Here is a 115,343-nt window from a genome sequence, read left to right as displayed (position 1 = left end):
ATGCACTGGATAACCTTAAACGCAGGGGTTCCGAGCTCAATTTGAGCCGACTGAAAGCGCAGGGCGTTGAATTCGTGCATGGCGATATCAGGAATAAAGAAGATTTTGACTCGGTCCCGGCGGTTGACGTGGTGATCGAAGCTTCTGCCGAACCTTCGGTTCTCGCTGGCCTGGACGGCACACCTGATTATCTGATTAATACCAACCTGGTTGGGACCATTAACTGCCTTAATTATGCATTGAAGCATAAAGCTGGCTTTATTTTCCTCTCCACGAGCCGGGTTTATCCGATCAAAACCATTGAAACATTAAACTTCGTTGAAGAGCCTACGCGTTTTGCATTGTCGGACGACCAGCCTGTTGCCGGTGTTTCGTCCAAAGGGATTGCGGAAGATTTCCCATTGAATGGTGCGCGCTCTTTATACGGTACGACCAAACTGGCTTCTGAGCTAATCATCCAGGAATACAACGAGTTTTATAATCTCAAAACGGTCATTAACCGCTGCGGCGTGATCACAGGCCCCTGGCAGATGGGCAAAGTGGATCAGGGCGTGATGGTGCTTTGGATTGCAAAACATTATTTTGAACAGCAACTGGGCTACTTTGGCTACGGTGGAACTGGTAAGCAAATCCGTGACATGTTGCACGTAGCAGACCTTTACCGCCTGATCGACTGGCAGTTGCACAACCTTGATAAAGTTAACGGAGAGATCCTGAATGCAGGCGGCGGACTGGAAAGCAGTGCATCCTTGCAGGAATTAACGAAAGTTTGCCAGGAAGTTACCGGCAAAACGATCCCTATTAAAGTAGTACCCGAAAACCGCACCGCGGACATCCGGCTTTACGTGACGGATAACACGAAAGTAACAGCACTTACAGGCTGGAAACCTGAAATCGGCATCCGCCAGATCGTCGAGGACATCGCAGCGTGGCTCGCGGAGAATGAGAAAGATTTGGCACCGATATTGAAATAATTTTGAATGATTGAATGAGTGAATGACTGAATGTTTTAAAAAACGAGTATTCACTCATTCACTCATTCACTCATTCACTCATTCACTCATTCACTCATTGAATCTTGAAAATCATCGAATGTCCGCGGGATGCCTGGCAGGGAGTTCATCGCTTTATTCCTACTGAGAAAAAGGCGCATTACATTAACCAGCTGCTTCGCGTTGGGTTTGATACCATTGACTTTGGGAGTTTCGTTTCTCCCAAAGCCATGCCTCAGGTGAGCGATACTGCGGAATTAATAAGCCAGCTGAACACAGCTGGCTCCACTACCAAGCTGCTTGCCATTGTTGCTAACGAGCGCGGCGCCATCGAGGCATGCCAGTTTCCTCAGATCACCGACATTGGTTTTCCTTTTTCCATTTCCGAAACTTTTCAGATCCGTAATGCCAATTCCAGGATTGCAGAATCGCTGGAAAGAGTGAAGCGCATTGCAGCTTTGGCGGAGGACAATGGCAAGGCGCTTGTTATTTATATTTCAATGGGTTTTGGAAATCCCTATGGAGACGCCTGGAATGCTGAAATCGTGTTTGAGAACATTGAAAAGCTGGCTCAATCTGGCATCCGTACATTTTCACTGGCCGATACTGTGGGCGTAGCGCAGGAAAGCGACATTAGGAATGTATTTGCACAAATGCTGGCGCTCCGGCCTGATCTGGAATTTGGGGCACATTTTCATACAACACTTGGTCAATGGCGAGAGAAAGTTGCAGCAGCATATGAAGCAGGATGCCGGCGTTTTGATGGCGCAATGCTGGGTTACGGCGGTTGTCCCATGGCGCAGGACGAACTCGTAGGAAATATGCCGACCGAAAATCTGGTAGAATTTGCAAAAGAAAAAAAAGAACTGCTCAATCTGGATTTGCAGGCTTTGCAAAACGCTCGTGAGCAGTTCCTTCAATTGGTATAAATGTCTATTGACCTGAAAATTTACGTTTTACAATCGCTAACAGCGCTGTAACCGCCTCTCCATTCACATCCCAGGCATATTTGGACGCATAACGATGCCAGATCAGGTTTTGCGCTTCTTCAAAACTTTTCACCATATCCAATTCATAAATGGCTTTGTCGAAATGCTCACTGTTTTTGTCAAAAAGCTGATTAACAAACATGAAGCGCTGTCCCAAGGGAATAGAACCCGCAATGCTCTCCACTTTCACCGGAACGCTTCCGTATGACTTGTCGTCGTCATGTTTTGGCAGTTCCACTTTGTAGCGGCTGTTAAGGCTGTCTTTTTCGGTAGAATTTGTTTTAGCAATAATTTCACCGATCACTGCCGAAGCAGGTTCTGCGCGTGGTGGCGCAGGCTTAGCAGTTGCGTCCAGCTCATTGAATGCTGAATCGAAGAATGATCTGGATTCATTTCTGCCGCTCGTTGATGTATTTCTACCACTTTCAGAAATGCGAAGATCTGACAGATTGAGCGGGAAAACATCTGAGAATTGCAGCAAATAAGGATCCAAATCGTCGATAAGGTCCGGATTGCCTTTTAATTCGTATAACCAGCTAACGGCTTGCGTCTGATAAACCGAATTTGAGCCACTGTCTGTCAGGCGGGCTAACATCGCTTCTGCCAGTCCACGGTGAATGTGGGTATATTTAACAAGATGCTCTGCCTTTTCATGCGTAAATTCCGCATCCTGCTTTTCCCTGATTTTATCCTCGAAATAACTTTCCGGAGCCAGTAATAACCTGAGCGCGTCCTTCACAGAGTCCGATAATATGGGTTCCAGGTCGGCGCGTTTCACAGCTATATGTTGCGAAGCCGTGTTCATAAAATCTTCCAGTGCCTTTTTTACCTCTTCATTGGTAAAATCAAAATAGGGGCTCCGAAACTGTTCTGCGTTACTTCTCCAGGCGTCAAATAACCGGTTCAAAATTCCAAGGTTTACTTGTCTTACGGGCGTGAGTTTCAGTAATCCGGCTCCTGAGATCGTATCCTGGTCCCGGTACATCTCATTTAAGATCGTTGTGGTGAACCTGGCAGCGTATTGGTTGAGTGCAATTAAATTCAAATTATCCGGCATAACGAATAAGAGCTTTTGATAACGTCTGTGTTTAAAAAAAATGTGCTTGATTTGTAAAGATAAAGAAATTTGCCTGTTCGGCAGCCCCGTATCCCGTCAAACATGTTCATAGAACCATCGCATAGGAAAGAAAACGAGAGTCCGAGAACCGGCTGGATCGAAGTGATCTGTGGATCAATGTTTTCCGGAAAAACGGAGGAATTGATCCGCAGACTGAACCGCGCCAAAATAGCCCGGCAACGGATACAAATTTTCAAGCCTGCGTTGGATAAACGCTATCACGAGGAGAACATTGTTTCTCATAATGACAATTCGATCCGCTCTATTCCTGTCCAGACATCCCTTGAAATCCTGGACCGGGCCGAAAACTGTGAGGTGGTCGGCCTGGATGAAGCGCAGTTTTTTGATGAGAAAATTGTGGAAGTATGCACCTTGCTTGCGGATTCGGGCAAGCGGGTGATCGTGGCGGGGCTGGATATGGATTATATGGGAAAACCCTTTGGCTGCATGCCGCAACTGATGGCCATTGCCGAGTATGTCACGAAAGTGCACGCCATTTGCATGGTCTGCGGGGAAGTTGCCTCTCATTCCTACCGGCTTTCCCCGTCTAACGAACGCGTTTTATTAGGCGAAACCGATCTTTATGAAGCACGGTGCCGCCGCTGCTTTAATTTGGGTGAACAAGTATGAAAACCAGGAAATGGCTTATTGCTTCTCTGGCGCTGAATGCATTTCTGATCGTGTCAATTTGCGTTTTCTCATACATTTATCGTGATAAGATTATGCAAAGATTTGTTGCCATGAAAGGAAATCCGACCATTGTCATGTATGGAAATTCGATCACAGCACAGGGAAAATGGACCGCATTACTGGACCGGACGGATGTCCTGAACAACGGACTGCCCGGCATGAGCACTTATCACTTCCTGCAATTGCTTCCCACACATGTTATTAACCTGCATCCGAAGATATGTTTTGTAAAAGGCGGCATTAATGACATTACAGTCGGCGTTTCGCAGGAGCGAATGCAGGGCTACTATCAGGCTATTCTTGACAAAATAATAGAAAGCAAAATCATCCCCGTCGTCACGCTGACTGTCTATGAGCAAAATGATCCCGTTAGCAAAAAGGAAGTAGATACATTAAACGACTTCCTGATTAAATATTGCCAGGAAAATCAAGTTGCTTACATTGACCTCAATCAGTTTATTTCAGATTCAACGGGGCTGAAAGTTGAGTATGCTGTTGATAAAACGCATTTGAACGAGAAGGCTTATGAGATCTGGGGACGGGAGATTAGGAAGGTTTTGAAGGAAAAGGGAATTTGATCAAACATTATAAAACCAAAAACGGCCACTTCTTTCGAAACGGCCGTTTTTGGTATGCTATCTTAAATCCTAAACATTCACCTGGTTCATCACCTCGGTTTGCTTGCGGATTGATTCCATGTGAACAAGTTTGAAAAGCTCGTCAACAAGGTTTGGATACAAATTCATGCTTTTACCCCATCCTGCGCGTGTTTCCAAAACTTCACGGAAACGGTCAACCTGGTAAGCGGCAACGTTGTTATCGCGTTTGTACTCGGCCAATTTCTCAACCAAAGCCATGCGGTTTGCCAATGTTTCAAGCATTTCGCGATCCAGGTTGTCAATTTTGCCACGAATGATCTCTAATTGAGATTGGTAATCGCTGCCGTAAGACTCTTTACGAACGTGGAGGTCATGCAACATTTGACCAAGGGCGGCTGGCGTCAACTGCTGAGCAGCATCAGACCAAGCTTTGTCCGGCTCACGATGTGACTCGATGATCAAACCTTCATAGTTCAAATCGAGTGCACGTTGTGCCAATTCATACAAGTAAGCACGTTTTCCTGCCATGTGGCTTGGATCACCGATAACAGGCAATTCAGGGAAAAGTGTTTTCAATTCGATCGCAATGTTCCACATTGGGGAGTTACGGAACTTCGTTTCCTGAGCGTTCGAGAAACCACGGTGGATTGCACCCAATTTCCTTACGCCAGCCTGGTTCAAACGCTCCAAAGCACCGATCCACAATTGCAGGTCAGGGTTTACAGGGTTTTTCACCAAAACAGGAACGTCAATGCCCTTCAATGCATCCGCAAGTTCCTGAACATTGAATGGGTTCACGGTTGTACGCGCACCGATCCAGAGTATATCCACACCATATTTCAATGCTAATTCAATGTGCTGAGGATTTGCAACTTCAACAGCAACAGGCATTCCGGTTTGTTTCTTTACTTCCTGTAACCAGGGTAAAGCAGCTTCTCCCATGCCTTCAAAACTTCCTGGACGAGTCCTCGGTTTCCAAATTCCCGCACGGATTACGTGCGCAAATCCTTCCTCTTTGATCTGGATTGCGGTTTCTAACATTTGTTCCTCGGTCTCTGCGCTGCAAGGTCCGGCGATTACCAAAGGCTTACCTTCGGTATTGATCCAACTGCTTAACGGAAGGATATCTAAAGAAGCATTCATATTCAAAAACTTGTCCTTAATAAAAAATGATAATTGTAATATTTTGATCCGGTGTTATGCGTATTTCTGGGATTGACGTACATTTGATATAACAAAAGTCAATCAACTTCTTAATGCGTACTACTTTCTTCCAGTGATTTTAAGCAAAAACACTAAACTTTCACTTAGGAAAAACGTATAATTAAAAAATGGCATATCCTTCTCCAAAAGACGAAATACCTGTATTTTTTGAAGATACTTCCGTCGCATTTGCATCAAAATCAGACGCTCAATTACGGAAAACTTACTGGTTATTCAGCCTCATGAATCAGGCTCGAGTGGTAAATTTAGGCACTTTTTTTATAAAGCTTGCACTAAAACTTCACTTACCGATAAAAAATGTTATCCGTCTTACCATTTTTGAACAATTCTGTGGCGGTGAGACGATTAGGGACTGCGACCCAACCATTTCATTGCTCGGCCGGTCGGGCATTGGCACCATCCTGGATTACTCGGTGGAAGGTGAGGACGACGAAGCAAGCTTTGATGCTACAACGAATGAAATACTGAAAACGATCGATAAGGCGGCTTCCTCGGAAACGATCCCTTTTTCCGTGTTCAAGATTACGGGTGTTGCTTCCGCGGATCTGCTGGAAAAAATCCAGCGTAATGAGGAGCTTACAAGCGAGGAAGAGGCCGCATATGCCCGCATTCAGGAGCGTGTGGAGACATTATGCCGCCATGCACATGATAAGAACGTCCGCATTTTTGTGGATGCCGAAGAAAGCTGGATCCAGGGCATCATCGACGACCTGACCTACCGAATGATGCAAAAATTCAATCGCGAAAAAGCCATCGTTTACAACACATACCAACTTTACAGGCATGATACGCTGGAAGGATTGAAAAGTGCTTATCTCGCCGCACGGCAGAAAGGCTATTTCCTTGGCGGAAAGCTCGTTAGGGGTGCATATATGGAAAAAGAGCGGCTCAGGGCGAGAGAAAACGAATATTTTAATCCTATCCATGTCTCGAAGGAAGCAACGGACAGCGACTACAACGCAGCCATCGATTTCAGTTTAGACCACATCGAACACATTTCGATCTGCCTGGGCACACATAATGAATACAGCTCGCAATACTGTGCTGCCAAAATGAAAAAGCAGGGCATCAGCCGGAATGATGACCGGATCTGGTTTGCACAATTGCTGGGCATGAGCGACAACATTTCCTTTAATTTGTCGAAGGCGGGGTACAATGTTGCCAAGTATGTTCCTTATGGCCCGATTGACGCTGTTTTGCCTTATCTGATCCGCCGTGCAGAGGAAAATACGTCTATTGCAGGCCAAAGCAGCAGGGAGTATCTGCTGGTTAAAAGTGAATTGAAGAGAAGGGGAATCGGTTCTTTATAAGTAACTTATTACTTTCGCATTCTTGAAATTGTCAATTGTTTGAAAAACGAATGAATCAATCCCGAAATCCAACGCCATATTTAGTTTTCAGTTTGCTGCTTATCGTGCTGGATCAGCTTTCTAAATTCCTGGTTTACAAATATATGGAACCTGGATTTTCCGGCCAGATCCCGTTGATCGGCAATTGGCTGAAACTACATTATGTACTTAATCCGGGGATGGCGTTCGGCATGCAGCTGGGGCACGAATATGGCAAGCTTTTCCTGACATTATTCCGCCTTGTGGCTATGTGCGCCATTGGCTGGTATTTGATCCATTTGGCCCGTTCAGGCGCTTCAAAAGGATTGCTTTGGGCTCTGTCGATGATACTTGCCGGCGCTGTGGGTAATGTAATTGACAGCACATTCTATGGCGTTTTGCTTAAAAATGCGCCTTACGGCTCTCCTACTCCCTGGTTTCATGGCCAGGTTATTGACATGATTTTTGTTGATTTCTGGGAAGGGTTTATTCCGGAATGGATTCCTGTCTGGGGAGGACAATATTACTCTACACCGATTTTCAACATTGCCGATTCATGCATTTTCATCGGCGTATGCAGCATTTTAATATTCCAGGGAAGCTTTCACTCGGATCATTCAGATCACTCGAATCACTCGGATCATTCAGATCATAAAGATGAGGATGAAACGCCCGTTGAAACGACATTAAGCGCAACGGATGAGCACACAGACATTCCTTCCACTCCTGTTAAACTGGAAGATGACGAAACGAAAAAAGAGAGCTAAGGCTCTCTTTTTGATATGATCTTGATTTTTAATTCTCTTCTTTGGTTAGTGGCACGAAATCCTTAAAGGACTTTTTTAGTGCAGCATCTGTGGCTTCCTTCTTGCTTTCCCAATTCGCATCCAGTTCCAATGCTACCAAACCACTCAGGTTCATAAGCGCTTTGAATTCGTCGAGTTTACGGATAAAATCAGGTGTCCTCCGCGCAGATTTCTGAGCATATTCACGGGCAAAAACATCTCCCTTATTTTGCAGCTCATTTTTCTTTTGCAATACGTAATTAAAACGATCTAAAAGTCCGTTCGTGGACTTACCGATCACCTCAGTTGCCTCCAATGTTCCAACCGTCGCAACCGTCGTCCCGCCAATGGTTGTAATGTAACCACGGGCTTTTCCCTTATCGTCTGTAAACTGTGGCGCCAGCCCGGTCGTTGCTCCTAGCGAAGCATTTAGCAATGATCTGCTCCTCTTCCCGCGTTTCGCTTTGGAATACGCTTTTTTCAGGTAAATTTCCTTCTCCTGCATTTGCTCCAGAAGCCCCCATGCATTCACGAGTGCGCCCTTGTATAAGCCGTACACATACGCGTCACGAAGACTTTCATCCACAGTGTTTTTGATCACAAAGCGGATCGTCTTCTCCTTTTTGTTCTGCGCCTTGTCCATCACGTAAAAAATGATGTTAAAGGAAAGAGTATCAAACGGATCTTTTACAAAATCATAACCCGGCTCCCATATGAACTCGTAACTGGTAGGCGCGTTTTTTACCAAAGCTTCCTTGGGAACATTCTTATTTTCAGAAATGAATGCGAATGTGGAAATGTCGTCTTCTCCGTTTGGATCGGACAATGCGAAACGCAGATTAATGCGGTTGTTTTCCGCGCTCCTGATCGTGGAAACCTGTGGCACAATCGTAAAGTCCGGTGCCAGGTCCATCTGTGTAATGTTCAATCGCAACCTGCCTTTTGTGCGCTCTTTGGACGGCTGATCTTCTACATAGAACTCAACATACTTAGGCGATTCCTTCAAAATATTGAACTGCTTGGTAGAAGGCTCCCAGACGATTTCACCTGCTGCCGAAAGCTTCATTCCCTCAGGCATTTCTTCCAGAATGGGAACAAAAACAACGGGATCACCATCCGGATCACGGACAGAGTTCATATCGATCTGGTAGGTGTTCTGAGTTCTGTATTGAATGTAGAAAGGCTTTAATTCGTCAACTTGCGGAGGCCGGTTCACGTGCATGACTTTAAACACCACCTCTCGGGAAGCACTTTCACCCGATGTGCTCTGTGCTTCAAACACAACAGGAAAGGATTTCGAAGTATTGATCCGGTCAGCAATGTCGTAACCCGGAGTCCAGATGAAATGCCCGAGCGAGTCAAACTTCATCTCTTTAAGATAACCGGTAGAAATACTATATCGCACAGAATCGCTTTTTCCACCTTTGGTCTGAAGATGAAAATTGATCTCCTTCCCTTCACTCAGCACATTCCATTCGGATTCATTCGGGAAAACAATCTGCAAGGGGCCTGTTGCAGAACTCTTCATATTATCCTGCCCCTGCGCCTTTGAGAATAAGAAAACGGCTGTCAGAAGTATCAGTATTTTATGAATATGCTTTGTAATCATAACTTCCAAAATATAATTAATTCCATGTGTCGAGAAACCCTTTGAGTCTAACGCAAAACTAGCAAATACTATATAGAAAAGCGTTTTGAATAATTTTTAAATTGATATTTGAAAACGGAAGCCCTGCTAATCAGATTGATTTTGGACATTTCAAATAATAGTGCAGTGTAAAAACGTCGGCCTTGCTAAATACAAATACCGGAGGAAGCCATTTTAAAGACTACCCTCCGGTATTTTAAGTTCAAAGAAGCTGCTACTATTTTTTCTTTGGTGTCGTAGCCGCAGGTGTTGTAGCTGGTGCTGCTGCGCCTGTTTTTGCAGGTGCTGCTACTGGTGCAGCTGTTCCCGGCTTCGCTGCCGCAGGAGCTGCTGCTTCGATTTTGTCGGGATCCACACCTAATTTTCTTAGGATAAGATTGGTTGCATTGTTGTCTTCAGAAGCTGCAAACAAGATGATCGGAGTTGTTCCAGCACCTGCATCCATGTTCAGGATGTAAAGGAATCCGCTTTCTTTTCCAACTTCCTGGATAGCGTTGTTAACCTTTGTCAAGATCGGTTCAAGCAATTGTTGCTGCTTAGTCTGCAAAGACGTCTGAGCGTTGTTTTGCATTTCTTGAATTCTGGTTTGCAGGTTTTGCAATTCTTTTTCTTTATCTGCACGGATAACATCAGTCATATTAGCGCCATTTTTCTGATAGGCTTCATACTTCTCCTGTGCTTCCTTGTATGTTTCTCCTAATGCTTTATCCAACTGAGCCTTTGTAACTTCAAGCTGGTTCTGCATTACTTTACTTTCTGGTAACTTGCCAATTATATAATCAACATTGGTATAACCGATTTTAGTAAGTCCGCTTGCAGGAGTTGTTTGTGCTAACAGAGGGGTTGTAATAATGGTCATTACGACCAAAAAAGCTATCAATTTTTGTTTCATTGCTTTGTTACTTAAGTTTACTGTTTGTACTTTTTTGTTTTGGTGAGTTTTGTGTCGGGGCCTGGACGGGTGGCTGCTCTGCCTTTCCTACTTTCTCTTCCGCAGCTGCTTTTGTTGCTTTTGGATTAATACCAAGCTCCTCCATCACATAATCCGAGTAATCGTGCTTGGGATTTGTATAAAGCATGCCTACATCGCTGGACTTATCAAACATAAAATCGAGCCGGCGCTGGCTGCAAACTTTGGTAACTGCTCGCTGCACTTTTTCAAGGACAGGCTTCATCAATTCTTTCTTTTTCTGAAAAAGAAGTCCTTCCATGCCGAAAATCTTACTATTGTATTCTCCGGCTTCGAGTTCTTTTTCCTTAATCTCGCTCTGTCTCTTCCGTTTTAAGTCTTCGGTTAGCAGGATCTCCTCAGCCATATAAGCACGCTGCATGCGATCGACTTCTAGAAATTTATCCTGGATCTCTTTGGCCCACTTGTCAGAGAACTTCTTCATCTCTGTTTGTGCCAATTGGTACTCAGGCATTTTACTGGTGATGAATTCCATGTCTGTGTAACCTATCTTTTGCGCCCAGGACGCTGATCCACATAGAATTGACAAAACTAGTAAAATAAAAAACTTCTTCATGCCAGGGAGCTAATAATTTGCAAACTTCTTAACGAAACTACAATCAGAAATATTATCTGATCTGCTGACCAATCGTAAAATGGAATTGTGGTCCGCTTCGTTTCTGTTCTCCCTGTATTTTATCAAAACCGTAACCCCAGTCAATTCCCAGAAGTCCGAATGCAGGCATAAATATACGTGCTCCTACCCCTGCTGAACGTTTCAAATCGAATGGGTTGAACTCTTTATATGTTCCCCAGTTATTTCCTCCTTCTGCGAAACCTAATATAAAGATCGTTGCTTGCGGGTTCAGTGAAACCGGGTAACGAAGCTCCATTACATATTTGTTATACACAATTCCACCTCCTGATGCCGGGAAGCCCTGCTCGTTCTGTGGTCCTACTTTCTGATCCTGGTAACCACGCAAACCGATAATGTCCTGATCTGCGAGTGAGAATGAACCTTGACCTGCCAGACCGGATCCACCCACGATAAAGCGGCCGAACGGGCTGTAACCAACTTTGTCTCCATAAGCTCCAAGGAAACCCATGTGCGTACGAGCGCTCAATACCAGCTTTCCTGTGATAGTTGCATAATAGCTGGCGTCAAACATCCATTTGTGATATTCCACCCAACGATATGTGTCGGTCTTGTCTGTGAAAGTCTTCTTCCTGAATGCTGAATAAGGCGGCGTGAATGTTCCGCTCAAAGAAATGTTGCTTCCGTTTCTTGGGAATTGGAAATCGCTAAGGGTATTTCTGGATATCGTTGTGTTGAACGAAATATTGTTTGATACACCATTGCTATATCCAATCCGGAATATATCAAGGTCGTCCAGTCTGTATCGCTGATAGGACAGCGAATGGGTCATAACAAGATTGCGATCCGGTTCCTTAAGACGACGACCAAGTGATAAAGTAATTCCATTATTGAAATACCCGCCGCGGTAGCTCAGACCTCCGTTACCTTGGCCCAAATTGTTATAAAAAGAACGTGGATCTGTCATCCGGTAAACTGTGCGCTGTAAGGACACACCAAAGTTAATCGGTTTCTTGCCGCCAAGCCATGGTTCACTGAATGATAGCGAGTAGGTCTGATACTGCTTTCCGTTCGCCTGGAAACGCAACGATAGTTTCTGACCGTCACCGGAAGGCAATGGCCGCCAGGTTTCACGGTTAGGAATATTCTTCAGTGAGAAGTTATTGAAAACCAATCCAAGCGTTCCAACGAAACCAATGTATCCACCCCATCCACCGGATAATTCGATCTGGTCAGAAGGTTTTTCTTCTACAGTGTATTCGATATCTACCGTTCCGTCCTGCTGGTTGGGGATCGGGTTGATCTGAATTTTCTCAGGGTCGAAATAGCCCATTTGGGATAATTGACGCTGCGTGTTGATAATCTCTGTTTTACTGAATTTCTGTCCCGGCAATGTGAAGAGCTCCCTTAATACCACGCGGTCACTGGTTTTGGTGTTACCATTCAGCAAAATGCGGTTGATCGTTGCTTGCTTTCCTTCGAACATTCTTAATTCAACGTCAATAGAATCGCCTTCAACTGCCTTTTCAGTAGGCTCGATGCGGAAATACAGGTAACCGTCGTCCATATAAATGGAGCTAACGTCGGCACCAGGGATACCATTGATCTTTTTGTCTAGTTCTTCGGGATTGTAAACGTCGCCCTTCTTAACACCCAGACGCTCACCCAGGTAAGCCGATGTATAAAGGTAATTTCCTGACCAGGTGATGTCGCGATAGAAATACTTGGTCCCCTCGTCAATCTTCATGACAATGCTGATCGTTTCATCACCATTTTTAATGGAGTCGAATTCAATCGTTGCGTCTCGGTAACCGTTTTTACGATAATAGGCGATGAGTTTTTCCTTGTCTTCGTCGTATTTTTTAGGAATGTATTTGGATGGGTTGAAAAGACGGCCAATTCTTTTCTGCTTGGTGCCTTTCATTTTGCGTTTGAGGATTTTATCGCTCACCGCCGTATTTCCCTGAATGTCGATCTCCTCGATCTTAACCTTCTTTCCTTTTGTAATGGTGAAGTTAAGCGTAGCCTGTCCGCGCGTTGAATCAGGGATTTGCAACACTTTTACTTTAGTGTTGTAAAACCCTTTATCCATGTAATACTTCTTGATAACAAGCTGGGTGTTCTTGATTACGGTTGGCGTAATAACGCGCCCTTTGATCAATTTCACCTTATCATTCAATGTTTCGCGCTCGCCTTTGCGGATGCCTGAGAAGGAAACTTTGTAGAGTCTTGGACGCTCTTTAATGTGAATGTTCAACCAGATCTTTTCGCCTTCCACTTTCGTAGCAATGATCTCAACATCATTCAATGTTCCGAAGTCCATCATTCTTCTGATCGACGACGGGATTGCTGGTCCAGGAACGCGGATTTTATCGCCAGGTTTCAAGCCTGAGATCGAAACCATGGAATTAGGGTCCAGAAACTGGGTTCCTGAAACAGTCACTTCTGCAATTGTAAATTCTTTTGGATTAGCCGGGTCAATGCCCAAATTGGCGGCAGCAGAAGCAGGTTTTGATCCCGCAGCTCCCAGCCCGACCTTTTGTGCATTTGCTGAAAAACACCAGCAAAGCAGGATCAATGCTAAAATACTTTTGAGGTGTGCTAATGATCTATTCAAATTTTTCACAAGGTTCATATTATTACTTAGCACTATTCGCTTTGATTTGTTCACCAGTTTTGCCAAAACGACGCTCTCTGTTTTGAAAGGCGGCAATCGCTTCATATAAATGTTCCCGCCTGAAATCCGGCCAGAAAAGGTTTTCGTAAAAATACAGCTCGGCGTAAGCAAGCTGCCATAAAAGGAAATTGCTGATCCTGTGATCACCGCCTGTGCGCAGCATTAGGTCCACTTCCGGGCGGTTTTTGGTTGCCAGATTCGCAGCCAGCATTTCTTCGTTGATCTCCTCCGGTGCAATCACACCATTCTTTACATCCTCCGCAATCTTCCTCGCAGCCTGGGTAATGTCCCATTTTCCGCTGTAACCCAGCGCCAGGATCAGGTTAAGGCCTGTATTTGCCTTTGTGGCCTCAACCGCTTCCGCCAATGTTCTGCGGCAGCTCTTTGGCAGACTTTCCGTGTCACCGATCGTGTCCAGCTTTACATTGTTCTTGAGCATAGTAGGCAGCTCATTTCCAATAGACTGAACCAGTAATTCCATCAAAGCCCTTACTTCAAACTCGGGACGGGCCCAGTTTTCGGTGGAAAATGCATAAAGTGTCAAAAACCCGACACCTAGTTCCGCACAACCTTCGGTTACTTCCCTAACGGCCTTAATCGCGTTGCGATGGCCGAAAATGCGCGCTGCTCCCTGGTTTTGGGCCCATCTTCCGTTACCGTCCATGATAACGGCGATGTGCTTTGGCAGATTGCCCGTATCAATGAGCTCCTTCATTATTCCTGACCCCTTTAACCTTTTTTAACAAAAACAAAATGAACTACAGCGAGGATCTTTTCAAGTAAGATCAAAATTTAAAACTTCCCGCTTTTTTAAAGGGATCACTTTGTACATCATGATACGCAGGAATGCAGCATTCTGTGTCGAAAACTAAAAAAATATTAGTCTTAGCTTCGTCTCAAATTGCTATAAACCTTCTGATGAACAGTTGATTAACCTCAAAAATAGTAATGGAATTTAAAATCAGGGCGCAATTTAGGAATAAGTATGCCCTCTTCAAAATCATTATTTTGTGTCTAGGGACGGAGTAACCCGATTAATTATCAAGAAGATGGCGGATTGCTTCTCCGTATGTGCTGCCGCTTGTGAGCTGGGATGCCTTGCGGTCGCGCATGATAATGACATACTTGCTGTTGAAATGTTTTTGGATTTCTTTGATGTGGTGGGAATTAACGATCCCGGCGCGGCTAATGCGCAGATATTGCTTGGGAAGCTTCTCTTCCAGGGATGTCAGCGTATAATTGAGCAGATATTTTTGTCCGTCTAATGTGTTTAAAAAAACATACTTTTCCTCTGCTTCGAAATGGGTGATCTCGGTCAGCGGAATGAGCAAGATCCGGTCGCCTGATTTCACCGACAATGAGAAGATCTCTCTTTTCGGTTTCATTTCCTCTAACAGCCTGAGCAGGTTTTCGGAATAGGGATTTACCGTGGCGAGATTGTTGGCGCCTGCTTTGGTAATGTTGCGGATCTTCTCAATGGTCTTAATCAGCCGCTCATTCTCGACCGGTTTTAGCAAATAATCAACAGAATTTTCCTCAAAAGCACGGATCGCATACTGATCGTAGGCCGTTGAAAATATCACCAGCGGCATCTTGGTCAGCTTAGCGAGCATTTCGAAACCATTTAAAAGGGGCATTTCAATGTCCAGGAAGATGATATCGGGACTATGTTTGTCAATCTCGACCAACCCTTCTGCGCCGTTCTTTGCTTCGGATACAATGGTGAAAACGTCATTGTGTTTTTCCAAAAGCCTTCGAAGCCTGCTTAATGCCAGCGGCTCGTCATCTATGAGGATCGTTTTCAGCGGGAATTGGGTCATGGCCTTGATGTTGATTTTGTATAATAGCAGATTTTTGAATCGAAATGTTGACCGATTTGCGCGGCTCATTATGCAGTTCCAGACGCGCCGCATCGCCATAAAGCAATTTTAATTTGTCCTGAATGCTCCTCATTCCATATCCGGCGCCCATTGTTTCAGAAAACGGCGGGCCATTGTCGTGCACACATAAATGCAGCCACTCGTCTTCTTCGTAAATGCGAACCACGATTGCTCCTTGCTCGGCCAGCTTGGCAACGCCGTGCTTGATTGCGTTTTCCACGATGGGCTGTAAAATGAATTTGGGCACATGCAATTCTTTTAATGCAGGATCGGTCACCTCGACGGTAAATCTGAGGCGCTCCCCAAACCGAACTTTCTCCACCTGCAAATAAGTGGCAACCATTTCCAGTTCATTCTCGATTGTATCAAAGTAATCGTTCGTTTTTCTTCCGGTCGTGTATCTGAACAGTTTGGAAAGCAAAAGTGTCATTTCCTCGGCCTTATCGGGATCCTCATGGACGAGGCTGGCAATGCTGTTTAAGGAGTTGTATAAAAAATGGGGGTTAATGCGTGCCTGCAATGCGTCCAGCTCGGCGCGAGTTTTCAGCTTTTCCAGGTTTAGTAACTGAAATTCCTGATCTGAAATCTTCCTGGAAATCTGTTTGCCTTCGCGGCTCAGAAAGTAGAAAATATTGGCAACAATGATCGGACCCCACATATACCAATACCAGGGCGCATTCTGTGCGGCTTCATTGGGATAAAGATTCCTGTAATTGTCTACCAGCGTTACGCCAAAAAGAAAATAGACGGCTATTGCTAGCAAATTGTTCATTATGAGCACGATTACGGACAGAATTACGTGCCTAAGAATGGTTCGGGTGATGAAAACGTCGAGCCATATTGTGATTCCCTGAGTTAGCAGAATGGTAAAAACCCCCGCTATAACATTTTGGGAAACCAGATATTGATACAGCTTGATCCGGACGGGCTCATTGGTGAAGTAGATTTCAGCAGTAAAATAAGAGATCGCATTAATCCCGTATAACACAGTGGCTCCCAGGATAACAGCGACCACTGTCCCTATCCAACCCTGGTTTTGAATGATGCCAATGAGGTTAAGATCACGCCAGTTAAATGATTTTTCTTGTGAGGTAAAACTGAAATTGGCCCCCTCCACCCTGGCGCCTGTGAGGTCAACATCGGTTAAGCTGCTGAAACTCAAATCGGCATTGCGCAGGTCGGAGTTCCGGAATGTGGTGCGGTCCAATGCAGCGAAACGAAGCTTCGCATTGCGCAGGTTAGCGCCATCGAAATTGATGTCTTTAAGACTTGAAAAGCTAAAATCCGCATTTTCAAGGTCCATATTACTGAAATCCCTTCCATCCAGTGATGATGCCGTCATCCGCAGACGCTTCGTTCCTTTTTCGTTCATAATCTAAGTGAAACGCAATGTTACTGATTACTCCGGGCTAGCATCCATTCTGTTCCTGATTCGTCAATCGATCCAGCATCCTTTAATAAGGCGCTGGTTTTCTCCGGATACTTAAAATAAAAAAGCTTCATGGCTAATAGACTTGTGTTACTTGTTTACACAAATCTATCAGCCATGAAGCCCTATGGTAAGCGTTTTCCGACGAACTGCTCATTTCGAATGTATGAACGCCGTTGCAGCCGGAATGAAGAAGGAAGCTTAAAGCTCCTCCACAGTAATATTTTTCCAACGCACTTTAATGCCGCCACCATCGTGGATCTGCAATGCTATTGAACCGTCTCCGGCGCCAATTTTAGCATCGGTAAAATCAACCATTTGATTACCATTGAGATAGGTTTTAACATTATCCCCTACCGCACGGATTCTTAATGTGTTCCACTCGCCCATTTTCAGGAAACCTTCTTTTTCATCCGGGATTTGCACCAGCCAGTTACGACCGTAAGATTCGTAAATTCCGCCAGTGTCATGGTTTGGTGGCGCCACTTCAACCTGCCAGCCCGAAACTTTCGTTCCTGTAACCGTAGACCGGAAAAACACGCCGCTATTGCCATTTGCTTCTTGCTTGAATTGCAGGGAGAGGTCAAAATTCTTGTAAAACTTGTCGGTGGTGAGGTAGCCATATTGTTTATCCGGTCCGCTTTCGCAGATCAGTTCACCATTTTCTACATACCATTTTTCGGTCCCGTTAACTTTCCAGCCGCTCAGATCTTTCCCGTTAAATAACTTAACAGGCTTTTTCACTGGATTAGGAACGGGTGCTGTGAACACAAAAAATGCGGAGTTCAGTAACAATATAGTCGCACAGAGCACTATAAGTTGTCGAAGTTTTAACATAATAAATTGGGGGTTAGGATTAAAAAAATTTCAATTAGAATTCCGTCAAAATACATTTTCCATTAGTTTTACGGAAATTAACCAATTGGAAAGCTATGAAAAAAAACCGTTTTGTAGGGCGTTGTCTGGCATTTTTTTTACTTGCAGTGCTGCCATCAGGAGTAATTATTTCCTGCACTGAGAAGAGTGAAGACATAGTAAAGGGCAAAACGATTACAGAAGTCATCATGGAGAATGAGCGTTTCAGCATTCTGAAAGATCTTATGATCTATGCCAAGATGAGCGACGGATTGCGGACCGGTGAAGTAACTTTTTTTGCACCTGACAATGCTGCCTTTGGCCGTGCCAATATTTTCTCTTCCTCTGTGTTGACGGCGATGCCGGAAGATTCGGTTCGAAAACTTATCAATAACCACATTCTTGGAAAACAGCGGCTTGATTATAAGAGTCTTAAAGAAGAAAAGAAGAAGGCGATTGGAGGCAAAGAACTGAGCATTACCAAAAAGGACAGCATTTTTTCTGTAAACAGAGCGGACATTATCCTTTCTGATATCAGCGCTGCAAACGGGGTGATCCACATTATCGACAGCCTTGCCGTAAAATGATATAAAAAAAGAAGCTTAAAAAGGATCGGCCCGGTTGAACATTCAACCGGGCCGATCCTTTTTGGTAACCCTGATGTTTAGAATTGCTCGATATGGGCAAAGAAGAAGTTTCCTTCGATGGCAGCGTTCTCGTCGGAATCCGAACCGTGGATGGCATTGGCTTCCATGGATTTTGCAAACAATTTGCGGATGGTGCCTTCGTCCGCATTGGCAGGATTGGTAGCACCGATCAAAGTGCGGAAGTCCGCCACGCCGTTTTCCTTTTCCAGGATCATCGGAATGATCGGGCCGGAAGACATATATTTACATAAATCATTGTAAAAAGGACGCTCTTTGTGCACTGCATAAAATTCTCCGGCACGTTCCGCGCTAAGCTGAGTTTTTTTAACAGCGACAATCCGGAACCCGGCCTCTTCAATCATTTTGATAATGGCTCCGGAATGTCCGTCCTTAACGGCATCCGGCTTAATCATTGTGAATGTTCTATTTGTTGGCATACTGTTGGCTAGAATTTATTTGCTGCAAAACTATGCATTTTTTCATTTTATATCCTCGCGCTTCGGTTTACGCGGTGGCGCGCATGTTAAAACATAGCCCTGATAACCAGCCTTTAGGGCACAACATTGAGCAAATCCCAACAGTTTTATTAATTTTGTGGGCTGAATACGAACCGAATTTTCTTCTTTCCGAATTAAGTAACTGTGAATCAAACCGTTGAAGAGCTTAGCTCTTTTTTATCCCACCCCCAAAAAATCATCATTACGATGCATCGTGACCCTGACGCTGACGCGCTGGGATCGTCATTGGGCTGGGCAAGTTATTTAATTAAAAAAGGACACGAAGTTACAGTCATCAGTCCGACGGATTATACGGCCAATTTACGTTGGTTGTCTGGCATTGAGCATGTTCTGGTTTACGAAAAGCAGACGGATCAGGTTAAATGCAAGGAGAAAATTGCAAATGCTACATTAATATGCTGCCTGGACTTCTCAGCGCTTTCCCGACTTAAAGATTTAGGAAGGATTGTGGAAGAAGCCACTGCGCCTAAGTTAATGGTAGACCATCACCTTGAACCTGAGCATTTTGCAAAATGGATGGTTTGGGATACTTATGCTGCTGCTACGGCGCAGCTTATTTATAAGCTGATCAAAGAACTGGAAAATAATGCGCCGGTTACTGAGATCTTCGACATTCCCATGGCTGAATGCTTGTACGCCGGAATAATGACGGATACAGGCTCATTCAGACACGGTAATGTTACGCCAGAGGTTCATCTGGCCGTTGCTGACCTGATGCTCACGGGATTTGATTCCAGCCGTGTGCACCGACTTATTTACGACAATGCGCCACTCTCGCGTTTGCAATTTCTAGGTTACGTGCTCTCTCAAAAATTAGTGGTTTTACCCGAATACAGAACCGCCTACATGGTTTTGACGGAAGCGGAACTGCAAAAATTCAATTCCAGCACGGGAGAAACCGAGGGAATCGTTAATTACGGTTTGCAGGTTGAAAACGTGGTAATGTCTGCTATGTTCATTGAAAGAAAAGGTGAAGTGAAAATTTCATTCCGTTCGGTAGGCACATTCTCGGTGAGAGACCTGGCGAGCACCTATTTCAATGGCGGCGGACACAAAAATGCATCTGGCGGAAGATCGGAACAATCAGTGCATGATACAGTTGCCACTTTTCTAAATATTCTTCCGGAATACCAACAAGAACTTTTAAACGTTGACTAAGCTTAAATTTTACTTCAAAAATCACATCATAATCTTTCCAATTAACACAATCCAATGAATTTAAAATCAATAGGTTACGCAATGGGCGTAACTATTCTAGCAGCGGCTTGCAACCAACATAAGACGCAGGTTACTGAATCCGGACTGAAATACCAGATTTTCGAGCACGAAGATGAAGCGCGAAAAGCCAAATTGGGAGACATTATGACATTCCACTTTGTGTTGAAAAACGGCAGCGATTCTACGCTTCGTGATACATATAAAGAAGGCACACCGCAAAAAATGGTTTTGCAGGCTCCTCAGTACAAAGGCAGTTTTGAAGAAGGCCTTGCTTTGCTTGCAGCGGGAGACAGTGCTAAAATATCGATCAATGCAGATTCAATGTTTGCAAAAATCGGCCAGCCTATGCCTCCTATGATCAAAAAAGGATCTGATCTGAGCTTCACCGTGAAAGTGGTTAGTGTGCTTACACCTGAGGAATTCCAGAAACAACTTGCCGAAGCTGGTTCCAAGCAAAAAGCGATCGATACGAAAATAATTGACGATTATATCGCAAAAAATAACCTGAAAGGAAAAGCGCAGAAGACAGCATCCGGCCTGGCTTATGTGGATGCCGTTCCAGGAACGGGCGACAGCCCAAAAGCAGGTGATAATGTAAAAGTGCATTACACAGGAAAATTGCTCGACGGCAAAGTGTTTGACAGCTCACAGACTGGCGGCCGCGGCCCTATTGACTTCCAGGTTGGTGTGGGAATGGTTATTCCAGGTTGGGAAGAAGGCATTATGATGATGAAAAAAGGTGGAAAACGCACATTGATCATTCCATCTGGCCTTGCTTACGGAGCTGAGGGATCGCCGGGAGCCATTCCTGCAAACTCGGTTCTGCTATTTGACGTTGAATTGGTTGATTTCGGAAAGGCGCCAGCACAGCAACAGCCTGGCCTGCCAACAAGGTAACTATCAGATATGAATTAAAACGGCTGCTTCACAAGAGTAGCCGTTTTTTTGTGTAAAATGCATTTAGAACATAACATTATAGCATGAAACTTTGCTTTGCCACCAATAATCTGAACAAGTTAAAAGAGATACAAGCATTGCTCGGTGACCAGTTTGAGCTTGTTACACTGAGCGACATTGGCTGTGAAGCAGACATTCCAGAGCCATTTGAAACAATCGCTGAGAATTCTGCTGCGAAGGCCAGATATGTCTGGGAACATTACGGCATCAACTGCTTTGCCGACGATACAGGACTGGAAGTCGCGGCGCTTAGTGGTGAGCCCGGCGTTCATTCGGCTTATTATGCGGGGCCGCAACGGGATGCTAATGACAATATGGATTTGCTGCTCAGCAAACTGGCTGCGCACAGTGACCGCAGCGCCCGGTTCCTGACGGTGATCACACTCGTGATGAACGGCGTATATCAGCAGTTTGCAGGAACGGTTGAAGGTAACATTATCACCGAAAAGAGAGGCAGCAATGGCTTTGGTTATGATCCTGTATTTATGCCTGCTGATCTGGAAAGAACATTTGCCGAAATGACATTGGAAGAAAAATCACAGTTAAGCCACCGGGCGCGCGCATTTGCCGGGCTGGTCAGCTTTTTGAAGCAACTATAATGTAACGAGTAAACATCATTTCTAAACAGCATTCAAATGGCGGACTTCAATGCAAGCGATTATCGCGTCGACGGGACCGAGAAATTCAGTATCAAAAAGGCCAAAACGCGCTTCAAGGACATTTACAAGGATAAGGAAGAATATGAATCCATGCAGGCGGAGTCGGCTAAGGAGCTGGATGTGCTGCAGAGTATGATGTACGCACATAATCGCTATGGCTTACTGGTCATATTTCAGGCGATGGATGCGGCCGGCAAAGATGGGACGATCAAGCATGTGCTTGCAGGGGTGAATCCGGTGGGCGTGAAAATACATTCATTTAAAAGGCCTACGGAGACAGAACTGGAACATGATTATCTGTGGCGGAGTAACCTTGTGCTTCCTCAACGCGGAACGATCACGATCTTCAACCGCAGTTATTACGAGGAAGTGCTCGTTGCCAAAGTGAATCCAGAGATCATCACGCAATCGCAACGGCTGCCTGTTGAATTGACGGAGGACATGGACAAGCTTTGGAAACACAGATATTCGGATATCCGGAACCTCGAAAAATATCTTTACAGAAACGGCATCCGGGTAATCAAGTTTTTCCTGAATGTGTCGAAGGAAGAACAAGCTTCGCGCCTTATTGAGCGGATAGAAGACCCTTCAAAAAACTGGAAATTTGAGGAGCAGGATGTGAAAGTGCGCGGGCAGTGGGATGAATATATGCAGGCTTACGAAGATTGCATCAATAACACGGCTACAAAGAAAGCGCCTTGGTATGTTGTTCCGGCAGATGACAAAAAGAATCTGAGGCTGACAGTAGCCAACATAATCGTGGAAGAACTTAAAAAGATGGATATGTCTTATCCGGAGTCAGGCCCTGAGCGGTCAGAAGAACTGCATCACTTTATCGATGTGATTAATGCACAGAACACTGAGGATTAAGCACAAAAAAGGCGGCTGAATAATCAGCCGCCTTTGATAGTTATGCATGGTGTGAATTCTAATTCTTATTTCTTGATAGTGAAGTTTCCACCACCAATTTTATAACCTTCTGCATACAATTCAACATTGTATTTGCCTGGACGGAATTGTGAGCTGTTGTCATACAACAATTCAACTTTCTGGTTATTGTTTTGGTAAGCAATAGACTCACGAGTTGTGAACTTAGATGGTGCTCCATCCACTTCAAACTCTCCTGATCCAGTTGCGTCATCTGCTACAACCGCTCCTTCTGGGTCAAGCACACGCACATAGATGTCCTTCGACTCTTGTGCTGTCAACTCATTTTCAGGAAGCGTAAATACCATTTTGATTTTGTCAACACGGCTTGCTTTGTACTCTTCTTTATCTTTCACCTTACCTCTTGAATTAACAGTAAGGATTTTCAGATTTGCAGCTTTCAATGCAGCAGCCTTTGTTACTTTGTCGCTAAGCTCTTTGTTAGCAGCCGTAAACGTTACTACTGAATCAGTAAGTTCAGCCTGACGTTGTACCAATTTCTCACGCTCGCTGGTCAAACTTCCAACGTGTGTGCTTAAAGAGTCATTCGATGCAACCAATTTCTCGTTTTCAAGCTTCAATTGAGCGATCACCTCGTCTTTTTCTACCAGGAATTTCTCGTATTCCTTGATTTTGCCAAGATACTTATTGGTCTCAACTCTCTTACTTCTGCTGAAAGCTAATTTATCTGCTTCCAGTTTTTCTTTAACCTTAGTCAATTCTGATACGTCACCACCCAATTTTTCAATTTCAGCGATTTTCGCATCCAATACTGTCGAAATAGAATCTAATTTAGTTTTGGTCACAGCCAATTCTCTGGCTTTTTCAACAACCATTGTTTCCTGCTGAGTCAACTCATTTTTTTGAGTCGTAAACAAGTAGCCAAACATGGCCGTCGCAAGCCCAAGGACAACAACCATTGCCCAGGCGATACTTTGCTTATTCTTTTGTTCTTGTTCCATCGATTTAGAAAATTTATTAATGTGATTTAGTTTACATGTTGACAGGTTAAAAATTCACCTAGGGTCTACATGGATTTGATCTTAAAATCTCTAATTCTATGCCGAATTGCCGATCCGGACCTTTTACAGGCGATTATAACATTCAATTTTTATATAAATAATACTAAAAAAGAGGCTCAGTAAGATACTGAGCCTCTTTTTAAATTATGATTTTGAACTTAGAAAATTAGGGCTGAACGGCTGTACGAGGGCCGGTTAATTAGAAAATTGGGTAATGTTTACCCAAAGTATGGAGTTACAGTACAAACAAACATCATTTTAAAACTCGCTATAATCCTATTTTTGCTGTAATATCAAAAGACTTGCGGTCCATGAACAAAAGCTTTTGATAACCTTTAACCGAATAACCGGAAACTTCAAAGAGATTATTCCGTCTGCTAGATGTCAGTTCAATAAGCTTTTCTGAACTATATATTCGGTTTTCAGAACGCAGCAGTGCTTTTACCAACACAGGTTGCTGCGTAGCGCTATCCACTTTGATCATCAGATAACGCACTGGTAAATTCTCTCCTTCCCTGATTTTATATTCGTAAACAGACGAATCACTCCGGGTCATCGAATAGCTTTTATTATATGCTGGCTTATTAATGTCGGCTTGCGCGAACAGTTCCAGCTCCTTTTTCCAGTTCGTCTCGATTCCAACGCGCAGTTCTTTTTTCCCGTCCAGCTGAACAGTCTTGGCCACCTTCGGCTTCTTCTCGTTCAGATAAACGATTTGGTTTTCTACAAAGCCTTTAAGGTCATAATATGCCTTCTTTTCGCTCGGATCCGTGACAGATTCCCGGCAAGCGCTTAACATTGTCAGGCACATGAAGATATACAGGAAGCTGCTTTTAAGGAACACCGGGCGGCCAGAAGAGTGTATTGATATGAAATGCATTGGTAATGTTGACTTTATCAGGCAGAAGATCTAAAAAAACAGAGAGCCCAATGGACTCTCCGGTAAACAACATCATTATAGCTGGTTTAGTTTAGAGGATACTAACCCCTGTCATCTCAGCCGGCTTTGGAATTCCCATTAAGTCAAGAATTGTAGGTGCAATGTCGGCCAGCTTGCCGTCCTTTATCGGATTCTGATAATTATTATCGACCAATACGCAAGGCACCAGGTTCAATGAGTGGGCAGTATTGGGAGAGCCGTCGTCATTCAGCATATAGTCCGAATTTCCGTGATCGGCAATGATAATGGATGAATAACCATGGTTTAAACCAGTGGTAACAACAGCCTGCACACATTGATCAACGGTTTCGCATGCCTTAACCGCAGCTTCAAACACACCCGTATGTCCAACCATATCCGGGTTTGCAAAGTTAAGGCAAACAAAATCCACCTCTCCTTTTTCCAACTCAGGCACTATCGAGTCTCTGATGCCGAACGCCGACATTTCAGGTTGAAGGTCATAAGTCGCAACTTTTGGCGACTGGCAAAGTAGGCGGCTTTCACCCTCAAACGGCTTCTCGCGTCCGCCAGAGAAAAAGAATGTTACGTGCGGATATTTTTCCGTTTCAGCAATGCGGATCTGCTTTTTCCCCGCTGCTTCAAGCACTTCGCCTAATGTATTGTTGAGATTATCTTTATCAAAAATCACATCGACGCCCGTGTATGTATCATCATAATTGGTCATTGTGATGTATCTCAGGTTTAGCTTGTGCATATTCTGCTCATGAAAATCCTGTTGCGTCAGCACTTCTGTGATTTCGCGTCCGCGGTCGGTCCGGAAATTGAAACATAATACAACATCTCCATCTTCGATAACACCAATTGGCGTCCCGTCCGGATTTGTTGCAACGATAGGCATGATAAATTCGTCAGTAACGCCTGTCTCGTAGGAATCTTTGATTGCTTTTAATACATCACCAGATGCTACATGCGCACCTTCGCCATGCACCATTGCGTCATAAGCAAGCTTCACACGCTCCCAACGCTTGTCGCGGTCCATTGCATAATAACGACCGGTTACGCTTGCAATTCTGCCAGTTGTCTGATCCAATGTTTGTTGAAGCTCTGTTAAAAAGCCTAAACCACTCTTCGGATCGCAGTCACGGCCGTCTGTAAATGCATGCACAAAGACGTTTGTCAAACCTCTGTCGGCAGCGATTTTGACAAGTCCTTTTAAATGATCGATGTGTGAGTGAACGCCTCCATCGGAAACCAAACCGATGAAATGCACTTTTTTGTTATTTGCTTTGGCAAAATCCAAAGCATTGGTAAGGACAGGTTCCTGACCTAATGTTCCTTCGGTAACAGCCAGGTTAATCTTTACCAGATCCTGATAAACGACACGTCCTGCTCCAAGATTGGTATGTCCTACTTCTGAATTTCCCATCTGTCCGTCGGGAAGCCCCACAGCCAGTCCGCTTGCAGCAAGTTTGCTATGCGGATATTTCTGCATAATGCTGTCGTAAAAAGGAGTGTTGGCAGCTAAAACAGCGGAACGGCTCTCTTCGCCAGGTTGGGCAATTCCCCAGCCGTCCATGATTATAAGAATTACTTTTTTGCTCAATGTCTTAGAAATTAAATATTAACACGCAATGGCCAATGGCGGGCTTACTCGCTTTTTTTGCCTTCGACCGGCTGATTTTTCTCGTCAACGATTACATATACTTCCTCGTTGGGCTTGCGCATCATGAAATTTTCACGCGCCCATTTTTCAAGCATTTTGGGATTACCAAAAACCTCATTTCGCTCCTTCTTAACTTCTTTGATCTTTCCCAACAAAATACCCTTTTCGTGTTCCAGTTCTTTCATTTTCATCCGGTTGGAGATCACGATCCGCATATTGTTATTGTCAAGGAAAAGGATCCAGACGAACCACGCCAGAAATGTGGCTATATAAAAGTTTTTTAGCGTCTGGAGCGACCAGAATGATCCTTTTTTCATAATGAAAGCGAGTGTATATACAAAAACCGGAGCATTAAGCTCCGGTTTTGATTAATGATATCAGAATTTCAATCCTGGGAAGTAAGCGTTTTCACCAAGCTCTTCTTCAATGCGAAGCAGCTGGTTGTATTTCGCCATACGGTCAGAGCGGGAAGCAGATCCCGTTTTGATCTGTCCTGTGTTCAATGCAACTGCAAGGTCAGCAATTGTTGAATCTTCCGTTTCACCTGAGCGGTGGGACATAATGCTCTTATAACTGTTGCGTTTTGCGAGGTTAACCGTGTCAATCGTCTCAGTCAATGAACCGATCTGGTTTACCTTCACAAGGACTGCATTTGCAATTTGTGATTCTATTCCTTGTTGCAGACGGGTTACGTTTGTCACGAACAAATCGTCACCTACCAATTGGATTTTCTTGCCAACCGATTGCGTAAGTGTTGCCCAGCCAGCCCAGTCGTCTTCGTCCATTCCATCTTCGATTGAAATGATCGGATATTTAGCAACCCACTGTGTCCAGTAGTCAGCCATTTCATCCGAGCTTAGTTTGCGACCATCTGATTTTTTGAAGTGGTACAATCCATCTTCGTAGAATTCAGAAACGGCAGCATCCATTGCGATGAAGATGTCTTCACCTGGCTTGTAACCTGCTTTCTCGATCGCCTGAATTACGATTTCGATCGCTTCTTCATTTGATTTAATGTTTGGAGCAAATCCACCTTCGTCACCTACGTTGGTAGAATATCCTTTGCTTTTCAAAACTGTTTTAAGCGTATGGAAAACCTCAACGCCCATTCTCAATGATTGCGAGAATGTATCTGCTTTCGCAGGCATGATCATGAATTCCTGGAAATCGATAGAATTGTCCGCGTGGCTTCCACCATTCAGAATGTTCATCATCGGAACCGGCAATGTGTTCGCGTTCGTTCCGCCCACGTAACGATATAATGGAAGGTTTGCTTCTTGTGCAGCAGCCTTGGCAGCAGCCAGAGAAACACCCAGAATTGCGTTCGCGCCCAATTTCGCTTTGTTAGGCGTTCCGTCCAATTCCAGCATGATTTTATCAATCAGATTTTGCTCAAAAACTGAACAACCGATCAACTCAGGGAAAATAATATCGTTGACATTCTCAACGGCTTTCAAAACTCCTTTTCCTACGTAAACGCTTTTATCGTCATCACGAAGTTCAACGGCCTCATGCTTTCCGGTAGAAGCTCCAGACGGAACAGCAGCACGTCCTAAATAGCCATTTTCAGTACGAATATCTACTTCTATTGTTGGGTTTCCTCTTGAATCCAGAATTTGTCTTGCATGTACTGATTGAATCGTACTCATTTGCAGCTTGTGGTTTTGATTTAAAATTGAATTTTTTAACGGTACAAAATAACACAAAAAATCCTCTGCATTACAGAGGATTTCGATATTTTCAGCTCGCTCTTAACAATTTGATAAATTCATCAAACAGATAGCGCGAATCATGCGGACCTGGCGATGCCTCAGGGTGATATTGAACTGAGAACGCAGGATAATCCTTTCTGCGAATTCCTTCAATTGTTTTATCATTCAAATTCACGTGCGTGATTTCAATATCAGGATGGTTTTCAATCTCATCCGGATTAACCGCGAAACCATGATTTTGCGAAGTGATTTCGCATAATCCGGTGATCAGGTTTTTCACCGGGTGGTTCAACCCGCGGTGGCCGTGGTGCATTTTATATGTGTTAATCCCGCTTGACAATGCTAGCAGCTGATGTCCCAGGCAAATTCCGAACAAAGGCTTGCTGGTTTTGATCATCTGGTTGACACTTTCCACTGCGTAAAGCATTGCAGCCGGGTCGCCAGGGCCGTTGGATATGAAGAATCCGTCGGGCTGCCAAGCCATTACTTCCTCAAAAGGCGTCTTTGCAGGGAAAACTTTGCAGTAACATCCGCGTGAGGTCAGGTTTTTCAGAATGCTTTTCTTGATTCCGTAATCCATAACCGCAATCCGGAATTGGCTGCCGGTTTCCTCTCCTACGTAGTAAGCGCTTTCTGTCGTTACTTCGGATGACAATTCGAGGCCATCCATTGAAGGGATTTTTTTCAATTCGGCCATTAATTCCTTTTCATCCAGGATTTCGGAAGAAATGATCGCATTCATTACGCCTCTTTGTCTCACGTGGCGCACAATGTGTCTTGTGTCTACGTTACTTACGCCCACGATGTTGGCACGTTCAAAATACTCCTGCAATGAGAAATCAGCAGTGTCTCTGGAATAGATTGGGGAGAATGTGTTACAAACCATCCCGCGGATCTTCACCGAAGCCGATTCTTCCTCGTCTTCCAGCTGAACCCCGTAATTGCCGATGTGAGAGTTGGTGTTAACAATGATTTGACCATAGTAGGAAGGATCGGTATAAATTTCCTGATATCCTGTCATACCTGTATTAAAACAAATTTCCCCGCCGGTGGTCCCGCTTATTCCCAAAGCAAGTCCTCTATAAGCTGTCCCGTCTTCAAGTAATAACAGAGCTTCCTTTTTTTGACCCATTTTATTGCTAAATCTATTGTTTGTCAAATGTTGTTGAGCGAATTGCCCGGGTATTTTTAAACTGCGGTGCAAAATTATAAAATTTTACCCATAAAAAAGGGTTAAACGAAACGTTCAACCCTTTTCCATATATTCTTAATGATTATCCAAAACTATTCCTTTTCAGTAGTAGGTGCTGGTGAATCATTGTTTTCAGCTGTTTCGTCAGCAGCAGGCTCGTCATTTACGGGTTCTGCTTCTGCAACCACAGGATGATCTTCTTTTTTAACAGGAGCAGCTGCTGCTACTTCTGAACCTTCTTTCTTCGCTCCACCTCTTCTGCTACGTCTTGTTTTTGCAGGTTTGTCAGCATTAGCAAGAAGCAATGCGTCGTTGAAATCTACAAGTTCAATCAGTGCCGTTTCGGCAGCATCACCAAGTCTGTTTCCAAGCTTAATGATCCTTGTGTAACCACCTGGGCGAGATGCAATTTTGTCAGAAACAACACCGAAAAGTTCTTTTGTTGATTCTTTATCATTCAGATAAGAGAAAACAACTCTTCTGTTGTGGGTAGAATCTTCTTTGGCGCGGGTTAGCAAGGGCTCAACGTATTTACGAAGTTCTTTTGCTTTCGCTAATGTTGTTTCAATTCTCTTGTGGATAATCAATGAAGAAGCCATGTTTGAAAGCATCGCCTTGCGGTGAGATGCTGTTCTTCCCAAATGATTATCTTTCTTACCGTGTCTCATTGTTTTGTTGTTTAGTTGCTTCGAGCGGCGGCTAGCGCGCTACAGAATACAGACTTATTATGGAATTATTTATCAATCTTCGTCCAAACGGTATTTGGCAACATCCATTCCAAATGTGAGTTGTTTGTCAGCAACAAGCTGTTCCAACTCAGTAAGAGATTTTTTACCAAAATTGCGGAATTTCATCATGTCTGAAATTTCAAGTCTAACCAGATCACCCAGTGATTTTACGTCAGCTGATTTCAAACAGTTGTAAGCACGTACAGAAAGGTCCAGCTCAGACAATGAAGTCTTAAGCAGTTTTCTCATACGCAACATTTCTTCATCCACCTGATTGTCTTCTTCTGCTTTCTGCTTCTCAAACGTCATTGTTTGATCAGAGAACAACATAAAGTGTTGAATCAAAATGTTTGCAGCACCTTTCAATGCATCCTCCGGGTGGATAGAACCATCTGTCTGGATATCGATCAAAAGACGCTCGTAATCGGTACGTTGTTCTACACGTGTATTTTCAACACTGTATTTAACGTTTTTAATTGGCGTATAAATAGAATCCACTGCGATGTATCCGAACGGCAACTCGTTTGCACGTGGCTCATCAGCAGGAACGTATCCTCTTCCTTTGTCCAAAAGCAGTTCCATTTCGAACTCTTTCTGGTCATCAATATGGCAAATAACCTGATCCGGGTTTAAAACTTCAAATGCGTTGGTAAACTTGCCAATGTCGCCGGCTGTGATAACGGATACATTTTTAAGGTTTACAACGATTCTGCTTTCGTTCAGATCAGAAACTTTTTTAAAACGAACCATTTTAAGGTTCAGGATGATTTCTGTTACATCCTCAACTATACCTTCGATAGAAGAAAATTCATGAAGAACACCAGGGAACTTCACGCTCGTAATGGCATAACCCTCCAAAGATGAAAGAAGTATTCTACGTAATGCATTACCAATGGTTACGCCGTACCCTTTCTCTAAAGGCTTAAACTCAAACAACCCGTGAAAGTCGTCTGCTTTTTCCATGACGACCTTATCAGGCATTTGGAAAGCTAATATTGACATAGTCCTTGCTCCTTTTATAGTAGTAAATGATAGTTGATCACGCTACCGTTACCTTTGCGATCGCAAAATTGCCGTTACCGGCTAAAAGCACGCCTGGTAAACTAGGCGTGCTGTAATATGAAGATTATTTAGAATACAATTCAACGATAAGCTGCTCGTTGATGTTTTCCGGGATTTGCTCGCGTTCCGGGAAGGTTACAAACTTACCTGTCAATTGCTGACCATCCCACTCCAACCAGTTGAATCCTTTTGAGCTGTGACCAGCAAGGCTTTCTGAAACTGATTCAAGAGACTTGGATTTCTCACGAACTGTAACGATTTGTCCAGGACGAAGAGAATAAGAAGGGATGTTTACAATTTCACCATCAACAAGGATATGTTTGTGGGAAACCAGCTGGCGTGCAGCACGTCTGGTTGGAGCGATGCCCAAGCGGTAAACTGTGTTATCAAGACGAGCTTCGCAGTATTTCAACAGGTTTTCACCAGTGATACCTTCTTTAACCGAAGCTTTTTCAAATAGGTTACGGAATTGTCTTTCAAGAATACCGTAGATGAATTTTACCTTCTGCTTTTCCATCAATTGCAAAGCATACTCTGATTTCTTAGAGCGGCGACCCTTACCATGAACTCCTGGAGGGTAATTTTTCTTAGCAAGCGCTTTGCTCGGGCCCATGATGGGTTCTCCGTAACGTCTTGCAATCTTAGATTTGGGACCTGTATAACGTGCCATTAAAAACTTGTTGTTTTACTTAATTGATTAAAAACCATTCTGTAACCCCAGTGTCCAAATTACGAATGGGCATTCTAATTGAATACTATACTCTCCGACGTTTTGGAGGACGGCAACCATTGTGTGGAAGCGGAGTAATATCTCTGATCGTGGTTACCTCTATTCCAGCATTCTGGATGGTACGGATTGCAGACTCGCGGCCTGATCCCGGTCCTTTAACAAACACCTCAGCTTTACGCATTCCCAGGTCGAAAGCAACCTGAGCACAGCTTTGAGCAGCTGTTTGCGCAGCATACGGAGTGTTCTTTTTAGAACCACGGAAGCCCATCTTACCGGCAGATCCCCAGGAAATTACCTGGCCGTTGTTATTTGTGATAGAGATGATAATGTTGTTGAAAGAAGCCTTGATGTGTACCTGACCCACCGACTCTACAACTACAACTCTCTTTTTAGCTTTATCTTTTCTTTTATTTTGTGCCATTGCTTATGGATAGAAATGTGGTTTTACCCACTGCTCACTGATTATTTAGTAGCCTTTTTCTTGTTCGCGATTGTTTTGCGTTTACCCTTACGAGTACGAGAGTTGTTCTTTGTCCTTTGTCCGCGCAATGGTAAACCTTTACGGTGACGAAGACCTCTGTAACAAGCGATATCCATTAAGCGCTTAATGCTCAGTTGAACTTCTGACTTAAGTGCACCTTCTACTTTATATTCACCTGCTATAACCGCGCGAACTGCACCTGACTCATCATCATTCCAGTCAATCACCTTTTTATTGATGTCAACTCCTGCTTTTTCGAGAATTTTTTTCGCTGAACTGCGTCCAATTCCGAAGATATAAGTTAGTGAGATTTCGCCCCTTTTACGGTCGGGAATATCAACTCCTGAAATACGTGCCATAATGATTAACCTTGTCTTTGTTTATACCGTGGGTTCTTCTTGTTAATAACATACACTTTACCCTTTCGGCGTATAACCTTGCAGTCCTCACTGCGTTTCTTTACTGATGCTTTGACTTTCATCTCGAATGTTACTTGTTGTTAATAATGAGGTGATCTTCTCCTTATTTGTACCGGTAAGTAATTCTTGCCTTTGATAAGTCGTAAGGAGACATTTCCAACTTAACACGGTCGCCCGGTAATATCTTTATATAGTGCATTCTCATCTTTCCTGAAATGTGTGCAATAACTTCATGCTTATTCTCTAAAATTACACGAAACATTGCATTGGAAAGCGCTTCTAAAATTACTCCGTCTTGTTCGATTGATGCTTGTTTTGCCATTCGTAGCGTTAATTACATTACTTCAACCATAAGGCTGGTGTTGGCCGTCACTTTTTCTATATAATCGAATGTTGTCAGAATTTCGGCTTTGCCTTTGCGTACAACAACCGTATGCTCAAAATGAGCTGAATATTTTCTGTCACTTGTTCTGATTGTCCATCCATCCCGCTCTTGCATTACCGTCTTTACGCCTAAATTAATCATAGGCTCAATCGCAAGAACCATTCCTTCTTTCAATCTGATACCTTTGCCTCGTTTTCCATAGTTAGGCACTTCCGGACTTTCGTGAAGATCCCTTCCCACACCATGCCCTACTAATTCCCGGACAACCGTATATCCTCTTTCCTCCACATAATTTTGCACTGCAAAACCTACATCACCTATCCTAAGTCCGTCGACCGCTTGCTCAATGCCTTTGTATAACGACTTTTTTGTAGCCGTCAACAATTTCATAACTTCCGGCCTTACCTCACCCACAGGATAAGTATAAGCGCTATCACTATGAAATCCATTTAATTTAACTCCGCAATCAATCGAAACGATATCTCCTTCTTTCAATGCATAATTTCCAGGTATGCCGTGAACAACGACTTCATTAACCGATATGCAAAGTGACGCTGGAAACTTATTAAATCCCTTAAAAGAAGGGATGCCACCATTATCTCTGATATATTCCTCTGCTACCCCATCGAGTTTATTTGTTGTTACACCCGGCTTAACCCATAATGCAACCTCAGCATGCGCTTTACCTAAAACCTGCGCACTCTGTTTAATTAACTCAATCTCCTCCTCCGTTTTTAAATAAATCATTGCAATATCAGATGGCGACGCTCTCAGTTCTGCCAGTTACACGACCGGATTTCATCAATCCTTCGTATCTGCGCATCAAAAGATAACTTTCAATTTGTTGAAGCGTATCCAAAACAACGCCAACCATAATAAGCAAGGATGTTCCTCCGAAGAAGTGGGCAAAGTCAGTCGAAACTCCTAACAAACTTGCGAATGCCGGCAATATCGCAACAAGAGCAAGCATTAAAGAGCCTGGAAATGTAATCCTATCGAGTATCGAACTAATGTATTCCGATGTCTGCTGACCCGGTTTTACCCCAGGAATAAATCCACCACCTCTTTTCATATCATCAGCAATCTGCTGCGGATTTACCGATATCGCAGTATAAAAAAACGTAAATACAATGATCAAAAACGCAAACAGCAAGTTGTATTGCCAAGTCGTATAGTTTGCAAAAATCGTAGCAACATTACTGGCGAAGTCACTCTTCTCAGCAAAGTATGACGCTCCTAATGAAGGAATAAACATCAACGCTTGTGCAAAAATAATCGGCATTACACCAGCTGCGTTCAATTTCAAAGGCAAATACTGACGTTGTCCACCCATTACACGGCTACCAACGACTTGCTTTGCATACTGAATAGGTATTCTGCGAACCGCCTGGGTTAGCATTACGGCACCCATGATCACAAAATAAAGCGCAACAATTTCAAGTACAGTGATCAAAATTCCACCGCTACCACGAGATACAAACTCTTTGTATATCGCGCCTGGAAATCTTGAAACAATCCCGATCATAATCAGCATAGATATACCATTACCGATCCCTTTATCGGTAATTCTCTCGCCCAGCCACATGCAGAACATTGTCCCCGCAGTCAAAACGAATACAGATGAAATAGAGAAAAGGCTTCGTGAAACCAATAATGCCTCATCAGGAACAGTAGTATTCAAATAAGCAGTCCCCTGAACCAATGTAACCACAATTGTCAGCACTCTGGTAATCTGGTTCAACTTCTTACGACCAGATTCTCCCTCCTTTTGCATCTTTTGAAAATATGGCAAAGCCATTGTCAAAAGTTGAATTGCAATAGAAGCCGAGATATAGGGCATAATACCCAATGCAAAAATCGAGGCCTTACTGAACGCACCCCCTAAAAAGGTATCCAGAAGGCCTAAAAGTCCCTGAGTGGAAACATTCATTTGATCCGGTTCAACGCCGGGCAAAGCCACGTAAGACCCCAAACGGAAAATCGTTATAAACAAAAGAGTGTTGAGAATTCGCGTTCTCAACTCTTCAATTGCAAATATGTGTTTTATAGTCTCTAAAAATCGTTTCATGTCGTGGGCTTACAATAGCTATTTGTTATAAACAACTTGTGCTTAATGCAAACAGCAAAATTATAGTTTAACCGCTTTGCCTCCTGCCTTTTCAATCGACTCAATTGCAGCCACAGAAAAACCATTTGCCTGAACTTCGACAGCCGCTGAAATTTCGCCTCTATTCAAAATCTTCACAAGGTCTTTCTTTGCACACAAACCGTTTTCACGAATAAGGTCCAAAGTGATTACAGAAGCATTCGTTTTCTCTGCAAGAGCCTGAATAGCGTCCAGATTAAGCGCTTTGAATTCAACTCTGTTAATGTTGTTGAACCCGAATTTAGGCAGACGTCTTTGAAGAGGCATTTGCCCTCCTTCAAAACCAACCTTACGGCTATATCCAGAACGTGATTGTGCTCCTTTATGTCCACGTGCAGCTGTTCCACCTTTTCCAGATCCCTGACCACGTCCAACACGCTTTCCTGTTTTTACAGATCCAGCAGCTGGTTTTAATGAACTAAGATTCATACTTGAAATATATGTTAGATTTCCTCTACTTTAATTAGATGGCTTACCTTACGGATCATACCCGCTATGGCGTCGCTATTTTCCTTCTCAACCGTTCTGTTCAACTTACCAAGACCTAAGGCTTTAATGGTAAGCTTTTGTCTTTCGGGACGATCGATTGTGCTTTTTACTTGTGTAATACGTACTTTTGACATGATCACTCAGAGATAAGGGAATAATCCGGAGGACTATCCGTTGAATACTTTGTCCAATTTAACACCGCGCTGAAAAGCAACCTGATGAGGAGCTCTCATTTTCAATAAAGCATCGATTGTTGCCTTAATTACGTTGTGAGGATTTGAAGATCCTTTAGACTTAGCAAGTACATCTTTGATCCCGGCACTTTCAAGTACCGCACGCATTGGTCCACCAGCAAGAACTCCTGTTCCAGGTGCAGCTGGCTTGATCAATACAAAACCTCCGCTGAATTTACCTTCCATCTGGTGAGGAACAGTATGTTTAAGCATTGGAACTTGAATTAGATTCTTCTTAGCGTCATCAATGCCCTTGGCGATTGCATCCGTAACTTCGTTTGCTTTGCCAAGTCCGTATCCTACAACACCGTTTCCATCACCCACAACGACGATAGCCGAAAAGCTAAAACGACGACCACCCTTTACTACTTTTGCTACCCGATTGATCGCAACTACGCGCTCTTTCAAGTCCGATTCGTTAACCTTTGAAGGTTTTGTATTTGTAGACATAGTCTTTGTTATACTTAGAATTTCAGGCCACCCTCACGAGCTCCTTCGGCCAATGCTTTTACTTTACCATGATACAAATATCCGTTTCTGTCAAAAACAACAGTCTGGACACCTGCTTCTTGTGCCTTTTCAGCAATCTTCTTACCAACCTGGAGAGCAGTGTCAACGTTAGCGTTTTCCTTTCTTCCACCAAGGTCTACTGATGAAGCGCTCGCGAGCGTTACACCATTTATATCATCTATAATTTGCGCATAAATGCTGGTGTTAGAGCGGAAGACTGATAATCTCGGACGCTCAGAACTACCTTTCACTTTCTTACGAATGTGATATTTAAGGCGTTGTCTTCTATCTGCTTTTGCGGTAGCCATTTTCAAACTTGTCTTACTTGTTTATAAACTAATTCCGTGACTTACTACTTTTTAGAAGCAGATTTTCCAGCCTTACGACGAACAACCTCACCGACAAAACGAATACCTTTTCCTTTGTAAGGTTCAACCTTACGCAATGATTTGATTTTCGCTGCAACCGATCCTATCAGTTCCTTGTCAATTCCTTCTAAAATAACCTTGGGATTTTGTCCCTTTTCGGAAGTCGTTGTAAGCTTGATCTCTTCCGGAATAGCCATAAAAATATTGTGAGAATAACCCAATTGCAATTCCAGCACATTGTTTGCTGCACTTGCCTTGTAACCCACACCAATAATCTCTAACTCTTTCTTATATCCGGCATCTACTCCGATCACCATGTTGTTGATCAAAGATCTGTACAAGCCGTGCAGTGCTTTGTGACGCTTCTGCTCAGTTGGACGACTTACTTTAAGTTCACTACCTTCAATCTCAACGCTGATATCGCTATCAACTGTCTGATGCAGTGTACCCTTTGGTCCTTTTACTGATACTACATTACCTTCTGCAACTGATACAGAAACACCTGCCGGCAAAACGATAATTTTATTTCCTATACGTGACATTTCCTGAATAACTTTTAAATATTAATACACGAAACATAACACTTCCCCGCCAACATTAAGCGTCTTAGCCTCCTTGTCAGTCATTACACCCTTAGATGTTGAAATGATGACAGTTCCTAAACCACCCAATACGCGTGGTAATGTTGATGAACCTGAATATTTACGAAGTCCAGGCTTACTAACCCTCTCCAATTTCACAATTGCAGATTGCTTTGTCACAGGATTGTATTTCAAAGCTATTTTGATTACACCCTGAGGGCCTACTTCGTCAAATTTATAACTCTGAATATACCCTTTATCAAAAAGTACCTTAGTTATTTCTTTTTTAATGTTGGATGCAGGTATCTCAACAACCCTGTGCTTCGCTTTGATAGCGTTTCTGAGTCTCGTCAGATAATCTGCTATGGGATCCGTTAACATTTTTATGCCTAGTTTAAACACCCCTTTAAAACGGGAGTGCAAAGTTAAGTAATTGAAATCAGAATTGAAAGTATTCTTACCAACTTGATTTTGTAACACCCGGAATCTTGCCGTCAGAAGCCATATCCCGGAAACAAACTCTGGAAATTCCGAATTTCCGCATATAACCCCGAGGCCTTCCCGTGATTTTGCACCTGTTATGCAAACGTACAGGAGAAGAGTTACGTGGTAATTTATCTAAACCAACCCAATCACCAGCAGCTTTCAATTTCGTCCGCTTTTCAGCAAACCTAGCTACTAAGGCTTCTCTTTTTCTCTCCCGTGCTTTAACTGATTCTTTTGCCATTGTCGGTAAATATCTTATATTAAGAATTATCCTTGTTTGTTCGCATTTGTAAATGGCATACCCAATGCCTTCAACAACTCATAACTTTCTTCGTCAGAATTGGTAGAAGTGACAAATGTGATATCCATACCGGTAATTTTATTTACCTTTTCTATACTAATCTCAGGAAAAATGATTTGCTCTTTAACACCGAATGTATAATTTCCGCGTCCGTCAAATCCTTTGTCACTGATACCTTTGAAGTCTCTAACCCGAGGCATTGCAATTGCTGTCAAACGATCAAGAAACTCATACATACGATCGCCACGAAGTGTAACCTTTGCTCCAATCGGCATGTTTTCACGCAACTTGAAGTTCGAAACCGCTTTCTTGGAAATTGTTGCGATTGCTTTTTGACCAGTGATCTGGCTCAATTCCTCAACACCAGTGTCAACCAGCTTTTTGTCTGCTACTGCCGCTCCAATTCCTTTGTTAATAACAATCTTTGTCAAACGAGGAACTTGCATCACTGACTTGTACTGAAATTTATCTTTCAGTTGCGAAACAACTTCGCTTACATACTTTTCTTTTAATCTCGGCTGTGCCATCTTTTTGAAGATATTATTGTGGATTACCGACCCACCGTTTATATTCTATTCCAGGTTCAATACGAACAGGGAATTACAAAATATTTCCTGTCTTTTTAGAAAAACGCTGAAGTTTTCCTTTTTCATCAGCCTTGCGACCAGTTCTGGTTGCTTCGCCAGTTTTAGGATCAACTACCATCAGGTTACTGATGTGAATTGCACCTTCACGCTTTTCAATGCTTCCTTGTGGAGTTTGTGCATTAGGCTTAACATGCTTTGTAATCATGTTTACCCCTTCCACAACAGCTCTAAGCTTTTCAATATCCACTTTCTTGATAACACCAGTCTCGCCTTTTGCATTGCCTGAGATTACCTTAACAGTATCTCCAGTGCGAATGTGCAACTTAGCTGGTGCTTTTTTATTTTTGCTTTCCATTTTAGATATTCTCTTATCAGTTCAAAGAAATACTAGAGTTTCGATTTCTTACAACACCTCAGGTGCCAATGAAACGATCTTCATAAATTGCTTTTCACGCAATTCACGTGCAACCGGTCCAAAGATACGAGTACCACGTGGCTCGTCGTTGTTGTTTAACAAAACAGCTGCGTTATCTTCAAATCTGATGTAGGTTCCATCTTTACGGCGTACTTCTTTTTTTGTACGAACCACAACGGCTTTTGAAACCGTTCCTTTTTTCATATTGCTCGAAGAAAGAGCTGATTTTACTGTTACGACGATTTTATCGCCTACTGAGGCATAGCGTTTGCCAGTTCCGCCAAGTACACGAATTACGAGTACTTCCTTCGCTCCACTGTTGTCTGCTACCGACAGTCTTGATTCTTGCTGTACCATTGTTACTTAGCTCTTTCAAGGATTTCTACTAATCTCCAACGCTTACTTTTACTAAGCGGACGTGTTTCCATCACGCGGATCGTATCACCGATACCTACCTGATTGGTTTCGTCATGCACCATAAGCTTGGTAGTTTTAGTCATAAACTTACCATACTTGGCATGCTTCACTTTACGCTCCACAGTGATCACGCAGGATTTCTCCATTTTGTTGCTCACTACTTTGCCAACTCTTTCTTTACGTAAATTTCTTTCTGTTGCCTCCATAATTTCTAAACTGATTTACTGTTGGTTACTTTTAGCCGACAGCTCGGTTAAGAGTTTTGCAATTTCCTTACGCGAGGTACGAATACGCAAAGGGTTTTCGATTGGTGAAATCGCATGTGCGAACTTCAACCGTAACAAGCGCTCCCGCTCCTGGGCGATCTGCTCTTTAAGTTGATCCTGCGACAGATCCTTTATTTCTTTACTAGTCATTGCTTTAAATAATTAGCGTTCTTAATAACATTCGGGTTAATTCGCTTCTTGATAATCCCGACGTACCACGAACTTGGTTTTGATTGGCAACTTTTGTGCAGCCAAACGCAATGCTTCGTTAGCGGTATCTAATGTAACACCAGTGGCTTCGAAGATGATTGTTCCCGGCTTAACTGGTGCAACCCAATATTCAGGAGCTCCTTTACCTTTACCCATACGAACTTCCGCTGGCTTCTTAGTAATCGGCTTGTCAGGGAATACACGAATCCAAACCTGCCCTTCGCGTTTCATCGCACGGGTTACTGAAATACGTGCTGCCTCAATTTGACGTGCGGTTAACCAACCTGGCTCAAGCGCTTTGATAGCAAAAGAACCAAATGCGATTTCATGTCCGCGAGTAGCCAAACCATTGTATGAGCCCTTGCCTTTTTGTTGCTTGCGAAATTTTGTCCTTTTCGGCTGTAACATGATTTTAATCTATTTGACCCGATACGAAATCGGAAAATGTCTGATTACTTCTTCTTATTTCTATTGTTGGTGTTGCCGCCAGCATTGCGTTTGCGACGATCTGCTTCGCTTCCGCCGCCACCGCCTTCACCACGAGGTGCTCCACCATCACGGCCACCGCCTCTGCGATCTCTTCCGCCACGGTCATTGCCACCACGATCATTTCCGCCAGATGCACTTCTTTCTGCTCTGTCAGACGCCGCAGTTGCCGCGCTTGGAGTCAAATCTCTCTTGCCGTAAAGCTCTCCTTTGAAGATCCATACTTTAATACCGATTTTTCCGTAGATCGTTTGTGCCTCAGAGATTGCGTAATCGATGTCAGCTCTCAATGTATGCAAAGGAATTCGTCCCTCTTTGTATTCCTCAGTACGGGCCATTTCGGCTCCACCAAGACGTCCAGCAAGACGGATTTTAATTCCCTGTGTTCCAACCCGCATAGCCGAAGCGATTGATTGCTTCATCGCTCTACGATAGGAAATACGAGCCTGAAGTTGTTGAGCGATTGCTTCGCCTACCAATTTCGCGTCGATCTCAGGACGTTTGATCTCATAAATGTTGATCTGAACGTCTTTGCCTGTGATCTTTTTAAGCTCTTCTTTGATTTTATCAACCTCGCTACCACCTTTTCCGATTACAATACCCGGACGGGCAGTGTGGATGGTCAATGTGATACGTTTCAGTGTTCTTTCAATAACTACTTTTGAGATCGATCCTTTTGGGATACGTGCTTTGATGTAGTTACGGATTTTTTCGTCTTCAACTAATTTATCAGAGAAGTCTTTTCCTCCATACCAACTTGACTCCCATCCTCTAACAATTCCTAGTCTCAGACCTATAGGATTAACCTTTTGTCCCATTCGATATAGATCGTTTTACTTATGATTCGGTGATTACTGATTCTTTGTCTGCGCTTACGATAGAAGCAGAAGCATCGTCAATCACAATTGTGATGTGGTTCGAACGCTTACGGATTCTATGTGCTCTTCCTTGCGGTGCAGGGCGCAAACGCTTTAACATACGTCCACCGTCAATAAATACGGTTTTGACAATAAGATCAGCGTCTTCCAGCTTCGCATCTTCATTCAGTTGTTGCCAGTTAGCAACTGCAGAAAGCAAAACTTTATGCAAAACCGGTGAAGAAGCTCTCGGTTGAAACTTTAATAGTGCCAACGCCTTGCTGACCTTTTGTCCGCGAATCATGTCGGCTACCAACCTCATTTTGCGAGGAGAAGTAGGCACATCTTTTAATATAGCTCTTGCTTCCATGTTCTTTCAGATATAGGCTCGTTCCTGTAAGAGAACCAGCTATCGTCGACTAATTATTTTCTACCTTTATCTTTTTTTGCTGTGTGGCCACGGAAGTTACGTGTAGGAGAAAATTCTCCCAGTTTGTGACCAACCATATTTTCAGTTACATAAACTGGAATGAACTTGTTTCCGTTATGCACTGCGAATGTATGCCCGATAAAATCCGGCGATATCATTGAGCGTCGTGACCAGGTTTTGATTACTGATTTCCGAGAGGCGCTGTTCATCACAGTCACTTTGTTCTCAAGACGAAAATCGATATATGGTCCTTTTTTTAATGAGCGTGCCATGTTATACTATTATTTTTTACGACGGCTGATAATCAATTTCTCAGAATGCTTGTTGCGATCACGAGTCTTAAGTCCTTTAGAGAACTGTCCGTTTCTTGATCTAGGCTGGCCCCCTGATGAGCGACCTTCACCACCACCCATTGGGTGATCGACTGGGTTCATTGCAACACCACGAACGCGTGGGCGGCGACCTAACCAGCGACGACGACCTGCTTTGCCTAATGCAACATTCATGTGACTTGCATTAGAAACTGTTCCAACTGTTGCGATACAAGTTGAAAGTATCATACGCATTTCGCCAGAAGGCATTTTCAATACAGCGTATTTTCCTTCTCTCGCAACAAGCTGAGCATAAGCTCCTGCGCTACGTGCAAACTGACCACCTTTACCAGGAGTCAACTCGATATTGTGAACGATTGTACCAATTGGCATAGAACCTAATGGAAGCGCATTACCAACTTCCGGTGCTACTGAACTGCCAGAAACAATTACTTGTCCCACTTTCAGTCCGTTTGGAGCAATCACATATCTTTTTTCTTCGTCTTCAAACTGCACCAACGCAATGCGCGCTGAACGGTTTGGATCGTATTCAATTGAAATTACTGTGGCTGGTGCATCGAAACGATTTCTTTTGAAATCAATCACACGATACTTTCTTTTATGCCCGCCACCAATATGTCGCATGGTCCTGTGTCCCTGGCTATTACGACCACCTGTTCTTTTGATGGTTTCCAGAAGACTCTTCTCAGGTTTCGCCGTTGTGATCTCCTCGAATGTAGGAGCGGAGCGGAAACGCTGACCAGCACTTGTCGGTTTTAATTTTTTAACTGCCATTTGCTATTAACTCGTCAAAGATTTGAATCGCTCAACTATTCTTATGCTTCACCGTAGATATCGATGATTTCACCTTCAGCTACCGTTACGATAGCCTTTTTGATAGTTGAAGTTTTTCCACTTACAAACTTACCACCCGATGTACGGGATTTGCTTTTTCCAATGCTGCGCATTGTGTGAACGCTTTCTACGGTAACCCCGAACAGTTTCTCAATAGCCTTTTTGATCTCTACTTTATTAGAAGTAAGGGACACTTCGAAGGCATATTTTCCTTGACCACCCTGAGCCGTTACCTTTTCGGTTATAATCGGACGTTTCAGTACACTCATGATTATTTGTTCAATTGGGTTTCCAAAATAGACAGAGCAGATTCACTTATCAAAAGACGGTCTGCATACATCAGGTCATACGTGTTGACCGCGTCCACTGTCGTAACTCTTGCTTTTGGAATGTTACGGCTTGACAGATATACATTGCTGTCAACAGATGGAAGAATAAGGAGTGTTTTGGTGTTCACTAATGCAAGTGAATTCAAAACATTCAAATAAGATTTAGTTTTTGGCGCATCAAATGAAAATGCTTCAAGAACTGAAATCGAATCAGATTTCGCTTTTGCAGAGAAAGCTGACTTACGAGCCAAAACTTTAACTTTTCTATTGATCTTGAAACCGTAGTCACGAGGTCTTGGTCCGAATATACGACCACCACCTACAAACACCGGAGATTTAATGCTACCAGCACGAGCTCCACCAGTTCCTTTTTGTTTCTTGATCTTACGTGTAGAGTGATTAATCTCTGCACGTTCTTTTGATTTGTGTGTTCCCTGACGTTGGTTAGCCAAGTATAACTTCACATCGAGATAGATCGCGTGCGTATTAGGTTCGATGCCAAAAATTTCTTCAGACACACTTACCTTCTTGCCGGTATCTTCTCCTTTTATATTTAATACGGACAGTTCCATCGGTGCTATTTCTCAATGATTAGAAATGAATTCTTTGAACCAGGTACAGAGCCACTAACAACCAGAAGGTTCTGCTCAGGGATCACTTTCAGAATACGTAAATTCTGAATTTTTACACGATTGTTACCCATGCGTCCACCCATACGAATGCCTTTAAATACACGTGATGGGAATGAACAAGCACCAATCGAACCTGGGTGACGCGCTCTGTTGTGCTGACCGTGTGTCTGACCACCAACCCCTGCGAAACCGTGGCGCTTTACAACACCCTGGAAACCGCGGCCTTTGGCAGAACCAACTACGTCAACAAACTCGCCTTCTTCAAAGATATCCGTAACAGATAATGAAGTTCCAAGTTCATGTTCCACTTCGAATTCCTTAAACTCAACCACTTTTTGTTTGGGAGTTGTACCGGCTTTCTTGAAGTGGCCAATCATAGGCTGGGAAGAACTTTTCTCCTTCTTTTCACCAAAACCTAACTGAATAGCTTTATAGCCATCCTTTTCTTCGGACCTAACTTGTGTGACAACACAAGGACCAGCTTGAATTACAGTACATGCCAGAGCCTGCCCGTCAGCATTGTACAAACTAGTCATTCCGATTTTCTTACCAATTAAACCAGACATGTTTTGAAATTAAAATTAGCAGGTAAAGACCCTTATTCTTTAAAACGGACTGCAAAGGTATGAAATCAAATTCACGCATCCTAGCAGCCTTAAAATATTTCTCGCTGATAATCAGCAAAAAAGGTCAGATGAATTGAACCATCTGACCTCATTTTTGAGAACTGACGAATGATGCATTAAATGCACGAAAATTCGGCTGTTTTCTGAGCTCAGATGTGGTTTCCGGAAACGGACCTTCATCCAATTTATATCTTTGGCTTAACTGAATAAGCCCTTATTACTATACTTTAATCTCTACGTCAACACCGCTTGGCAATTCAAGCTTCATCAGTGCATCAACAGTTTTTGCACTTGTAGAGAAAATGTCTACCAAACGTTTGTAAGTACAAAGCTGGAATTGCTCACGTGACTTTTTATTAACGTGTGGAGAACGAAGAACAGTGAATTTCTCAGTCTTGGTTGGCAAAGGAATTGGACCGCTAACGATAGCACCAGTTGCCTTTACAGCTTTAACGATTTTCTCCGCTGATTTGTCAACCAAATTGTGGTCGAATGAGCGAAGTTTGATACGGATTTTTTGATTCATCTTATTTTATTATTTCCGGTTCTGAGAACACTTGAACGAAACGAGTTTCGACAATCCACAGGCGAAAGAACCATTTACTTCGCCAGCTTCTATATAAAAATGATCCGTTACCAGCGGCGCTGATAGCGGATCAGATCAATTTATGCTTTAACTAAACCTTTTGCTTTTTCAATTACGCTTTCTGCGATGTTGTTAGGAACGATCTCGTAGTAAGCGAATGTCAAAGAAGCAGTTGCGCGACCAGATGACATTGTACGAAGATCAGTAACATAACCGAACAATTCAGAAAGAGGCACATCACATTTGATAACCTGAGCACCATTACGCGAATCCATTCCTCTCATCACACCGCGACGACGGTTAAGGTCACCTGTAATCGGTCCAGTGTATTCATCAGGCGTAAGCACTTCAACGTGCATAATCGGCTCCATCAATTTTGAACCTGCGTGACGCGCAGCTTCTTTGAAACCAATTTTCGCTGCAAGTTCAAATGATAGTGCATCTGAATCGACGTCGTGGAAAGATCCGTGGAAAATACGCACTTTCATCGAATCCAAAGGATATCCTGCAAGTGCACCATTTGACATAGATGCTTCAAAACCTTTTTGAATTGGAGCGATAAATTCACGAGGAATAGTACCACCAACAATCTGATTCACAAACTGCAAACCTGTTTTTGGTTCTTTGCCTTCTTCATTATCATCACGTGGCCCAATTTCAAATACGATATCGGCAAATTTACCACGACCACCTGTTTGTTTCTTATAAACTTCACGGTGCTCGTAGTTCTTAGTAAGAATCTCTTTGTAAGCAACCTGTGGAGCTCCTTGGTTTACTTCTACTTTGAATTCACGACGCATACGGTCGATAATGATTTCAAGGTGAAGCTCGCCCATTCCTTTGATGATCGTCTGACCTGTTTCTTCGTTACTTTCAACTTGCAACGTAGGATCTTCTTCGATCAATTTAGTAATTGCTTTTGAGAAGTTATCGCTGTCAGCAGCTTTCTTAGGCTCGATAGCGTAACCAATTACCGGCTCAGGGAACACCATTGATTCAAGAACGATTGGGTTCTTCTCGTCAGATAATGTATCTCCTGTCTTAATATCTTTGAAACCTACAACTGCACCAATATCACCCGCTTCAAGACGATCAATTTGATTTTGCTTGTTAGCGTGCATTTGGAAGATACGAGAGATACGCTCTTTGTTTCCTGAACGGTTGTTCAAAACATAAGAACCTGAATCAAGATATCCTGAGTAAGAACGGATAAAGCAAAGACGTCCTACATAAGGGTCAGTTGCAATTTTAAACGCTAGTGCGCAGAAAGGATCTGAATCCGTTGGCTGGCGAGAAATCTCATTTCCAGTCCGAGGATCAGTTCCGATGATGCTTTCACGATCTTGTGGTGAAGGCAAAATAGCCATCACGTAATCAAGCATCGTTTGAACACCTTTATTTTTGAATGAAGAACCGCAAACCATAGGAACGATTTTCATGCTAATCGTTGCTGCACGCAAAGCTGCTAGAATTTCGTCTTCTGAAATTGAAGTAGGATCTTCAAAATATTTTTCCATCAAAGTGTCGTCGAATTCGGCAACAGCTTCAAGCAATTTTTCTCTCCACTCAGTTGCTTCTTCAAGCATATCATCAGGAATAGGAACTTCTCTGAAAGTCATTCCTTTGTCTTCTTCATTCCATTCGATACCACGGAAGTTAACCAAGTCAACTACGCCACGGAAAGTATCTTCAGCACCGATAGGCAATTGAAGAGGAACAGCGTAGCTTCCAAGCATTTCTTTAACCTGCGTACAAACTTTCAGGAAGTCTGCACCTGAACGGTCCATTTTATTTACGAAACCGATACGGGCTACATTATAGTTGTTAGCCAGACGCCAGTTTGTTTCAGACTGAGGTTCAACACCGTCAACTGCACTAAAAAGGAATACAAGACCATCCAATACACGAAGAGAACGGTTTACTTCAACTGTGAAGTCAACGTGTCCCGGTGTATCGATAATGTTGATATGATATTTTTCACCACGGTAATTCCAGTCAACTGTTGTTGCAGCTGATGTAATAGTGATACCACGCTCCTGCTCCTGTTCCATCCAGTCCATTGTAGCTGCACCATCATGCACTTCTCCAATTTTGTGGCTTACCCCTGCGTAATAAAGGATACGCTCCGTTGTGGTTGTCTTACCCGCATCAATGTGCGCAGCAATACCAATGTTTCTTGTTAATCTTAGATCACGTGCCATGACAAATGGTGATGTGTTATTTTATATTCGATGTGCAATTCACTCAGAAGCAATTTGAACTCAAAGAGGACGGCGAAAACGCACTACTTCCAAAAATTCAGAGCGCAAAAGTATAAATTGTTGATTATAAAAACAATTATGTAAAGGTTAAATTTCAGAAAAATCTCAAATAAAAAATCGGAAGCCCGGGTAAACCGAACTTCCGACTGTATTCAATATTCTGCAACTACTAGAATCTAAAGTGCGAGAACGCTTTGTTGGCATCTGCCATACGGTGCGTATCATCTTTCTTTTTAACAGCAGCTCCTTCACCCTTTGCAGCGGCAATGATCTCACCAGCAAGACGGTCAACCATTGTTTTTTCTCCACGCTTACGGGAATAGTTGATCAACCATTTCATTCCCAAAGACTGCTTACGCTCAGGACGAACTTCGGTTGGAACCTGGAAAGTAGCACCACCTACACGACGGCTTTTCACTTCCACAGATGGAGTTACATTGTTCAATGCTTTTCTCCAGGTTTCAAGACCGCTTTCGCTAGTCTTCTTCTCAACTATTTCCAATGCATCATAGAAAATAGTGAATGCAATGCTTTTCTTTCCTTCGAACATCAGGTTGTTAACGAACTTGGTTACCTGAACGTCCCTGAACTTTGGATCAGGAAGGATATATCTTTTCTTTGGTTTCGACTTTCTCATTTTAACTTAAAATTTTACACGAGGTTTCGTTTTGCAACTTATTCACCCAGGCCAGCAGCCTGGATTACTTCCCTTTTATCAGATTAATTCCTTAATAAAAGCAGAGAGAGTTACTTTTTATTTCTTTTTACCTTTTGTTGGTGCTGCTGCAACTTGTCCTGGTTTTGGACGCTTAGCACCATATTTCGAACGACGTTGCTTACGGCCGTTCACACCAGCTGTATCCAATGCACCACGGATAATGTGGTAACGCACACCTGGCAAATCCTTAACACGACCACCGCGGATCAAAACGATCGAGTGCTCTTGCAAGTTGTGGCCTTCACCCGGGATGTAGGCATTCACCTCCTTGTTGTTTGAAAGACGAACACGGGCAACTTTACGAAGCGCTGAGTTCGGTTTTTTAGGCGTTGTCGTGTACACCCTGGTGCACACTCCCCTACGCTGAGGGCAAGAATCCAAAGCCGGTGACTTTGATTTCCATGTAATGGTCTCTCTACCTTTACGGACTAATTGTGAAATAGTTGGCATTTAACAAATTGATTTTGATCTGGTTAATGCACCAGTCTATTGTTTTGAAAACAGTTTTCCCGAAAAATCGGACTGCAAAAGTAACAGTCCTACATTGATTTACAAAACGTTACTTTCTTTTTTTCCAAAAACCATTTGAACAAATAAGCATTGTAATGCCAAAATGCAGGACGAACATGCTTATATTGCTCAGCGCATCCCTGCCAAACGATTAACAGGCTTGATTTTAGCCCAAAGAAGAATAAATAAAAATCTTAGCCTCTCATATCCGGAATTTTATTTCCAAACGTTGTTTATTAGTATTGTTTATCAAAAACCCAGTGTGCGCGTCAAATCATTTGATTTTATACTTTACATTATGAAACTTTCCCGGCGTTACTTTACCCTCATAGTTAGCCTCTTTACTATATGTGCTTATTTATCTGGCTGTAACTCAGCCATGCAGGCCTATAAAGACGGGCAAAAGAAATTTGAAAACGGTGAATATGATCTGGCTATAAAAGCATTTGAAAAGGCTGCCGTTGCGAATATAGAGCCTGTACAAACCGATTATCTGATTGCCGAATCCTATCGCTTGTCCAACCGTTTCAAAGAATCTATTCCTTTTTATAAGAAAGCCATTGACGCCGGTATCAATAAGCCTGATGCCCGGTTTCAGTATGCCTATGCATTGAAAACGGCTGGCCAGTATGAAGAAGCGTCCAACCAGTTTGCTTCCTATGCCAAGGACACTGCCGGCGTTCAAAGTTTGCAGGACAGAGCATTGCGCGAAGTTGAGATTCTTAAAATTGCGGATCGCTTGCGTACAACAAAGATGGAGGTTGAAGCCAAAGCAATCCCGCTCAACACGCCCGGATCTGAATTTTCACCGACAATATTAGGTAACGAACTTGTTTTTTCTTCATCCAAAAAAGAAAAGGTCTACAAAAATAATGGCCAGCCTATGCTGGGCCTTTACAAAGTTTCGGTTTCGGAAGATGCGGGTGCTACACAAGGCACGCCGGTTTTGCTGAGCAATGATATTTTTGAGGCGGATGCTAATGAGGCTTCACCCGCATTTTCTCCGGACGGAAAGACATTGGTGTTTGCACGCGGCAACACAGGTAAGAAAAACGGCGCTGTGGATGTAGATCTGTATTTAAGCCGCAATGTGAACGGACAGTGGACTACGCCCGCCATTTTACCTATCAACGATTCACTAGCCTGGGACGGTTCGCCTGCTTTTTCCCGCGACGGCAAAACATTGTATTTTGCTTCAAACCGTGCTGGCGGCGCAGGCGGCATTGACCTTTACCGCACCAATATGGATGCATCGGGCCGGTTTAGCAAGCCTGTAAATATGGGTAAGGACATTAATACAGCTGGTGACGAAATGTTCCCTTATGTGGCCGAAGGCGGAAAGCTCTATTTTGCTTCTGACGGCCATCCTGGGCTCGGAAAGCTTGATCTTTTCTCAGCGACGCGCACGCAGGGCGTTATTTCGATTGAAAATTTAGGTTTGCCCTTTAATAGTCCTCAAGATGATTTTGGGCTTGTGTTTTATAAAGACTTGAACAAAGGTTTCTTCTCGTCCAACCGCGAGGGTGGCAAAGGAGACGACGACATTTATTATTTCTCCGGCCCGGAGGAAGAGGATAGCACTACGGTGGCTAAAAACAACGACCCGAACGATCCTTTAAATCCTAACAACCCGAAATACATCAATGGCAAGCCAAAGGTTGTAAGATACTTCCTGGCTGGAAATGTGATCGCCAACGGAACATCGACGCCGATCGATTCTGCAGTCATTCGCATTCTGCCAGACACTTCTGATACTGAAATTGCGCAGTTGCCTTCCAATTCAGAAGGAAAATTTGGCAAACAGCCTGTTGAAGAAGGCAAGTCATACAGCCTTTTGGTTCAGCGCAAAGGATATATCAGCAGACGCGAGCCATTTTCGATGGACGGTCGTTCGATTCCTCCAATCTTCCTGACAAAAGAATTAACCGACACCACATTCAATGTGACAATTAAGCTCGATAAGCTGGAATTGAACAAGACATTTGTTCTCGAGAACATTTATTACGATTTGAACAAATACAACATTCGCCCGGATGCGGCCATTGAGCTGGATAAGCTCGTGCAGATCCTGAAAGATAATCCTACGATGAAAATCGAGCTGAGCTCTCATACGGATGCGCGTGCAACGGACGCCTATAACATGACGCTTTCACAAAACAGGGCAGAATCGGCCGTGACTTATCTCAATACAAAAGGAATAGATGCCGACCGGATGGTTGCCAAAGGTTATGGCGAGCGCGAACTCATCATTCCGAATGCCAAAACCGAGGAAGAACACCAGCGCAACCGGAGAACGGAATTCACGATCCTGAGTTACTAACATTTGCCAAATATTATAGAAGCCCGGTCCCGGCAATGCCCTGGACCGGGCTTCTTTGGTTATGCCCAGGTTCAAATTTTGTATGTTTGTATTTTTAATATTCGATTTTCAGATTATTTAGTTAGTATTAATGGCTCAGCGAATCATCTATTGGTTTAGAAATGACCTGCGTTTACGCGATAATGAAGCACTTTTTTCTGCTGTCGCATCAGCAAGTGAAATTGTACCCGTTTACGTTTTCGATCCCCGGCAATTCGATAAGACAAGATTAGGCTTCCGCCGCACAGGCGCCATGCGGGGACAATTTTTAATCCAGTCCGTCGTCGACCTCAGGAACCGTTTAAGACAAAAGGGAGGCGATCTCTTGATACGCATAGGCGAACCCGAAAAGATCATCGCGCGTCTTGCAGAAGAATACAATGCCGAATATGTTTATACGAGCAAAGAAATCGCCCCGGAAGAAACGCGCATCGAATCTTCCCTGAGCAAAAATCTCAAAACGGTTAACATTGACATTAAGCTCTTCTGGATGGATACGCTGATGCATGCCACGGCATTGCCGTTCCCAATTGCAAAGCTTCCAGCCAACTTCGTTTCTTTTTCAACGCGAATTGAGAATGCCCTGAAAGTAAAAGAACCGCTTCCCGAACCCGGAAAAGTAACATTACCGGCTGATTATGACGCGGGCCCCATCCCGATCCTGGCACAAATAGGCGTTGATCCCAATGAAATGGAAAATGCCGATGAACAAAATATCAGCCAGGGAGGTGAATCTGTCGCATTAACAGTGTTGGAAAAATATCTGGCCGACTATATAAAGGAAGGAAAGAGCTACGAAAGTGCCGATCCGCTTACCGATACGCGTCTGTCGGACTGGCTTTCGTTGGGCTGCATTTCCGCCAGATACATTTACTCTCAGGTAAAAAAAGTGCAACCAGCTGACGCGGAAGATGTTGCGATGCTCGAAAACCTGCTTTCACGCGACTATTTCCACTGGACTTTGCTGCGTTTTGGGCCGAGAATGTTCAAGCCGAGCGGTGTACAGCACCAGTTTCTCCGCCGCTGGCAAAATGACAATGCATTATATGAAACCTGGACGAACGGGCAGACAGCTGATTCTCAGGTAAACACATTGATGAAAAAGCTTAAACAAACCGGCTTCTTGACCTCCGACGAGCGCACCCTATGCGCCGATTATCTGGTGAATGTGCTGAATGTTGACTGGACCTGGGGGGCGATGTATTTCGAAAGTCACCTCATGGATTATGAAGGTTCCGTCAACTGGGGACGCTGGAATAATATTGCTGGTGTAGGAGAAAACTGATGCCAAAGGGTCAAAATTGTGGAAAAAACCTATTATCCGGTAATAAGTGTGTACAAAATCCGCCTCGACCCGGTCATGTAGTTTTTCTAAAGGATTTTGCTAGCTTTGGGCAACTTTGAAGTAAATTCATTAACTCTAAACTGAATATAAAATGTCAAAAGGACTCATTGCCGTTATTGTCGTAATTCTTATTTTCGGATTCGTTGGCTGCGGTAAATATAATGGCCTGGTAAGTAAAGACGAGGTTGTAAAAGAATCATGGGCGAAGGTGGAAAGCCAGTATCAGCGTCGCGCGGACCTTATTCCGAACCTGGTAAGCACTGTTAAGGGAGCCGCGGATTTCGAGAAAGGAACATTAACAGCCGTAATCGAGGCGCGTAGCAAGGCAACACAAACTACTATTAATGCAGGAGATCTTACGCCGGAAAACATCGCGAAATTCCAGGGCGCACAAGATCAGTTGAGTGGAGCACTGTCCCGACTGCTTGTAACGGTTGAGCAATATCCGCAACTAAAAGCAAATCAGAACTTTCTTGATCTTCAGGCGCAGTTGGAAGGGACTGAAAACCGCATCACGGTAGCCAGAAACGATTTCAATACGGTTGTGAAGGATTACAACCAGGAAGTGCGCACATTCCCTAACAATCTTTTTGCAGGCATCTTCGGGTTTTCTCAAAAGGGTTATTTCACAGCGGCAGCTGGTTCGGACAAAGCTCCAACCGTGCAATTTTAGAAAAGCACATTGGTTCTTAAGTACTAAAACCAGATCATCATGGCCACAGATCCACTCTTTTTTAATGAAAAGGAGCAGCAGCTTATCATTGAAGCAATTCAGCAAGCTGAAAAACAAACATCCGGCGAAGTAAAGGTGCATATCGAAAAGAAATGCCCTAATCCGGATGTGATAGAGCGGGCTAAGGAAGTCTTCCTTTTTCTGAACCTTGATAAAACAGCAGAACAAAACGGGGTGCTTTTTTACCTGGCATATGAAGACCGTAAGTTCGCTGTTTTAGGAGATAAAGGAATTGATGCGAAGGTTACCGCTGATTTCTGGAATAGTACAAAAGATCTTCTCCGGCAATATTTTTCAAACGGGCAGTATTCGGAAGGGCTTGCAAAAGGAATCGCAGAAGCCGGTTTTCAATTGAAAAAGCATTTTCCCTACCAATCTGGCGACATCAACGAACTACCGGACGATATTTCGTTCGGGCACTGATCTATGAAGAAAGCCCTCATTATTTTTTGTCTGATCTGCTTCACATTCCTACGTGTGGCAGCGCAGGATATACCCAAAAGGCCCAATCCTCCTCGGCTGGTGAATGATCTTGCCAATCAGCTTAGTGCAAGCGAAGAGGCACAGCTGGAACAGAAACTCGTCGCCTACAATGACTCCACTTCCTCGCAGATTGTGATCGTTATTGTGCCTACAACTGGTGACTACCCATTGGCGGATTATGCATTGAAGCTTGGCCGGGAATGGGGTGTCGGACAGAAAGACAAAGACAACGGAATCGTGCTGCTATGGGCGCCCACAGACCGCAAAGTGTACATTAGTACTGGTTATGGGCTGGAAGGTGCCATTCCCGATGCCATTGCCAAAAGGATCATTTCACAGGTGATCACGCCCAAATTCAAAAACAGTCAGTTTTATGAAGGTTTGGATGAAGGCGTGGACATGATTTTCAAATACGCGACCGGCGAATACAAAGCCGATCCCAAACAGGCTAATGACGACGAATCATCCTCACCATTGCTGATCTTCGTAATCATATTTGTCGTGATTATGATCTTCATGTTCCGAAACCGTAATAATGGTGGCGGCAGAGGCGGACGCGGCGGTTTGGGCGGATTTGGCGGACCGATCATTTGGCCATATACTACCCATTCCGGGGGAGGAAGCTTTTCCGGGAACTGGGGCGGAGGTGGCGGAGGCGGAGGTGGTTTTGGAGGATTCGGAGGGGGAAGCTTTGGTGGCGGAGGCGCAGGAGGAGACTACTAAGTCGCTATTTACGAGTTGGTTACAAAGCAATTGATATTTAAAAGGACGGCCTTATGCAAATTTGCGTAAGGCCGTCCTTTTTTGCATTTAATGCTTATCCGATAACGTATAGTGTTGGCATAGTTTTTTGACATTATCCATTAATTATTTTATTTAACCTAAACAAAATTATATGGAAAGGAAGAATAATACCGGTCTATTGGTCGGGTTGATCCTTATGACAATTCTTGCGGCAGTATTTGGTTATCTATACTACAATGAGCGCAATATCACCAATAAGCAGGAAACAGATCTGCAATCTCGTGTAAACGAACTCGCATCAGCAGAAATCAAGCTCGATTCTATTTCGAAACAACTCGACGCACGGATCCAGGAAGTTCAGGGATTGGGTGGCGACATTGAGGAGTTGCAGAAAGTGAAGGCAGCCCTCGAAAATGACCGTATCGCATTGCGTAAAGGCAATGTTACCATGGGCAAAAAAGTGAAAGAGTATGAAGCGTTTCTGAACAAAAAAGACGAAGAAATCGCGCAGCTCAGAGAAGAGAACCAGCAGCTGATCAGCCAGAACGAAACCTTGGTTCAGGAAAAAACAACACTGGAAACGACCAAACAGGCCATCAGTGATTCCCTTTCAGGTGTAGTTTCCAAAAACACCGAGCTGGAATCCAAAGTTACAATGGCTGCAGCATTGCGCGCACGGAACGTGAAGGTTTATGCTGTTTCATCCAAAGGAAAAGTGAGAGAAGGCGAAAATGTGAAGGCCAAAAGAGTGGATAAGGTCCGGGTTGATTTCATTCTTGAAAAAAATCCATTGACTGCGGCAGATAACAAAACCATTTATCTGCGTATCATTGATCCATCAGGAGCAACAATCTCGGATACGAAAACCGGATCCGGCGTATTTGACTATAATGGCCAGGAACAAGGATATACCATTAGTAAGGATGTATCTTATACCAATAATAACCAGGACGTAAGTATTCTTTATGACAGGGATGCGTCATTTGCGTCGGGAAAATATACGATCGAACTTTACTCAGAAGGTTTCTCCATTGGAGAAGGCTCGTTCTCAGTTAAGTAAGGATTTGAATAACCTAATTTTATGTAAATGCGGTAACTGGCCCGATGTGGCTGGTTACCGCATTTATTTTATCCGTTTATTTATATTTATCGTTATTTCATATCTTGTGCTATCATTTTTTCAAAAAACAGCCCGCTAAACCAAATAAAACACTTCTCTTCTATGTCTGCACAGATTTCCCAAAAGCACCCCACAGGCTTATATGTCCTTTTTTTCGCGGAAATGTGGGAGCGGTTCAGCTACTACGGGATGCGTGCAATCCTCTTACTTTTTCTCCTCGACGCCGTACGTGGCGGGATGGGCATGAACGCAGGCGAAGCAGCCGCGATTTATGGCTTATATACTGCATCTGTATACTTGCTGACATTGCCTGGTGGGTGGCTTGCGGATAATATTTTGGGTCAGAAAAAAGCCATATGGTATGGCGGGATCGTGATCATGCTGGGCCACATTATCCTGGCAATTCCAGGCGGCAGTACGCTCTTCTTTTTAGGGCTCACGACAGTGGCGGTCGGAACCGGCTTATTGAAACCAAACATCAGCTCGATCGTAGGCGAGCTTTATCCCGAGGGCGGTGCGCGGCGTGATGCAGCATTCTCCATTTTTTATATGGGCATTAACCTCGGCTCGTTCCTTGGAATTGCCATTGTAGGTTATCTCGGAGAACGGGTAAGCTGGCATATGGGCTTTGGAGCAGCCGCCATTGGAATGCTTCTTGGATTGATCGTTTTCCGCTACGGAAGCGCCCGCTATCTTAAGGGAATGGGTGATGTGCCGCCGGCCAGGATCGCTACGGCCGAATCCGATGCGCAAAACGGAGCCAACAAAAGGCTCGGTTACCTTTTCATCGGCGCACTCGTAGTGCTGCTGATCGTCTTGCAAACTTCCGGCGTGCTGGATATGACCACCGCGCAGGGGCTGGCAAAAGGTGCCGGTGTGATCATTGTCATTATTTCTGCTTCCTACTTCCTCTTTATATTGTTTGCCGGGGGCCTTACCCGCGTGGAGCAGTATCGCGTTGTGGTGTTAATCATCCTGTTCCTGGCCATAGCGCTTTTTTGGGCAGGTTACGAACAGGCCGGAACATCGCTTCAGATCTTTGCCGAGCGGCATACCCAGCGTGTTATTGGCGGATGGGAAGTGCCGTCCAGCTGGTTCCAGAACTTCCAGCCTACTTTCGTGCTTCTTTTCGCGCCTGTCCTGGCAAGTCTGTGGATATATCTGTCATCAAAAAACCTTAACCCATCCATTCCCGTCAAATTTGCGGCTGGATTGATATTGTTGGGTTTGAGCTTCTTTGTAATGGTTGCCGCTTCCAACATTGCGGTTACCGGACAGCTTGCATCTCCTTTGTTCCTCACATTTACCTACTTCCTGCACACGATCGGAGAATTGTGCGTAAGCCCGGTCGGACTGAGCTCTTATACGAAACTGGCCCCCAAGCGATATGTAAGCCAATTGATGGGTATCTGGTTTGTAGGCGCGTCGCTGGGTAACCTCATTGCCGGGATCTTCGCCGGAGGGTTTGATGAAGAAAACATTATGCAAATGCCTGCCTTGTTCAACCAGGTCGCTATTATTACAACCGTGTTCGGCTTTATCCTGCTTATTTTCTGGAAGCCTATCAAAGGCTGGATGGGCGGAATCTCGTAATCAACAAATTAACATTCAATCACTACAAATGAAATTAGCCAATTTATGTTATTCGGCACTGGCATTCTCGCTTGCGATGACGGCCTGCAAAAAAGAGAATGATCAGGAATCGACCCGTGAAAAAGTGCCTGGTTTTGATATCAGCTCGCTTGACTCGACGGTGAAAGCTTGCGATGATTTTGACACTTATGTAAATGGCGGCTGGAAAAAAGCGAACCCGATTCCCGGAACGGAAAGCCGCTGGGGCGCTTTCAATGTGTTGGACAAAGAAAACAAAGAGGTAAGGTTAAGAGGCATTATAAACGAAATCGTCAAGCTCGAAGATCGCAAGAAAGGAAGCGAGGAACAGCAAATTGCGGATTATTACCAATCCTATCTGGACACCGTCACCATTGAAAAACGTGCTATAACACCATTAAAGCCGTATTTGGATAAAATAAATGGCGTGCAGTCCCTTAAAGACCTTGCATCGGTTTCAGGAGAATTGCAAAAGGTTGGTGTTTCTTCGGTTGTGGGCTTAGGCGTGGATGCGGATCTGAAAAACAGTAAAATCAATGTCCTGTATCAAGGGCAGGACGGCCTGAGCCTGGGCGAGAGAAGTTACTACGAACGGACGGATTCGAGCACAGTGAAAGTACGCGAGGAGTTTGTGAAACACGTGGATAAAATGTTCTCGCTGGCAGCATTTGGGGATCCTAAGCCAGGGCAAACGATCCTGGATTTTGAGACGAAACTGGCGAAGCTTCAACTAACAAATGTTGAGCTGCGCGATCCGGTGAAGACATATAACAAAATGTCCTTCAAAGGTTTCCAAGCACTCGTTCCGGATTTTGATGTTGAAACATTTGCCGGCAAGCAAGACATCAAGACGGACAGCATTGTTGTCCAGAACAAAGCTTACCTGGAAAACGTAAACAAGCTGCTCAAAGCCACGCCGATTGCCACATTAAAGCTTTATACGAAATGGCAGCTTCTGTCACGGTTCGCGGGATATCTTCCCAAAAGCTTTGACCAGGAGAATTTCCGCTTTTTCAGCACCGTTATGCGCGGCACAAAACAGCAGAAAGCAAGAGTGGAACGCGCTATCCGTTCAACGGATGGCCTGTTAGGAATGCCTTTGGGAAAATTGTTCTCTAAAAAATACTTCCCGGAGGAGGATAAGAAGAAGGTTTCGGAAATGATCGAAAACGTCCGCACGGTGTACGGCGAGCGTATCGACAAACTTTCCTGGATGGGCGATTCTACCAAGGCGAAGGCCCACAAAAAATTGAAAGCATTCACCTACAAAATCGGCTATCCCGATAAATGGAAGGATTACTCGTCCATTGATGTGGTAAAAGATAAGCTTTTTGAAAATGTGATTGCAGCGTCGCTTTACGCGCATAAGGAGGAGATCGACAAAATAGGAAAGCCGGTGGATAAGGCCGAATGGCTGATGACGCCGCAAACGGTGAATGCCTATTACAATCCGCTCAATAACGAAATCGTGTTCCCTGCCGGGATTTTGCAGCCGCCATTTTACAACCGCGATGCGGACGATGCCATTAACTACGGCGGCATCATTGCCGTTATCGGTCACGAGTTCACGCATGGTTTCGACGATCAGGGGTCGCAGTTTGACGATGAAGGAAATCTTAAAAACTGGTGGACACCTTCCGACAGGGCCAACTTTGACAAGCTGACAAAGAAATACATCGACTATTTCAGCGGCATTGAAGCATTACCCGGATTCAAAATCAACGGTGCATTAACGATTGGCGAGAATGTTGCCGATCTGGGTGGATTAACATTGGCTTACTATGCATTGGAAAAATCCCTGAAAGGCAAAGCGGAGCCCGCTCCTATCGACGGTTTCAACTGGAAACAACGCTTCTTCCTGGGCTGGGCGCAGGTTTGGCACATGAACACAACCAACGAAGCATTGCGAAACCAGGTGCAAACCGACCCACATTCACCCGCAAAAGATCGTATCAATGGCCCTATGCCGCATTTGAAAGAATTTGAAGCCGCATGGAACTGCGCACCAAATAGCAAAATGATCCTGCCCGATTCAGCCCGGATTGTGATCTGGTAAGCTATTTACCCGCAACATATCTGTTACGATAAACACTTGGACTACACCCCTTAGCCTGCCTGAATTGGCGGGCTATATTTTTGCTGTCTGTGAGCCCCATATCCAGCGCAATTTCAAAAACCGACATATCCGTATCGAGCAGTTTTTGGGTAAATTTCTCAATGCGCAGGTTGAAAATGTATTTATAAATAGGATAACCCGTAATTTCAAGAAAGCGCTTTTCCAGCGCACGGCGGGACAACGGAACCTGCTTAACAACCTCATCTACGTGCAGGTTTTTATCAATGTTCTGATGAATGTATTTTAATGATGACGCGATATGATCATCATTGGTAGCATAAATATCCGTGGAATGCCTTGTAATAACCTGAACCGGCTTTACAATGATATCATAATAATGGGCCGTGCCATGCTTGATCATGTGATCGAGCAATTTGGCAGCATCGTAACCACCTTTTTCTGCATCCAATGCAATGCTCGACAGTGGCGGATCTGATAAATCGCAGATCATTTCGTCATTATCCACACCCAAAACAGCAACTTCTTCGGGAATGCGGATTCCCAATTGCCGACAGGCCTCGGTAATGTGCTGCCCCTGGTTATCGTCGCAGGTCATGAGGCCGATGGGCTTCGGCAGCGATTTCAGCCAGCGGCTCAGCGAGCTGGGCTTATAATACCAAAGCTCTGTGGAACGCGCCTTTTTGTGCTCAAAATAATGAACCTTATGCCCGCGCTTTTTCAGCCTTTCCTCAAATCCCTCAGCCCTCTCTCTTGACCAGACAATGTCGTTGAATCCGTAAAAAGCGAAGTTGGTAAAACCTTTTTTGAGAAAATAATCGGCGCCGAGCTGCCCGGCTTCGTGATAGCCACCGGTAATGTTGGGAATTTCAGCAAAACGCTCTTTGAAATCCTGCGCTATAACGGGAATCCCCGCCTGCACTATTTTTTCAATGTCCTTATTATAAAGCTGTCCCACGATGCCATCGGCTTTCCATTCCAGCGCCCATTTCAAAATCCCGTCGATCCCCACTGTTTCGCGGTGAAAAAGAGGCATCCGGCAAAAGATCCAGGGCCCGAATTCCTTCGAATACGTGTTGATTCCCTTCATCAGGCTCTTGCTGTATTCTTCGGCGAAGTCAAGGAGAAGTATTATTTTATACATCAGGCATGATCAGAAGATGTCCTTAATGCTCGAAATCGTATCATTATTAACGAGTGGTTTGGCCCAGATGCCAATGCTGAAAATGTAAGCCAGCGGCACAAAAAGGAATAGCATCGCCATTTGTAATCCAAACAACTCCCCCAGCCCGCCAACGATTAAAGGCACAACCGCCCCGCCCGCAATGCCGGCACACAAAATGCCCGAGAACGTTCCATGATGCCTCGGAACTGAATTCAACGCAAGCGAGAAAATCACCGAATACATGACCGAGGCAAAGAAACCGGTGATAGGAAATGCATTCATAGCAACCGCTTTTGAACCAAATAATGCGAAAGCCAATGATAAAATAGCCCCGGAAGTGAAGAAAACGAGCACTTTACGGCTATCGAATATTTTTAATAAAATCAATCCCAGAAAACACCCGATGGTAAGCAATCCCCAGAAATAGGAAATCACCGCCGCGCCGTTAGTGGCGGGATCAACATTGTGATAGGTTTGTAAAAATTGAGAGATCCAGTTGGCAATGCCCTGCTCGGTTCCTACATACGCAAAAATGCCCAAAAAGAACAGCCAGACTGATTTGTTCGCCACCAGTTCTTTAAATGAATGTCCCACATCCATACGCTCGTCTTCCAGCAGGTCCACTTTGGGAAATTTCACCAACGAAATCACCACCACCATTAACAATGCTATAACGGCAAAAACCCAATACAGGGAAACCCATTTCAGGTTTTCAGGGACAAGATTATTTAATGTATCAATTAAAAAACCGGAATTGCCTGAATGCACATTGAGCACCAGATAACTGTAAAGCATGGGGCTGAGAAATGATGCCCCGCCGAAGAAAAGCTGCGCCAGAACCGAAAAGAATGCAAATTTCTCTTCGCCGCCTGCAACCCGCAACAAGGGGTTAATGACTACTTGCAGCATGGCCATGCCAATCCCGATCAGAAAAAGAGAGCCTAGTGCAATGGCAAAGCTTGGAATAATAGCAAACAGCAGCGCTCCTAAAAAAGCAAGAAAAAAAGCCAGTAGTAACACTGGCTTTTCTCCGTATTTCTCAACCATCAGGCCTGCCGGGATTGACATAACCCCATAGGCCACAAAAAACGCAAAAGGAAGAAATCCCGCAAGGCCAATGCTCAGGCTGAAACTTTTGACGATATCCGGAATAATGGGACCCAGGATATTGGTCAAAAAAGAGATGACAAAAAATATCAGCAGGATCAGGATAACAATAAAAATATTCCTTTGCATGAGGGTTCGGGCTTACTATCCACTATTTGTGACGTGCTTACTGGGCAGCAACTACGCTAGTGCGGCTCGCTCTACCAGCCATATCAAAGCTTTTCAGCTTGATCGTTCCGGATGCTTTTACCGGCGCTTCGTAAACCGGCGATTTTGCAGTTGGCTCCGAACCGTCCGTGGTGTAGCGTATAGCAAGTCCGGGAAGTTCCACATTGGCTTTCAGCATGCCGCCTTCCACCACAGCGCCCGGCATAGGAAGCCTGTAATTATAACCTCCGTTCACAAAACGCATTCTTGGCATGTGCCGCTGCGCAATGCTGTTGGCAAAAACATTCCAGCCTTCATCGATCATTTTTTTGCGCGCTGCGTCGTCAGCCACATTCTCCCACTTGCGTTCCGCTGCCCAGGCGCTTTCTGCAAAACCCATCAATTTTGGTAAAATAGAGTATTCCATCATATCACGGCCTTTCACCGTCTCGCACCAAAGCTGCGCTTCTATTCCGATGATATTTTTCCGCGCCTCCGGTTTCAGCTGCTGCTTACCTACGAATTCCTCTTTCATAGGCTTGCCCAAAGCCGTCTGCTCCGTTGTGCGGAACATATTGAATGGTGCAAATGCCCAGTTATCGCGCGTATCTACAAATCCTCCCCAATACAAGCCTGGCTCTTTCGGGTCGTTGTTGTAAGACATATCGAAGTAAAAATTCGTCACATTGCAAAGTACAACCTGATATCCGGCATTCGCGAGGCGGTTACCCAAATCCACATCATATACATTGTTCCAAACATAAGGAACCACAGGATGGCCCACGAATTCAGGATTAGCATTGTAAATGCCTGCATTGGTTTTGGTAAGGGCAACTTCCTCCCAGCCATGCACTTTGAGGTTGCGCTTTTCCAATCTCGGCAGCAGTTTTCTGAAAAAGTAAGTTTGCAGGTCGCGGAATTCTTTGATCTCCGGATTTTCAGCCTTCAATTTAATGGCCATAGGCGACTTGGTCCAGGCGCCTTCGGCCACCTCATCACCGCCCGTATGGAAAGTATCCATCGTCAAACCTGCCTCTTTATACATTTTGGCAAATTCATCCACCACCTTTTCAAAGAAATGATAAGTGGATTCCCGGGCTACACTTACGGTATTATTCTTATAAGCCTGCGCCGAAAGGTAAACGGACTTGTCTTCCGGGTCAATCAACCGGTATTCGTTCGCTTCTTTCTCTTTTCCTTCCTTCATCAAACGTTCATAGCGCGCTTCCATTGACTTGATCGCTGCCAGTGCGTGACCAGGGAAATTAACTTCCGGGATCACCTTAATGTGCCTGTCGTTTGCATATTTAAGTATTTCAATAAAATCGGCACGGGTGTAATAACCACTTCCATATTTACCCTCATCATTTGCCACCGGCCCTGATCCGTAACTTGGATGCAATGCAGGAGCACCGATTCCTGACATATGCGCACGGTGCGCGCCTACATCCGTGAGTTCAGGTAACCCATCGATTTCAACGCGCCAGCCTTCATCCTCGGTGGTATAAAACAAAAAGTGATTGACTTTATATGACGCCAGGAGATCCAGCACGCGCTTTATCGATTCTTTTGTCTGGAAATTCCTGCCCACGTCCAAATGCATGCTTCTGAAATGAAAACGTGGTGCATCCTCAACCTGAATATGCCCTAACAAGATTGATGGAGCCGGTTTTTGGTAAGATTCCGTTGGTACAAGCTGTAAAAGACTTTGAATGCCATAGAAAACGCCTGCCGCATCACTGCCCGTAATATTTACGCCGCTTGCATTAACGCCTAGCTTATACGCTTCCTTGGCAATGCCGTTTACCGATACAGTTCCTGTGTTCAAAACAATAGACGGAGCCTCGGCCGTTGTTGTGGTCGGCAGTCCCTCGCGGATCGGAAAATCTGTTCCGGTAACTGTTTTTAGTTTTTCAATCAGGTATTTGGCTTCCTTTTCAAGACCTTTCTGGTAAAATACATTGGCCTTACTGTCTAATGTAAATGTCTCCGTGCCGGCACTCATTTTTACCGGAGACGGAATGATCTTCAAAAGCTGCTCTGCGCCAAGCTTAGTGAATTTGAGGTTGTCTTTATAACGTTGCTCAGCCGTTGGAAGCGGGACTAGATCATCTTTTCCTCTGAGGATCTGCTCTTTGGCAACAAACGGTTCAACCTTGAAATCTGCAACCTGCACGATCTCCTTCTCTTTGCCTTCTTTGTCATAAAAAACAAAATACAAGCCCATCGGCGCATCCGTTTCCTTAATGACGCCTTCTGTTCCGGTATAATTTACAATGATAGAGTCACCCGGAGCCAGCTTGAAATCCTTACCCGGCACCATTTTGTACCAATCCCCATTCAAATGCTCAATAATAGCCGGCTGCGGTGTTTTATTGCGCTGGATCGGCCGAGGCGACATATTGAAAAACAATGCCCAGTTGGTGCCGTCGAGTGTAAAATCGCTGCCATTTCTAAGGGTGAATTTGGCATCGAAACTATGCGCTGGCTCTATAAAATTGGTAATGAGCTTCCACGAAATACCGATTTTTTGCGCCTGCTCTTTGGTAACGTCACCGTTGCGCGAACAGCCGGCCAGGACAAGAAAACATAGTGCAACAAGCTGATAAAGGAATATTCTCTTCATTGGGTCAGAAATACAAAGATTTTATGAGTTTTAACGGTTGCTATGCAGGCAAGCCGGATTACAGCATTAATATTACTGATAACTTAGGAAAATATACTAGTATTTCTTTCAGCAATTGCCGCAATGATCCTGGTCCGCCAACGGACCTATTTTTTACCTTCCCACATCATTAATCCTTCGATCAATGCAGTGAGCTGGGCAGTTGGCATGCCGGGTGTGAGGTAAGCGTGCGGGCCCATGGGGTCGTCCTGCCAGGTGTTGTTCCCATCTGTAATGACGATTTTGCCGCGTTTTAGTCCAAAATAAGGCTGTACACCACGTACGCCGACGAGCACGGCAGTCTGGTCCCAGCTCTGGCGGCCATTGGCATCCTCCTTGCTTTTGGACATGGCCATTTGGTAAGCATCTTTAACGGGGCCTTTTAATCTTTCATTTGCAATCACATGCACACCGGTCCGGATCTCTTGCCCTATTTCAAAACCGCTGAAAATGATTTCCGTGGGCCATTCCGTGAAAACCTTCTGAGAGGCGAGTGAGTCTGCATATACATTGTATTCGCGTCCTGCCGGAAATTTACCGGCCATGCTCACAAGGCCGCTTACTTTCTTCTTCACCAGGCCCAGCCCTGACAAAGGAGAATGTGCATCAGGTTTCGAATCAAGCAGATTAGCCAGGTTTGTTAAAAAACCAATGGTGACGATAGTGACGCTCTGATCCGGTTGTTTGGCTAAAATTTTACGATAAACCGTTACCGCATCTTCTGCGTCGGCGGTATTTTTGATCTTGTGCGGATACTTTTCGACCAGCATTTCGGGCCATTTTTGCGTAGCGCCAAAGGCTGGCGCTCCCGCTCCTTTCGGCGCTCCTGTTGGCAGTTCGGGTCGTCCGAAATATGTGTTGATTAAGTCGATCGTAGGCACTACATATTCATTTTTATTGGAAGCGATCACCGCCAAAGGCCTTACTTCCCCCTTGTCTGCCAAGGCATGCATGACCGCCATGGCGCCCACATCGTCATAATCCGGGCCAATGTCCGTATCCAGAATTAATGTTTTGGGGAGCCGGCTTCCTGTTTGAGAATACACGTGGGAACAAGTTAAAAGACAAAATATCAGTATTATTTTATGCATGGCAATCATTAAGAAAAACACTTTTGCGCAAATTTAACCGCTTTAATGCTTCAAAACATGAAAGACCTGCTTTTCCTTTCCACTCACCACTTCCAGTAAATAAGTCCCGGAACCATATTCCGCGCCGGTAAGGTCCATTTTATGCTTTTGGACAAAACCCGTCGCCGCCGATTTTGAGCTTTGGTACATACGGCCGCCGTTGTCATATACATTCACGGTCACCACCGCACCCGTATTGGCCTGATAAGTGACATAAAACATGCCTGTGGAAGGATTTGGATAAACCTGCCAGGATGGTTTATCATCAAAAAACACAGGCTTAACGCTCGAATACCGGTAACTTTTGTCCGTGTCCACCATTTTTAAACGATAATAAAGCACACCCGTTTGCGATGAACGCTTGTCTGTGAATGCATAACCCTGTGTCACGTTCAAACCGCCTCGGGATATCATTTCACCCAATTTCACGAATTGATTCTGGCGGTAGGCGTCATTTCCAGCTGCTACTTCAATCTCGAAATGGTCAAAATTTTCTTCGGAAGTAGTCTGCCATTCGAGCAAAACCGATTTATCACCATCGGCATCTTTTTTCCTGGCCGAAAAGCTGATCAGCGAAACAGGCAATGCTTCACCGGAACCGATGAAGTTTTTGGCTAGCCAGAATTCAGAGAATGTTTTTACCTTCAACTCAGCATAATAACCTCTGTCATAAGGCACTTTCTTAACATTAGCCGATGGGTGAAAAGTCCATCCGATACCCAAACTGTTATCAATGTTACCATCCTCTTTCGATAGGTCCGTGCTCTTAAATTTCGAAATTCCCAGCTCATAAGCATTGGCCGGCTTGTCACAAGTGTTACAGCCCGTTGCATTTACCAAGGCCAGCGCCTCACTTTCCAGGAAATAAAGCCTTACCACGGCCGAATCGGCCAGATAGGAATTTTGCGGTTTGATTGTAAAATTTTTATCCAGATAATAATTACTGTTAGCCTGTCTGACGCCCGAAGTGTTGACATAAGCCTGCACATCCGTATTGCCGATATTTTGCCCATTGGCATTAACCGACGCCACAAGCTTATTGTTTTTCAGAAAATGCACCCAATTATTGGAGGCGGGAACATTTTGCGTAATGGGTGAACCCGTGCTTGCTTCGTCATAAATCCCATGGGCCTGGTCATAGATATGGATGTCGTCCAAAGCGATGCCTTCCCTGTTATTGAAATTATCGGCACTGAAAACAAAGCGTATCTTCAAACTGGCAAAACCCGTGGGCAACGGAATAGTAGCTACGTGCCATCTTACAAAATCCTGGATGCTCCAGGACCCTTTTCCGGAGTATGTTTTGTTGTACCAACTTGTGCCCTGCCCCTGAATCCCCAGCCTCGTCCATGCACCGCCATCACCCGAATATTCCAGGTAGGCAATGTCGCACGGCACGGGGTCACAAACTTCCATATCGAGCGCCACGCTGAAACTCAATGTGGGTGCATTCAGCCCGGTAACATTGAAGCAGGGTGATATCAGATAAGATTCTTCCCGGTCGTTGTTGGTGCCTGCAAGGTTGGTTTTCCAAATATTCTTCCCGCTGGGAGCCGTGTTAATTTGCGTAGAAACGGGCTTTCCGTGCTGCCAGGAGCTGTTTGTTCCTTTGGTATACCAATGGCCGTCATTGCTTTCAAAGTTTTCGAGATAAGGATAAGCGCTGATCACCGGCGCGTTATGGATTTTTACCGTCAGCGTATCATTCAACCGGTAACTATCCGTATCCAAACCAGCCCAAACCTTTATCACATGCCAGCCGTAAGCTGATAAATCCACTTTATCATTGAACGTATAGTCGATGGTCGTCCGCTTGGCCAGCGAAGCAATGGTGTCGGTGATAATGGAACCATCGTTCAGTTGCAGATAAACCGGAATGTTGGTAATGGTCCTCGCTGAGCTGTTGCGCATTTGTGCTATAACAGGTTCAGCATTGCCTAAACCGCAATTTTCGGCTGCCGGCTGCGTAACGGCCAATGTTTGAATGTCATCCGTAACCACATAAAGCATAATGTCATCAAATGAATAACCCGCCCCGGTCATGTAATCGGCGGCGATGATCCTGCCCCACTGGCCCCAGCGAACCTGAAAACTGGATGAGAAATTTTTGTTGTTCAAAGCCAGCAGTTTGCTTAGCTCAATGCCCTGCGGCATTTTATAGCCGTCCTGAGCAGAATTTTGATTTGCAAACAGGTCATAAGCTTCAATCCAGGGATCGGTGTCTGCTCCACGGATCCAGACACGGTTGTTGGCATTGGTCTTTTGCCCGTGATTTTTGTATTTAAAATTTAACCTTACATCCACATCTTCTACATCAAAAGCGGCGAGATTGAATGTTCCGTCCAGATAACTGATGTTTCCTGCTGAAAAATAACGGTTCGCGTCGAGCGTCAACGCCCTTTGGCCCGAGGCGGCCATGCCGGTGTTCAGAAACGTCCTCAAACGTCCGGCCGTAGTGGAAGAACTGAAATCATATCTGCCGTCACCGGTGAGCCCCGTCTGACTTTTCACCCAGGTCTGAATGGGCAGGTTTTCAATGTCATCCAAAAAAGGCAAAGCGATCTGATCATTGGGCAGCTGCCTGAAACTTTTGGTAAGGGTGTCGTTGGCTGAAATCAGATCAGGCTGACTGTGGATAAAAACCTGCAAATTATAATCACGCACCTGGCTCATATCAGCGCCAATGCTGAATGTATGGTCATATGTTTTTCCTTTTTCGATAAAAGGCGATATAGTCTGCGGCGGGATGGCTTGCCCATCCAGAACATAACCCACCTCAACAGGCCCGTTGAAGTCCACATCATCAAGGTTTTTGATCCTGATTTTGACAAAAATCGCATTACCAAGCTCCGAAGAGGTGTTTTTCCGCCCGGAACCAGCTGGTGTCAGTATGGATTCAATTTTCAAATCATTGTCGGAAATGGTACCGGCACAGGTCCCGCTGTCCGGCCTTCTCGAAATGGCAAGCCCTCTTCTGCCCGGATGCCCGTTGATGCGCGCCCGGACCGACATGGTATAAGTAGAATCTTTCAACATGCCGCTCAGCACATACTTGTTTTGCGTCGTAGTGCCCACAGGCATCATCTCTTCGCCTTTCAAAAGCATTATTTCATAGTCCGTTGCGCCAGGGACGGCGGTCCAGTCAAGCGAGATGTAACCCTCACATTGCAGGCTGGATAAAGTCAGGGCCGGGATGCCGACAATGGTAAAGGCTTCGCTGCTGCTTTCGCCAACCACATTGTTATTCTTCTTGTGAATGACCTTGATTTTCGCTTGATCCGTGGTCGTCCCGGCCGGGATTGTCCAGGTTGTCTGCCTTATTGCAGCAGCCAGATTCACGGCAATATTTGTCCATGAGCCACCATTATTGGTCGAAAACTGAACTGTATAAGTGCTCTGCGGATCCGTAGGAGCATTCCAGCTGACGATTAGGGCATCCCCATCTTTCAATCGCTCATTACCGAGCGGGTAAGTGATGGTGGCTGCGGCAGGAATGAAATCATAAACGACGAAATACTCCTGGGAAGCGTTCTGCGGAACGGCGTGGCCATTGACCGAGATTGTGTAATTCCCCGCAGCAGGATTATTGATGGTAACCTGCTCCACATTATTGACACGGTCCGCGCCGGTCGTGGCTGTCGCATTTACTTTCGACGGCGTAGGATCGAGCAGCCTGGGAAGTGTCGGATTGTTCGATGGATCTGATACTTTCAAATCCAGGTCATTGACCAGGTTTTGAGTAGAAAGCACTGCCGCTGCCGGATCATTATAATATAGCATTACTTTCAACTGCGCCGTTCCTACCGGAACCTGAATGTTATGCGTTAATGTCTGCTGATGTTCTACCGACCCGCTTATGTAATTTTTATCTTCCAGCATTTTCACAGACCGCGAAAGATCCATCCAGCCAAACCCAAACTTATAATCCGGGCCTTCATTTCCCCTGTCCGTTGCGCCATTGCAGATCAGCGCTTTCATCAATGCATTTTTAGGATTGGCGCCGCCGTTGACCTGACGAAACCGCTCGTAAAGCAACGCCAGACCACCCGAAATCGCCGGGCTCGACATACTCGTTCCACTTCCATTGGTATAAAGGTTAGTGGGAATCGTCGACCGGACCGATGAGCCTAATGCCACAATTTCCGGCTTGATGCGCCCGTCACGCACGGGCCCGACGCTTGAATTGCTGGCAATCGCTCCCCCATCGGTCGTATTGCCTACACTGATCACGTTTTTGGCAGTCTGATAACCGCTGATCACATTGCCAAAACCCAGTGGATATGGCGAACAGGTGCCTCCACCGCTGTTACCCGCCGAAAAAACGTGTTGGAGATTGGGCAAGTGAAATGCCTGTTCGTCCAGAATGCGTGAATAGAGATCGTAAATGCCGTAAGTTTCGCAATTGTTTATCTCGCCACCGTAAGAGTTATTGGTCACAACCATTCCGAAATCATTGACATACTGCGGAGAATAGGCAATGATATTGGAAAAACTCTGCGAAACAATGGTCGCTTTGGGCGCATAACCTGCATAAAGCTCGTTCATAATGCCTGCCCCGGCCATGGTTCCCATGGTATGCATGCCATGCTGCCCGGCTTCAATGGCAGCCCGGTTAATAATGCGGTTATTGAAATCAATGTGCAGCATGGGATTGGCATCATCGCCATGCCCAAGGACAACACCCTTTCCTGTCAGCTTACGGCCATTGGGTAATGTTGAATGCAGCAAACCGGCACGCCCATTTACAAGGCTCCGGTTGTTAAATGCTTTATCCTGAGCTGGTGCGGCTTGCACATACTGGACAAATGGCTGTCCGGCAAGCTCCTTAACGCGGTTATCCGCAATGCGCAATGCAACAACCTGATAATCTTTATATTGATCCGAAATAATCTCAAAACCCTTTGCCTTCAACTGGCTGCTGATTTCGTGGTAAGTAAAAGATCGGGGATAATTAATCCAGACGTCCACCGTGCCCGGCAACTTGACTGCATGAACAGGAAGCCGACCTTTGGCAAGTCCCGGCTGCATTTTTTGTTCAGGAGTTAATTCAAAAATGGCCCGTCCGTGCATCCGGGCCAACGCACTTTTATCCGAATTGCCGGCGACTGTTGCTGTATAAGCATTGTTCGGAATGTAATCCAGCAACTCGATGCCCTGCTTTTTGAGCTCATCCCGCTCCGCATTGTTCGGGATGGATTCAAACTGGATCACAACGAAAGTGCGTGAACCATCTGCCGCTGTTCTAAGATTGGCGCCTTGCTTGTTGGCGCTGATATTTTTTTCGGGAGTGAATGACCCGCTGTTTAAAAGGACCTTAAAATCCTTGCCGTTCTGGGCGGTAACTGATAGGGAGGTTAATGCGAAAAACGATAGTGTGTGGTAAAGTTTCTTCCATTCCATAACATTTTAATAATAAGTACGACAGGTAATTCTAGTGTAAATATGCTCGATTTACAAATTAATTCTAGCATTGTTTAACTAGTTACCAATACCATAAGTCAACTAATTGATATTTAGATTAATAACTCCTTCAATCGACCCTATTTGAGCGTCTTATTTTTTGTGAATCCTCGGCTCACATTTTGCAGGTCACATTAATTTTGTATTTGCCTGACCACTGGGTTAACTTCGCAATTTATTTTCCACGTTACTTTTGCGTTGCCAGCAGCGCGCACAGACTCTATGAACCTATACGGCCTGATCGGATTTCCCCTGACCCACTCTTTTTCAAAGCGCTATTTCACCGACAAGTTTCTCCGTGAGAAAATCAGGGAAAGCAGCTACGAACTGTTTGAAATGAGCTCACTGGAAGGATTGCCGGCTTTATTAAAAAAGAAGACGGATCTGAAAGGTTTGAATGTGACTATTCCCTTTAAAACAGAGGTAATATCCTACCTGGATGATCTGGACGATGCTTCCGCGGAGCGTATCGGAGCGGTTAACACCATCAAAATATATGCTGACGGCAGCACAAAAGGTTTCAATACAGACTATTATGGCTTCCGCCAGTCGCTGGAAGAATGGATGGAGAAGCGGGGTGAAAAGTGCAGCAATTTCAGTGCATTGGTGCTGGGAAATGGCGGCGCTGCCAAAGCGGTTCAGGTTGCTTTGCAGGATATGCATATGGATTATAAGCTGGTTTCCCGCCAGAAAAGTGATGACTCCATCATGTATGAGGAATTGACGGAAGAAGTCATGAATTCATTTTTACTGATCATCAATACAACGCCGCTGGGCATGTATCCCAAGATTGAGGAGTGCCCTAATATTCCTTACCAGTTCGTTACAAAAAAGCATTATTTGTACGACCTGGTCTACAATCCTGCGGAAACATTGTTCCTTAAAAAAGGGGCTGAAAAGGGCGCAGCTGTTCAGAATGGCCTGAAAATGCTTGAACTGCAAGCAGAAAAAGCCTGGGAGATCTGGACGCAGGAAGAAAACTTATGGAGTGTTTAAATGCGGGAATAATAGGTCCAGAGATCGTTCTCTACTTTTTCGGACGATGTAAGAATGCCGGTTGCAACAGGGGCTTTTACACCATTACCAATAACCGCCGGTCCCTGGCAACGACGGATCTCGTCCCATAAGCCGGTCTGCAAAAACGCATTGATCACTGCGGCACCGCCTTCAACAAAAACGGACTGGATTTTACGAGCCAACAGGCTTGTGAGCATTTGTCCGATCTCGTCTGCACCCGGGTTAACTTTTAAATAACTGATATTCAAACTGGACGAATAACGCTCTGGCGAATCCGGCAAGGTGCTTTCCTGCAAATAATTAACAACAATGGTCGGTTGTATTTTGCTGAATAAATTCAATGTCTGCGGAAGCTGCAAATGTCTGTCCAGGACAACGCGCACCGGATCACGGCCTTCCCAATTGCGCACATTCAGCCTGGGATTGTCCATTAATGCGGTTTTGTAACCAACCAAAATTGCGTCTTCCTCCGTCCGCCATTGATGCACGCGCATGTTTGAAAGCGTTCCGCTGATCCGCAGTGGCCCGCCCGTTTCCGGTCCAAGAAATCCGTCGGCGGTTTCGGCCCATTTCAGGATTACATAAGGCCTTTCTTGCTCCATAGCAGTGAAAAACCGCTTGTTAAGCGCCAAACCTTCCGACGCCAGCACACCAATTTCAACCTCAATTCCAGCGTCCAGCATACGCGAAATGCCTCTTCCGGACACCAGTGGGTTGGGATCATTGTTACAGATGACCACTTTTTTGAGTTGCTTACTAATGATCAGATCCGCGCATGGAGGCGTCTTGCCCGTATGTGAGCAAGGTTCCAATGTAACATAGGAAGTGGATGCGGGCAGCAAATGCGCATTTCCTTTTAATTCAGCATCCTTAACAGCCCAAACTTCAGCGTGCGGACCGCCATACTGCCGGTGCCAGCCCTCTCCTATGATTTCGCCTTCATGGACGATCACGCACCCCACCATCGGGTTAGGACTTACACTTCCCCGACCGTTGCCGGCAAGCTGCAAAGCCCGTCTCATCCATTGAATATCTGCGTCCATGCGGCAAAAATACAAACCTCCTTTTAAACTCAACTTTCGTGAGTTCCTATTATTTGCTAACTTTCCGACATTGGAATAAAAAACACCAGAAAATGACTTCGGCACGTCAGTTATATCAATATATACTAAAAGGCATTACAGTTTATCCCGAAAAAGAAGCGCAGGCAATCGCTTTTATGTTACTCGAACATTATATGCGGCTTCGCAATATTGATGTACTTGTGGACAGACCGGTTCCTGAAAACACGGCCCAGCCGGATTGGGATACGATTATCGCGCGGTTGAATGACAATGAACCCGTTCAGCATATCATCGGATCCACCGAGTTTTGCGGACTCGAATTCCGCGTTTCATCCTCCGTACTGATCCCGCGCCCCGAAACGGAAGAGCTGGTGAGAATGGTGACCCGCGATTACGCAGAACCGGACAAAAATATTTCTATTCTCGACATTGGAACCGGCAGTGGCTGCATTGCCATTGTGCTCGCACGTTTCCTGCCACACGTTTCGGTACACGCCTGGGATGTTTCGGACGAAGCCCTGGAAGTTGCCCGCGAAAATGCGCGCCAGCTCATAGCCGACGTAACTTTTGCCAAGCAGGATATGCTTAATGTCACGTTCCCGCTCCCCGGTAACATTATCCAGTTTGACTGCCTCGTGAGTAACCCGCCATATGTAACTTATTCAGAGCAGGAACATATGCGCCCGAATGTCCTTCGTTTTGAACCCCACGAAGCATTATTTGTGGAAGACAGCGACCCATTGCTGTTTTACAAAGCCATCGCAGATTTTGGCATACACCATTTAAAACCCGAAGGAAAGTGTTACGTAGAAATCAACGAGCACTTCGGAGCCGGGACCAAGCAGGTTTTTGAGGAAAGAAATTATAAGAACGTTGAGATTCTAAGGGATATCCACGGAAAAGACCGCTTCGTAAGAGCGATCTGGAAGTAAACATCCGCCGGGGGCCAAAGGAAACCGCCAACATATAGACCAATCATCAATGTATATAGAGAAAATAAAGGATGTGCTGAATGAGATGGGCAAGGTCGTTGTGGGGCAGGACAAACTGCTCAACAGGCTCCTGATAGGCCTTTTCACCGGCGGCCATATCCTGCTGGAAGGTGTACCCGGACTAGCCAAAACACTGACGATCAATGTGATGGCAAAAGTGCTGCACCTTGATTTCAAAAGGATCCAGTTTACGCCCGACCTGCTGCCCGCCGATTTGATCGGGACGATGATCTATAAGCCTAAGATTGGGGATTATGAGGTAAAAAAGGGGCCTATTTTTTCAAATATTATTCTTGCCGATGAGGTGAACCGCTCCCCTGCCAAGGTGCAGTCGGCTTTGCTGGAAGCCATGCAGGAAAAACAGGTGACGATCGGGGATGAAACCTATCTGCTCGACCGGCCATTTGTGGTGCTTGCAACGCAGAACCCGGTGGAGCAGGAAGGAACCTACCCGCTTCCGGAAGCGCAGATCGACCGTTTTATGATGAAAGTCTACGTCGATTACCTTGAAAAGGACAAAGAACTGGAAGTAATGCGCCGCATGTCGGACATTAACTATGACTATCAGATCAAACCGATCCTGAATAAAGAGGACATTTTCGCAATCCGGAACAATGTCAATAAAGTGAACATTTCGGAAACGCTTGAAAAGTATATTATCGAGCTGGTCTTCGCGACACGCCGCCCGCTGGATTACGGGCTTCGTGATGAGGCGCGTTACATTCAGTTTGGCGTTTCTCCGCGCGCAACCATTTACCTGAACCGCGCGGCAAAAGCATTAGCATATCTGGAAGGACGCGATTATGTGTTGCCGGAAGACATTAAGGAGCTTGCACCGGACATTATGAACCACCGAATTTTACTCAACTACGAAGCAGAAGCAGACGGCGTAAGAACAATGGCGATCATTGATTCCATTTTGCGGAAGGTGGCGATTGGTTAAGGAACCGGATCATGTCCGTGACCTCCCCACGGATGACATCTTGAAAACCGCTTTAAGCCCAGCCAGGTGCCTTTTACAACGCCATGCTTACTGATTGCCTCGATCATATACTGTGAACAAGTAGGCGTATAACGACAAGAATTTGGCAGGTAAGGAGACAGCACACCCTGGTAAATCCGAACCAGCCCGATGAGTAAAAATTTCATTTCGCTTCTTGTGTCAAAGTAGTATATTTGGCAATTAACATCATAAAAGCATGATTTCGTATATAATATGGAATGTCAGTCCTGAAATTTTCACTATTCCTCAAATTGGTGATTTTGGACCATTTCCTGTACGCTGGTATGGCCTCCTCTTCGCCGCCGGTTTCCTCGTTGGACAACAAGTAATGATCCATGTTTTCAAGAAAGAAGGAAAACCGCTGGAAGATATTGATTCGCTCACATTGTATATGGTGCTGTCCACGGTCATCGGAGCGCGCCTCGGCCATTTCATATTTTATGAGCCGGAAGTTCTTTTCAAAAAACCGCTTGAAGTAATCCTGCCTCCCTATGCAGGTCTGGCGAGCCATGGAGCCATCATCGGGATCATAACAGGTCTCTGGCTTTATTCTCGTTCAAGAACTGCAACCGGGCAAACGTTTTTATGGGTTGCCGACAGGATGGTGATCGTGATAGCGCTGGCTGGCGCATTTATCCGTTTTGGAAATTTAATGAACTCCGAAATCGTGGGTAAACCTACCGACGTTCCTTGGAGTTTTGTTTTTGTTCAAAACACCGAGTTCCGTCAGATTCCCCGCCACGCCGCCCAGCTTTATGAGTCCATTTCGTGTTTTGTACTCTTCTTTATCCTGCTGTGGATCTGGAACAAATACAAGTCAGCAACGCCGCGTGGCTTAATGGTCGGGATTTTCTTTGTTTGGGTCTTCACGTTACGTTTCCTCTACGAATTCCTGAAAGAAAACCAGGAAGCCTTCGAAGCCAATTATCTGCTGAATATGGGTCAGATTCTGAGTATACCAGCCGTATTACTTGGTTTATATTTTATTTACCAGTCCAGAAAATCAACGCATCAACTGGCCGGATAATTTAATATTGAATCTAAAAACCCGTCAATATGAAAACATCGTTTATGCTGTCGTTGGTGCTTGCGTCTGCCATGCTTTTGAGCAGCTGCGGAGGGAAGCAGGAAGAGAAAGAAGGGGCTGAGCAGGAAGGAGCTGAGCAGGAGGCTGATAAATCTGCTGTCGATGCATTGGAGGCATTCGCCGATAAAGCAAAAGAAATGGGAAGCCGCGAAGCCGTTGACCCGATTGATTTTCGGAAACTGAAAGAGCTCATGCCTGAAAAAATTGCCGGCATGTCCCGTACGGAAGCCACTGGCGAAAAATCAGGCGCGATGGGTTTCACTGTTTCCACGGCCAGCGCCAAATACAAAGGTGAAGGCGAGGAAAATCTGAACATTGAAATCGTAGATACAGGAGGCATTGCCGGTGTATCGACCATGGCACTTGCAGGCTGGTCGATGGCGGAAATTGATAAAGAAACGACCACCGGATACGAAAAAACGACAAAAATAGAGGGTTATAAAGCTTTTGAAAAATACGACAACGAAGGCAAATCCGGGGAAGTGAATGTGCTGGTAGCCGACCGTTTCGTCGTCAATGTGCAGGGCGACCACATTACGGTGGATCAGCTTAAAGACGCACTGAAAGATCTGGATCTGGCCAAATTAGGCAATTTGAAATAAAAAAAGCAGAAGCAATCGCGCTTCTGCTTTTTTTAAGACTGTTCCAAAAAGCTTTAATACGCTGTCGCAAAATCCACCTTTTCTCTCAGGATCTGCTTCGCCTTAACCAGCTGGTTTTTCACTGTATTTTTAGAGATCCTCAGAAACTCTGCGATCTCCTGGTAAGATTTCCCTTCTTCAATATTCAGTTTTAATATTTGCCTTCTTTTCACCGAAAGCGAATCCACAGCCGCTACAACCAGGCTGATCCTTCTTTCTCCCTCTTCCTTTTCATCTTCATCCGCCATTCTGATGGCTTCCATGTAATTCTTACGTAACAGCTCGCTTTTTTCGATCTTCTTGAAATGATCGAAAGCCATATTCCGCAGGCAGGTAAACAGGTAAGAATTGAAGTTATACTCGGGCTTAATGTGATCTCTTTTCACCCAAATTTTAATAAAAACATCCTGAACCATGTTTTCCGCCTCTTCTTCATCTTTCAGCAAAGACGTGGTAAAACGCAAAGCAGGAGTTTTATAGTAATTGTAAAGTTCAGCAAAAGCCTGTTCGTCGCCTTGCGTTACTTTTCTCAGGATATTTTCGTCAGGATAGGCCACGGTTGTAGAGTTTATCGAATTATATATAGGGTTAGCACGTACATTCAACAGAGAAAATGTTTCTTTTACAACTTTATTTCTTGATATAGTAACATTGCACCATTATCAAAGATTACATCGTTTCAAAATCGATATAAAATTGACTATCAGGACATTTTCTAAAATTTCATTGGTCAAAACATTACCAAAGCAATTGCAAATTTTGCTTTTCTTCGATGCGGCAAAGTTTTATGTTGAGCGGCTTATTCGTAATTCTTTCATAAATCTACGCTTAGATTTTGAAATCCAAATCGCAAAATGCGTAAAAATATCTTCAATTTGCGCAATCCAATTTTATTAATATTTAGTTAAACAAACCGCGCTCAGCCGTTATATATACTCATTATCAATCATTTCTTAGCAGAATCTACTATTGAAAACTAATTTTTTACGCAGGGGCCAACAGAGCCTGTTAACAATTTTATAACATTTCAGGAAAATGCCGTGAGCGCGGATAGCCTGTCATTTGTGATCAGGAGTATTATATTCCAAAAGCCGAATCGTTATCCATGGACCAAAGCCGCATTCAACATATCATCGAAACAATATCCTCAGTGAAAATCGCCGTCTATGGCGACTTCTGCCTCGATTCCTATTGGATTATGGATGAACGTGGATCGGAAGTTTCGATTGAAACCGGCCTGCAGGCCCAGGCTGTTACCAGACATTACTATACGCCGGGCGGCGCTGCCAATGTTGTAGCCAATTTGTCCGCGTTGAAACCCGCCGGGATCCGGGTGATCGGGACCATCGGAAACGATATGCAGGGAAGGGAATTGAGGTCACAACTGGAAAATTTGGGAGCCGAAACAACTGCGCTTTTTATTCAGAAAGAACATTTCAATACATATAGTTACCTGAAAAGGATCATTGACGGAAAGGAGGAACCCCGCATTGATTTCGGCGTATATAATGAACGCAGCGACGAAACGGATCAAAAGCTCCTTGCAGCGATCGAACAGGCTTTACAGGAATCGGATGCACTGATTTTCAATCAGCAAGTCACGGGAAGCATTAATAATGAACACTTTATAGATCAGGCTAATGCACTCTTCGCGAGATACAGCGACAAGATCGTGATGCTCGATTCCAGGCATTTTAATGATCGTTTTGAAAATACGTATCTCAAATGCAACGACCGGGAAATAGCGTCGTTGAATGGCGAACTTGTAAATCCCGGCGATAATGTTCCGATCACGGAGGTAAAAAAATATGGTCGCGCGGTTTACGAAAAATACAAAAAGCCGGTGTTTGTGACTTGCGGCGAACGCGGAATAATCGCATTTGATCAAACGGGTGCCCGGGAAGTCCATGGAATCCAGCTCAAAAGCAAACTGGACACGGTTGGCGCAGGCGATACGGCCATCAGCGCCATCACGCTTTGCCTTGCGGCCGGTTTCCCTTCCGTTGAAGCCGCCACATTCGGCAATTTCGCGGCAGCCGTCACGGTTCAGAAATTGTACACCACCGGCACAGCCAATGCCCGGGAAATTCTCTCAGTAAGCCAGGATCCTGATTTTATCTACAATGCTGATCTTGCAGAAAACGAACGAAGTGCCGTGTTTTTACAGGATACTGAGGTTGAACTATGCGAACCGGGCGTGCTGGAAAAGCTGGGCCAGATCCGCTATGCTGTTTTCGATCACGACGGAACGATCAGTTCGCTGCGGCAGGGCTGGGAAGAAATTATGGAACCGGTCATGATGAAGGCCATTCTGGGCGACCATTACAATACAATCGACGCCAATGCTTTCCATAAGGTTTTGGGCCAGGTAAAAGAGTTCATCCATAAAACGACTGGCATTCAAACGATTTACCAGATGGAAGGTTTGGTGAACCTTGTTCGGGAAGCGGGATATGTGCCTGAGCAGGATATTCTGGACAAATTCCAGTACAAAGCATTATATAATGATGGCCTGATGGAAATGGTCATCAAGCGGATGGAGAAGTTGGCTGCAGGAGAACTCGGACAGGAAGATTACACCATGAAAGGCGCCGTTGCCTTCTTGCAGGAGCTGAAAGAACGAGGTGTAACCATGTATCTCGCCAGCGGAACAGACGCCGAAGATGTTAAGCATGAAGCTGAAATGCTTGGCTATGCACATCTTTTCGACGGCGGCATTTACGGTGCATTGAAGGATTACACCAAGTTTTCCAAAAAAATGATCATCGAAAAGATCATTAAGGACAACAACCTGAACGGAAATGAACTGGCCGTTTTTGGCGACGGGCCTGACGAAATCCGTGAAGGCAGGCGCGCTGGCGGCATTGCGGTGGGCATTACCAGCAATGAGGTTCAGCGTTTCGGTCACAATCCGGCAAAACGGCCGCGTCTGGTCAAAGCAGGTGCACATTTGCTCATTCCCGATTTTTCCCAATACAAGAAACTCATAACCCTCCTCTTTCAGGAAAATGTAAAATACGCGGACGCATGAGCTGCTACGCGGAAAGATTTTTAAAAAACTGCCTTTTGCTGGTCTCCTTCGTACTGGCTGTTTCCTGTAAAAAGGAGCAGCCTGACAGATCCGCAAATGTCAGTTGTCAAGACAAACCTTTTATCCAGGAATTCCATGAAGCATTTCGCGTAGGAAGCGGAAATGCCGAAAACGAGGTAAGGAGCATTGCGGTCGATCAGGAATCTGCGATCTGGATAGCAACAGCAGCCGGCATTTTTCAAAAAAAGAAGGATAGTCGCGACTGGTCCAGCATCATAAGCGGAAGCGACAACGGTCCCGCTTATGACGTAGAATCAGATGCCAAGGGCATAATGTGGCTCGGAACCTGGAACGGACTACTCTCTTATAAAGCGGGGAGACTGGAAAGAGTAAGCGGACCAGAAGGCCCTGTCTCGGCCATTTGTGCAGCAAAAGAAGGCATATACGCATTGGGGCCGAGAGGTTTTTGGCTCAACGAAGGAAAAGGTTTCCATAAAATGGACGGCAACATTTCCAGGTCTGTCCGGGATGTGATTTCAGATCAAAACAAAGGCCTATGGCTTGCTACGGATGTAGGATTGTATCATTGGACAAAAACCGGTTTAACCCATTACTATAAAACCGACGCATTGATCAGCGGTTATGCCAAGGGCCTGGCGCTGGATGGGAACAATAAACTTTGGGTCGGTGGACTGGGTGGTGTAACAATCCGTGGTTTGGATAAAAAAGAAAAAGAACTTAAACCTGAAAATGGCATCCCATCCGTCTACGTTACATCCGTCCGTTATGCGCCTGACAGCTCCATGTGGGTAGGCACGCAGGCAGGCATTGTACGTTTCAGGCCTGATGGCAGCCATTCGTTATTGTTTTCCAGGCGCTGGTTAATGGATGACCAGGTTAATAAAATCGCATTTGACAAGGAAGGAACGGCATGGATCGCAACGCCAAAGGGTGTGAGCGCGATCCGGAAGAGAACGATGACATTGGCACAAAAAAGTGACTCTTTCTACGATATATTAATGAAAAGGCACATGCGTGCCCCCTGGATTGCCGGTCAGGCACATTTGCGGATTCCCGGCGATACAACTTCGTGGCAGCCCGAAGATGATGATAATGACGGCGAATACACAGGAAATTACCTCGCCATGGAAAGTTTCAGATACGCTGCCACAAAAAGCCCGGAAGCAAAAGCTAATGCTGAGAAGGCATTTGGTTTCCTGAAATTATTGCAGGAAGTGACGGATACGGATGGCTTTTTCGCCAGAACTATCGTCCCATCGGATTGGAAAAACGTGCACGACGCCAACCGGACTTTCACTGAAAGAGAAAAAGCGGATGAACTCGTGAAAGAGCCGCGTTTCAAGCCTGTGGAAGTACGCTGGCACAAATCCAGAGATGGAAAGTGGCTCTGGAAAGGTGATACAAGCAGCGATGAAATGTGCGGACATATGTTTGGCTACTATTTCTACTACACATTGGTGGCGGATCCGAACGAGAAAAAGGTCATAGCAACGCATATTGCAAGGATTGTGGATCATTTAATGAAAAATAACCTGAATCTGACAGACGTCGACGGCACACATACACGCTGGTCCGTCTGGTCACCCGACAAGCTCAACCGGGATCCCGAATGGCTTCCCGACCGCAACCAGAATTCGATGGAGTTGCTCGCTTTCATAAAGCTGGCCTATCACGTAACTGGCAATAAAAAGTATGAAAATGAGTACATAAGGCTCATAAAGGATGAGAAATATCTTGAAAATATGGGAGAAGTCACGAACCAGAACCCTGCCTGGTTTATTTACTTCGACGTGGTTTTGCAAGCTTACCTTTATCCGATTTTGCTCAAATGCGAGAAAGATCCTGAGCGCCTGAATTTTTACAAAGCACATTTGAACAAATGGTTTGAAAAACGAAAAGCAGACCATAACCCGCTCATTAACTTCATATATAGCTATTCGTCAGGCCAGAAAGCAGAGCTGGATAACTCCATCGATTTCCTCGTGGACACGCCACTGGATTTAATCGACTGGCCAATTGACCATAGCAAAAGAGAAGACCTGAAAATTGTAAGAACGCCGGTTCTGGAAGATCAGCAGGTGGATGCATTGCAGCCCGCCAGTATCCGTATGACCGTACGTTGGGATAAAAATCCCTGGACAATGGCTGGTGGCAACCCGCAAGTGGAACGGGAGCCGGTATTTTGGCTGCTACCTTACTGGATGGGCCGTTATATGAACATGATCAAATGATTAGTATGAAAATATTCTTTCCGTTTTTGTTAATGCTGCTGTATGTAACAGCCACTTTTGCTCAAAACAGTGCCGTCAAACAGCAAATGCTCATTTTTCCACAACAAGAACAGCACGTTCATGGGAGCAGCATTGTGAGCTTACCAAACGGCGACTTCCTCGTTGCCTGGTTCCAGGGAAGCGGCGAGCGCACGGCCGACGATGTGCGCATTATGGGTTCAAGATTAAAAAAGGGAGCTAAAAATTGGAGTGAGCCATTCCTGTTGGCCGATACGCCGCACATTCCCGATTGCAACCCAGTTCTATTCCTGAATGCACAGGGTAAGCTGTTCCTGGTTTGGATTGCCGTGCAGGCTAACCTGTGGGAACAGTCTATTTTAAGAACAAAAACGACAACCGATTACAACGGCGACGGCGCACCGAACTGGACCTGGCAGGACAATATTCTACTCAAACCCGATGACAAATTTGCTGTCGAAGTCGCGAAAAAGTTTAAAGATCTGCCTGCAAATCACGCAGGATGGGCCGGGTACGCACCCAGATACGACGGCATGATCCAGGAGGCAGCAAAAGATCCTGTAAAACGGAGCATTGGCTGGATGACCAGGATCAAACCATTGCTAATGGAAAGCGGAAGAATCGTACTACCGCTCTACTCCGACGGCTATAACCTTTCCTTAACAGCCATTTCGGAAGATCACGGCGCAACCTGGCGCCCGGGGCTGCCCATTGTAGGCCGCGGCCCCATCCAGCCGGCATTGGGATTGAAAAAGAATGGTAATCTGGTTGCCTTCATGCGCGACAGCGGTGACCCGCCTACACGCGTACATTACAGCGAATCCTCAGACAAGGGCGAAAGCTGGACAGCAACGCGAAAAACAGACATCCCTAACACCGCCAGTGTAGAATTCCTGGTTTTGAATGATGGTAAATGGGCTTTTCTGGGAAACGACATCGATGACGGACGTTATGAACTGACCCTCCGGATTTCCGCAGATGAAGGCAAAACCTGGAAACGCGGCTGGATCGAGAACGATAAATCCAAAAAAGGAGGCTACTCCTACCCTTCGCTCATTCAGACTGCCGACGGCCTATTGCACATGACCTATTCCTATCATCCCGAAAAAGGCAAAAAATCAATCAAATATGTAGTCGTAGATCCGAAGTTATTATGAAGATCAGGCGGAAGCGGAAAGTCCGCTTTATGCCAGCACAAAGAATACAATACTAAACCTATAAATAGTTAATGCTTAAAACCCCCAACCTCCGTTTCCTGCCGTTGATTTTTCTCTTGATGACACTATCCGTCGGCAAGAATTCCGCACAGACCGTCCATCAGGATAAACCATTCAAACAGGATTACAGCATCAAATTCTACGCTAATGAGAGCATGAATTTGCAGCAGGTCATTGCCGACCGGAATGAGAATATGCAGATCCTGGGCAAGGATGGCTTGCTGCATCCCGAAAATGGACAGTTTTTACATCCGGGAAGCATTCGCGCAGATAATTCCTATCGGTTTATGAAGGACAAAAAGATCGCCGCAATCGCAAGCTACCAGGACCAGCATGTATATCTGACCGAATCCTTCATCCTCAGCAACGCCTGGGCCGGAACGCTCCTTTCGAAACATACATTGCCCAAAGCCAGCATTTTTACCGGCGGCAACAACTTTGCTTTCCTAATATCGGATGGCAAGTCGCTGCAATTGGTTCGGGATTCAAAGAACATCTGGAGTGGAAATCTGCCCGATGACGAGGTTTTGGACATTGTTTTTCAAAGTACAGGAAATCAGTTCTGGATACTGGGAAGGAAATCGCTTTATAATCTTCCGGTTGGAAATAATGTGTTGACCAAGGCTTTTTCAGGGAATAATTTCACGGCTTTCGACCTCGCTAATAAGGAAAAGAGCATTATAATCGGAACCAGCGATGGCTATCATGTTTTTGATATAACCTCAAAAAAACAAACCGGGACTATCCACAACAAGCTTCCCGTCAATAAGATAACAGCCGTTAAAGAGGTGAATAACCGCATCTGGTTTGGTTCAGACGAGGGTGCATTTGCACTCCGGGCTGATAATAAGTTCGATTACTATTATGGTGAGCGCTGGCTGCCGGGCAATAAGGTCGTTGACATTGCAGAAGGGCCTCAAAATTCAGTTTTGATATTGACGAACAAAGGGTTAGGCCAGATTAATTTCAAATCCATGTCGCTTGAAGAAAAAGCTTTGCTTTTTGAAAAACAAGTAAGGCAGCGGCACATCAGAAACGGGTTTAATGCCTCACTGGTTAACATGGACCACGGAAATGTTGCGACGGGTTTTATGGAAGATTCTGATAATGACGGACTTTGGACTTCCATGTATCTGGGCGGCGAAATTTTCCGCTACGCCGTGACAAAAGATCCCGAAGCACTGAAAAATTGTCGGGAATCCCTGGACGCTTTGGAAAGATTGTACTCAGTAACCGGCATTCCCGGCTTTCCTGCGCGCTCTTTTGAGCGATCGGGGCACATTAAGGAGCTGAGCGACAGCGAGCGTTGGCAGCATTCCGCTGAAAAAGAATGGGATTGGAAATCGACCACCAGCAGCGATGAAGTGATCGGGCATGTGTTCGCATTCGGTGCTATGGCTGAGCTTGTCGATGATCCGTCTATGAAAAAACGGGCGGTTGCGCTGATCGACACATTGATGTCTCACATCGTTAAAAATAATCTATATCTGATAGATTTTGATGGAAAACCGACCATGTGGGGCAAATGGAACCCTGAGTATGTGAATGCTTTTCCAATCAATGTTGGAGACCGGAAGCTGAATTCTTCCAACATTGTATCCATGCTGCAGACGGCTTATCATTTTACAAAAAAAGAAAAATACAAAGCCAAAGCTTTTGAACTGATGAACAAGCATGGCTATTTCGAGAACATGATGCGTTCCATGAAAGTGATCGGACAAGCCCCGGCAGACGCGGATGAGCATAGTAAGCACATGTCCGACGGCTGGAACCATTCCGATGATGAAATGTATTTTGTGGGTTACTGGGGGCTTTATCGCTACGCACTGAATGATACGCTGAAAGCAAGATACAAGCAGCAGATCCTGGATCACTGGCAGGTTGAGCGTCCTGAAAAAGAGGGCGCGTGGAACATTTTCACAGCAATGACCGGAGTAAAAGATTTTGATCTGAAAGAAGCGGTATGGTATTTACAGGAACATCCGCTCGACCTGATCGACTGGAACATCAAAAACAGCCACCGGAAAGACATTGAGTTAATTGAACCCAACTTCCGCAGGCAAACCACCAGGGAAGTGCTCCCGCCCGACGAGCGCCAGGTTCAGCGCCACAATGCTAATATGTTCAGCCTGGACCGGGAAGGCCGAAACGGTGACGGCGAGTATAGCGCGGGTGATATCTGGCTTTTGCCCTACTGGATGGGGCGTTATCTTGGGGTCATCAGCGCACCACAAAAATAGCTTCATGCAATTTCAACGTTATTTTTCAATCACAATAATGCTATTCTCAATGCTGTCTTGCCAAACAGAATCCTATCTGCAGGAGAAACAGGTTACCCAGGATTACGGTTATCATCACGATCTGGACAATAACGACAACTTTTCACCCGACGGGAAATGGTTGGTTTATGACACACGGACAGACAGCGGCGGCATTGCGGAATCAGCTAAGATTGAGAAAGTAAACATTGAAACAGGTGAGAAAAAGGTTTTGTTTGAAATAAAAAACAATCAAATATGGGGGCCGGGAGCTGGCGCTGTCAGTTATAGCCCGATCAGGCAAGCCGTTGTTTTTATTCATGGGCTGGCTAATAGCACAAAGGAAAATCCATATCAGCAATGGCGCAGAACAGGCGTGATCATTGAAGACGCAAACCCGAACGTTCCGATTTATATGGACGCCCGGGACGTAACTTTTCCATTCACGCCCGGCGCATTACGCGGCGGCACGCACCGGCACGAATGGAGCGGCGACGGAAAATGGATCGGTTTTACTTATAATGATGCCATCCTGAAAGCGCTTGAAGATGCTTCGGGACAAAAGCGAAACCTGCGCACAATAGGCGTTTCCACAAAAATCAGGCAGGTAAATGTCGAAAAAAATGAAGAAAACGTCTCCGGTGAGTGGTTCAGCGCATTGGTAGTCCGTGTTGTTCCAAATCCCGAACCGGGAAGCGATCAGATCAGCCATGCAGCAGGTGACAGCTGGGTTGGGACGAATTGTTATTTGTTAAAAAACGGCGAGAAGCAGCTTGCAAGAGCGTTTATTGGTGTTGTAAAAAATAAAAGCGGCCAGGATGTGAGCGAAGTATTTATCGTCGATATCCCCAACGACATTACGCAGCCCGGGGAACTTGGGCCATTGGAAGGAACAAAAGATGATTTCCCGATGCCTCCCAAAGGAGCAAGCCAAAGGAGACTGACATTCACTGCTGAAACCCAATTTCCAGGATGCACCGGCATTGTGCGGTCGTCACCGGACGGAACTTCGCTTGCCTATTTGGCAAAAGATAAAAATGGTGTTGAGCAGATCTTCCTGATCTCACCATTGGGCGGGGAGCCGCGTCAGCTTACTGCACACGAATCTAATGTTTCGGGGAATGTAAGATGGCGTCCGGACGGGAAAGCGGTGGGTTACATTCACGAGGGAAGTATTACAATTTGTAAGATTGGCGACGCGCCTTTTCAACAAAGATTCGTAAAAATCACGCAGCCTACTAATCCCGCGCCGTCTAATTTGGTATGGTCTCCCGACGGTAAGACATTAGCATTCAATCGTTTGATACAAAAAGAAGGCAAGCCTGCTTCTCAGCAGATATTTGTCATTGAAGTGAAGATGTAGGGGAAAGCGCAAACAATCGCGTCTGCATATTTATAACTTAATATGCAAATTATCCTATGATTCATACCATGCGCTGGTTCGGGCCTAATGATCCCGTTTCACTGATGGACATACGCCAGGCCGGATGCGCCGGAATTGTCAGCGCGCTGCACCAGATACCCGTAGGCGATGTGTGGTCGCCCGAAGCGATATTGGAACGAAAAGCGCTTATTGAGGATGGTAATGAACGATTTACGAAGCTTGAATGGCTGGTTGTTGAAAGTCTTCCGGTTCACGAACACATTAAAAAAGGCCTTCCTACCCGTGAACTTTACATTGAAAACTATAAGGAATCATTAAAAAACCTGGCCGCCAGCGGAATCAGGACCGTTTGCTACAACTTCATGCCGGTGCTGGACTGGTCGCGTACGCAGCTGGACTATACAATGCCCGAAGGCCATAAAACCCTTCGCTTCGTTTGGGAAGATTTCGCATTGTTTGACCTTTACATTCTTCGCAGGCCCAATGCCGCGGCCGATTACGAGCCTGAAATCCAGCAATCAGCAGGGGAAAAATTCGAGCGCATGTCGCCCGAAGAAATTTCTCATCTCACAAACACCGTTTTATTAGGATTACCCGGCTCGGAAGAGGCATTTGATCTTGTTAATTTCCAAAGCCTGCTGGACGCTTATGCGCACATTGGAGATCAGCAGCTGCGCGAAAATCTGTATTATTTTATCAAAGAGGTTGCGCCCCTGGCGCAGGAACTTGGCGTGAACCTCTGCATTCATCCCGATGACCCGCCAAGGTCATTATTGGGCTTGCCGAGGGTTGTCAGTACGGAAGCCGATCTCGAAGAGCTCATGCAAGCCAGTAATGTCCGAGCCAATGGGATTACATTTTGCACAGGTTCTCTGGGTGTAAGAGCTGATAATGACCTTGTTAAGATCATTGAACGCTTCGGTGACCGCATTCATTTCGTGCATTTGAGAACCACGAGGCGTGAAGATGGCACCCGGAATTTCCACGAAGCACCGCATCTGTACGGCGATGTAGATATGTACGCTGTGATAAAAGCGCTATTAGCCGAAGAACAAAAACGTAAGGAAGCTGGCTATCAGGACATTGAGCTCCCTATGCGTCCCGATCACGGTTTCCAGATGCTCGATGATCTGCACAAAAGAACATATCCCGGCTATTCCGGCATCGGACGATTGAAAGCATTGGCAGAGCTCCGCGGATTGGAAGTGGGCATTAAGCGTGCTTTTCATTATTAAAATGCCAAATCAAGAACATTAATCACCCACGATTTTTATAGAAATGCCTGAAATTGAAGATTCTAACACAGCCGCTTTAAATGTATTTTCACTCGCCGGAAAACTGGCGCTTATCACGGGCGGCGGAAGCGGCATTGGCTTTTACATTGCCCAAAGCATGGTTCAGGCCGGAGCCAAAGTGGTTATAACCGGTCGGCGCGAAGGTGTTTTGCAAGAAGCGGTCGCCACGCTCGGGCCTAATGTGCATTACTTTACCAATGACGTCACGCAACTCAGCACCATTCCCACATTGATCGAAAGCATTGAGGCGAAGCACGGCCCGATTGATATTTTGGTCAATAATGCAGGCATTAATATGAAAAAACATGCCATTGAAGTCACAGATGAAGATTTCGACCGTGTTATTCAAACCAATTTACATGCGGTTTTTGCCGTAACAAGAGAAGTGGGCAAGCGCATGATCGTGCGCAAGCAAGGCTCTATCATTATGATCACCTCCATGGCCGCGTTATACGGAATTGACCGTGTAGTGGCTTATACAGCTTCCAAATCTGCGGTTGGTGGCATGGTGAAAGCGCTGGCCACCGAATTTTCCCCTTATAATGTAAGGATAAATGCAGTGGCTCCGGGTTTTATAGAAACGCCCATGATGCTCACTGCCATGAACGGCGACCCATCGCGGCGCGACAAAGCCATGGACCGCACGCCCATGGGAACCTGGGGCAAACCCGACGACATCGGCTGGGCCGCCGTATTCCTCGCCTCCCCCGCCGCCAAATTCATCACCGGCGTCTCGTTGCCTGTGGATGGTGGCAATTCGATAGGGTTTTAACATTGAAAGAGCTTTTATACACTATAATCATTAACATTTCCTTAATCCAAGATCCATGAGAAGCACGAGTTTAATGAAATCAACAGGTCTATTTTTATTCTTTGTCATTTTTTTAATAGCACAAACCCACGCCCAGAAAATCAAATGGAATAAAGTCAAAGTCCTGGTTTATACTAAAAATGGGAAGGGTTATGTGCATGATAACATTGCGGCTTCGGTGGTGGCGATCCAGGCTCTGGGTAAGCAGCATGGTTTCGGGGTGGATGTGAGCGATGATCCTTCGAAGTTTACGGAAGAGAATCTGAAACAGTATGACGCGCTTATTTTTTCCAATACAAATAATGATGTGTTCGATACGGACGCACAGCGCGTTGCATTGATGCGCTATATCCAGGCGGGCGGGAATTTTGTTGGCCTGCATTCCGCCTCCGGGACTGAGCGGAAGTGGCGCTGGTTCAAGGATATGCTGGGCGGAACATTCTTCTGGCATGAACCCGGACAAAGCTTCACAGTGAATGTTCTGGACTCCAAAAATCCTTCCCTGGCGCACCTACCCGCGAAATGGGAGCGCAAAACGGATGAATTTTATTTTATCAAGGAGCTGGGCGTGAACCTGAATGTGCTGGCTGTAAATGATCATACAACCATTCAAAAACCTGCCGGAAAAGCACTGGACACATTTGGGACCGTTTTCCCGTCGGTTTGGTGGCATGAGTACGACGGCGGCCGCGCCTTTTATACTTCGCTGGGGCACCAGAAAGAAGATTATGAGCAGGAAGATTTGAGAAAACACATTCTGGGAGCCATCGAATGGGCCATAGGACCTCAAAAAGCAAGAAATTACAGCAAGGCTTATGCAACAAGCCCCACCGACGAAGTGCGTAAAAAGTAATATCAAAAACATTAATCCTGAATCCAATGAAAAATTTAACAGAAGAAAACGGCCAGGATAGAAGGTCGTTCCTGAAAAGCGCCGCCACCGGAACGGCCGGTATCATTGCGGCTTCCATGTTCCCGACGATCGTCCCGGCAAGTGTTTTTGGCAAATACGCGCCCAGTAACCGCATCAACATCGGCCAGATCGGCATCGGACGCATTGCAACCGGTCACGATTTACCCGAGATCCTGAAAAATGAGGTGGCTCATGTGATGGCTGTGGCGGATGTGGATAAAAACCGGCTTGCGCAGGGCAAACAGTGGATTGAAAAGAAATATGCAGATAAGACCGGCAAAGCGAATTACGTGGATGTGAAAGCATATGACGACTATAAGGAGCTTTTGGCCAATAAAGAAATTGACGCGGTGATCATCAGCACGCCCGATCACTGGCATGCACAGCCTGCGATGGAGGCGGCTGTTGCGGGCAAGCACATTTACATGCAAAAACCTACTTCGCTGACGATCAAGGAAGGCCGTATGATGGCGGACATGATCAAGAAAAAGAAAGTGGTTTTCCAGTTGGGAAGTCAACAGCGATCGATGAACCCATGGCCGCAATTCAAAAGAACTTGTGAGCTCGTTCGCAATGGCCGCATTGGCAAGCTGAAAAAAGTTTACGTAGGCTTACCGGGTGATCCGGCAGGGGGTAACACGGAAAAAATGCCGGTTCCCTCCAATTTGAACTACGATATGTGGCTGGGCTCAACGCCCGAAGTATATTATACGTTGGACCGCGTGCATTCACAAACTGATATTAATGACCGTCCGGGATGGCTGCGTTTAGAGCAATTCGGTGCGGGTATGATCACCGGCTGGGGTTCTCACCACATTGACATTGCGCATTGGGGAATGGATACCGAGCTGACCGGCCCGATTGAAATCGATGGAAAAGCCACATTCCCGCCTGCCGGTTCCGGCTTATGGAATGTGCACGGCGACTTCCTGGTGAATGCCAAATATGCCAATGGCGTTGAGATGGAAATCGGCGGCACCAATCCCAACGGGGTCAAATTCGAAGGAACGGATGGCTGGATCTTTGTTTCGCGTGGCAATGTGGGCGTGACGGCTTCCGATCCGGGCGCAGCTGCCGCAGCAAAGGAAAATAAGGCGTTCTATGCAAGTGATCCCAAAATATTGGGTTCGGTAATACAGGCGAATGAAATCCACCTATACGAAAGCCCCGAACAACACCAGAACTGGCTCGAATGCATCCAAAATGGCAAACAAACCGTGAGCCACGCCGAAATTGCACAACGCTCCTGCTCAGCGTGCCTGATCGCCCATACGGCGATGAAACTGGGTCGTAAACTGAAATGGGATCCGAAAAAAGAAGAATATATCGGAGATAAGGAAGCCAATGCAACATTATCACGGCCCCAGCGCGGACCATATGGCACTAACTATGTAAAAGGATAATTATTTTTCAAATTTATCAATTGCCCCGGGCTTAAGCCCGGGGCAATTGATAAATTTGAAAATGTTAGTAGTTTCCTTTGTATTCTCTGGGAGTGTGGCCAATGTATCTTTTGAAATTTCTATTAAAATTGGATAGAGAGTCAAATCCGCTGTCGTAGGCGATTTGAGCAATCGTCCACTTATCTTCTAATAATAACTTGCACGCGTGACCTATCCGGATTTCGTTTACAAAATCAATAAAAGTCTTGTTTGACCTGGCTTTGAAATATCTGCAAAAAGCCGCCTCGGTCATCCCCGCCAGAGACGCCACATCACCAAGCCTGATTTCCTGCGAAAAGTGTTGCAGCACATAATTGTGCACCTTATGCATGCGCTCCGTCTCCGAAACTTTGTAAGTATTTACATAACCATAACTGGAAATCGGAGAACCGCCAGCTTCGTGCGCAAGCTTATCCAGCAATGTGAGCAGCTGAATAATGGTTTGAAATCCTTCCGAATGCATGATCGACATTAATTCCGAACGGATATGGCTTCTTAACTCCCCCTTATATTCAATGCCGCGTTTTGAATCCAGAAGCAACTGTTTCAACGCCAGCATCTCTGGTTTCTCCAAAAAATCCTTCCCCAGAAAATCCTCCTGAAAGTACAAAACGACGCCATGTGTCGCCAGTGAAGAACCGGTGTCGAAATATGCCGCGTCGCTGCGCCACAGGTGGGGAACATCGGGCCCGAGGAAAACCGTATCACCAGGACCGAACGTTTGCACAGAATCGCCGATCAACCGCTTGCCAGTTCCTTCCAAAACAGTGAACAACTGGTAATGCGGATGAAAATGCCAGTTAGGATCAAAATGAGGTGCTTTCAACTCCTGGATCGTCACCGTCCTGACCTGGCTTTCAATATTTTTATGGATTGGCGCCTTCATAAACCTGCTTTATTTTACCTTAATGCTATACAAAAGTAGCACATTGCCATCAAAATACGGCTAGTATGGATTTCTACTGATCCGTTTATCCAAAAAATCAATTATGCAACGGCAAAAGAAATTTCCGTGAATCGCGTTGTAATTAACGTAGTACAGCACTGCGGGATTTATGCGCCAAACCTTTTATGGCATAGTTTTTTAATTATTGAACGCTCGTAAATCCAATTCCAACGTTTTGAGTTACGTTGTATTCTTATAACTTCAAATAGCAGCAATTAAGCAGTCATGAACAAAAATATTACCTTCCTAGCGTTCCTGTTTGGCGTTTTCGCCTTGTCCAGCTGTGGAAAAACAACCACAATCAACACAAATATGGAGCTCACCGGAAAGTGGGAGCTGCAAAGTATAGTGCAAAATTCAGACACGATAAAAAAACCTGTATTAGCCAAAGGTCAAATGCCCGTAAGCCTGCATTTTAAAGAGAAAGGTGAGCTGGAAGGAACATCCTCAACCAACATACTGACAGGCTTCTATGAAACAGCGCAACAGAACACCATTCAAATGGGCGGCGGCGGCACCGAACGGGCCGAAACGCAGTGGGGTAATTTGTTTGTAAATGCAATTCCAAACGTAAATCTGTACGATCTGAAAATGAATAAGCTGGTGCTTTATTATGAAAATAACAATCAGTTGATTTTCAGTAGAGTGCAATAGTTTTTTTATACAAATATGAAAAAGGCAGCCTTGATCGGATGATCAGGCTGCCTTTTTCTTGTCTCACATCTTAGCTTATTTTGCCCTAATCCAAACGGCAGGCCTGCTAAAAGATCAATATGCGGTTGATATTTGTCAAATCAGGTAAAATTTGAAGCGGTTTTTTATTGTAAAATTGTGTGCATCTTAGCAGGACATTTCCTGACCAAAAACCTTTTTTGATGAAGTACAGCATGAATCTCCTCCTCTGGGGGCCACAAATTGACGATAGCCTTTTCCCTACCCTCGAACTGATCAAAGAAATTGGCTTTGACGGCGTAGAAGTCCCGATTTTCAACACCAACCCTGCACATTGGTTTAACTTCCGTAAAAAGCTCGACGAGCTTGGTCTGGCTTGTGAAACCGACACGATCTGCGGCCCATCGGAACATTTGATCAGCCCTGATCCAGCCATGCGCAGGCATACAATCGACCACTTGAAAAGCGCACTGGATTGCTCGCTTGTGCTGGGCGCAACCAAATTAATGGGCCCTTACCATTCTGCATTGGGCGTTTTCACAGGCCAGCCAGCCACGCAGGAAGAATGGCAATGGGCACTAGAAGGCATTCGCGAAGTGGCCGATTATGCTGAATCCCTGGACATTACATTAGGCCTCGAATATCTCAACCGCTTCGAGCTCTATCTTACATCCTGCGGGGACGAGCTGATCCGCTTCGTAGACGAGGTGAACCACCCGCATTGCAAGATCATGTTCGACACTTTCCACGCCAACATTGAAGAAAAGAACATCGGCGACACCATGCGCAAAGCAGGCGACCGCATTTCATTTATACAACTCTCTGAAAATGACCGCTCTACACCCGGCAAAGGAAATGTAGATTGGGAAGGCGTTTTCAAAGCCATCAAAGACATTAAATACGATGGCTGGATCAGCATTGAAGCATTCAGCCAAAAACTGCCAGTCGCCAACATCTGGCGCAAAATGTTCGAATCCGAAGAACAGCTCATGCGCGACGGACTGGCCTTCATCAAATCGAATTTATCCTGATCCATCCAAAAAATCGACCTTGTCATACAATTTCCCCTAGGAAATCGGTCGAGCCTATGGCTCTTTCTCGTCGATGATGCACTTACCTCGAAAGAGCCAGAGGCTCGGAGCATTTTTTAACCGCGGGTTTCAACCCGCTGGCATACAACAAAGCCCGGGTTGAAAACCGGGCTAGAAAATCGGTCGAGCCTACGGCTCTTTCTCGTCGATGGTTCGCTTACTTCGCAAGAGCCGGAGGCTCGAAACATTTTTAACTGCGGGTTTCAACCCGCTGGCATACAACTAAGCCCGGGTTGAAACCCGGGCTAGAAATCGGTCGGCCTACGGCTCTTTCTCGTCGATGATGCACTTACCTCGCAAGAGCCAGAGGCTCGAAACATTTTTTAACTGCGGGTTTCAACCCGCTGGCATACAACAAAGCCCGGGTTGAAACCCGGGCTAGAAAATCGGTCGAGCCTACGGCTCTTTCTTCATCATGGTGCACTTACCTCGCAAGAGCCGGAGGCTCGAAACATTTTTAACTGCGGGTTTCAACCCGCTGGCATACAACAAAGCCCGGGTTGAAACCCGGGCTAGAAAATCGGTCGAACCTCTGGCTCTTTCTCGTCGATTATGCACTTACCTCGAAAGAGCCAGAGGCTCGAAACATTTTTTAACAGCGGGTTGAAACCCGCTGTTAACCGACAATGCCCTGGTTGAAACCCGGTCTGGAATATCCGTCGAGCCTACGGCTCTTTCAGATCGATGGTTCACCACCTCGCAAGAGCCATAGGCTCGGAACATTTTTAACTGCGGGTTTCAACCCGCAGTTCACCCAACAACGCCTGCCTCAATAAACCTTCGCCAGCAAATGCGGCCGCTCCTTCTCCAACTTCAAAATCAACTCCCCGAACAACGTATTCACCCAAGCAAACCACTTCCTCGTAAACTTGCTTTGATCATCTTTATCAAAAGATTCGTGCATAAAACCAGTATTATTATGCGTGGTTTTAAGCAGTTTCAGCTGCGCTTCGATCTCTTTTTCGTCCGTGGACGTAATGGCTCTCGCGATGATTCCCATGGGCCAGATCTGGTTTACCAACGTGTGCGGGCTGCCTAAGCCTTCGCCTGCTTTTCCTTTGAAGAAATAAGGATTGGAATCGCTTAAAACGAATTTTCTTGTGTTAATGTAGATCGGATCTTTAACCGACATGGCACCCAAATACGGCATGCTGATCAAGCCGGGAATGCCTGCGTCGTCCATCAAAAGATAGTTGCCAAAACCATCCACTTCAAATGCATAGATTTTGCCAAATTCCGGATGTGGATAAACGGCGTATTTCTTCAATGCAGTTTCGACTTCTGTTGCCAACGCTTTGAAATCGCTTGCTATTTTCGCGCCTTCACCTCCTACTTTTTCCAGCATTTCAGCCACTTCTCGGAAGGAAACGACTGCGAAGAAATTGGAAGGGACGAAGAATGGATACATCGCCGCGTCGTCAGAAGGACGGAAGGTGCTTGCTATCAGGCCGTTTGGCTTAATGGGATTACCATAACCGTTGCCTGGAACCGTGTCCGTAGACCACGAAGTGACGCGACCGAATTTGTATGGGCCGGGGCCATCTTTGCGTTGCTGTTCTTTGCAGGTTTTGAGGATTAGCCCCATTGCCTTCGTCCAATCGGCGTCGAATGGCTTGGTGTCACCGGTTATTTTCCAATAATTGTAAGCGAGGCGAATGGCGTAGCAGAGCGAATCCAGCTCCCATTTGCGTTCGTGAAGCATGGGTTTCATGTCGGTCACGTCCTTGGTCCATTCGCTTTCTTTTGGCCGGTCGTAAAATGCGTTCGCGTAAGGGTCAATAATGATGCATTTGGTCTGGCGGTTGATGAGGCCGGCGACCATATCCTTTAATTTGTTGTCTTCTTTGAGCAACGGCAAATACGGCCAAACCTGCGCTGTGCTGTCGCGGAGCCACATGGCGTCGATGTCGCCGGTGATGACGAATGTGTCGGGTTTGCCGTCGATGGGTTTGTAATGAACGGTTGTATCAATGGTGTTAGGAAAGCAATTTTCGAAAAGCCATGCCAATTCGGGGTCCTTAATCACCTTTTTCATGCGAGTAATCGTCGCTTCCACGGCTGGACTGGTAAAACTCCGCTTGTCAGCAGGAATACGAACAACTGGAAAATCAGCAGCGTTTTTTGCAAATGACCAATTGGAAACGGCCATCCCGGCCACAGCCATTGCGCTGGCTTTTATAAATGTTCTCCGATGAGAACTGCTCGGTTGAGACATGGATTCAGGAAAATGATTTATTAAAATATTTTAAAGAAGCAATTTAGGCAAAAATCTCCTTTTACACCTCCCGCACCATATGATCATACGTATGCCCCAGAAAATCCTTTTCGCCAGCCACCTGAAAACCTACTTTTTCATAGATCTTTCTCGCATCCGGATTCACCTTATCCACGATTAATCCGACGCGATTAAATTGCTTTGTAGCAGCCAGTCCGCAGAATGCATTCAGCAACTTTTTACCAATGCCCTTTCCCTGATGCGCTGGATCGACATTCACACAATCGACATAGTATTCACCAGCCTCGGTTTCGTCGCCGGGAGAAAAATCAGGATCGGATGCTCGGAGGACTTTCAAAACAGGGGCACGGAGTTCGTGCAAACGGGCGCCGTCGTAGCCAACAAGAGAGCCGATTACGCCGTTTTCATCTTCGTAAACCAATGTATTTTCATAACTATATTGATTGCCTTTGTCCGCAATGAACTTTTCCATCAGGGGAATTGCGTCATTCGGATCATCGGATTTTGCGAAGAGGCTGGCAATGTGGCCCAGGGCAAGAATAATGAGGGGAGCGAGCTTTGGAGCGTCTTCGGATGTGGCTGGTCGGATCATAAAATTTAATAATTTCTATCTATATTTTGCAAGAATTTGTCGCTGCGCCGAAAAGCAGGTCAAAATCGAGTCAGTACTAATCAAAAGACGTAAAGTTTTTAGCACTATTTTGTTTTAAAATTGTATTGCCTAAAACCGGATCATTAACCTACCAAAATAAATATGTCTCAAAAAATTAATGTTGCAATCGTTGGTCTTGGCTTTGGAGCCGAATTTATCCCCATTTACCAGCAACATCCCAATGCAAATATGTACGCAATCTGCCAGCGTACAGAGTCCAAACTGAATGAAATTGGTGACCAATATGGCATCGACGTGCGCTACACAAGTTACGACGACCTTTTGAATGATCCGAATGTAGACGCCGTACACATTAACTCCCCTATTCCCAACCACGCCGAGCAAACATTGAAGGCATTGCGCGCCGGAAAACACGTGGCCTGCACCGTGCCGATGGCGACGAGCGTGGAGGATTGCATCGAGATCGTGAAAGCGACCAAAGAATCGGGCAAAAAATACATGATGATGGAAACCGTGGTTTATGCGCGGGAATTCCTTTTTGTAAAAGAATTGTATGAAAAAGGTGAATTGGGAAAAGTGCAGTTCCTGAAAGCAAGTCACCAGCAGGATATGGAAGGCTGGCCTGATTACTGGCCTGGATTGCCTCCTATGCATTACGCAACGCACTGCGTAGGCCCGGTTGCGGGACTTTTGAAGCTGGAAGCGGAGTATGTTTCCTGCTTCGGTTCAGGCACGATCAGCGAAGATCTGGCCAAAATCCACAACTCTCCCTTTGCCGTTGAATCCGCACATATTAAATTTAAGGACAGCGACTTATCAGCTTATGTATATCGCTCGTTATTTGATGTGGCGCGTCAGTACAGAGAAAGTTTTGAGGTTTACGGAAGCAAAAAATCTTTCGAATGGCCATTGATCGAGGGCGAAGATCCTGTGATCCACACGGCAAAAAAACCGGAACACGAAATCGCCGAAAAAGTGGCTACGCCTGATTACGCACATTATCTGCCAGAAGAAATTCAGCATTTCACCGGAAAAGGCGTTTATAACCTGGACGAAAACGCGCATTTGTCATTTGTACAAGGAGGCGGCCACGGCGGCTCACACCCGCATTTGGCCCACGAATTCATCAGTGCATTGATCGAAGACCGCGAGCCATTCCCAAATGCATGGCAATCGGCCAACTGGACAAGCGTTGGGATCCTGGCGCATGAGTCGGCATTGCAGGGCGGGGCGTTGATTCAGCTTCCTGATTTTAAGGAGCTGTCGTAACTCTTCGGCCGCCCGGCGGCCTGTACTGAGGAGTGGGCGCCTTGTCAGTCTGAGCAAGAGCCTCTGTCAGCCTGAGCGGAGTCGAAGGCACGTGCACCATGCCGTTGACAAGCGTGTTACCAAGTAGCGCGCCTTCGACCGCCCGGCGGCCCGGTCCGCTCAGGCTGACAAAGCGTAGCTGGTGGATGGCTGACAAGGCGTGCTACTAGCAGCAACATACAACAAAGCATAAAACAAATAAGAGAACATAGAACTCAATGAAAACCAAAGCGTTATCCTTTATCCTTGGTATTGTCCTGCTGGGCTGTGCCTCTCAGCCTTCATCGCAGAACGCGTTGAAGAGCTCCTCGGCCAAGAGCGAGGCCGGAAAGGCGCGGCGTCTGGAAATCCTGTTTTTGGGAGACAACGGACACCATAAGCCTGCTGAACGCGTGCCGCAGATCATGGCTGCATTAGGCCCGAAAGGTTTCAACTTTACCTACACGGATAACCTGAATGACCTTAATCCTGAGACACTTAACAAATACGATGCCCTGATGCTTTATGCAAACTGGGATTCCATCGCACCGCAGCAAGCGAAAGCATTGCTGGATTACGTGGCGAGCGGAAAAGGCTTTATCCCCATCCACTGCGCTTCGTATTGTTTCCGCAACAATCCGGAAGTGGTGAAGCTGATAGGCGGCCAGTTTTGGAGACATACCTGGGACACCATTCAGCCTGTTTGGACAAAACCGGATCACCCTGCAATCGCTGGTGTGAAAGAGTTTAAAACAGTGGATGAAACCTATTTGCACGAAAAATTACAGCCTGATAACATTGTCCTGACGGAGCGTTTGATCCAGAAAGATCAGGAAAAAGACAGACCGGGACAGCAAAAAGAGCCTTACACATGGGTGAGAACGCACGGAAAAGGCCGCATTTTCTACACGGCTTATGGTCACGACGAACGCACCTGGTCGGTTCCTGGATTCCAGGATATGATTGAAAAAGGGATTCTTTGGGCGGTTAATGATGATGCAAGAAAATCATTGGCAGCTTTGGCGCCAAAACCTTTTGAATATCGTGCAGCCAAACTTCCTAATTACGAGCAGCGCCCTGGCCCGCAAATGCAGCAATTGCCTTTGTCGCCCGAGGAATCAGTAAAGCACATTCAAATTCCGGTTGACTTCACATTGGACGTTTTCGCGCATGAGCCAGACGTAATGCACCCGATCGCAATGACGTGGGATGAGCGCGGCAGATTGTTTGTTTTGATCACGAAAGATTATCCAAACGAGCGCAAAGACACAGGCGGAAGCGATTACATTTTGATCTGTGAAGACACGAATAAAGACGGTAAGGCCGATAAATTCACGAAATTCTCGGATGATCTGAGCATTCCGACAGGTCTTGTTTTTGCTAACGGCGGGATCATCGTTTCGCAAGCACCGCATATGTTGTTCTTGCAAGATACCAATGGCGATGATAAGGCTGATGTGAAAAAAATCCTCTTCTCAGGCTTTGGAACGGGTGATACGCACGCCGGACCTTCTAACCTGCATTACGGATTTGACAACTGGATCTACGGATCAGTGGGTTATTCAGGCTTCAAAGGCAAATTTGGAAGCGCCGATTCTTTGAACTTTGGACAAGCGCTTTTCCGCTTCAAGCCGGACGGAACGGATATGGAAATTGTTGCTAAAACCTCCAATAACACTTGGGGACTTGGTTTTAACGAAGCAGGCGATCTTTTTGGCTCAACAGCCAACAACTCGCACGGCTGGTATAGCGCCATTCCAAACCGTTATTTTGGTCAAAGCAAAGTAGACAACGGAAGCCGCAGCACGGATACGCATAAAGACATGCAGCCAATCACGCCAAAAGTGCGTCAGGTGGACGTTTTTGGCGGATTTACTGCCGCAGCCGGACATAATTTTTACACGGCAAGAGCATTTCCAAAGAAATATTGGAACAATGTTGCCTTCGTTTCTGAGCCTACAGGGCACATTTTGCACCAAAACATCATGAAGCCGAAAGGAACTGATTTTGAGGATGCATTAGGCTTCAATTTGCTGGCCGGTGCCGACGAATGGGTCGCGCCTGTGTTTGCAGAAGTTGGCCCGGATGGCGCTGTTTGGGTGGCCGACTGGTACAGCTACATTATCCAGCATAACCCGACACCAAAAGGATCTGAAAACGGAAAAGGAAATGCATATGAAACTGATTTGCGTGATTTTACACACGGTCGTTTGTATCGCATTGCCTGGAAAGATGCCCCAAAATATACGCCGATCGTTTTGAGCAAAGACCGTCCGGACGAGCTGGTTGCGACATTGAAAAACACCAACATGCTATGGCGCCGTCACGCGCAACGCCTTTTGGTTGAACGCGGAAACAAAGATGTTACGGGTAAATTGGTTGAGTTGGTTAAAGACAAAACCGTTGACGAAGTTGGCCTTAACACGGCTGCGATCCACGCATTATGGACATTGCACGGTCTGAAAGCGATTGAAGATCCAGCGGTTTTGGCTGCGGTTACCGAAGCATTGAAACACCCATCTGCTGACGTGCGCAAAACGGCCGTTCAGGTGTTGCCACGCAATCCTGCCACTGCGCAGACATTGCTTACTGCCGATGCATTGCACGACAAAGCACCGCTTGTAGTCTTGAATTCGCTGCTCGCATTCTCCGAAATTCCTTACACGCCGGAAGTTGAAACTGCGGTTTTGGGATTAATGGACACTTACGCAATGCCGGAAGATCGCTGGATGCCGGATGCTTTTGCAGCAGTTTTGAATGCTCAAAATGGCAAATTGCGTGAGAAATATCTCGCACAACGCGTAAGCAAATCGTCTGCAACTGCCGCTTCAACGCAGAAAGCAAGTGCAGATAAAGCCATGGACCACAGCAACATGGATCACAGCGCGCACACCGCAGCTGCGAAACCAACCGTGGAAGGATCTGCTGAACTAGCCATTACAAACATTACGATTGAGCCAAAAACGCCTTACGTTCGTGAATATGCGCGTGTGGTGATTGAAATTACAAACCAAGGTTCGGTTGCAGTTCCAAAAGAGCTTGTTCCGGTTGTGAATGTCGGCATCAGAAGCCGTTCATTGAACACGAATTACATCAGCCGCCAGCTTAACAGCGGCATCGCGCCGGGTGAAACTGTGAAACTGACTGAGGGAAATAACGGCCCCTGGAAATCAGGTTTTGGCTTCACTTCGGACGAATCGGGTAAAGTGAACATTACGGCGACGGTGGACGTGGACAATGTTGTTCCTGAAAAGGATGAGAACAAAAACAACACGATGACCAAAAGCTTCGAAGTGAAGCGTATGGACAAGCTTTCCGACTTCGCGTTGGAACGCGCAACACGCGGTTACACTTCGTATGCAAGCGGTGACGATGTTTTGAAAATGATCAAAACAGCACAAACGCTTGATCCGCAGGGACGCAACGCCATTATGAAAGGAATCGTAGGCGCTTGGAATCCAAAACGCAAGGAAACCGCAAACGAAGATGGCAAAACATTGCTTGCTTCGATCAAAGGCGACTTGCCGGATGATTTGAGCACACGTTTCACCACATTAATGGAATCATACGGCATCAAGGAAGATGTCGCAGTTGACCCGAATGTGCAGGTGGTTCAGATCAAAGCGATCCGCGAGGAAATGAAGTTTAGCTTAACCGAATTCACTGCCGTTGCAGGCAAAACGATTGAGCTGGTTTTTGAAAACCCGGATGCAATGCAGCACAATGTGGTTGTTGGAAAACCAAAATCAACTGAAATAATTGGTGCAGCCGCTGACAAAATGATCACTGTCAAAGACGGCGCTGAGAAAAACTACGTTCCAAACATTCCGCAAGTTTTGGCCGCAACGCCGCTCGTGAATCCAGGACAAACTTTCCGCCTGAAATTCGTAGTGCCTGACGTGGTGGGTGACTATCCTTACGTCTGCACATTCCCAGGTCACTGGAGATTGATGAAAGGCAATATGAAGGTCATCAAAGAGCAGGCGGTTTTGAGTAAATAACCTGAAATCAATGAAGCACATTGCTTTTCTGATACTAATCCTGGGCGCTAAAATATCCTGCGCCCAGGATTCTTTGTTTAAAAACATTCCTGCGCACGATCCCGTCATGATCCGCCAGGATGGAACTTACTATGTTTTCACGACAGGACGAGGCATAAGCGTCTGGTCGTCAAAGGATATGGAAAACTGGAAGAAGGAAAAGCCCATTTTTGCGTCCCCGCCCGAGTGGGCTGTAAAAGCAGTTCCTGGTTTCAAAGGGCACATTTGGGCACCGGACATTGTGTTTCATAATGGCCTGTATTATCTCTATTATTCTATCTCAACATTTGGCAAGAACCGCTCCTGTATTGGTGTCGCAACCAATAAAACCCTGGATCCTAAAAGTCCGGATTACCGCTGGACCGACCACCAGCAAGTCGTTGAATCTGTGCCTGGCCGGGATGAATGGAATGCGATTGATCCTAATTTTATTTTAGACGAAAACCAGCAGCCCTGGTTATCATTCGGCTCATTTTGGAATGGCATTAAGCTCGTCAAGCTCAATCAGGATGCAATGTCCATTGCGACAGATCCGCAGCAATGGCATACATTAGCAAGCGCTCCAAAGACCGCATCAAATTCAGAATCTGGCAATGGAGCCATTGAAGCGCCTTTTATCTTCAAAAAAAATAACTATTATTACCTTTTCGCCTCTTATGACTATTGCTGCCGCGGCGAAAAAAGCACTTACAAAATGCGCGTGGGCCGCGCGGAAAAACTGGCTGGTCCTTACATGGACAAGGCGGGAACGCCGATGAAAAATGGGGGCGGAACATTGCTGCTTGAAGGCGATAAAGATTGGCATGGCGTAGGCCACAATGCAGTTTGCACCTTCGATGGCACCGATTATCTGATATTTCATGGATACGACGCCAAAGACAAGGGCCGCTCGAAGCTGCGGATTGAGAAGTTGCGCTGGGAAGACGGCTGGCCGTTGTTATAATATGTTTAAAAAACGCAAATGAAAGTCGTTCAATTCACCATTCCGGTTTCCAAGGAGCACACCATTGTGGTGCAGGAAGACGTTTTGCCGCATTATTACAATCATTTGCACCGGCATCGGGAGGTTCAGATTGAATGGGTTGTGGAAGGCTCGGGTATTCTCATCGCCGGGAATTATATGCAGCGTTTTGAGTCGGGCGAGGTTTACATTATCGGTGCCAATCAGTCGCATATTTTCAAAAACGACGAAGCCTATTTCAATCCCGAAGAGAAAAAGCAAGTTCATTCCGTTTCCATTTTCTTCAATCCAACACAGCTCCACCAGAACATTCTAAGTCTGCCCGAAATGGCAAGTATCCGCAAATTCGTCGACGGCCTGCACAACGGTTACCAGATTCCGGAATCCGCATTGCCCATTGTTCAGAAAACGATTTCAGAATTAAAACAGAACAAAGACAGCATGCGCGTCGCGTCATTCATTTCGCTGCTGCATCTCTTCTCCACGATCCGCGACATTAAGCCGCTGGCCACCAACAACAGCGAGCAGATCATTTCCGAAGTCGAAGGAATCCGCATGGACCAGATTTTCCAATATCTGGTCAGCAACTACAAAAGGCACATTTCACTAGCCGAAATCTCAGAAATCTCCAACCTAACCCCACAGGCATTTTGCCGTTATTTCAAAAAACACACCGACAAAACTTTCATCAGCTTCCTCAACGAAGTCCGCGTCAACGAAGCCTGCAAAATCATCATTTCCGGCAAATTCGACAGCTTTTCAGACGTGAGTTATCAGACTGGGTTTGATAATGTGACGAATTTCAACCGCGTTTTCAAAAAGATCATGGGAAAAAGCCCGCGGGAGTTTCATAAGGATTTTCGCGAGCGAGTTGGGTAATATTTGTTGAAGAGAAGTTATGCAGCCACTTTCCCAATTTCTATCCCATATTTGATGATTTCATGCACAACCGGATTGGAGCTTTGGAAATCCTGAACGATAAATGGATGTGGTTCGATGCGCAGATCAATATTTCTCCGAAGTTTCATCATGGCAATCTGCGTTTCCATAATGTCTTCCGAACGGTCCAGCACCAACGCAATATCAATGTCGCTATCCAAATGACTATTGCCCTTTGCAAATGATCCAAAAAGAAAAGCCTGCTTCACCGGATAAGTCTGATTCACCAGATCGACATATTGCTGCGCGATTATAATTGCCTCTCTTTGATCCATGATCTTAATGTTTGAAGAGGGATATAATATTGGTAGCAAATTTAACATGCGTGTAAAACGCCAATCCCAGAGGGATATAATATTGGTAGCAAATTTGAAATCAGTGCAAAAACAATCCCGGAGGGATGTAATATCGGTAACAAAAACCGTTCGCAATCGCATCAAATCCCGGAGGGATGTAATAATGTACACGACGTTGCATCCCTCCGGGATTTGCGTTTTACGTTGATTTCCTCTTTTTCTACCAATCTTGCATCCCTCTGGGATTTGCATTTTTGCGCGCATGTTGACTTTGCTACTGATATTAAATCCCTTTGGGATTTTCCCTTGCTTACTTCATTTTCTCAAACCATTCACTCGTGTATTCCTCCTCCAAACTTACATAAAAATCAAAGCGAAGCCATTTTTCTGGTAACCATAGGTTTTATTTCAAATCTCCCCTATTTTGGGGCTTATCATTACTTTTTTGGTTTGGCTGGATTGGGAAAAATGGGTGGTTCTTTTTGGAAGATCTGGGTTGATACAGGCGGGACTTTTACGGATTGTCTGGCTGTGGATTTTGCGGGGAATAAAACGAGGCTGAAAGTGCTGAGCTCTGGCTGCGTGCGGGGGCGGATCATTGGTAAGCTGGCTGATAAAACTTTTCAATATGCGGCGTCCTGGTCGTTTGATGCGGGTTTACTGGAAGGTTATACATTGCATTTGCTGGAAAATGGTATGACTAGCAAAGTCATTTCTTTTGATTCTTCCAATCAAACATTTACGCTCGAAAATAAACTTCCATTTACTCAAAACACCGATTTTGAAATATTCAGTGGCGAAGAAGCACCTGTTCTTGCAGCGCGATTATTGACCCAAACAAAACTCACCGACACATTGCCTTCACTCGAAATGCGCCTCGGCACCACCCGGGGAACCAATGCATTACTCGAAAGGAAAGGAGCCAGAACGCTTTTAGTGGTCACAAAAGGCTTTAAAGACCTGCTTTACATTGGCAATCAGCAACGCCCTTCCCTGTTTCAACTCGATATTCCCGAGCCGAGATTACTTTATTCCGAAGTTCTGGAAATTGACGAGCGCTTGGACGCTTCGGGCAATGTGATCCGGGATTTGAACGCGGCGGATTTAACAACATTAGCATCTGCGGCAAACGCAGATTCCATTGCTATTTCCCTGCTGCATTCTTTTCAAAACAATGCGCACGAGCTGCTGGCTGAGAAAGCATTTTTAGAAAATGGGGCCAAATACATTTCTGCTTCTTCCAAGCTTTTTCCGTTCTCACATTATCTCCGCCGCACGCAAACAGCAGTGGTAAATGCTTATCTCGATCCGGTTTTAGATCAATATTTGGCTAACATTAAAAACTCGTTGGGCGGCATTCCATTGGGCGGCATTCCGCTGGGCGACAACTCGTTGGGCGGCACTCCGCTTAGAACTGGCAGCCTGAAAGTCATGACCAGCACGGGCAGTCTTTCCGAAGTGAGCGGTTTCCGGGCCAAAGACAGCTTGCTAAGTGGCCCGGCTGGTGGCATGGTGGCGGCGGCCAATGCTGGAAAACGCCTCGGATTCCCCAAATTGATCACATTCGATATGGGCGGCACGAGCACGGATACGGCGCTGATCGATGGGCGGCCGGAGCTGAAATACATCACCGAAATTGACGGCATCGAATTCCATAACCCGACATTGGCGATTGAAACGGTGGCGGCTGGCGGCGGTTCTGTTTGCTGGTTTGATGGATTTTCGCTGCAAGTCGGGCCGGAAAGTGCGGGGGCTTCGCCGGGGCCGGCATGTTATGGCACGGGCGGTCCGCTGACGATTACGGATGTGAATTTGCTTTTGGGCAAACTGGATGCTTCGAAATTTGGCATTCCCGTTCGGGCGGATGCTGCTTTGGCGGCGCTTCATAATTTGCAAAAAGGCATTGAATCGCAAACGGGCAATGTGCTTTCATTTTCGGAGCTGCTAACCGGCCTGGAAAGGATTGCGAATGAGAAAATGGCTGATGCGATCCGTAAAATCTCGGTTGAAAAGGGCATTAATCCTGCTGATTTTGCATTAATCACATTTGGCGGCGCTGGCGGATTGCACAGTTGCCAGCTGGCCGAATTGCTGGATATTCAAACCGTTATCATTCCTTACGACGCCGGACTTTTCAGCGCTGTGGGCATGGGCGAGGCGCTGATCAGCACCATTGTTTCCAAACAAATCCTGCTTCCCTGGAAAGAATCGGCGGATAAAATTGAACATTGGAAAAACGAATTGTTGCAGGAAGGCGCTGCAAATCTGCAAGATCAGGGCGTTACTGCATTCGAAACCGCTTTTTGCTATGTTTATCTTCGTTTTGCAGGACAGGAAAATACAATTGAAGTAAGTTATGAAGGCGCTGAAACATTGAATGCTTTTGAAAAACTTTACACGGCACAATTCGGCTATTTTCCCGCAAACCTGACCACTGAATTGGAAAGTTTAAAACTGATGATTCAGGAGAAAACGGCTCCTATTGCGCTGGAAACGATCATTAAGGAAGGAAATTCAGCGGATGCAATAAGAAGTGTAACGCCTTTATTTGAAACAAAATCATCTGAAACGGAAAAACCTGAGGCTCGTGATGCTGCTAACCTCTTCGAATGGGACAGACTCGCAGCGGGCGACCAACTCACCGGCCCAGCGATTTTATTGAACAACACTTCCACCGCCTACATCCCCAAAAACTGGAAACTGATCATCCAAAACAGCAAAGACGCGATTGCTTTCAAAACTTCGGAAACCAACATTACACGCGAAAAACAAAGCGAGGAAGTTGCGTTACAGCTTTTCACCAATCGTTTCAAATCCATTGCGGACGAAATGGGCTTGCAGTTGCAGCGGACTGCGTTCTCGGTGAATGTGAAAGAACGGCTCGATTTTTCGTGTGCGTTGCTGGACCAAGACGGTGAGTTGCTTGTGAATGCGCAGCATATTCCAGTGCATTTGGGCAGCATGGGGATTTGTGGGAGATTGGTGAAGGAGGCGATTGAGATCGGCCCCGGCGATGTGATTATTACGAATCATCCGAAATATGGCGGCTCGCATTTGCCGGATATTACATTGATTTCGGGCATTTTTACGGATGATAAAACTTGCATTGGTTACGTCATCAACCGCGCCCACCATGCCGAAGTCGGAGGGAAGACCCCTGGTTCCATGCCGCCGGATGCCACTTGTCTGGCTGAGGAAGGCGTCGTTATCTTGCCTCAATATCTGATCAAAAATAATGTGTTTCAGTGGGAAACCATCCGCGCACTTTTCACGGAAGGCCCCTATCCTACCCGGCATTTCCTGTCCAATGAAGCCGACATTATCGCCGCATTGTCTGCATTGAGGAAAGGCAGCGAGCAAATGTTGCGGCTGGTCGACATGCACGGATTGGAAACCGTCCGGAAATACATGCGGTTGCTGAAAGAAAATGCTGTGGCGCAGCTGCAAACCGCATTAATTCCGTTGCAAAACAAAACTTTCGAAGCAACCGAATTTTTAGATGACGGCCATCGCATTCAGGTAAAAGTTTCCATAACCGCTGAAAAGCAGGTTTTTGACTTTACTGGCACTTCTCATGTGCATCCCAATAACCTGAATGCAAACATTTCAATCCTGTACAGCGCGATTTTGTATGTGTTAAGGCTTTTGGTAAACAAAGAAATTCCGCTGAATGATGGCCTGATGAAGCACGTGGACATTATTTTGCCGGGTAACAGCTTCCTCCATCCCAACTTTTCCGACGATCCTTTACAATGTCCGGCCGTGGTTGGCGGGAACACGGAAGTGAGCCAGCGGTTGGTGGATACATTGCTCAAAGCGTTCGAATTGGCGGCATGCAGCCAGGGAACGATGAATAATTTCCTTTTTGGCGACGAGCAATTTGGCTATTACGAAACCATAGGCGGCGGAACCGGCGCCGGGCCGGGTTTTCACGGCCGTTCTGCCGTGCACCAGCACATGACCAACACGCGCATTACCGACCCCGAGCGGCTGGAACGCAAGTATCCGGTGCGTTTGCTGGAATTCGGGATTAGGAAAAATTCGGGTGGAAAAGGAACATTCATTGGCGGCAATGGCATCGTGCGAAAATTCGAATTTCTTAAACCATTGCGGCTCACATTATTGGGACAACACAGAAAATACGCACCTTACGGACTGAACGGCGGCGAAGACGGAAAATGCGGTGTGCACACATTGATCAGCAATGGTGAAACTTCATCATTGCCTGGAATATGCAGCCTGGAAGCTCAGAAGGACGATATTTTAATAATAGAAACGCCGGGTGGCGGAGGATTCGGTTGAAAATTGAAATAAAATGGCGAGTTCAAAATCCTCCAAAGCGCTCTTAGGCGCAGCATTTCTGATGGCGACCTCGGCAGTCGGACCGGGTTTTCTGACGCAAACGACAGTTTTCACACAGCAGCTCGCCACGAGTTTTGGCTTCATCATTCTCCTCACCGTCATTATTGACCTTTGCGCGCAATTTAATATCTGGCAAATCATCACCGTTTCGGGCAAGCGCGCGCAGGAACTGGCCAATGCATTATTTCCCGGATTAGGCTTCCTATTAGCGTTTCTGATCGTCCTCGGCGGATTTGCGTTCAACATTGGCAATGTGGCTGGCGCCGGTTTGGGCCTTGAAGCGATGACGGGCTTGAATGTGAAAGTCGGCGCTGTACTGAGCGCAGGCATGGCGATCGGGATTTTCCTTTTCAAAGAAGCGGGAAAAGCGATGGATATTTTCAGCCGCGTCCTCGGCACATTAATGATCGTTTTGATCTTATATGTTGCTTTTACGTCCCATCCGCCGCTCGCTGCCGCTTTGCATCACACGATCTTGCCCGAAAAATTTGATCCGATGGCCGCAGTAACATTGGTCGGCGGGACGGTCGGCGGATACATTTCGTTTGCGGGAGCGCACCGGTTGCTCGATAGCGGGATCAGCGGCGAAGCATCACTGCCGGAGGTCAACCGAAGCGCCGCAACGGGCATTTTGATCACAACCGTGATTCGTTATCTGCTCTTTCTGGCATCTTTGGGCGTGGTCATGTCCGGCGCGACCATTAATCCAGATAATCCCACCGCTTCCATCTTCGAACAAGCCGCTGGATCAGCCGGACGGCAGATTTTCGGTCTCGTCATTTGGAGCGCGGCCGTCACTTCTGTGGTTGGCGCTGCTTACACTTCCATTTCTTTTGTCCGTTCGTTCCACCCGTTTTTGGAAAAACACCACGCCGCGCTGACCATTATTTTTATTGCCACATCAACTGCCGTATTTACAATGATTGGCAAACCGGTGAAAGTGCTCGTCTTTGTCGGCACGCTGAATGGTTTTGTGCTGCCCGTTGCGCTGGCTATCCTGCTTATTGCAAGCGGAAAATCGCGCTTGATGGGGACGTATAAACATTCACGCGCGCTATTGGTTATGGGCTGGCTTGTGGTTGCGGCCATGACGGCCTTAGCAATCGGAATCTATTAACCTAGCGAGCCGGTGGGCTTACCGTTGTTTATTCTACACTTCCGCACATATCCCGAATTAAATCTGCTGTTTTAACCCAAAAGCAAAATCTAACATTGAAATAAGTTAATATCGGTAAAAAAGGGGCTAAATACCACGAAGTTTATTGCTTACCATAAAGGTAATTTTACCCATACGAAATTGAAGATAATCATTCCTAGTATGGCGCAATTTACCAGTCAAAAGCTTCAACTGCTGACCGTCTTTGCCAGCTCCCTGCTCTCCTTACTTTCACAGAAAAGTATGGCTCAGCAGCCTGCATTGGCACCTTATCATCCTGATGCTTCTGAAATCAGTGCTTCATACAAGCACATGGAGCGCATGGACTCGGTGACGAAAGGAACAGTTTTGAAAGCCTCGATCCAGCCTACGTGGCAGCCCGACGGACATTCATTTTGGTACAGAAATGTGTTAAAAGACAGCCTTACGGAGTACATTTTTGTCAATACACTAACGGGTAAAAAGACGAGTCCGCTCGATAAAAAAGAACTCGCAGGCGCGCTTTCCAAAGCACTGGATTCGACATTATCGGCTGACAAATTGCTGCTCAGCGAAATTTATTCAGACCCAAAAAACCAGACGCTTTTCGTACAGACAACGGGCAAATGGTTTGCATTCAATACCAAAACAAAAACCGCAAAAAAGCTTGAAAAATTGCCCCTCGAACGTCCCAAAGAAATAGGCTGGACGCGGGCAAGAAGTCGCTGGAGACCTTTTCGGGCGGACAGCATTTCGCCGGATAAAAAATTGACGGCTATCATTAGAAACGGGAATATTTATTTAACCAGAAAAGAAGAAAAAGACGCTCAGCAGCTCACATTCGAAGGAAATCCGCTGAAACCTTTTGGCGAACTGAGCTGGTCGCCGGATGGAAAATATCTGGTTGCTTACCGCATTACGCCGCATGAAGAGCGGCAGATCAGCATCATTATGTCGTCCTTGCCAAACACGACGCGTGGCGAGGTTAAAACGCGCGGTTATGCGCAACCCGGCGATGAATTTACGTCTTACGAAATGTTTGTGGTGAATGTTGAGAACAAACAGGTTACGAAAGTAAAATCAGACATTATCGACTTTTTCGAAGCGCCGGTTATTCGCTGGCGACATGGCGATAACACGCATTTTACTTACGAAAAAGTGGACCGCGGGCACCAGCGCTTCCGGGTGATCGATGTGGATGCGGCAAGCGGGAAAACGCGGAATGTGATTGATGAAAAAACGGAGACATTTATTTACCAAAACCTCATTTACACGCATTATCAACCCGAAAAGCACGAAATAATCTGGTCTTCTGAAAAAGACGGCTGGCGGCATTTGTATCTGGTGGATGAGCTTTCGGGCAAGATCAAAAACCCAATCACAAAGGGCAACTGGGTGGTTCGCGACATTGACAGCATTGATACGCAAAAGCGCGAAGTCTGGTTTCGGGCAAGCGGCATGAATGCGGACGAAGATCCTTATCACATTCATTATTACAGAATCAACTTCGACGGCAGCGGCCTCGTAAAATTGACCGATCATGCCAAAGCAACGCATCAGCTCACTTTTTCACCCGACCGCACTTACTATATTGACACATACTCAACGATGATGAGCCCGCCGGTTTCCGAGCTGCGGAAAACGGCGGACGGCTCATTGGTTACGAAACTGGAAGAGGCCGACATTTCGCAATATTTGTCGCTGGGCTTTAAGTTACCGGAGATTTTCAAGGCAAAAGGACGCGATGGTCAAACAGATATCTGGGGAATTGTATATCGCCCGAGCAAGTTTGATCCGACAAAAAAATATCCGATCATCGAGAACATTTATGCGGGTCCGCAGGATTCGTTTGTGCCCAAAGCATTCCGTTATTATGGTGAAATGCAGAGCCTTGCAGAGCTTGGATTTATCGTCGTGCAAATGGACGGCATGGGCACAGCTAACCGATCGAAAGCATTCCACGACATGTGCTGGAAAAATCTCGCAGATGCCGGTTTTCCTGACCGGATCGCCTGGATGAAGGCATTAGCAGCCCAATATGCTTACGTGGATTCGTCTCGGGTGGGCGTCTATGGCACATCAGCGGGTGGGCAGAATTCGCTTGGCGCATTGCTTTTTCACCCCAGTTTTTACGATGCGGCGGTTTCGGCTTGCGGCTGTCACGATAACCGCGTGGACAAGCAATGGTGGAACGAGCAATGGATGGGTTACCCGGTTGGCAAGCATTACGACGAACAATCCAACATTACCAATGCTGCCAAATTGCAGGGCGACTTGCTGCTGATTGTGGGCGAAGCGGACACCAATGTGCCACCGGAATCGACTTACCGCGTGGCGGATGCATTGATAAAAGCCAATAAAGATTTTGAATTGCTGGTGGTGCCGGGCATGGGCCACAGCGACGGCGGGACTTACGGAAGAAGGAAAAAGAGGGACTTTTTTGTAAACAAATTATTGGGGGTAACGCCTCCGAGCAGGAATAAAACAGACCTAACGCCACAGTAACACATAACAGACATCAGCCCGGAAACGGTGTAATGGATTGCAAAAATTGCAATAATCCAAACAGGAAACCTTTGCCCTTTTATAATGAAAAAATTACTGCTTTTACTCACCTGCTTCATCTTCATCAACAGCTGTACACGGAAATCTGGAACGGCCGTTCAAGTAAAGTCCAGTGAAGGGCGGCGCATTGAAATCCTGTTTCTGGGGCATGACAGCAAGCACCATTATTCGGAAAAATTCTTCCCGATGCTCGCACATCCGTTGTTCCAAAAAGGCATTAACCTGACTTACACTTCGGACTTAAATGCTTTGAATGCAGAGAATCTGGCGAAATATGATGGCTTAATGATCTATGCTAACCATAATGTGATCTCACCGGCGCAGGAAACTGCAATGAAGGAATTTGTGGAAGGCGGGAAAGCATTGATCCCATTGCATGCAGCTTCTTTTTGTTTTCAAAATTCTGATTGGTATATCAAAGCAGTCGGTGCGCAGTTCAGCACGCATGAATATGGCACATTCACTGCGCCGATCACGCAGCCAAACCACCCGGTGATGGCGGGCTTGAAAGAGTTTGAGACCTGGGACGAAACTTATGTGCACGCGAAAATCAATCCGGACATTAACATTTTGCAGGAACGTGTGGAAGGGACGCATCGCGAGCCTTGGACCTGGGTGCGGACGCAGGGAAAAGGCCGGGTGTTTTACACCGCATATGGCCACGACGAGCGCACCTGGAAGCAAAAAGGATTTCACGATCTGGTGTTGAATGGTGTGTTATGGGCAGTAAATGATGATGCAAAAGCCGCCTATGCAAGCTTGAAATTGCCAACGCCTGAATTCAAGGATGCCGACGTTCCGAATTACGAAAAACGCGATCCGGCTCCCAAATTCCAGTTGCCGATTTCGCCTGCCGAATCAGCAAAATTGATCCAGGTTCCGGTTGATTTTGATTTACAATTATTCGCATCCGAGCCCGACATTGTGAAACCCATTGCCATGGCCTGGGACGAAAAAGGCCGCTTATGGATCATTGAAACGGAAGATTATCCCAATGAGATCAGAACAGAGGACGGAACCGGAAAAGACCGGATCAAAATTTGCGAAGACACCAACGGCGACGGCAAGGCTGATAAGTTTACCGTTTTTGCAGACGGCCTGAACATTCCGACCAGCATCACATTTGCCAACGGCGGCGTGATCGTTGCCCAAGCGCCGCATTTCATTTTCCTGAAAGACACCAACGGGGACGACAAAGCGGACATTCGCGAAAACATCATCAGCGGCTGGGGCAAAAGCGATACGCACGCCGGGCCATCCAATTTGAAATATGGCCTCGATAACAAGATCTGGGGCGTGCTGGGTTATGCGGGTTACCGCGGGACGGTGAATGACAAGCCGGTGAATTTCAGCCAGGGCATTTATACATTTGATGTCGATGGCAAAAACCTCGAATACATTGGCCGGACGTCCAATAACACCTGGGGATTGGGTTTTTCGGAGGATTTTGAAGTGTTTATTTCAACGGCTAATGGCAATTACAGCGGACATTTCGCGATGCCATTGGAATATGTAAAACGCTCCGTCGCGGACGGTTCGGGCAACACGGTTTACAAGCTCGATTCGCATTACGATATGAATTATATGACGCCTGCATTGCGTCAGGTGGATTTTCATGGCGGCTTTACGGCTGCGGCGGGCCACAATCTTTATACGGCAAGAAATTTCCCAAAACAATATTGGAACGCAACTGCATTTGTCTGCGAGCCGACCGGCCGATTGCTTTATCAGGCCATGTTGAAGCCAAATGGCGCGGGTTATAAGGAGAAAAACGGTTTCAATTTGCTGGCAAGCTCGGACGAATGGTTTTCGCCGGTTCATGCGGAAGCGGGGCCGGATGGCGCCGTTTGGGTGGCGGATTGGTATAGTTTCATCATTCAGCATAACCCCACCCCGCGTGGTTTTGAAAATGGAAAAGGCAATGCATACATCAACCCGTTGCGGGACAATAAGCACGGACGTATATACAGGGTCGTTTATAAACATGCAAAACCTTATCAACCGGTAAAACTGGATAAAAATGATCCCGTCGGACTTTTGGCAGCATTGAAAAATGACAACATGTTCTGGCGTACAACAGCACAGCGATTGATCGTAGAAGCGCAGCACAAAACATTGGTTCCTGAGCTGATTAAGTTGGTTAATGATCAATCTGTGGATGAAATTGGATTGAACAGTCCTGCCGTGCATGCGCTCTGGACATTGCAGGGATTGGGCGCGCTGGATGGCTCGAATGAGGAGGCATATCACACGCTGGTTCGTGCGGTGCGGCATCCGGCTGCGGGCGTTCGCAAGAATGCCGTGAAGCTTTTGCCAAGAAACGATAAAACGCTTTCTGCATTGAAATGGACGAATTCTTTGAATGATCCTGATTTGAAAGTCCGACTTGCCGCGATTCAAGCATTGACGGATTTGCCGGCCTCTGAGGAAATTGGAAAAATGCTTTATCTCGCAGGCCAAGATTCGGAGAATGCGGCGGATGAATATTTGCAGCAAGCTATTTTTTCTGGTGTGATCAAGCATGAAGCAGGGTTTAAAAATGCAGCTGCGAAACTGAAAGATTCCACATTAACCGCCCGCATTGAGCGTGGTTTGATCCAGGAAACATATGTGCTGAACCTTTGGTCGCCACCGATTTTCCCGCCGGACATTACCAACAAAGAAATCACCATTAAAGCCATTATTACCAAAGCCGACGAAGCATTATCGGGCGTTGTGGCCTCGCAAGGCAACAAGGAGAATGGTTACAGTCTTTATATGAATGAGGGAAAACTGCATTGGCTGATCAAACAGGATGGCAAAGCTTATGACATTTATTCAAACCAAACATTGCCAACAGAGCGCTTTAATGCCGTAGCAAAATTATCCGAAGGCGGTGAAATGACATTGGCAATCGAAGATGAAACACCCATTAAGGGCAAAGCAGCATCACTTTTCACCAAACCATTCAACCCCGACGACATCCGCCTCGGCCGCGACTTACGTGACGAAAACCGCGTCGGCGATTATCCAGAAAATTTCAGGTTAAGAGGCTGGCTGGATGT

105 protein-coding genes (2 of these 105 running past the window's edge) are annotated in these 115,343 nt (G+C 45.6%); 43 read left to right on the top strand and 62 right to left on the bottom strand.

Features of this window, described 5'->3' with window-relative positions:
* Both L0660_RS01215 and L0660_RS01210 read left to right on the top strand, forming a co-directional pair.
* Positions 1 to 974: the 3' portion of an NAD-dependent epimerase/dehydratase family protein gene (locus tag L0660_RS01215; RefSeq protein ID WP_233795176.1), read on the top strand. Its footprint begins 88 nt before the window's first position; the window shows 974 of its 1,062 coding nt (coding positions 89-1,062); the start codon falls outside the window, past its left edge; its stop codon occupies positions 972 to 974.
* 104 nt (positions 975 to 1,078) lie between these two features.
* Positions 1,079 to 1,921, top strand: coding sequence for a hydroxymethylglutaryl-CoA lyase (locus tag L0660_RS01210; protein ID WP_235156893.1), 843 nt, complete (start codon positions 1,079 to 1,081; stop codon positions 1,919 to 1,921).
* Positions 1,922 to 1,925: 4 nt separating this feature from the next.
* Here the strand turns inward: L0660_RS01210 and L0660_RS01205 are convergent, their stop codons facing one another.
* Positions 1,926 to 3,038: a hypothetical protein gene (locus L0660_RS01205; RefSeq protein ID WP_235156892.1), complete on the bottom strand. Its 1,113-nt coding sequence runs from the start codon at positions 3,036 to 3,038 to the stop codon at positions 1,926 to 1,928.
* A gap of 102 nt (positions 3,039 to 3,140) precedes the next feature.
* Here L0660_RS01205 and L0660_RS01200 point away from each other — a divergent pair, with 102 nt between their 5' ends.
* Both L0660_RS01200 and L0660_RS01195 read left to right on the top strand, forming a co-directional pair.
* Entirely contained in the window at positions 3,141 to 3,728 is a 588-nt protein-coding gene (locus L0660_RS01200) for a thymidine kinase (protein ID WP_235156891.1), read from the top strand.
* Entirely contained in the window at positions 3,725 to 4,366 is a 642-nt protein-coding gene (locus tag L0660_RS01195; RefSeq protein ID WP_235156890.1) for a GDSL-type esterase/lipase family protein, read from the top strand. The genes L0660_RS01200 and L0660_RS01195 overlap by 4 nt, the downstream gene beginning before the upstream one ends.
* Before the next feature lie 69 nt (positions 4,367 to 4,435).
* Here L0660_RS01195 and L0660_RS01190 read toward each other — a convergent pair whose 3' ends face one another.
* Positions 4,436 to 5,530 (bottom strand): chorismate mutase, encoded by a 1,095-nt coding sequence (locus tag L0660_RS01190; RefSeq protein WP_233795171.1) that lies wholly within the window; start codon positions 5,528 to 5,530, stop codon positions 4,436 to 4,438.
* A 188-nt stretch (positions 5,531 to 5,718) separates the two neighbouring features.
* Here L0660_RS01190 and L0660_RS01185 point away from each other — a divergent pair, with 188 nt between their 5' ends.
* Both L0660_RS01185 and L0660_RS01180 read left to right on the top strand, forming a co-directional pair.
* Positions 5,719 to 6,921: a proline dehydrogenase family protein gene (locus L0660_RS01185; RefSeq protein WP_235156889.1), complete on the top strand. Its 1,203-nt coding sequence runs from the start codon at positions 5,719 to 5,721 to the stop codon at positions 6,919 to 6,921.
* Positions 6,922 to 6,971: 50 nt separating this feature from the next.
* Positions 6,972 to 7,706, top strand: coding sequence for a lipoprotein signal peptidase (locus tag L0660_RS01180; protein ID WP_235156888.1), 735 nt, complete (start codon positions 6,972 to 6,974; stop codon positions 7,704 to 7,706).
* A gap of 28 nt (positions 7,707 to 7,734) precedes the next feature.
* Here the strand turns inward: L0660_RS01180 and L0660_RS01175 are convergent, their stop codons facing one another.
* From L0660_RS01175 to L0660_RS01140, 8 genes are all read right to left on the bottom strand, one after another.
* Positions 7,735 to 9,333 carry a hypothetical protein gene (locus tag L0660_RS01175; protein ID WP_233795168.1) on the bottom strand — a complete coding sequence of 533 codons (1,599 nt, stop codon included), beginning with the start codon at positions 9,331 to 9,333 and terminating at the stop codon, positions 7,735 to 7,737.
* A gap of 256 nt (positions 9,334 to 9,589) precedes the next feature.
* Positions 9,590 to 10,264, bottom strand: coding sequence for an OmpH family outer membrane protein (locus L0660_RS01170; protein WP_026631270.1), 675 nt, complete (start codon positions 10,262 to 10,264; stop codon positions 9,590 to 9,592).
* Positions 10,265 to 10,271: 7 nt separating this feature from the next.
* Complete coding sequence (locus L0660_RS01165; protein WP_233795167.1) at positions 10,272 to 10,898, bottom strand: OmpH family outer membrane protein; 627 nt, start codon at positions 10,896 to 10,898, stop codon at positions 10,272 to 10,274.
* 52 nt (positions 10,899 to 10,950) lie between these two features.
* Entirely contained in the window at positions 10,951 to 13,551 is a 2,601-nt protein-coding gene (gene bamA, locus L0660_RS01160) for an outer membrane protein assembly factor BamA (protein WP_233795166.1), read from the bottom strand.
* Between the two features lie 4 nt (positions 13,552 to 13,555).
* Complete coding sequence (locus tag L0660_RS01155) at positions 13,556 to 14,308, bottom strand: isoprenyl transferase (RefSeq protein WP_235156887.1); 753 nt, start codon at positions 14,306 to 14,308, stop codon at positions 13,556 to 13,558.
* A gap of 319 nt (positions 14,309 to 14,627) precedes the next feature.
* Positions 14,628 to 15,413 carry a LytTR family DNA-binding domain-containing protein gene (locus L0660_RS01150; protein ID WP_235156886.1) on the bottom strand — a complete coding sequence of 262 codons (786 nt, stop codon included), beginning with the start codon at positions 15,411 to 15,413 and terminating at the stop codon, positions 14,628 to 14,630.
* Complete coding sequence (locus L0660_RS01145) at positions 15,376 to 16,845, bottom strand: histidine kinase (protein WP_235156885.1); 1,470 nt, start codon at positions 16,843 to 16,845, stop codon at positions 15,376 to 15,378. Before L0660_RS01145 ends, L0660_RS01150 begins: the two co-directional genes overlap by 38 nt.
* A gap of 258 nt (positions 16,846 to 17,103) precedes the next feature.
* On the bottom strand, positions 17,104 to 17,739 hold the full coding sequence (locus tag L0660_RS01140; protein WP_235156884.1) for a DUF1080 domain-containing protein: 636 nt from the start codon (positions 17,737 to 17,739) through the stop codon (positions 17,104 to 17,106).
* A 95-nt stretch (positions 17,740 to 17,834) separates the two neighbouring features.
* On the opposite strand from L0660_RS01140, the gene L0660_RS01135 reads away from it, so the two are divergent.
* Entirely contained in the window at positions 17,835 to 18,344 is a 510-nt protein-coding gene (locus L0660_RS01135) for a fasciclin domain-containing protein (RefSeq protein WP_235156883.1), read from the top strand.
* 77 nt (positions 18,345 to 18,421) lie between these two features.
* Here L0660_RS01135 and L0660_RS01130 read toward each other — a convergent pair whose 3' ends face one another.
* Positions 18,422 to 18,841: a nucleoside-diphosphate kinase gene (locus tag L0660_RS01130; RefSeq protein WP_026631263.1), complete on the bottom strand. Its 420-nt coding sequence runs from the start codon at positions 18,839 to 18,841 to the stop codon at positions 18,422 to 18,424.
* A 204-nt stretch (positions 18,842 to 19,045) separates the two neighbouring features.
* On the opposite strand from L0660_RS01130, the gene L0660_RS01125 reads away from it, so the two are divergent.
* From L0660_RS01125 to L0660_RS01110, 4 genes are all read left to right on the top strand, one after another.
* The gene (locus tag L0660_RS01125) at positions 19,046 to 20,080 is read left to right on the top strand and encodes a bifunctional oligoribonuclease/PAP phosphatase NrnA (protein WP_235156882.1); all 1,035 of its coding nucleotides are present in this window, start codon (positions 19,046 to 19,048) and stop codon (positions 20,078 to 20,080) included.
* Positions 20,081 to 20,134: 54 nt separating this feature from the next.
* Positions 20,135 to 21,037, top strand: a complete 903-nt coding sequence (locus L0660_RS01120; protein WP_233795159.1) for an FKBP-type peptidyl-prolyl cis-trans isomerase — start codon at positions 20,135 to 20,137, stop codon at positions 21,035 to 21,037.
* 83 nt (positions 21,038 to 21,120) lie between these two features.
* Complete coding sequence (gene rdgB / locus L0660_RS01115) at positions 21,121 to 21,696, top strand: RdgB/HAM1 family non-canonical purine NTP pyrophosphatase (RefSeq protein WP_235156881.1); 576 nt, start codon at positions 21,121 to 21,123, stop codon at positions 21,694 to 21,696.
* 36 nt (positions 21,697 to 21,732) lie between these two features.
* A complete protein-coding gene (locus L0660_RS01110; RefSeq protein WP_235156880.1) occupies positions 21,733 to 22,626 on the top strand; it encodes a polyphosphate kinase 2 family protein in 894 nt (297 codons plus the stop codon).
* Between the two features lie 65 nt (positions 22,627 to 22,691).
* Here the strand turns inward: L0660_RS01110 and L0660_RS01105 are convergent, their stop codons facing one another.
* The 39 genes from L0660_RS01105 to rpsL form a co-directional block, all read right to left on the bottom strand.
* Complete coding sequence (locus L0660_RS01105; protein WP_233795156.1) at positions 22,692 to 23,645, bottom strand: hypothetical protein; 954 nt, start codon at positions 23,643 to 23,645, stop codon at positions 22,692 to 22,694.
* A gap of 328 nt (positions 23,646 to 23,973) precedes the next feature.
* Positions 23,974 to 24,585 (bottom strand): hypothetical protein, encoded by a 612-nt coding sequence (locus L0660_RS01100; RefSeq protein WP_235156879.1) that lies wholly within the window; start codon positions 24,583 to 24,585, stop codon positions 23,974 to 23,976.
* Between the two features lie 91 nt (positions 24,586 to 24,676).
* Complete coding sequence (gene gpmI, locus L0660_RS01095) at positions 24,677 to 26,209, bottom strand: 2,3-bisphosphoglycerate-independent phosphoglycerate mutase (RefSeq protein ID WP_235156878.1); 1,533 nt, start codon at positions 26,207 to 26,209, stop codon at positions 24,677 to 24,679.
* Between the two features lie 44 nt (positions 26,210 to 26,253).
* Complete coding sequence (locus L0660_RS01090; RefSeq protein WP_026631255.1) at positions 26,254 to 26,586, bottom strand: septum formation initiator family protein; 333 nt, start codon at positions 26,584 to 26,586, stop codon at positions 26,254 to 26,256.
* Positions 26,587 to 26,646: 60 nt separating this feature from the next.
* A complete protein-coding gene (gene eno, locus L0660_RS01085) occupies positions 26,647 to 27,918 on the bottom strand; it encodes a phosphopyruvate hydratase (protein ID WP_026631254.1) in 1,272 nt (423 codons plus the stop codon).
* Positions 27,919 to 28,009: 91 nt separating this feature from the next.
* Entirely contained in the window at positions 28,010 to 29,113 is a 1,104-nt protein-coding gene (carA, locus tag L0660_RS01080; RefSeq protein ID WP_235156877.1) for a glutamine-hydrolyzing carbamoyl-phosphate synthase small subunit, read from the bottom strand.
* Positions 29,114 to 29,265: 152 nt separating this feature from the next.
* Complete coding sequence (rplQ, locus tag L0660_RS01075; protein ID WP_233795152.1) at positions 29,266 to 29,841, bottom strand: 50S ribosomal protein L17; 576 nt, start codon at positions 29,839 to 29,841, stop codon at positions 29,266 to 29,268.
* A 72-nt stretch (positions 29,842 to 29,913) separates the two neighbouring features.
* Positions 29,914 to 30,903, bottom strand: coding sequence for a DNA-directed RNA polymerase subunit alpha (locus L0660_RS01070; RefSeq protein WP_026631251.1), 990 nt, complete (start codon positions 30,901 to 30,903; stop codon positions 29,914 to 29,916).
* Between the two features lie 124 nt (positions 30,904 to 31,027).
* Positions 31,028 to 31,633, bottom strand: coding sequence for a 30S ribosomal protein S4 (gene rpsD, locus L0660_RS01065; RefSeq protein WP_026631250.1), 606 nt, complete (start codon positions 31,631 to 31,633; stop codon positions 31,028 to 31,030).
* Between the two features lie 85 nt (positions 31,634 to 31,718).
* A complete protein-coding gene (gene rpsK, locus L0660_RS01060) occupies positions 31,719 to 32,114 on the bottom strand; it encodes a 30S ribosomal protein S11 (protein WP_026631249.1) in 396 nt (131 codons plus the stop codon).
* A 41-nt stretch (positions 32,115 to 32,155) separates the two neighbouring features.
* Entirely contained in the window at positions 32,156 to 32,533 is a 378-nt protein-coding gene (gene rpsM / locus L0660_RS01055; RefSeq protein ID WP_233795151.1) for a 30S ribosomal protein S13, read from the bottom strand.
* Between the two features lie 5 nt (positions 32,534 to 32,538).
* Positions 32,539 to 32,655, bottom strand: a complete 117-nt coding sequence (gene ykgO / locus L0660_RS01050) for a type B 50S ribosomal protein L36 (RefSeq protein ID WP_015813811.1) — start codon at positions 32,653 to 32,655, stop codon at positions 32,539 to 32,541.
* 41 nt (positions 32,656 to 32,696) lie between these two features.
* The gene (gene infA / locus L0660_RS01045; RefSeq protein ID WP_026631247.1) at positions 32,697 to 32,915 is read right to left on the bottom strand and encodes a translation initiation factor IF-1; all 219 of its coding nucleotides are present in this window, start codon (positions 32,913 to 32,915) and stop codon (positions 32,697 to 32,699) included.
* A gap of 12 nt (positions 32,916 to 32,927) precedes the next feature.
* Positions 32,928 to 33,725 (bottom strand): type I methionyl aminopeptidase, encoded by a 798-nt coding sequence (gene map, locus L0660_RS01040; RefSeq protein ID WP_235156876.1) that lies wholly within the window; start codon positions 33,723 to 33,725, stop codon positions 32,928 to 32,930.
* Between the two features lie 7 nt (positions 33,726 to 33,732).
* Positions 33,733 to 35,046 (bottom strand): preprotein translocase subunit SecY, encoded by a 1,314-nt coding sequence (gene secY, locus L0660_RS01035; RefSeq protein ID WP_026631245.1) that lies wholly within the window; start codon positions 35,044 to 35,046, stop codon positions 33,733 to 33,735.
* A 60-nt stretch (positions 35,047 to 35,106) separates the two neighbouring features.
* A complete protein-coding gene (rplO, locus tag L0660_RS01030; protein WP_235156875.1) occupies positions 35,107 to 35,553 on the bottom strand; it encodes a 50S ribosomal protein L15 in 447 nt (148 codons plus the stop codon).
* A 14-nt stretch (positions 35,554 to 35,567) separates the two neighbouring features.
* Positions 35,568 to 35,747 carry a 50S ribosomal protein L30 gene (rpmD, locus tag L0660_RS01025; RefSeq protein ID WP_026631243.1) on the bottom strand — a complete coding sequence of 60 codons (180 nt, stop codon included), beginning with the start codon at positions 35,745 to 35,747 and terminating at the stop codon, positions 35,568 to 35,570.
* A gap of 33 nt (positions 35,748 to 35,780) precedes the next feature.
* A complete protein-coding gene (rpsE, locus tag L0660_RS01020; protein WP_026631242.1) occupies positions 35,781 to 36,296 on the bottom strand; it encodes a 30S ribosomal protein S5 in 516 nt (171 codons plus the stop codon).
* 14 nt (positions 36,297 to 36,310) lie between these two features.
* Positions 36,311 to 36,664 (bottom strand): 50S ribosomal protein L18, encoded by a 354-nt coding sequence (gene rplR, locus L0660_RS01015; RefSeq protein WP_233795149.1) that lies wholly within the window; start codon positions 36,662 to 36,664, stop codon positions 36,311 to 36,313.
* Between the two features lie 44 nt (positions 36,665 to 36,708).
* Complete coding sequence (gene rplF / locus L0660_RS01010) at positions 36,709 to 37,266, bottom strand: 50S ribosomal protein L6 (RefSeq protein WP_026631240.1); 558 nt, start codon at positions 37,264 to 37,266, stop codon at positions 36,709 to 36,711.
* Positions 37,267 to 37,287: 21 nt separating this feature from the next.
* Positions 37,288 to 37,686, bottom strand: coding sequence for a 30S ribosomal protein S8 (rpsH, locus tag L0660_RS01005; RefSeq protein ID WP_026350532.1), 399 nt, complete (start codon positions 37,684 to 37,686; stop codon positions 37,288 to 37,290).
* Between the two features lie 76 nt (positions 37,687 to 37,762).
* A complete protein-coding gene (gene rpsN / locus L0660_RS01000) occupies positions 37,763 to 38,032 on the bottom strand; it encodes a 30S ribosomal protein S14 (RefSeq protein ID WP_084439692.1) in 270 nt (89 codons plus the stop codon).
* A gap of 26 nt (positions 38,033 to 38,058) precedes the next feature.
* Positions 38,059 to 38,619, bottom strand: coding sequence for a 50S ribosomal protein L5 (rplE, locus tag L0660_RS00995; RefSeq protein ID WP_026631239.1), 561 nt, complete (start codon positions 38,617 to 38,619; stop codon positions 38,059 to 38,061).
* A gap of 73 nt (positions 38,620 to 38,692) precedes the next feature.
* Entirely contained in the window at positions 38,693 to 39,034 is a 342-nt protein-coding gene (gene rplX, locus L0660_RS00990; protein WP_235156874.1) for a 50S ribosomal protein L24, read from the bottom strand.
* 48 nt (positions 39,035 to 39,082) lie between these two features.
* Positions 39,083 to 39,451, bottom strand: a complete 369-nt coding sequence (gene rplN, locus L0660_RS00985) for a 50S ribosomal protein L14 (protein WP_026631237.1) — start codon at positions 39,449 to 39,451, stop codon at positions 39,083 to 39,085.
* 2 nt (positions 39,452 to 39,453) lie between these two features.
* Complete coding sequence (gene rpsQ, locus L0660_RS00980) at positions 39,454 to 39,717, bottom strand: 30S ribosomal protein S17 (RefSeq protein ID WP_026631236.1); 264 nt, start codon at positions 39,715 to 39,717, stop codon at positions 39,454 to 39,456.
* 15 nt (positions 39,718 to 39,732) lie between these two features.
* On the bottom strand, positions 39,733 to 39,927 hold the full coding sequence (gene rpmC, locus L0660_RS00975) for a 50S ribosomal protein L29 (RefSeq protein WP_026631235.1): 195 nt from the start codon (positions 39,925 to 39,927) through the stop codon (positions 39,733 to 39,735).
* Positions 39,928 to 39,963: 36 nt separating this feature from the next.
* Positions 39,964 to 40,395 (bottom strand): 50S ribosomal protein L16, encoded by a 432-nt coding sequence (rplP, locus tag L0660_RS00970; protein WP_026631234.1) that lies wholly within the window; start codon positions 40,393 to 40,395, stop codon positions 39,964 to 39,966.
* Between the two features lie 44 nt (positions 40,396 to 40,439).
* Positions 40,440 to 41,291: a 30S ribosomal protein S3 gene (gene rpsC, locus L0660_RS00965; RefSeq protein WP_035361634.1), complete on the bottom strand. Its 852-nt coding sequence runs from the start codon at positions 41,289 to 41,291 to the stop codon at positions 40,440 to 40,442.
* A gap of 19 nt (positions 41,292 to 41,310) precedes the next feature.
* Positions 41,311 to 41,700, bottom strand: coding sequence for a 50S ribosomal protein L22 (rplV, locus tag L0660_RS00960; protein ID WP_235156873.1), 390 nt, complete (start codon positions 41,698 to 41,700; stop codon positions 41,311 to 41,313).
* Positions 41,701 to 41,753: 53 nt separating this feature from the next.
* On the bottom strand, positions 41,754 to 42,032 hold the full coding sequence (gene rpsS / locus L0660_RS00955; protein ID WP_026631233.1) for a 30S ribosomal protein S19: 279 nt from the start codon (positions 42,030 to 42,032) through the stop codon (positions 41,754 to 41,756).
* Between the two features lie 9 nt (positions 42,033 to 42,041).
* Entirely contained in the window at positions 42,042 to 42,866 is an 825-nt protein-coding gene (gene rplB / locus L0660_RS00950; RefSeq protein ID WP_026631232.1) for a 50S ribosomal protein L2, read from the bottom strand.
* A gap of 41 nt (positions 42,867 to 42,907) precedes the next feature.
* Entirely contained in the window at positions 42,908 to 43,195 is a 288-nt protein-coding gene (gene rplW / locus L0660_RS00945; protein WP_025764313.1) for a 50S ribosomal protein L23, read from the bottom strand.
* 2 nt (positions 43,196 to 43,197) lie between these two features.
* Positions 43,198 to 43,827 carry a 50S ribosomal protein L4 gene (gene rplD, locus L0660_RS00940; RefSeq protein WP_233795148.1) on the bottom strand — a complete coding sequence of 210 codons (630 nt, stop codon included), beginning with the start codon at positions 43,825 to 43,827 and terminating at the stop codon, positions 43,198 to 43,200.
* Positions 43,828 to 43,832: 5 nt separating this feature from the next.
* Positions 43,833 to 44,453 (bottom strand): 50S ribosomal protein L3, encoded by a 621-nt coding sequence (gene rplC / locus L0660_RS00935; RefSeq protein WP_026631229.1) that lies wholly within the window; start codon positions 44,451 to 44,453, stop codon positions 43,833 to 43,835.
* 280 nt (positions 44,454 to 44,733) lie between these two features.
* Complete coding sequence (gene rpsJ / locus L0660_RS00930; RefSeq protein ID WP_026631228.1) at positions 44,734 to 45,039, bottom strand: 30S ribosomal protein S10; 306 nt, start codon at positions 45,037 to 45,039, stop codon at positions 44,734 to 44,736.
* A 140-nt stretch (positions 45,040 to 45,179) separates the two neighbouring features.
* Positions 45,180 to 47,300 (bottom strand): elongation factor G, encoded by a 2,121-nt coding sequence (fusA, locus tag L0660_RS00925; RefSeq protein WP_235156872.1) that lies wholly within the window; start codon positions 47,298 to 47,300, stop codon positions 45,180 to 45,182.
* A 229-nt stretch (positions 47,301 to 47,529) separates the two neighbouring features.
* Positions 47,530 to 47,997 (bottom strand): 30S ribosomal protein S7, encoded by a 468-nt coding sequence (rpsG, locus tag L0660_RS00920; RefSeq protein ID WP_026631226.1) that lies wholly within the window; start codon positions 47,995 to 47,997, stop codon positions 47,530 to 47,532.
* 117 nt (positions 47,998 to 48,114) lie between these two features.
* Positions 48,115 to 48,528, bottom strand: coding sequence for a 30S ribosomal protein S12 (gene rpsL / locus L0660_RS00915; RefSeq protein WP_026631225.1), 414 nt, complete (start codon positions 48,526 to 48,528; stop codon positions 48,115 to 48,117).
* Positions 48,529 to 48,967: 439 nt separating this feature from the next.
* On the opposite strand from rpsL, the gene L0660_RS00910 reads away from it, so the two are divergent.
* The 8 genes from L0660_RS00910 (at position 48,968) to L0660_RS00875 (ending at position 59,039) form a co-directional block, all read left to right on the top strand.
* Positions 48,968 to 50,908, top strand: coding sequence for an OmpA family protein (locus tag L0660_RS00910; RefSeq protein ID WP_235157369.1), 1,941 nt, complete (start codon positions 48,968 to 48,970; stop codon positions 50,906 to 50,908).
* Positions 50,909 to 51,038: 130 nt separating this feature from the next.
* Complete coding sequence (locus L0660_RS00905) at positions 51,039 to 52,232, top strand: deoxyribodipyrimidine photo-lyase (protein ID WP_235156871.1); 1,194 nt, start codon at positions 51,039 to 51,041, stop codon at positions 52,230 to 52,232.
* A 151-nt stretch (positions 52,233 to 52,383) separates the two neighbouring features.
* On the top strand, positions 52,384 to 52,965 hold the full coding sequence (locus L0660_RS00900) for a LemA family protein (protein WP_026631223.1): 582 nt from the start codon (positions 52,384 to 52,386) through the stop codon (positions 52,963 to 52,965).
* A gap of 39 nt (positions 52,966 to 53,004) precedes the next feature.
* Entirely contained in the window at positions 53,005 to 53,448 is a 444-nt protein-coding gene (locus tag L0660_RS00895) for a TPM domain-containing protein (protein ID WP_235156870.1), read from the top strand.
* Positions 53,449 to 53,451: 3 nt separating this feature from the next.
* Positions 53,452 to 54,231 carry a YgcG family protein gene (locus tag L0660_RS00890; RefSeq protein ID WP_235156869.1) on the top strand — a complete coding sequence of 260 codons (780 nt, stop codon included), beginning with the start codon at positions 53,452 to 53,454 and terminating at the stop codon, positions 54,229 to 54,231.
* 172 nt (positions 54,232 to 54,403) lie between these two features.
* Complete coding sequence (locus L0660_RS00885) at positions 54,404 to 55,312, top strand: hypothetical protein (protein ID WP_233795143.1); 909 nt, start codon at positions 54,404 to 54,406, stop codon at positions 55,310 to 55,312.
* Positions 55,313 to 55,474: 162 nt separating this feature from the next.
* Positions 55,475 to 56,965: a peptide MFS transporter gene (locus L0660_RS00880; RefSeq protein WP_235156868.1), complete on the top strand. Its 1,491-nt coding sequence runs from the start codon at positions 55,475 to 55,477 to the stop codon at positions 56,963 to 56,965.
* A 28-nt stretch (positions 56,966 to 56,993) separates the two neighbouring features.
* A complete protein-coding gene (locus L0660_RS00875) occupies positions 56,994 to 59,039 on the top strand; it encodes a M13 family metallopeptidase (protein WP_235156867.1) in 2,046 nt (681 codons plus the stop codon).
* Position 59,040: 1 nt separating this feature from the next.
* On the opposite strand, the gene L0660_RS00870 is transcribed toward L0660_RS00875, so the two are convergent.
* From L0660_RS00870 to L0660_RS00850, 5 genes are all read right to left on the bottom strand, one after another.
* Positions 59,041 to 60,201 carry a DNA-binding transcriptional regulator gene (locus L0660_RS00870; protein WP_235156866.1) on the bottom strand — a complete coding sequence of 387 codons (1,161 nt, stop codon included), beginning with the start codon at positions 60,199 to 60,201 and terminating at the stop codon, positions 59,041 to 59,043.
* A gap of 9 nt (positions 60,202 to 60,210) precedes the next feature.
* Positions 60,211 to 61,458: an MFS transporter gene (locus L0660_RS00865; protein ID WP_235156865.1), complete on the bottom strand. Its 1,248-nt coding sequence runs from the start codon at positions 61,456 to 61,458 to the stop codon at positions 60,211 to 60,213.
* A gap of 37 nt (positions 61,459 to 61,495) precedes the next feature.
* Positions 61,496 to 64,102 carry a family 20 glycosylhydrolase gene (locus L0660_RS00860; protein WP_235156864.1) on the bottom strand — a complete coding sequence of 869 codons (2,607 nt, stop codon included), beginning with the start codon at positions 64,100 to 64,102 and terminating at the stop codon, positions 61,496 to 61,498.
* A 146-nt stretch (positions 64,103 to 64,248) separates the two neighbouring features.
* The gene (locus L0660_RS00855; RefSeq protein WP_233795137.1) at positions 64,249 to 65,187 is read right to left on the bottom strand and encodes a nucleoside hydrolase; all 939 of its coding nucleotides are present in this window, start codon (positions 65,185 to 65,187) and stop codon (positions 64,249 to 64,251) included.
* Between the two features lie 87 nt (positions 65,188 to 65,274).
* Entirely contained in the window at positions 65,275 to 70,671 is a 5,397-nt protein-coding gene (locus L0660_RS00850) for a S8 family serine peptidase (RefSeq protein WP_235156863.1), read from the bottom strand.
* A 282-nt stretch (positions 70,672 to 70,953) separates the two neighbouring features.
* Between L0660_RS00850 and L0660_RS00845 the strand changes: the two genes are divergently transcribed.
* Positions 70,954 to 71,727 (top strand): shikimate dehydrogenase, encoded by a 774-nt coding sequence (locus L0660_RS00845; protein ID WP_235156862.1) that lies wholly within the window; start codon positions 70,954 to 70,956, stop codon positions 71,725 to 71,727.
* Here L0660_RS00845 and ribD read toward each other — a convergent pair.
* Complete coding sequence (gene ribD / locus L0660_RS00840) at positions 71,724 to 72,791, bottom strand: bifunctional diaminohydroxyphosphoribosylaminopyrimidine deaminase/5-amino-6-(5-phosphoribosylamino)uracil reductase RibD (protein ID WP_235156861.1); 1,068 nt, start codon at positions 72,789 to 72,791, stop codon at positions 71,724 to 71,726. The two genes, L0660_RS00845 and ribD, sit on opposite strands and share 4 nt — an antisense overlap.
* Before the next feature lie 92 nt (positions 72,792 to 72,883).
* On the opposite strand from ribD, the gene prmC reads away from it, so the two are divergent.
* Together prmC and L0660_RS00830 are read left to right on the top strand one after the other, a co-directional pair.
* Positions 72,884 to 73,744 carry a peptide chain release factor N(5)-glutamine methyltransferase gene (gene prmC, locus L0660_RS00835; RefSeq protein WP_233796323.1) on the top strand — a complete coding sequence of 287 codons (861 nt, stop codon included), beginning with the start codon at positions 72,884 to 72,886 and terminating at the stop codon, positions 73,742 to 73,744.
* A gap of 49 nt (positions 73,745 to 73,793) precedes the next feature.
* Complete coding sequence (locus tag L0660_RS00830; RefSeq protein WP_026631209.1) at positions 73,794 to 74,747, top strand: MoxR family ATPase; 954 nt, start codon at positions 73,794 to 73,796, stop codon at positions 74,745 to 74,747.
* On the opposite strand, the gene yidD is transcribed toward L0660_RS00830, so the two are convergent.
* The gene (gene yidD / locus L0660_RS00825) at positions 74,744 to 74,953 is read right to left on the bottom strand and encodes a membrane protein insertion efficiency factor YidD (protein ID WP_233795134.1); all 210 of its coding nucleotides are present in this window, start codon (positions 74,951 to 74,953) and stop codon (positions 74,744 to 74,746) included. The genes L0660_RS00830 and yidD overlap by 4 nt on opposite strands.
* Positions 74,954 to 75,003: 50 nt before the next feature.
* Between yidD and lgt the strand changes: the two genes are divergently transcribed.
* Positions 75,004 to 75,834, top strand: coding sequence for a prolipoprotein diacylglyceryl transferase (gene lgt, locus L0660_RS00820; RefSeq protein WP_235156860.1), 831 nt, complete (start codon positions 75,004 to 75,006; stop codon positions 75,832 to 75,834).
* Positions 75,835 to 75,863: 29 nt separating this feature from the next.
* Positions 75,864 to 76,496, top strand: coding sequence for a hypothetical protein (locus L0660_RS00815; RefSeq protein ID WP_235156859.1), 633 nt, complete (start codon positions 75,864 to 75,866; stop codon positions 76,494 to 76,496).
* 53 nt (positions 76,497 to 76,549) lie between these two features.
* Here the strand turns inward: L0660_RS00815 and L0660_RS00810 are convergent, their stop codons facing one another.
* The gene (locus L0660_RS00810; protein WP_235156858.1) at positions 76,550 to 77,092 is read right to left on the bottom strand and encodes an RNA polymerase sigma factor; all 543 of its coding nucleotides are present in this window, start codon (positions 77,090 to 77,092) and stop codon (positions 76,550 to 76,552) included.
* Between the two features lie 593 nt (positions 77,093 to 77,685).
* Here L0660_RS00810 and L0660_RS00805 point away from each other — a divergent pair.
* The 9 genes from L0660_RS00805 to L0660_RS00765 all read left to right on the top strand — a co-directional run bounded on the left by L0660_RS00805 (position 77,686) and on the right by L0660_RS00765 (position 91,117).
* On the top strand, positions 77,686 to 79,566 hold the full coding sequence (locus L0660_RS00805) for a PfkB family carbohydrate kinase (protein WP_235156857.1): 1,881 nt from the start codon (positions 77,686 to 77,688) through the stop codon (positions 79,564 to 79,566).
* Positions 79,563 to 81,818 carry a regulator gene (locus tag L0660_RS00800; RefSeq protein ID WP_235156856.1) on the top strand — a complete coding sequence of 752 codons (2,256 nt, stop codon included), beginning with the start codon at positions 79,563 to 79,565 and terminating at the stop codon, positions 81,816 to 81,818. The genes L0660_RS00805 and L0660_RS00800 overlap by 4 nt, the downstream gene beginning before the upstream one ends.
* A 5-nt stretch (positions 81,819 to 81,823) precedes the next feature.
* The gene (locus tag L0660_RS00795; RefSeq protein WP_235156855.1) at positions 81,824 to 82,993 is read left to right on the top strand and encodes an exo-alpha-sialidase; all 1,170 of its coding nucleotides are present in this window, start codon (positions 81,824 to 81,826) and stop codon (positions 82,991 to 82,993) included.
* 71 nt (positions 82,994 to 83,064) lie between these two features.
* Positions 83,065 to 85,293 carry a hypothetical protein gene (locus tag L0660_RS00790; RefSeq protein WP_235156854.1) on the top strand — a complete coding sequence of 743 codons (2,229 nt, stop codon included), beginning with the start codon at positions 83,065 to 83,067 and terminating at the stop codon, positions 85,291 to 85,293.
* Positions 85,294 to 85,342: 49 nt separating this feature from the next.
* Positions 85,343 to 86,674 carry a DUF3748 domain-containing protein gene (locus tag L0660_RS00785; protein ID WP_235156853.1) on the top strand — a complete coding sequence of 444 codons (1,332 nt, stop codon included), beginning with the start codon at positions 85,343 to 85,345 and terminating at the stop codon, positions 86,672 to 86,674.
* A gap of 56 nt (positions 86,675 to 86,730) precedes the next feature.
* Positions 86,731 to 87,930, top strand: coding sequence for a mannonate dehydratase (gene uxuA, locus L0660_RS00780; RefSeq protein ID WP_235156852.1), 1,200 nt, complete (start codon positions 86,731 to 86,733; stop codon positions 87,928 to 87,930).
* Positions 87,931 to 87,973: 43 nt separating this feature from the next.
* Positions 87,974 to 88,762: an SDR family NAD(P)-dependent oxidoreductase gene (locus L0660_RS00775; RefSeq protein WP_235156851.1), complete on the top strand. Its 789-nt coding sequence runs from the start codon at positions 87,974 to 87,976 to the stop codon at positions 88,760 to 88,762.
* A gap of 55 nt (positions 88,763 to 88,817) precedes the next feature.
* Complete coding sequence (locus tag L0660_RS00770) at positions 88,818 to 89,654, top strand: ThuA domain-containing protein (RefSeq protein WP_235156850.1); 837 nt, start codon at positions 88,818 to 88,820, stop codon at positions 89,652 to 89,654.
* Positions 89,655 to 89,680: 26 nt separating this feature from the next.
* Positions 89,681 to 91,117, top strand: coding sequence for a Gfo/Idh/MocA family protein (locus L0660_RS00765; protein WP_235156849.1), 1,437 nt, complete (start codon positions 89,681 to 89,683; stop codon positions 91,115 to 91,117).
* Between the two features lie 64 nt (positions 91,118 to 91,181).
* Here the strand turns inward: L0660_RS00765 and L0660_RS00760 are convergent, their stop codons facing one another.
* A complete protein-coding gene (locus tag L0660_RS00760) occupies positions 91,182 to 92,042 on the bottom strand; it encodes an AraC family transcriptional regulator (RefSeq protein ID WP_235156848.1) in 861 nt (286 codons plus the stop codon).
* A gap of 285 nt (positions 92,043 to 92,327) precedes the next feature.
* Between L0660_RS00760 and L0660_RS00755 the strand changes: the two genes are divergently transcribed.
* Together L0660_RS00755 and L0660_RS00750 are read left to right on the top strand one after the other, a co-directional pair.
* Positions 92,328 to 92,756: an META domain-containing protein gene (locus L0660_RS00755; RefSeq protein ID WP_235156847.1), complete on the top strand. Its 429-nt coding sequence runs from the start codon at positions 92,328 to 92,330 to the stop codon at positions 92,754 to 92,756.
* Positions 92,757 to 92,977: 221 nt separating this feature from the next.
* Complete coding sequence (locus tag L0660_RS00750) at positions 92,978 to 93,805, top strand: sugar phosphate isomerase/epimerase (RefSeq protein WP_235156846.1); 828 nt, start codon at positions 92,978 to 92,980, stop codon at positions 93,803 to 93,805.
* A gap of 829 nt (positions 93,806 to 94,634) precedes the next feature.
* On the opposite strand, the gene L0660_RS00745 is transcribed toward L0660_RS00750, so the two are convergent.
* Together L0660_RS00745 and L0660_RS00740 are read right to left on the bottom strand one after the other, a co-directional pair.
* Positions 94,635 to 96,080, bottom strand: a complete 1,446-nt coding sequence (locus L0660_RS00745; RefSeq protein ID WP_235156845.1) for a glycoside hydrolase family 125 protein — start codon at positions 96,078 to 96,080, stop codon at positions 94,635 to 94,637.
* A gap of 61 nt (positions 96,081 to 96,141) precedes the next feature.
* Positions 96,142 to 96,693, bottom strand: a complete 552-nt coding sequence (locus L0660_RS00740) for a GNAT family N-acetyltransferase (RefSeq protein WP_235156844.1) — start codon at positions 96,691 to 96,693, stop codon at positions 96,142 to 96,144.
* Positions 96,694 to 96,855: 162 nt separating this feature from the next.
* On the opposite strand from L0660_RS00740, the gene L0660_RS00735 reads away from it, so the two are divergent.
* The 4 genes from L0660_RS00735 (at position 96,856) to L0660_RS00720 (ending at position 103,881) form a co-directional block, all read left to right on the top strand.
* Entirely contained in the window at positions 96,856 to 97,983 is a 1,128-nt protein-coding gene (locus L0660_RS00735) for a Gfo/Idh/MocA family protein (protein ID WP_235156843.1), read from the top strand.
* Positions 97,984 to 98,240: 257 nt separating this feature from the next.
* The gene (locus L0660_RS00730; RefSeq protein WP_235156842.1) at positions 98,241 to 102,002 is read left to right on the top strand and encodes a PVC-type heme-binding CxxCH protein; all 3,762 of its coding nucleotides are present in this window, start codon (positions 98,241 to 98,243) and stop codon (positions 102,000 to 102,002) included.
* A gap of 10 nt (positions 102,003 to 102,012) precedes the next feature.
* Positions 102,013 to 102,984 (top strand): arabinan endo-1,5-alpha-L-arabinosidase, encoded by a 972-nt coding sequence (locus tag L0660_RS00725; protein ID WP_235156841.1) that lies wholly within the window; start codon positions 102,013 to 102,015, stop codon positions 102,982 to 102,984.
* Positions 102,985 to 103,002: 18 nt separating this feature from the next.
* A complete protein-coding gene (locus tag L0660_RS00720; protein WP_235156840.1) occupies positions 103,003 to 103,881 on the top strand; it encodes an AraC family transcriptional regulator in 879 nt (292 codons plus the stop codon).
* Positions 103,882 to 103,898: 17 nt separating this feature from the next.
* Here L0660_RS00720 and L0660_RS00715 read toward each other — a convergent pair whose 3' ends face one another.
* A complete protein-coding gene (locus L0660_RS00715) occupies positions 103,899 to 104,216 on the bottom strand; it encodes a nucleotidyltransferase domain-containing protein (RefSeq protein ID WP_235156839.1) in 318 nt (105 codons plus the stop codon).
* Positions 104,217 to 104,705: 489 nt separating this feature from the next.
* Here L0660_RS00715 and L0660_RS00710 point away from each other — a divergent pair, with 489 nt between their 5' ends.
* From L0660_RS00710 to L0660_RS00695, 4 genes are all read left to right on the top strand, one after another.
* Positions 104,706 to 108,539, top strand: coding sequence for a hydantoinase B/oxoprolinase family protein (locus L0660_RS00710; RefSeq protein ID WP_235157366.1), 3,834 nt, complete (start codon positions 104,706 to 104,708; stop codon positions 108,537 to 108,539).
* A gap of 13 nt (positions 108,540 to 108,552) precedes the next feature.
* Positions 108,553 to 109,716: an NRAMP family divalent metal transporter gene (locus L0660_RS00705; protein WP_235156838.1), complete on the top strand. Its 1,164-nt coding sequence runs from the start codon at positions 108,553 to 108,555 to the stop codon at positions 109,714 to 109,716.
* A gap of 201 nt (positions 109,717 to 109,917) precedes the next feature.
* Positions 109,918 to 112,239 carry a S9 family peptidase gene (locus L0660_RS00700; RefSeq protein WP_235156837.1) on the top strand — a complete coding sequence of 774 codons (2,322 nt, stop codon included), beginning with the start codon at positions 109,918 to 109,920 and terminating at the stop codon, positions 112,237 to 112,239.
* Between the two features lie 84 nt (positions 112,240 to 112,323).
* Positions 112,324 to 115,343: the 5' portion of a PVC-type heme-binding CxxCH protein gene (locus tag L0660_RS00695; RefSeq protein WP_235156836.1), read on the top strand. It continues 481 nt past the right edge of the window; only the first 3,020 of its 3,501 coding nucleotides appear in the window; it begins with the start codon at positions 112,324 to 112,326; its stop codon lies off the right edge, out of view.

The sequence above is a fragment of the Dyadobacter sp. CY351 genome, assembly GCF_021502625.1.
In the GTDB taxonomy this organism is placed as follows: Bacteria; Bacteroidota; Bacteroidia; order Cytophagales; family Spirosomataceae; genus Dyadobacter; species Dyadobacter chenhuakuii.
This window is presented reverse-complemented; position numbering and strand designations above follow the sequence as displayed.

Coding starts and splice junctions, on each gene's coding strand:
- L0660_RS01205 (WP_235156892.1), bottom strand. CDS start 3,038: ATGCCGGATAATTTGAATTTAATTGCACTCAACCAATACGCTGCCAGG.
- L0660_RS01200 (WP_235156891.1), top strand. CDS start 3,141: ATGTTCATAGAACCATCGCATAGGAAAGAAAACGAGAGTCCGAGAACC.
- L0660_RS01195 (WP_235156890.1), top strand. CDS start 3,725: ATGAAAACCAGGAAATGGCTTATTGCTTCTCTGGCGCTGAATGCATTT.
- L0660_RS01190 (WP_233795171.1), bottom strand. CDS start 5,530: ATGAATGCTTCTTTAGATATCCTTCCGTTAAGCAGTTGGATCAATACC.
- L0660_RS01185 (WP_235156889.1), top strand. CDS start 5,719: ATGGCATATCCTTCTCCAAAAGACGAAATACCTGTATTTTTTGAAGAT.
- L0660_RS01180 (WP_235156888.1), top strand. CDS start 6,972: ATGAATCAATCCCGAAATCCAACGCCATATTTAGTTTTCAGTTTGCTG.
- L0660_RS01175 (WP_233795168.1), bottom strand. CDS start 9,333: ATGATTACAAAGCATATTCATAAAATACTGATACTTCTGACAGCCGTT.
- L0660_RS01170 (WP_026631270.1), bottom strand. CDS start 10,264: ATGAAACAAAAATTGATAGCTTTTTTGGTCGTAATGACCATTATTACA.
- L0660_RS01165 (WP_233795167.1), bottom strand. CDS start 10,898: ATGAAGAAGTTTTTTATTTTACTAGTTTTGTCAATTCTATGTGGATCA.
- bamA (WP_233795166.1), bottom strand. CDS start 13,551: ATGAACCTTGTGAAAAATTTGAATAGATCATTAGCACACCTCAAAAGT.
- L0660_RS01155 (WP_235156887.1), bottom strand. CDS start 14,308: ATGAAGGAGCTCATTGATACGGGCAATCTGCCAAAGCACATCGCCGTT.
- L0660_RS01150 (WP_235156886.1), bottom strand. CDS start 15,413: ATGACCCAATTCCCGCTGAAAACGATCCTCATAGATGACGAGCCGCTG.
- L0660_RS01145 (WP_235156885.1), bottom strand. CDS start 16,845: ATGAACGAAAAAGGAACGAAGCGTCTGCGGATGACGGCATCATCACTG.
- L0660_RS01140 (WP_235156884.1), bottom strand. CDS start 17,739: ATGTTAAAACTTCGACAACTTATAGTGCTCTGTGCGACTATATTGTTA.
- L0660_RS01135 (WP_235156883.1), top strand. CDS start 17,835: ATGAAAAAAAACCGTTTTGTAGGGCGTTGTCTGGCATTTTTTTTACTT.
- L0660_RS01130 (WP_026631263.1), bottom strand. CDS start 18,841: ATGCCAACAAATAGAACATTCACAATGATTAAGCCGGATGCCGTTAAG.
- L0660_RS01120 (WP_233795159.1), top strand. CDS start 20,135: ATGAATTTAAAATCAATAGGTTACGCAATGGGCGTAACTATTCTAGCA.
- rdgB (WP_235156881.1), top strand. CDS start 21,121: ATGAAACTTTGCTTTGCCACCAATAATCTGAACAAGTTAAAAGAGATA.
- L0660_RS01110 (WP_235156880.1), top strand. CDS start 21,733: ATGGCGGACTTCAATGCAAGCGATTATCGCGTCGACGGGACCGAGAAA.
- L0660_RS01105 (WP_233795156.1), bottom strand. CDS start 23,645: ATGGAACAAGAACAAAAGAATAAGCAAAGTATCGCCTGGGCAATGGTT.
- L0660_RS01100 (WP_235156879.1), bottom strand. CDS start 24,585: ATGCATTTCATATCAATACACTCTTCTGGCCGCCCGGTGTTCCTTAAA.
- L0660_RS01090 (WP_026631255.1), bottom strand. CDS start 26,586: ATGAAAAAAGGATCATTCTGGTCGCTCCAGACGCTAAAAAACTTTTAT.
- eno (WP_026631254.1), bottom strand. CDS start 27,918: ATGAGTACGATTCAATCAGTACATGCAAGACAAATTCTGGATTCAAGA.
- carA (WP_235156877.1), bottom strand. CDS start 29,113: ATGGGTCAAAAAAAGGAAGCTCTGTTATTACTTGAAGACGGGACAGCT.
- rplQ (WP_233795152.1), bottom strand. CDS start 29,841: ATGAGACACGGTAAGAAAGATAATCATTTGGGAAGAACAGCATCTCAC.
- L0660_RS01070 (WP_026631251.1), bottom strand. CDS start 30,903: ATGTCAATATTAGCTTTCCAAATGCCTGATAAGGTCGTCATGGAAAAA.
- rpsD (WP_026631250.1), bottom strand. CDS start 31,633: ATGGCACGTTATACAGGTCCCAAATCTAAGATTGCAAGACGTTACGGA.
- rpsK (WP_026631249.1), bottom strand. CDS start 32,114: ATGGCACAAAATAAAAGAAAAGATAAAGCTAAAAAGAGAGTTGTAGTT.
- rpsM (WP_233795151.1), bottom strand. CDS start 32,533: ATGGCACGTATTTCAGGAGTTGATATTCCCGACCGTAAAAGGGGCGAA.
- ykgO (WP_015813811.1), bottom strand. CDS start 32,655: ATGAAAGTCAAAGCATCAGTAAAGAAACGCAGTGAGGACTGCAAGGTT.
- infA (WP_026631247.1), bottom strand. CDS start 32,915: ATGGCAAAACAAGCATCAATCGAACAAGACGGAGTAATTTTAGAAGCG.
- map (WP_235156876.1), bottom strand. CDS start 33,725: ATGATTTATTTAAAAACGGAGGAGGAGATTGAGTTAATTAAACAGAGT.
- secY (WP_026631245.1), bottom strand. CDS start 35,046: ATGAAACGATTTTTAGAGACTATAAAACACATATTTGCAATTGAAGAG.
- rplO (WP_235156875.1), bottom strand. CDS start 35,553: ATGAATCTTAGTTCATTAAAACCAGCTGCTGGATCTGTAAAAACAGGA.
- rpmD (WP_026631243.1), bottom strand. CDS start 35,747: ATGTCAAAAGTACGTATTACACAAGTAAAAAGCACAATCGATCGTCCC.
- rpsE (WP_026631242.1), bottom strand. CDS start 36,296: ATGTCTACAAATACAAAACCTTCAAAGGTTAACGAATCGGACTTGAAA.
- rplR (WP_233795149.1), bottom strand. CDS start 36,664: ATGGCTACCGCAAAAGCAGATAGAAGACAACGCCTTAAATATCACATT.
- rplF (WP_026631240.1), bottom strand. CDS start 37,266: ATGTCACGTATAGGAAATAAAATTATCGTTTTGCCGGCAGGTGTTTCT.
- rpsH (WP_026350532.1), bottom strand. CDS start 37,686: ATGTTAACGGATCCCATAGCAGATTATCTGACGAGACTCAGAAACGCT.
- rpsN (WP_084439692.1), bottom strand. CDS start 38,032: ATGGCAAAAGAATCAGTTAAAGCACGGGAGAGAAAAAGAGAAGCCTTA.
- rplE (WP_026631239.1), bottom strand. CDS start 38,619: ATGGCACAGCCGAGATTAAAAGAAAAGTATGTAAGCGAAGTTGTTTCG.
- rplX (WP_235156874.1), bottom strand. CDS start 39,034: ATGGAAAGCAAAAATAAAAAAGCACCAGCTAAGTTGCACATTCGCACT.
- rplN (WP_026631237.1), bottom strand. CDS start 39,451: ATGGTACAGCAAGAATCAAGACTGTCGGTAGCAGACAACAGTGGAGCG.
- rpsQ (WP_026631236.1), bottom strand. CDS start 39,717: ATGGAGGCAACAGAAAGAAATTTACGTAAAGAAAGAGTTGGCAAAGTA.
- rpmC (WP_026631235.1), bottom strand. CDS start 39,927: ATGACTAGTAAAGAAATAAAGGATCTGTCGCAGGATCAACTTAAAGAG.
- rplP (WP_026631234.1), bottom strand. CDS start 40,395: ATGTTACAGCCGAAAAGGACAAAATTTCGCAAGCAACAAAAAGGCAAG.
- rpsC (WP_035361634.1), bottom strand. CDS start 41,291: ATGGGACAAAAGGTTAATCCTATAGGTCTGAGACTAGGAATTGTTAGA.
- rplV (WP_235156873.1), bottom strand. CDS start 41,700: ATGGAAGCAAGAGCTATATTAAAAGATGTGCCTACTTCTCCTCGCAAA.
- rpsS (WP_026631233.1), bottom strand. CDS start 42,032: ATGGCACGCTCATTAAAAAAAGGACCATATATCGATTTTCGTCTTGAG.
- rplB (WP_026631232.1), bottom strand. CDS start 42,866: ATGGCAGTTAAAAAATTAAAACCGACAAGTGCTGGTCAGCGTTTCCGC.
- rplW (WP_025764313.1), bottom strand. CDS start 43,195: ATGAGTGTACTGAAACGTCCGATTATAACCGAAAAGGTAACGGCTCAG.
- rplD (WP_233795148.1), bottom strand. CDS start 43,827: ATGGAACTGTCCGTATTAAATATAAAAGGAGAAGATACCGGCAAGAAG.
- rplC (WP_026631229.1), bottom strand. CDS start 44,453: ATGTCTGGTTTAATTGGTAAGAAAATCGGAATGACTAGTTTGTACAAT.
- rpsJ (WP_026631228.1), bottom strand. CDS start 45,039: ATGAATCAAAAAATCCGTATCAAACTTCGCTCATTCGACCACAATTTG.
- fusA (WP_235156872.1), bottom strand. CDS start 47,300: ATGGCACGTGATCTAAGATTAACAAGAAACATTGGTATTGCTGCGCAC.
- rpsG (WP_026631226.1), bottom strand. CDS start 47,997: ATGAGAAAGTCGAAACCAAAGAAAAGATATATCCTTCCTGATCCAAAG.
- rpsL (WP_026631225.1), bottom strand. CDS start 48,528: ATGCCAACTATTTCACAATTAGTCCGTAAAGGTAGAGAGACCATTACA.
- L0660_RS00910 (WP_235157369.1), top strand. CDS start 48,968: ATGCAGGCCTATAAAGACGGGCAAAAGAAATTTGAAAACGGTGAATAT.
- L0660_RS00905 (WP_235156871.1), top strand. CDS start 51,039: ATGGCTCAGCGAATCATCTATTGGTTTAGAAATGACCTGCGTTTACGC.
- L0660_RS00900 (WP_026631223.1), top strand. CDS start 52,384: ATGTCAAAAGGACTCATTGCCGTTATTGTCGTAATTCTTATTTTCGGA.
- L0660_RS00895 (WP_235156870.1), top strand. CDS start 53,005: ATGGCCACAGATCCACTCTTTTTTAATGAAAAGGAGCAGCAGCTTATC.
- L0660_RS00890 (WP_235156869.1), top strand. CDS start 53,452: ATGAAGAAAGCCCTCATTATTTTTTGTCTGATCTGCTTCACATTCCTA.
- L0660_RS00885 (WP_233795143.1), top strand. CDS start 54,404: ATGGAAAGGAAGAATAATACCGGTCTATTGGTCGGGTTGATCCTTATG.
- L0660_RS00880 (WP_235156868.1), top strand. CDS start 55,475: ATGTCTGCACAGATTTCCCAAAAGCACCCCACAGGCTTATATGTCCTT.
- L0660_RS00875 (WP_235156867.1), top strand. CDS start 56,994: ATGAAATTAGCCAATTTATGTTATTCGGCACTGGCATTCTCGCTTGCG.
- L0660_RS00870 (WP_235156866.1), bottom strand. CDS start 60,201: ATGTATAAAATAATACTTCTCCTTGACTTCGCCGAAGAATACAGCAAG.
- L0660_RS00865 (WP_235156865.1), bottom strand. CDS start 61,458: ATGCAAAGGAATATTTTTATTGTTATCCTGATCCTGCTGATATTTTTT.
- L0660_RS00860 (WP_235156864.1), bottom strand. CDS start 64,102: ATGAAGAGAATATTCCTTTATCAGCTTGTTGCACTATGTTTTCTTGTC.
- L0660_RS00850 (WP_235156863.1), bottom strand. CDS start 70,671: ATGGAATGGAAGAAACTTTACCACACACTATCGTTTTTCGCATTAACC.
- L0660_RS00845 (WP_235156862.1), top strand. CDS start 70,954: ATGAACCTATACGGCCTGATCGGATTTCCCCTGACCCACTCTTTTTCA.
- ribD (WP_235156861.1), bottom strand. CDS start 72,791: ATGGACGCAGATATTCAATGGATGAGACGGGCTTTGCAGCTTGCCGGC.
- prmC (WP_233796323.1), top strand. CDS start 72,884: ATGACTTCGGCACGTCAGTTATATCAATATATACTAAAAGGCATTACA.
- L0660_RS00830 (WP_026631209.1), top strand. CDS start 73,794: ATGTATATAGAGAAAATAAAGGATGTGCTGAATGAGATGGGCAAGGTC.
- yidD (WP_233795134.1), bottom strand. CDS start 74,953: ATGAAATTTTTACTCATCGGGCTGGTTCGGATTTACCAGGGTGTGCTG.
- lgt (WP_235156860.1), top strand. CDS start 75,004: ATGATTTCGTATATAATATGGAATGTCAGTCCTGAAATTTTCACTATT.
- L0660_RS00815 (WP_235156859.1), top strand. CDS start 75,864: ATGAAAACATCGTTTATGCTGTCGTTGGTGCTTGCGTCTGCCATGCTT.
- L0660_RS00800 (WP_235156856.1), top strand. CDS start 79,563: ATGAGCTGCTACGCGGAAAGATTTTTAAAAAACTGCCTTTTGCTGGTC.
- L0660_RS00795 (WP_235156855.1), top strand. CDS start 81,824: ATGAAAATATTCTTTCCGTTTTTGTTAATGCTGCTGTATGTAACAGCC.
- L0660_RS00790 (WP_235156854.1), top strand. CDS start 83,065: ATGCTTAAAACCCCCAACCTCCGTTTCCTGCCGTTGATTTTTCTCTTG.
- L0660_RS00785 (WP_235156853.1), top strand. CDS start 85,343: ATGCTGTCTTGCCAAACAGAATCCTATCTGCAGGAGAAACAGGTTACC.
- uxuA (WP_235156852.1), top strand. CDS start 86,731: ATGATTCATACCATGCGCTGGTTCGGGCCTAATGATCCCGTTTCACTG.
- L0660_RS00775 (WP_235156851.1), top strand. CDS start 87,974: ATGCCTGAAATTGAAGATTCTAACACAGCCGCTTTAAATGTATTTTCA.
- L0660_RS00770 (WP_235156850.1), top strand. CDS start 88,818: ATGAGAAGCACGAGTTTAATGAAATCAACAGGTCTATTTTTATTCTTT.
- L0660_RS00765 (WP_235156849.1), top strand. CDS start 89,681: ATGAAAAATTTAACAGAAGAAAACGGCCAGGATAGAAGGTCGTTCCTG.
- L0660_RS00760 (WP_235156848.1), bottom strand. CDS start 92,042: ATGAAGGCGCCAATCCATAAAAATATTGAAAGCCAGGTCAGGACGGTG.
- L0660_RS00755 (WP_235156847.1), top strand. CDS start 92,328: ATGAACAAAAATATTACCTTCCTAGCGTTCCTGTTTGGCGTTTTCGCC.
- L0660_RS00750 (WP_235156846.1), top strand. CDS start 92,978: ATGAAGTACAGCATGAATCTCCTCCTCTGGGGGCCACAAATTGACGAT.
- L0660_RS00745 (WP_235156845.1), bottom strand. CDS start 96,080: ATGTCTCAACCGAGCAGTTCTCATCGGAGAACATTTATAAAAGCCAGC.
- L0660_RS00740 (WP_235156844.1), bottom strand. CDS start 96,693: ATGATCCGACCAGCCACATCCGAAGACGCTCCAAAGCTCGCTCCCCTC.
- L0660_RS00735 (WP_235156843.1), top strand. CDS start 96,856: ATGTCTCAAAAAATTAATGTTGCAATCGTTGGTCTTGGCTTTGGAGCC.
- L0660_RS00730 (WP_235156842.1), top strand. CDS start 98,241: ATGAAAACCAAAGCGTTATCCTTTATCCTTGGTATTGTCCTGCTGGGC.
- L0660_RS00725 (WP_235156841.1), top strand. CDS start 102,013: ATGAAGCACATTGCTTTTCTGATACTAATCCTGGGCGCTAAAATATCC.
- L0660_RS00720 (WP_235156840.1), top strand. CDS start 103,003: ATGAAAGTCGTTCAATTCACCATTCCGGTTTCCAAGGAGCACACCATT.
- L0660_RS00715 (WP_235156839.1), bottom strand. CDS start 104,216: ATGGATCAAAGAGAGGCAATTATAATCGCGCAGCAATATGTCGATCTG.
- L0660_RS00710 (WP_235157366.1), top strand. CDS start 104,706: ATGGGTGGTTCTTTTTGGAAGATCTGGGTTGATACAGGCGGGACTTTT.
- L0660_RS00705 (WP_235156838.1), top strand. CDS start 108,553: ATGGCGAGTTCAAAATCCTCCAAAGCGCTCTTAGGCGCAGCATTTCTG.
- L0660_RS00700 (WP_235156837.1), top strand. CDS start 109,918: ATGGCGCAATTTACCAGTCAAAAGCTTCAACTGCTGACCGTCTTTGCC.